The organism is Paenibacillus sp. SER-28, from assembly GCF_052906305.1.
In genome coordinates this window covers 979,025-1,094,367 of the sequence record NZ_JBRECM010000001.1, presented here as the reverse complement: position 1 = coordinate 1,094,367, position 115,343 = coordinate 979,025, and the positions used below count along the sequence as shown (strand labels likewise).

Annotated in this window: 118 protein-coding genes (2 of these 118 running past the window's edge); 3 read left to right on the top strand and 115 right to left on the bottom strand. The window is 46.3% G+C overall.

The window, feature by feature from the left end; translation table 11 throughout:
- The 78 genes from ACUYLD_RS05245 to ACUYLD_RS04860 all read right to left on the bottom strand — a co-directional run.
- On the bottom strand, nt 1-624 hold the 5' portion of the coding sequence (locus ACUYLD_RS05245) for a DNA translocase FtsK 4TM domain-containing protein (RefSeq protein WP_446674538.1). The gene continues 2,055 nt to the left of window position 1, outside the view; 624 of the gene's 2,679 nt are visible here — the first part of the coding sequence; it begins with the start codon at nt 622-624; its stop codon lies off the left edge, out of view.
- Nucleotides 625-727: 103 nt separating this feature from the next.
- Nucleotides 728-940 (bottom strand): YlzJ-like family protein, encoded by a 213-nt coding sequence (locus ACUYLD_RS05240; protein WP_061829428.1) that lies wholly within the window; start codon nt 938-940, stop codon nt 728-730.
- Nucleotides 937-1,785, bottom strand: a complete 849-nt coding sequence (locus tag ACUYLD_RS05235; protein WP_446674537.1) for a ClpP family protease — start codon at nt 1,783-1,785, stop codon at nt 937-939. The genes ACUYLD_RS05240 and ACUYLD_RS05235 overlap by 4 nt, the downstream gene beginning before the upstream one ends.
- A gap of 229 nt (nt 1,786-2,014) precedes the next feature.
- Entirely contained in the window at nt 2,015-3,694 is a 1,680-nt protein-coding gene (locus ACUYLD_RS05230) for a ribonuclease J (protein WP_446674536.1), read from the bottom strand.
- Nucleotides 3,695-4,043: 349 nt separating this feature from the next.
- Nucleotides 4,044-4,925 carry a 4-hydroxy-tetrahydrodipicolinate synthase gene (gene dapA / locus ACUYLD_RS05225; RefSeq protein WP_250261592.1) on the bottom strand — a complete coding sequence of 294 codons (882 nt, stop codon included), beginning with the start codon at nt 4,923-4,925 and terminating at the stop codon, nt 4,044-4,046.
- A 39-nt stretch (nt 4,926-4,964) separates the two neighbouring features.
- Entirely contained in the window at nt 4,965-6,182 is a 1,218-nt protein-coding gene (gene dapG / locus ACUYLD_RS05220; RefSeq protein ID WP_250261593.1) for an aspartate kinase, read from the bottom strand.
- A 23-nt stretch (nt 6,183-6,205) separates the two neighbouring features.
- The gene (locus ACUYLD_RS05215; RefSeq protein ID WP_165175626.1) at nt 6,206-7,243 is read right to left on the bottom strand and encodes an aspartate-semialdehyde dehydrogenase; all 1,038 of its coding nucleotides are present in this window, start codon (nt 7,241-7,243) and stop codon (nt 6,206-6,208) included.
- A gap of 134 nt (nt 7,244-7,377) precedes the next feature.
- The gene (locus ACUYLD_RS05210) at nt 7,378-7,971 is read right to left on the bottom strand and encodes a dipicolinate synthase subunit B (protein WP_250261594.1); all 594 of its coding nucleotides are present in this window, start codon (nt 7,969-7,971) and stop codon (nt 7,378-7,380) included.
- Nucleotides 7,968-8,867: a dipicolinate synthase subunit DpsA gene (gene dpsA / locus ACUYLD_RS05205; RefSeq protein WP_250261595.1), complete on the bottom strand. Its 900-nt coding sequence runs from the start codon at nt 8,865-8,867 to the stop codon at nt 7,968-7,970. The genes ACUYLD_RS05210 and dpsA overlap by 4 nt, the downstream gene beginning before the upstream one ends.
- Before the next feature lie 184 nt (nt 8,868-9,051).
- Complete coding sequence (dut, locus tag ACUYLD_RS05200; RefSeq protein ID WP_013309936.1) at nt 9,052-9,498, bottom strand: dUTP diphosphatase; 447 nt, start codon at nt 9,496-9,498, stop codon at nt 9,052-9,054.
- Nucleotides 9,476-10,741, bottom strand: a complete 1,266-nt coding sequence (locus ACUYLD_RS05195) for a M16 family metallopeptidase (RefSeq protein WP_446674535.1) — start codon at nt 10,739-10,741, stop codon at nt 9,476-9,478. The genes dut and ACUYLD_RS05195 overlap by 23 nt, the downstream gene beginning before the upstream one ends.
- A gap of 66 nt (nt 10,742-10,807) precedes the next feature.
- A complete protein-coding gene (locus tag ACUYLD_RS05190; protein ID WP_348624976.1) occupies nt 10,808-11,812 on the bottom strand; it encodes a polysaccharide deacetylase family protein in 1,005 nt (334 codons plus the stop codon).
- 230 nt (nt 11,813-12,042) lie between these two features.
- Complete coding sequence (pnp, locus tag ACUYLD_RS05185; RefSeq protein ID WP_250261597.1) at nt 12,043-14,145, bottom strand: polyribonucleotide nucleotidyltransferase; 2,103 nt, start codon at nt 14,143-14,145, stop codon at nt 12,043-12,045.
- A 214-nt stretch (nt 14,146-14,359) separates the two neighbouring features.
- Nucleotides 14,360-14,629 (bottom strand): 30S ribosomal protein S15, encoded by a 270-nt coding sequence (gene rpsO / locus ACUYLD_RS05180; RefSeq protein ID WP_007430074.1) that lies wholly within the window; start codon nt 14,627-14,629, stop codon nt 14,360-14,362.
- 132 nt (nt 14,630-14,761) lie between these two features.
- Entirely contained in the window at nt 14,762-15,700 is a 939-nt protein-coding gene (locus ACUYLD_RS05175; RefSeq protein ID WP_446674534.1) for a bifunctional riboflavin kinase/FAD synthetase, read from the bottom strand.
- A gap of 58 nt (nt 15,701-15,758) precedes the next feature.
- Nucleotides 15,759-16,694, bottom strand: coding sequence for a tRNA pseudouridine(55) synthase TruB (gene truB, locus ACUYLD_RS05170; RefSeq protein ID WP_446674533.1), 936 nt, complete (start codon nt 16,692-16,694; stop codon nt 15,759-15,761).
- Nucleotides 16,691-17,668 carry a DHH family phosphoesterase gene (locus ACUYLD_RS05165; RefSeq protein WP_061829438.1) on the bottom strand — a complete coding sequence of 326 codons (978 nt, stop codon included), beginning with the start codon at nt 17,666-17,668 and terminating at the stop codon, nt 16,691-16,693. The genes truB and ACUYLD_RS05165 overlap by 4 nt, the downstream gene beginning before the upstream one ends.
- 51 nt (nt 17,669-17,719) lie before the next feature.
- Nucleotides 17,720-18,070 (bottom strand): 30S ribosome-binding factor RbfA, encoded by a 351-nt coding sequence (gene rbfA / locus ACUYLD_RS05160; protein WP_010346342.1) that lies wholly within the window; start codon nt 18,068-18,070, stop codon nt 17,720-17,722.
- A gap of 20 nt (nt 18,071-18,090) precedes the next feature.
- Nucleotides 18,091-20,646 carry a translation initiation factor IF-2 gene (gene infB, locus ACUYLD_RS05155; protein WP_446674532.1) on the bottom strand — a complete coding sequence of 852 codons (2,556 nt, stop codon included), beginning with the start codon at nt 20,644-20,646 and terminating at the stop codon, nt 18,091-18,093.
- Nucleotides 20,639-20,962 (bottom strand): L7Ae/L30e/S12e/Gadd45 family ribosomal protein, encoded by a 324-nt coding sequence (locus ACUYLD_RS05150; protein WP_025720915.1) that lies wholly within the window; start codon nt 20,960-20,962, stop codon nt 20,639-20,641. Before ACUYLD_RS05150 ends, infB begins: the two co-directional genes overlap by 8 nt.
- Nucleotides 20,955-21,263: an RNase P modulator RnpM gene (gene rnpM / locus ACUYLD_RS05145; RefSeq protein WP_007430067.1), complete on the bottom strand. Its 309-nt coding sequence runs from the start codon at nt 21,261-21,263 to the stop codon at nt 20,955-20,957. Before rnpM ends, ACUYLD_RS05150 begins: the two co-directional genes overlap by 8 nt.
- Nucleotides 21,264-21,286: 23 nt before the next feature.
- Nucleotides 21,287-22,384 carry a transcription termination factor NusA gene (gene nusA / locus ACUYLD_RS05140; RefSeq protein WP_013309927.1) on the bottom strand — a complete coding sequence of 366 codons (1,098 nt, stop codon included), beginning with the start codon at nt 22,382-22,384 and terminating at the stop codon, nt 21,287-21,289.
- 101 nt (nt 22,385-22,485) lie between these two features.
- Complete coding sequence (rimP, locus tag ACUYLD_RS05135; RefSeq protein WP_061829440.1) at nt 22,486-22,947, bottom strand: ribosome maturation factor RimP; 462 nt, start codon at nt 22,945-22,947, stop codon at nt 22,486-22,488.
- 312 nt (nt 22,948-23,259) lie between these two features.
- Complete coding sequence (locus ACUYLD_RS05130; protein ID WP_250268108.1) at nt 23,260-27,576, bottom strand: PolC-type DNA polymerase III; 4,317 nt, start codon at nt 27,574-27,576, stop codon at nt 23,260-23,262.
- A gap of 202 nt (nt 27,577-27,778) precedes the next feature.
- The gene (proS, locus tag ACUYLD_RS05125; RefSeq protein WP_069291738.1) at nt 27,779-29,227 is read right to left on the bottom strand and encodes a proline--tRNA ligase; all 1,449 of its coding nucleotides are present in this window, start codon (nt 29,225-29,227) and stop codon (nt 27,779-27,781) included.
- A gap of 51 nt (nt 29,228-29,278) precedes the next feature.
- Entirely contained in the window at nt 29,279-30,550 is a 1,272-nt protein-coding gene (rseP, locus tag ACUYLD_RS05120; protein ID WP_061829443.1) for an RIP metalloprotease RseP, read from the bottom strand.
- A gap of 106 nt (nt 30,551-30,656) precedes the next feature.
- Nucleotides 30,657-31,796 carry a 1-deoxy-D-xylulose-5-phosphate reductoisomerase gene (locus ACUYLD_RS05115; protein ID WP_446674531.1) on the bottom strand — a complete coding sequence of 380 codons (1,140 nt, stop codon included), beginning with the start codon at nt 31,794-31,796 and terminating at the stop codon, nt 30,657-30,659.
- Between the two features lie 145 nt (nt 31,797-31,941).
- Nucleotides 31,942-32,733, bottom strand: a complete 792-nt coding sequence (locus ACUYLD_RS05110; RefSeq protein ID WP_029517015.1) for a phosphatidate cytidylyltransferase — start codon at nt 32,731-32,733, stop codon at nt 31,942-31,944.
- A 17-nt stretch (nt 32,734-32,750) separates the two neighbouring features.
- A complete protein-coding gene (locus tag ACUYLD_RS05105; RefSeq protein WP_023988210.1) occupies nt 32,751-33,518 on the bottom strand; it encodes an isoprenyl transferase in 768 nt (255 codons plus the stop codon).
- Nucleotides 33,519-33,602: 84 nt separating this feature from the next.
- Entirely contained in the window at nt 33,603-34,157 is a 555-nt protein-coding gene (gene frr / locus ACUYLD_RS05100) for a ribosome recycling factor (RefSeq protein WP_029517013.1), read from the bottom strand.
- Nucleotides 34,157-34,885, bottom strand: coding sequence for a UMP kinase (gene pyrH / locus ACUYLD_RS05095; RefSeq protein WP_013309918.1), 729 nt, complete (start codon nt 34,883-34,885; stop codon nt 34,157-34,159). Before pyrH ends, frr begins: the two co-directional genes overlap by 1 nt.
- 121 nt (nt 34,886-35,006) lie before the next feature.
- Nucleotides 35,007-35,657, bottom strand: coding sequence for a translation elongation factor Ts (gene tsf / locus ACUYLD_RS05090; RefSeq protein WP_013309917.1), 651 nt, complete (start codon nt 35,655-35,657; stop codon nt 35,007-35,009).
- 131 nt (nt 35,658-35,788) lie between these two features.
- The gene (rpsB, locus tag ACUYLD_RS05085) at nt 35,789-36,487 is read right to left on the bottom strand and encodes a 30S ribosomal protein S2 (RefSeq protein ID WP_013309916.1); all 699 of its coding nucleotides are present in this window, start codon (nt 36,485-36,487) and stop codon (nt 35,789-35,791) included.
- A 253-nt stretch (nt 36,488-36,740) separates the two neighbouring features.
- Nucleotides 36,741-37,388, bottom strand: coding sequence for an endolytic transglycosylase MltG (locus ACUYLD_RS05080; RefSeq protein WP_061829445.1), 648 nt, complete (start codon nt 37,386-37,388; stop codon nt 36,741-36,743).
- Nucleotides 37,385-38,017 carry a hypothetical protein gene (locus tag ACUYLD_RS05075; protein ID WP_061829446.1) on the bottom strand — a complete coding sequence of 211 codons (633 nt, stop codon included), beginning with the start codon at nt 38,015-38,017 and terminating at the stop codon, nt 37,385-37,387. The genes ACUYLD_RS05080 and ACUYLD_RS05075 overlap by 4 nt, the downstream gene beginning before the upstream one ends.
- A gap of 41 nt (nt 38,018-38,058) precedes the next feature.
- A complete protein-coding gene (locus tag ACUYLD_RS05070) occupies nt 38,059-38,379 on the bottom strand; it encodes a hypothetical protein (protein ID WP_446674530.1) in 321 nt (106 codons plus the stop codon).
- A 79-nt stretch (nt 38,380-38,458) separates the two neighbouring features.
- Entirely contained in the window at nt 38,459-39,868 is a 1,410-nt protein-coding gene (locus ACUYLD_RS05065) for a DUF342 domain-containing protein (RefSeq protein WP_446674529.1), read from the bottom strand.
- Nucleotides 39,869-39,912: 44 nt separating this feature from the next.
- Nucleotides 39,913-40,701: a FliA/WhiG family RNA polymerase sigma factor gene (locus ACUYLD_RS05060; RefSeq protein WP_016820968.1), complete on the bottom strand. Its 789-nt coding sequence runs from the start codon at nt 40,699-40,701 to the stop codon at nt 39,913-39,915.
- A 14-nt stretch (nt 40,702-40,715) separates the two neighbouring features.
- Nucleotides 40,716-41,129 carry a hypothetical protein gene (locus ACUYLD_RS05055; protein ID WP_322159323.1) on the bottom strand — a complete coding sequence of 138 codons (414 nt, stop codon included), beginning with the start codon at nt 41,127-41,129 and terminating at the stop codon, nt 40,716-40,718.
- Between the two features lie 2 nt (nt 41,130-41,131).
- On the bottom strand, nt 41,132-41,629 hold the full coding sequence (locus ACUYLD_RS05050; RefSeq protein WP_010346358.1) for a chemotaxis protein CheD: 498 nt from the start codon (nt 41,627-41,629) through the stop codon (nt 41,132-41,134).
- Nucleotides 41,622-42,248: a chemotaxis protein CheC gene (locus ACUYLD_RS05045; RefSeq protein ID WP_061829449.1), complete on the bottom strand. Its 627-nt coding sequence runs from the start codon at nt 42,246-42,248 to the stop codon at nt 41,622-41,624. The genes ACUYLD_RS05050 and ACUYLD_RS05045 overlap by 8 nt, the downstream gene beginning before the upstream one ends.
- Nucleotides 42,249-42,251: 3 nt before the next feature.
- A complete protein-coding gene (locus tag ACUYLD_RS05040; protein ID WP_007430046.1) occupies nt 42,252-42,713 on the bottom strand; it encodes a chemotaxis protein CheW in 462 nt (153 codons plus the stop codon).
- 62 nt (nt 42,714-42,775) lie between these two features.
- Entirely contained in the window at nt 42,776-44,872 is a 2,097-nt protein-coding gene (locus ACUYLD_RS05035) for a chemotaxis protein CheA (protein ID WP_061829450.1), read from the bottom strand.
- A 33-nt stretch (nt 44,873-44,905) separates the two neighbouring features.
- Nucleotides 44,906-46,450 carry a chemotaxis protein CheB gene (locus ACUYLD_RS05030; protein WP_446674585.1) on the bottom strand — a complete coding sequence of 515 codons (1,545 nt, stop codon included), beginning with the start codon at nt 46,448-46,450 and terminating at the stop codon, nt 44,906-44,908.
- Between the two features lie 30 nt (nt 46,451-46,480).
- A complete protein-coding gene (locus tag ACUYLD_RS05025; RefSeq protein WP_250261647.1) occupies nt 46,481-47,368 on the bottom strand; it encodes a MinD/ParA family protein in 888 nt (295 codons plus the stop codon).
- The gene (gene flhF / locus ACUYLD_RS05020) at nt 47,365-48,807 is read right to left on the bottom strand and encodes a flagellar biosynthesis protein FlhF (protein WP_446674528.1); all 1,443 of its coding nucleotides are present in this window, start codon (nt 48,805-48,807) and stop codon (nt 47,365-47,367) included. The genes ACUYLD_RS05025 and flhF overlap by 4 nt, the downstream gene beginning before the upstream one ends.
- A complete protein-coding gene (flhA, locus tag ACUYLD_RS05015) occupies nt 48,804-50,837 on the bottom strand; it encodes a flagellar biosynthesis protein FlhA (protein ID WP_016820963.1) in 2,034 nt (677 codons plus the stop codon). Before flhA ends, flhF begins: the two co-directional genes overlap by 4 nt.
- Nucleotides 50,838-50,860: 23 nt before the next feature.
- Nucleotides 50,861-51,973 (bottom strand): flagellar biosynthesis protein FlhB, encoded by a 1,113-nt coding sequence (gene flhB, locus ACUYLD_RS05010; RefSeq protein ID WP_254327932.1) that lies wholly within the window; start codon nt 51,971-51,973, stop codon nt 50,861-50,863.
- On the bottom strand, nt 51,973-52,758 hold the full coding sequence (gene fliR / locus ACUYLD_RS05005) for a flagellar biosynthetic protein FliR (RefSeq protein ID WP_254325826.1): 786 nt from the start codon (nt 52,756-52,758) through the stop codon (nt 51,973-51,975). The genes flhB and fliR overlap by 1 nt, the downstream gene beginning before the upstream one ends.
- 10 nt (nt 52,759-52,768) lie before the next feature.
- A complete protein-coding gene (gene fliQ / locus ACUYLD_RS05000; RefSeq protein ID WP_007430038.1) occupies nt 52,769-53,038 on the bottom strand; it encodes a flagellar biosynthesis protein FliQ in 270 nt (89 codons plus the stop codon).
- A gap of 37 nt (nt 53,039-53,075) precedes the next feature.
- A complete protein-coding gene (fliP, locus tag ACUYLD_RS04995) occupies nt 53,076-53,831 on the bottom strand; it encodes a flagellar type III secretion system pore protein FliP (protein WP_013309901.1) in 756 nt (251 codons plus the stop codon).
- Nucleotides 53,828-54,361 carry a flagellar biosynthetic protein FliO gene (locus tag ACUYLD_RS04990; RefSeq protein ID WP_023988197.1) on the bottom strand — a complete coding sequence of 178 codons (534 nt, stop codon included), beginning with the start codon at nt 54,359-54,361 and terminating at the stop codon, nt 53,828-53,830. Before ACUYLD_RS04990 ends, fliP begins: the two co-directional genes overlap by 4 nt.
- Before the next feature lie 12 nt (nt 54,362-54,373).
- Nucleotides 54,374-54,739, bottom strand: a complete 366-nt coding sequence (locus tag ACUYLD_RS04985; RefSeq protein WP_010346372.1) for a response regulator — start codon at nt 54,737-54,739, stop codon at nt 54,374-54,376.
- A 29-nt stretch (nt 54,740-54,768) separates the two neighbouring features.
- A complete protein-coding gene (fliY, locus tag ACUYLD_RS04980; RefSeq protein ID WP_069291729.1) occupies nt 54,769-56,079 on the bottom strand; it encodes a flagellar motor switch phosphatase FliY in 1,311 nt (436 codons plus the stop codon).
- On the bottom strand, nt 56,069-57,067 hold the full coding sequence (gene fliM / locus ACUYLD_RS04975) for a flagellar motor switch protein FliM (protein WP_235308125.1): 999 nt from the start codon (nt 57,065-57,067) through the stop codon (nt 56,069-56,071). The genes fliY and fliM overlap by 11 nt, the downstream gene beginning before the upstream one ends.
- Before the next feature lie 43 nt (nt 57,068-57,110).
- Nucleotides 57,111-57,584: a flagellar basal body-associated FliL family protein gene (locus ACUYLD_RS04970; RefSeq protein WP_023988194.1), complete on the bottom strand. Its 474-nt coding sequence runs from the start codon at nt 57,582-57,584 to the stop codon at nt 57,111-57,113.
- Nucleotides 57,581-57,805 carry a flagellar FlbD family protein gene (locus tag ACUYLD_RS04965; RefSeq protein ID WP_014281086.1) on the bottom strand — a complete coding sequence of 75 codons (225 nt, stop codon included), beginning with the start codon at nt 57,803-57,805 and terminating at the stop codon, nt 57,581-57,583. Before ACUYLD_RS04965 ends, ACUYLD_RS04970 begins: the two co-directional genes overlap by 4 nt.
- Before the next feature lie 60 nt (nt 57,806-57,865).
- Nucleotides 57,866-58,675 carry a flagellar basal-body rod protein FlgF gene (flgF, locus tag ACUYLD_RS04960; RefSeq protein ID WP_250268101.1) on the bottom strand — a complete coding sequence of 270 codons (810 nt, stop codon included), beginning with the start codon at nt 58,673-58,675 and terminating at the stop codon, nt 57,866-57,868.
- Between the two features lie 103 nt (nt 58,676-58,778).
- Nucleotides 58,779-59,159 (bottom strand): TIGR02530 family flagellar biosynthesis protein, encoded by a 381-nt coding sequence (locus ACUYLD_RS04955; RefSeq protein WP_061831868.1) that lies wholly within the window; start codon nt 59,157-59,159, stop codon nt 58,779-58,781.
- Nucleotides 59,156-59,689, bottom strand: a complete 534-nt coding sequence (locus ACUYLD_RS04950) for a flagellar hook capping FlgD N-terminal domain-containing protein (RefSeq protein WP_254325828.1) — start codon at nt 59,687-59,689, stop codon at nt 59,156-59,158. Before ACUYLD_RS04950 ends, ACUYLD_RS04955 begins: the two co-directional genes overlap by 4 nt.
- A gap of 19 nt (nt 59,690-59,708) precedes the next feature.
- Entirely contained in the window at nt 59,709-61,169 is a 1,461-nt protein-coding gene (locus tag ACUYLD_RS04945) for a flagellar hook-length control protein FliK (protein ID WP_446674527.1), read from the bottom strand.
- A 26-nt stretch (nt 61,170-61,195) separates the two neighbouring features.
- The gene (locus tag ACUYLD_RS04940; RefSeq protein ID WP_250261659.1) at nt 61,196-62,179 is read right to left on the bottom strand and encodes a magnesium transporter MgtE N-terminal domain-containing protein; all 984 of its coding nucleotides are present in this window, start codon (nt 62,177-62,179) and stop codon (nt 61,196-61,198) included.
- Between the two features lie 47 nt (nt 62,180-62,226).
- Nucleotides 62,227-62,670 carry a flagellar export protein FliJ gene (fliJ, locus tag ACUYLD_RS04935; protein WP_013309890.1) on the bottom strand — a complete coding sequence of 148 codons (444 nt, stop codon included), beginning with the start codon at nt 62,668-62,670 and terminating at the stop codon, nt 62,227-62,229.
- Nucleotides 62,671-62,680: 10 nt separating this feature from the next.
- Entirely contained in the window at nt 62,681-64,000 is a 1,320-nt protein-coding gene (gene fliI, locus ACUYLD_RS04930) for a flagellar protein export ATPase FliI (protein WP_069291725.1), read from the bottom strand.
- Nucleotides 63,987-64,823, bottom strand: a complete 837-nt coding sequence (locus ACUYLD_RS04925) for a FliH/SctL family protein (protein WP_069291724.1) — start codon at nt 64,821-64,823, stop codon at nt 63,987-63,989. Before ACUYLD_RS04925 ends, fliI begins: the two co-directional genes overlap by 14 nt.
- The gene (fliG, locus tag ACUYLD_RS04920) at nt 64,816-65,832 is read right to left on the bottom strand and encodes a flagellar motor switch protein FliG (RefSeq protein ID WP_013370674.1); all 1,017 of its coding nucleotides are present in this window, start codon (nt 65,830-65,832) and stop codon (nt 64,816-64,818) included. The genes ACUYLD_RS04925 and fliG overlap by 8 nt, the downstream gene beginning before the upstream one ends.
- Before the next feature lie 11 nt (nt 65,833-65,843).
- Nucleotides 65,844-67,427, bottom strand: a complete 1,584-nt coding sequence (fliF, locus tag ACUYLD_RS04915; RefSeq protein ID WP_013309886.1) for a flagellar basal-body MS-ring/collar protein FliF — start codon at nt 67,425-67,427, stop codon at nt 65,844-65,846.
- A gap of 35 nt (nt 67,428-67,462) precedes the next feature.
- On the bottom strand, nt 67,463-67,777 hold the full coding sequence (fliE, locus tag ACUYLD_RS04910; RefSeq protein ID WP_254325830.1) for a flagellar hook-basal body complex protein FliE: 315 nt from the start codon (nt 67,775-67,777) through the stop codon (nt 67,463-67,465).
- Between the two features lie 39 nt (nt 67,778-67,816).
- Nucleotides 67,817-68,269, bottom strand: a complete 453-nt coding sequence (gene flgC, locus ACUYLD_RS04905; RefSeq protein WP_013309884.1) for a flagellar basal body rod protein FlgC — start codon at nt 68,267-68,269, stop codon at nt 67,817-67,819.
- A 6-nt stretch (nt 68,270-68,275) separates the two neighbouring features.
- Nucleotides 68,276-68,683: a flagellar basal body rod protein FlgB gene (flgB, locus tag ACUYLD_RS04900; RefSeq protein WP_013309883.1), complete on the bottom strand. Its 408-nt coding sequence runs from the start codon at nt 68,681-68,683 to the stop codon at nt 68,276-68,278.
- A 408-nt stretch (nt 68,684-69,091) separates the two neighbouring features.
- Nucleotides 69,092-70,492, bottom strand: a complete 1,401-nt coding sequence (gene hslU, locus ACUYLD_RS04895; protein WP_023988186.1) for an ATP-dependent protease ATPase subunit HslU — start codon at nt 70,490-70,492, stop codon at nt 69,092-69,094.
- Nucleotides 70,493-70,528: 36 nt separating this feature from the next.
- A complete protein-coding gene (gene hslV / locus ACUYLD_RS04890) occupies nt 70,529-71,071 on the bottom strand; it encodes an ATP-dependent protease subunit HslV (protein ID WP_013309881.1) in 543 nt (180 codons plus the stop codon).
- 26 nt (nt 71,072-71,097) lie between these two features.
- Nucleotides 71,098-72,438 (bottom strand): FADH(2)-oxidizing methylenetetrahydrofolate--tRNA-(uracil(54)-C(5))-methyltransferase TrmFO, encoded by a 1,341-nt coding sequence (gene trmFO / locus ACUYLD_RS04885; protein WP_322171676.1) that lies wholly within the window; start codon nt 72,436-72,438, stop codon nt 71,098-71,100.
- A 27-nt stretch (nt 72,439-72,465) separates the two neighbouring features.
- Nucleotides 72,466-74,568 carry a type I DNA topoisomerase gene (topA, locus tag ACUYLD_RS04880; protein WP_061831859.1) on the bottom strand — a complete coding sequence of 701 codons (2,103 nt, stop codon included), beginning with the start codon at nt 74,566-74,568 and terminating at the stop codon, nt 72,466-72,468.
- A gap of 285 nt (nt 74,569-74,853) precedes the next feature.
- Entirely contained in the window at nt 74,854-75,972 is a 1,119-nt protein-coding gene (dprA, locus tag ACUYLD_RS04875) for a DNA-processing protein DprA (RefSeq protein ID WP_061831858.1), read from the bottom strand.
- A gap of 227 nt (nt 75,973-76,199) precedes the next feature.
- Nucleotides 76,200-77,129 carry a succinate--CoA ligase subunit alpha gene (gene sucD / locus ACUYLD_RS04870; RefSeq protein WP_025723280.1) on the bottom strand — a complete coding sequence of 310 codons (930 nt, stop codon included), beginning with the start codon at nt 77,127-77,129 and terminating at the stop codon, nt 76,200-76,202.
- Between the two features lie 49 nt (nt 77,130-77,178).
- Nucleotides 77,179-78,339, bottom strand: coding sequence for an ADP-forming succinate--CoA ligase subunit beta (sucC, locus tag ACUYLD_RS04865; protein ID WP_061831857.1), 1,161 nt, complete (start codon nt 78,337-78,339; stop codon nt 77,179-77,181).
- A 337-nt stretch (nt 78,340-78,676) separates the two neighbouring features.
- A complete protein-coding gene (locus ACUYLD_RS04860) occupies nt 78,677-79,147 on the bottom strand; it encodes a MarR family winged helix-turn-helix transcriptional regulator (RefSeq protein WP_069291720.1) in 471 nt (156 codons plus the stop codon).
- 147 nt (nt 79,148-79,294) lie between these two features.
- Between ACUYLD_RS04860 and ACUYLD_RS04855 the strand changes: the two genes are divergently transcribed.
- Nucleotides 79,295-79,723, top strand: coding sequence for an organic hydroperoxide resistance protein (locus ACUYLD_RS04855; protein WP_103047887.1), 429 nt, complete (start codon nt 79,295-79,297; stop codon nt 79,721-79,723).
- Nucleotides 79,724-80,089: 366 nt separating this feature from the next.
- Here the strand turns inward: ACUYLD_RS04855 and ACUYLD_RS04850 are convergent, their stop codons facing one another.
- From ACUYLD_RS04850 to ACUYLD_RS04715, 28 genes are all read right to left on the bottom strand, one after another.
- Entirely contained in the window at nt 80,090-81,709 is a 1,620-nt protein-coding gene (locus tag ACUYLD_RS04850) for a YifB family Mg chelatase-like AAA ATPase (protein ID WP_446674526.1), read from the bottom strand.
- 163 nt (nt 81,710-81,872) lie between these two features.
- Nucleotides 81,873-82,424, bottom strand: a complete 552-nt coding sequence (locus ACUYLD_RS04845; RefSeq protein WP_025723284.1) for a nitroreductase family protein — start codon at nt 82,422-82,424, stop codon at nt 81,873-81,875.
- A gap of 155 nt (nt 82,425-82,579) precedes the next feature.
- The gene (locus ACUYLD_RS04840) at nt 82,580-82,963 is read right to left on the bottom strand and encodes a YraN family protein (protein ID WP_061831853.1); all 384 of its coding nucleotides are present in this window, start codon (nt 82,961-82,963) and stop codon (nt 82,580-82,582) included.
- Nucleotides 82,963-83,262, bottom strand: coding sequence for an EscU/YscU/HrcU family type III secretion system export apparatus switch protein (locus tag ACUYLD_RS04835; RefSeq protein ID WP_061831852.1), 300 nt, complete (start codon nt 83,260-83,262; stop codon nt 82,963-82,965). Before ACUYLD_RS04835 ends, ACUYLD_RS04840 begins: the two co-directional genes overlap by 1 nt.
- Nucleotides 83,259-85,379, bottom strand: coding sequence for a DNA ligase (locus ACUYLD_RS04830; RefSeq protein ID WP_446674525.1), 2,121 nt, complete (start codon nt 85,377-85,379; stop codon nt 83,259-83,261). The genes ACUYLD_RS04835 and ACUYLD_RS04830 overlap by 4 nt, the downstream gene beginning before the upstream one ends.
- Nucleotides 85,380-85,469: 90 nt before the next feature.
- Nucleotides 85,470-86,117, bottom strand: a complete 648-nt coding sequence (locus ACUYLD_RS04825) for a ribonuclease HII (RefSeq protein ID WP_081112524.1) — start codon at nt 86,115-86,117, stop codon at nt 85,470-85,472.
- A 209-nt stretch (nt 86,118-86,326) separates the two neighbouring features.
- On the bottom strand, nt 86,327-87,187 hold the full coding sequence (gene ylqF / locus ACUYLD_RS04820; protein WP_023988173.1) for a ribosome biogenesis GTPase YlqF: 861 nt from the start codon (nt 87,185-87,187) through the stop codon (nt 86,327-86,329).
- An 86-nt stretch (nt 87,188-87,273) separates the two neighbouring features.
- The gene (gene lepB / locus ACUYLD_RS04815) at nt 87,274-87,900 is read right to left on the bottom strand and encodes a signal peptidase I (protein WP_069291716.1); all 627 of its coding nucleotides are present in this window, start codon (nt 87,898-87,900) and stop codon (nt 87,274-87,276) included.
- A 101-nt stretch (nt 87,901-88,001) separates the two neighbouring features.
- Nucleotides 88,002-88,346 (bottom strand): 50S ribosomal protein L19, encoded by a 345-nt coding sequence (gene rplS / locus ACUYLD_RS04810; RefSeq protein ID WP_010346403.1) that lies wholly within the window; start codon nt 88,344-88,346, stop codon nt 88,002-88,004.
- Between the two features lie 224 nt (nt 88,347-88,570).
- Nucleotides 88,571-89,389: a tRNA (guanosine(37)-N1)-methyltransferase TrmD gene (gene trmD, locus ACUYLD_RS04805; RefSeq protein ID WP_061832001.1), complete on the bottom strand. Its 819-nt coding sequence runs from the start codon at nt 89,387-89,389 to the stop codon at nt 88,571-88,573.
- Nucleotides 89,389-89,904 (bottom strand): ribosome maturation factor RimM, encoded by a 516-nt coding sequence (gene rimM / locus ACUYLD_RS04800; RefSeq protein ID WP_069291714.1) that lies wholly within the window; start codon nt 89,902-89,904, stop codon nt 89,389-89,391. Before rimM ends, trmD begins: the two co-directional genes overlap by 1 nt.
- A 97-nt stretch (nt 89,905-90,001) precedes the next feature.
- On the bottom strand, nt 90,002-90,232 hold the full coding sequence (locus ACUYLD_RS04795) for a KH domain-containing protein (protein WP_013309863.1): 231 nt from the start codon (nt 90,230-90,232) through the stop codon (nt 90,002-90,004).
- Nucleotides 90,233-90,255: 23 nt separating this feature from the next.
- The gene (gene rpsP / locus ACUYLD_RS04790) at nt 90,256-90,528 is read right to left on the bottom strand and encodes a 30S ribosomal protein S16 (protein ID WP_013309862.1); all 273 of its coding nucleotides are present in this window, start codon (nt 90,526-90,528) and stop codon (nt 90,256-90,258) included.
- A 67-nt stretch (nt 90,529-90,595) separates the two neighbouring features.
- Complete coding sequence (gene ffh, locus ACUYLD_RS04785; protein ID WP_446674524.1) at nt 90,596-91,972, bottom strand: signal recognition particle protein; 1,377 nt, start codon at nt 91,970-91,972, stop codon at nt 90,596-90,598.
- 51 nt (nt 91,973-92,023) lie between these two features.
- On the bottom strand, nt 92,024-92,392 hold the full coding sequence (locus ACUYLD_RS04780; protein WP_061832004.1) for a putative DNA-binding protein: 369 nt from the start codon (nt 92,390-92,392) through the stop codon (nt 92,024-92,026).
- A 166-nt stretch (nt 92,393-92,558) separates the two neighbouring features.
- Nucleotides 92,559-93,209: a PAQR family membrane homeostasis protein TrhA gene (gene trhA, locus ACUYLD_RS04775; protein ID WP_013309859.1), complete on the bottom strand. Its 651-nt coding sequence runs from the start codon at nt 93,207-93,209 to the stop codon at nt 92,559-92,561.
- A 162-nt stretch (nt 93,210-93,371) separates the two neighbouring features.
- Entirely contained in the window at nt 93,372-94,388 is a 1,017-nt protein-coding gene (gene ftsY, locus ACUYLD_RS04770) for a signal recognition particle-docking protein FtsY (RefSeq protein WP_254349488.1), read from the bottom strand.
- A 38-nt stretch (nt 94,389-94,426) separates the two neighbouring features.
- Nucleotides 94,427-97,996: a chromosome segregation protein SMC gene (gene smc, locus ACUYLD_RS04765; protein WP_069291711.1), complete on the bottom strand. Its 3,570-nt coding sequence runs from the start codon at nt 97,994-97,996 to the stop codon at nt 94,427-94,429.
- Between the two features lie 256 nt (nt 97,997-98,252).
- A complete protein-coding gene (gene rnc / locus ACUYLD_RS04760; RefSeq protein ID WP_013309856.1) occupies nt 98,253-98,951 on the bottom strand; it encodes a ribonuclease III in 699 nt (232 codons plus the stop codon).
- Nucleotides 98,952-98,963: 12 nt separating this feature from the next.
- A complete protein-coding gene (fabF, locus tag ACUYLD_RS04755) occupies nt 98,964-100,202 on the bottom strand; it encodes a beta-ketoacyl-ACP synthase II (RefSeq protein ID WP_061832008.1) in 1,239 nt (412 codons plus the stop codon).
- A gap of 228 nt (nt 100,203-100,430) precedes the next feature.
- Nucleotides 100,431-100,664: an acyl carrier protein gene (locus ACUYLD_RS04750; protein ID WP_007429985.1), complete on the bottom strand. Its 234-nt coding sequence runs from the start codon at nt 100,662-100,664 to the stop codon at nt 100,431-100,433.
- A gap of 108 nt (nt 100,665-100,772) precedes the next feature.
- The gene (gene fabG / locus ACUYLD_RS04745; RefSeq protein ID WP_025721716.1) at nt 100,773-101,522 is read right to left on the bottom strand and encodes a 3-oxoacyl-[acyl-carrier-protein] reductase; all 750 of its coding nucleotides are present in this window, start codon (nt 101,520-101,522) and stop codon (nt 100,773-100,775) included.
- A 50-nt stretch (nt 101,523-101,572) separates the two neighbouring features.
- Nucleotides 101,573-102,517, bottom strand: a complete 945-nt coding sequence (fabD, locus tag ACUYLD_RS04740) for an ACP S-malonyltransferase (RefSeq protein WP_250268082.1) — start codon at nt 102,515-102,517, stop codon at nt 101,573-101,575.
- 81 nt (nt 102,518-102,598) lie between these two features.
- Entirely contained in the window at nt 102,599-103,588 is a 990-nt protein-coding gene (locus tag ACUYLD_RS04735) for a beta-ketoacyl-ACP synthase III (protein WP_069291709.1), read from the bottom strand.
- A gap of 8 nt (nt 103,589-103,596) precedes the next feature.
- Complete coding sequence (plsX, locus tag ACUYLD_RS04730; RefSeq protein ID WP_061832012.1) at nt 103,597-104,589, bottom strand: phosphate acyltransferase PlsX; 993 nt, start codon at nt 104,587-104,589, stop codon at nt 103,597-103,599.
- On the bottom strand, nt 104,573-105,169 hold the full coding sequence (gene fapR, locus ACUYLD_RS04725; RefSeq protein WP_007429980.1) for a transcription factor FapR: 597 nt from the start codon (nt 105,167-105,169) through the stop codon (nt 104,573-104,575). The genes plsX and fapR overlap by 17 nt, the downstream gene beginning before the upstream one ends.
- Before the next feature lie 281 nt (nt 105,170-105,450).
- The gene (gene rpmF / locus ACUYLD_RS04720; protein ID WP_007429979.1) at nt 105,451-105,624 is read right to left on the bottom strand and encodes a 50S ribosomal protein L32; all 174 of its coding nucleotides are present in this window, start codon (nt 105,622-105,624) and stop codon (nt 105,451-105,453) included.
- A gap of 187 nt (nt 105,625-105,811) precedes the next feature.
- Entirely contained in the window at nt 105,812-106,330 is a 519-nt protein-coding gene (locus ACUYLD_RS04715; RefSeq protein ID WP_061832013.1) for a YceD family protein, read from the bottom strand.
- A 355-nt stretch (nt 106,331-106,685) separates the two neighbouring features.
- On the opposite strand from ACUYLD_RS04715, the gene ACUYLD_RS04710 reads away from it, so the two are divergent.
- Nucleotides 106,686-107,921, top strand: coding sequence for a nucleotidyltransferase (locus tag ACUYLD_RS04710; RefSeq protein WP_446674523.1), 1,236 nt, complete (start codon nt 106,686-106,688; stop codon nt 107,919-107,921).
- On the opposite strand, the gene ACUYLD_RS04705 is transcribed toward ACUYLD_RS04710, so the two are convergent.
- Nucleotides 107,911-108,942: a YlbL family protein gene (locus ACUYLD_RS04705; RefSeq protein ID WP_446674522.1), complete on the bottom strand. Its 1,032-nt coding sequence runs from the start codon at nt 108,940-108,942 to the stop codon at nt 107,911-107,913. The two genes, ACUYLD_RS04710 and ACUYLD_RS04705, sit on opposite strands and share 11 nt — an antisense overlap.
- Before the next feature lie 200 nt (nt 108,943-109,142).
- On the opposite strand from ACUYLD_RS04705, the gene ACUYLD_RS04700 reads away from it, so the two are divergent.
- Nucleotides 109,143-110,426 (top strand): nucleoside recognition protein, encoded by a 1,284-nt coding sequence (locus ACUYLD_RS04700; RefSeq protein WP_446674521.1) that lies wholly within the window; start codon nt 109,143-109,145, stop codon nt 110,424-110,426.
- Here ACUYLD_RS04700 and coaD read toward each other — a convergent pair.
- From coaD to ACUYLD_RS04660, 8 genes are all read right to left on the bottom strand, one after another.
- Entirely contained in the window at nt 110,389-110,910 is a 522-nt protein-coding gene (gene coaD, locus ACUYLD_RS04695) for a pantetheine-phosphate adenylyltransferase (RefSeq protein ID WP_250261723.1), read from the bottom strand. The two genes, ACUYLD_RS04700 and coaD, sit on opposite strands and share 38 nt — an antisense overlap.
- Complete coding sequence (rsmD, locus tag ACUYLD_RS04690) at nt 110,903-111,544, bottom strand: 16S rRNA (guanine(966)-N(2))-methyltransferase RsmD (protein ID WP_250268078.1); 642 nt, start codon at nt 111,542-111,544, stop codon at nt 110,903-110,905. Before rsmD ends, coaD begins: the two co-directional genes overlap by 8 nt.
- Nucleotides 111,545-111,859: 315 nt before the next feature.
- On the bottom strand, nt 111,860-111,982 hold the full coding sequence (locus tag ACUYLD_RS04685) for a cyclic lactone autoinducer peptide (RefSeq protein ID WP_023988155.1): 123 nt from the start codon (nt 111,980-111,982) through the stop codon (nt 111,860-111,862).
- Between the two features lie 5 nt (nt 111,983-111,987).
- Entirely contained in the window at nt 111,988-112,503 is a 516-nt protein-coding gene (locus ACUYLD_RS04680; RefSeq protein ID WP_322176364.1) for an accessory gene regulator ArgB-like protein, read from the bottom strand.
- Nucleotides 112,496-113,128, bottom strand: a complete 633-nt coding sequence (locus ACUYLD_RS04675) for a hypothetical protein (RefSeq protein ID WP_061831346.1) — start codon at nt 113,126-113,128, stop codon at nt 112,496-112,498. The genes ACUYLD_RS04680 and ACUYLD_RS04675 overlap by 8 nt, the downstream gene beginning before the upstream one ends.
- Nucleotides 113,129-113,299: 171 nt before the next feature.
- Nucleotides 113,300-114,418, bottom strand: coding sequence for an acyltransferase family protein (locus ACUYLD_RS04670; RefSeq protein WP_446674520.1), 1,119 nt, complete (start codon nt 114,416-114,418; stop codon nt 113,300-113,302).
- Nucleotides 114,387-114,458, bottom strand: coding sequence for a hypothetical protein (locus tag ACUYLD_RS04665; RefSeq protein WP_367987578.1), 72 nt, complete (start codon nt 114,456-114,458; stop codon nt 114,387-114,389). Before ACUYLD_RS04665 ends, ACUYLD_RS04670 begins: the two co-directional genes overlap by 32 nt.
- A 150-nt stretch (nt 114,459-114,608) precedes the next feature.
- Nucleotides 114,609-115,343, bottom strand: partial view of an APC family permease gene (locus tag ACUYLD_RS04660; RefSeq protein WP_061831344.1) — the 3' end only. Its footprint extends 1,083 nt past the window's final position; the window shows 735 of its 1,818 coding nt (coding positions 1,084-1,818); its start codon lies off the right edge, out of view; the stop codon is at nt 114,609-114,611.

The following is a 115,343-nucleotide window of genomic DNA, read 5'->3' as shown; positions in this document are numbered from 1 at the left end:
TTTGCGCACGCTTCCCCCGGCTGTCAGCAGCTTGGTTTTTACAATCCGTACCAAATCCACATAGGACAGTTGGGTCATCAGCATGAAACAAATGACGAACATAACAATCATGATCAGTTTAGCTCCCGTGAGACCAAACAGCCATAACAGAACAGTAAGCTGCAATGCGCCTACGTAACCCCCGCTGATATCCTTGTTCAGCATTGAGGTATGACCCTGCTGGTCAGGCGACAGCAACTGCTCACGCATATCTATATGTATCTGGGTCATCACTCCGCCCGGCTGAAGCGCGTTGATCGGCCCCAAACGCTGCTCCATAGATGAAATAGAACTCATAAGTGTAAAGGCAAATACTAACAGGAGCAAACCCGTTTTACGGGAGTTCCACTGGTTCGGCCACTTGCGGTGAATCATCACCATCAGACCATAATAAATGCCAATGAGAGGGATAACAAAATAGAATTTCCCCAGTACGAGCCCAAACATCTTGGATAACGACCGACCAACCGCCGCTTCACCCGACAACGCAATGACCGCTAATGTAATCAGCACAATGCCGTAAATTTCAAATTTTAGAACTCCGCCAAATGCGGCTTTCTTTTTTCTTTTTCTTCTTCTGGACATACAAGGTCACCCCCCAGAAGAATATTATACCACGTCACCCGGTATCCGCACATATGTTCTTTTTCAACAGTAAATGACCTATTTCTATACTACTCGACACCTTCTACGACCACTCGATGACTTGACCTGGTCCATAACGCGGATTCAGGTAGGCTTCCAACGGACAGTCCAACAACCGTACAATGATCCCCCGACGACTTTCAAGCGGCTGTACTTGCATAAGTAGACCGTCTACCCGAACCTCTGCAAACTCCTCAGCCTCTTTCCACATCCCTTGCCATACCATTTCCATTGGCATTACAGTATATAGTGTCATTGTGGTAGCTCCCCGCTAGGCTCCCCTGACAGTGTCTCTGTAGGAGTTCCTGTGGCACTAGGAGAAAAAGGAGCATACGGAGCCTGCTGTTGAATCCCAGCGATCCCGTTTTGCTGACGCCGCGTTTCAATAATGGTGTTCAGCTGTTTTAAAGCCTCTCCGATGCCTCCAACCGCGTCCATCAATCCATACTTCACTGCATCAGCTCCTCCAACCGCTGTACCAATATCGCGGTTTAACTCACCGGTTTTAAACATTAATTCCTTAAACTGCTCTTCTGTAATACGAGAATGAGAAACGACGAAGCGTACAACACGTTCCTGCATTTTTTCCATGTATTCAAAAGTTTGTGGTACTCCAATGACCAGACCGCTCATACGAATGGGATGAATGGTCATCGTCGCACTCTCCGCAATGTAGGAATAAGTGGAAGACACAGCAATAGGCACACCGATGCTATGCCCCCCACCTATGACAATGGTCACCGTTGGTTTACTCATCGATGCGATCATTTCAGCAATAGCCAGTCCTGCCTCTACATCACCACCAACTGTATTCAGCAAAATCATTAATCCTTCGATACGAGGATTTTGTTCTGCCGCTACCAACTGGGGAATAATGTGCTCATATTTTGTCGTTTTGTTTTGAGGCGGCAAAATGAGATGCCCTTCAATTTGACCGATAATCGTCATGCAAAAAATATTGGACTCGCCTCCAGGCATGGAGGTTTGACCCAGTTGCTGCAAAGCCTCCATAGCAGGTAAAGCGGGTCTTTGCCCAATTTCTGGTTGATCTGGCGCTTCGCTTTCCTCATTGCCAGATGTTAGATTGCTGTATTGTTCCATATGGGTGATCTTCCTTTCGCTTTACGCATCTATATGACCCGTATTCACCCTATAGTATGGGATAGAAATGGAATATTTTATACCCACCCCCATGCCTTTCCTTGTCCCAGGAAATCAAAAAAGCCTCTCCTCCCGCGGAAACCGTCCAATATTTCCTGCGGGAAGAGAGGCGACTGTGTGCCTGTGACTTAAGTTTTTAATTCAGGTTTTTGAACAAATTTCAATTGAATCACACTTCCATTATAATTGGCAGGATCATCGGTCTCCGACGAGTTTGCTCATACAAGAAGCGACCTAGTGCATCCTTGACATTTGTCTTGAGGGAAGCCCATTCATTTACATTTTCACTCATGAGCTTATGCAGTGTACTTGAGACAATACGATTCGCTTCATCCAGCAAACCTTCCGATTCACGGACATATACGAAACCTCGAGAAATGATATCTGGTCCCGATTTAATCGTTCCGTCTTGCTTGCTCAGCGTAACAACAACTACCAAAATACCGTCCTGTGACAGCAATTTGCGGTCGCGCAATACGATATTTCCTACATCCCCTACGCCTAGTCCATCGATCAGTACGTTACCTGCTGTAACTTTACCAGCTCTGCGTGCTCCACCATTCTGAATTTCAATGACTTCACCGATATCCGTGATAAAGATATTTTCAGGCTCAATACCTACGCCTTCAGCAAGAAGAGCGTGACGACGTTGCATTCTAAACTCACCATGAATTGGCAAGAAGAACTTTGGTTTCATCAGATTTAGCATCAGCTTGAGTTCTTCCTGGCTTCCGTGTCCAGAAACGTGGATACCTGGATTAGCTGCGCTGTAATATACATTGGCACCCAGACGGAACAGCTCATCAATTGTGCGTCCAACGTATTTTTCATTACCTGGTACTGGAGTAGCTGCGATGATGACTGAATCCCCTGGAAGAATGTCAACCTTTCGATGTGTGGAACGAGCCATTCTTGTCAAAGCTGACATCGGTTCACCCTGACTACCTGTGCAGAGAATAACTACACGATCCGCTGACATTTTGCCAACTTCTTCAGGCTCAATCAGCATTCCATCTGGAATTTCCAAATAGCCCAAGTCCGAAGCAATACCTACGACATTAACCATGCTTCGACCAATAACTGTTACTTTACGTCCCGTTGCTTCAGCAGCATTAATTGCCTGTTGAATACGATGTACGTTAGAAGCAAAAGTAGCTACGACCACACGCTGTCTCGACTTGCGGAAAATGTCTTCCAGGACAATACCAACGCTCTTTTCCGAAGGTGTAAAGCCCGGTTTTTCGGCATTCGTACTGTCTGACAAAAGAGCCAGTACGCCACGTGTGCCAATTTCAGCCATACGCTGCAAATCTGCATATTGTCCGTTGACCGGAGTATGGTCAAATTTGAAGTCACCTGTATGAACAACAGCGCCTTCAGGAGTATCAATACATACACCTACAGAATCTGGAATACTATGGTTGGTTCTGAAGAATGTTGCTTTCAGTGTGGAACCCAGCTTGATTTCAGAATCAGCATTGATCAAAATACGTTTGGTTTCACCAAGCAGATTCGCTTCCTTCAGCTTGTTTTCCACCAATCCCAGCGTCAATTTGGTACCATATACTGGTACATTCAAATGTTTCAACACGTAAGGCAAACCGCCGATATGGTCCTCGTGACCATGAGTCAGCACAATGCCTCTTACTTTGTCGCGGTTCTCTGTAAGGTAGGAAATATCAGGAATAACGATATCAATGCCCAGCATGTCCTCTTCCGGGAATTTCAAACCGGAATCCACCACGACAATGTCATTGCCGTATTGAACGACATACATATTTTTCCCGATTTCACCGACGCCGCCCAAAGCGAAAATCATCAATTTATCGTTGTTTGTTTTTTTAGACAAATGAATCTAAACCTCCTATGGTAGTTGGACGTCGTACCTTGATTTGTTTATTTAATTTTCAAAAAAATACCGCACCCAGTCACTTGACCCCATTATACATGATTAAAATACGAAAAAACAAGTCATCCTGTTCGTTACGCTAGGTTTCCCATTGCCGTCTGAAACCATTAGTATCTGTCATTTTGTCTACATACATGGTTAAAAGCACAGCAAAAAGGGCGTCCTATAAGAACGCCCTTCACGCTGGGAACCTTGTCAGACAATAAACCCTATCGGTTTTGTACCTACCGACTGCCCTTAACAAGGATACTCCTTAGTATTAATTAACATCTTACATTCCTATTTCTCTTTAGCGGGTAAATAATTTCTTAATAAATTCCGCTTCATCCTGAGTTGGAGGAATGAGCGGCAACCGAACCGAACCTACCTTAACCCCCCGTAATTCCAATGCATATTTTACTGCCACCGGATTAGGCAGAGGATGAGGACAGCCAAACAAACCCTTGAAAATCGGGAACAACTGCTGATGCAACTTTGCTGCCTCCTGCGAGTGTCCTCCTACAAGTGAATCGATCATCTGCTTCATTTCAGCACCTACCACATGACTCGCTACGCTGATAATACCATAAGCACCTACAGCCATAGCAGGCAACCCAGAAGCATCATCCCCGGAATAAACCAGAAAACCTTCTGGCGCTGCCGCTGCAATCTGTGTGACCTGCGCAAGTGATGCACATTCTTTAGTTCCCACAATATTCGGAATTTGTGCAAGGCGCAGTGTTGTTTCAGCTGTTAGACTCGCTCCAGTACGACTTGGAACATTATACAGTATAGCTGGGAGGGATGTGGAGTTCGCAATACTTTCGAAATGCTGATACATCCCTTCCTGATTCGGTTTATTATAATATGGCACTACCAGTAGAACACCATCTGCTCCTGCCTGCTCCGCGGCACGAGTTAGATGAATGGAGTGACGCGTATTGTTGCTTCCAGTCCCGGCAATAATTTTACATCGTCCAGCTGCTTTTTCTACAACAAATGCAAACAACTTGATTTTTTCATCATCGCTCAGGGTAGGAGACTCCCCTGTTGTTCCAGATACAACAAGTGACTCTGAGTGCTGTTCTTCTATTAAGTAATCAATCAACGAGGACAATGCAGTCCAGTCAATCTCTCCTTGCTTATCAAAAGGTGTCACCATTGCGGTAATCAATCTGCCGAAGTTCACCATGCTGCCTCCTTTTTGCAAGTCCGAGCACGGACAATGCGCCTATTGATGGAGTTCAAATTTATTATGCAATGCGCGTACAGCCTGCACCATATCTTCTTTTTTAACAAGTACCCAGATCGTCGTGTTGGAATCTGCGGATTGAAGGATCTGTACGTCTGATTCTGCCAATGCCTCCACAATCGTCGCCATAATGCCTGGTACCCCGTTGATACCACCGCCTATGACAGAAACTTTAGCACACCCGGCCAGTATCTTAGGTTCTAGACCCAAACCGTTCAATACTTCAACCGCTTTGCTTCCATCATGATCGAACACAGTATAAACTGCCCCCGATGGCGTTACGTTAATAAAGTCAACGCTAATTCCATGTTCAGCCATAGATTTGAATACTTGTAATTGCAAGTGCTCCAAACCCGGCTTTAATTCAACATTAATCTGAGTGACATTGCCGACATACGCAATACCGGTCACGAAACGGTCTACAATGTCTGCCTGCACGTCTTTGAAGCCTTCCGGGTGGGTAACTAACGTACCTTCTCCTTCGGAGAAGGTAGAGCGAACACGGACCGGGATATTAGCCTGCATAGCGATTTCAACAGCACGAGGATGGATAACCTTTGCTCCCTGATGAGCCATATTACAAATCTCCGTATAGCTAACATGTGTAAGTGGCTTTGCGTTTTCCACAATGCGCGGATCGGCAGTCAATATACCATTCACATCCGTATAAATATCAACCATATCCGCATGTAGAGCAGCACCCAGAGCAGTAGCTGACGTATCGCTGCCTCCCCGACCCAAGGTAGTCATATCACCGTCTGCTGTTTGTCCCTGAAAACCTGTCACAATGACAACTCTACCTAGGTTCAACTCTTCAACAACACGGTCTGGCTTTATATCCAAAATACGAGCATTGCCGTATTGATCATCCGTAATAAAGCCCGCCTGTGCCCCAGTTAGCACCGTAGCAGGAATACCTTCCTTCTCCATCAGGCTGCATAATGTAGCAGCAGAAATGATTTCACCACAGCACAGCAGTAAATCCCGTTCGCGCTTCGGAAGACTGTCGCCGTTAGACGCCGCCCAATCCAGCAGCGTGTCGGTGGCATAAGGCTCTCCTTTTCTCCCCATGGCCGACACAACAACAACCAATTGAAGATTTTGTTCCAACTCCCGCTTCACATGTGCCAGCACAAGTTGACGTGCTTCAGGTGTGGACAGCGAGGTTCCCCCAAATTTCTGCACCAAAATACCCATTATTCTTCCCCCATATCGGAACGTTACTCCGCGTTTGCAGCAATAATTTCCGCGATTTGCACCGCGTTCCATGCTGCTCCTTTAAGCAGGTTGTCGGATACGACCCACAAATTCAATCCACGGCTATTGCCCAAATCACGGCGTACACGCCCCACAAATACGTCAGGTTTTCCTGCAGCATCAGATGCCAGTGGATAAAGCTGAGCAGCAGGATCGTCCACCAGCGTTACTCCCGGTGCCGAAGCCAGCAGATTGCGGATTTCTTCTAAATCATAATCTTTTTTAAGTTCTACATATACAGATTCCGAGTGACCGTATACAACAGGAATACGCACACACGTTGCTGTTACGTCCACAGATTCGTCACCCAGTATTTTTTTCGTTTCACGTACCATTTTCATTTCTTCCAGTGTATAACCATTGTCCTGGAATTTATCGATTTGCGGGATAGCATTAAAAGCAATCTGATGCTTTACTGGCAACGAGCCTACTGGCAACAGATCAGGCTGGACTTCATCACCGTTCAGAATCGCTGCGCTTTGACGATTCAATTCATCAATAGCTCGGCTTCCAGCGCCGGAAACGGCCTGGTATGTGGATACAATAATACGAGAGATGCCATACTGATCATATAATGGTTTCAAAGCAGCTACCATCTGAATGGTGGAGCAGTTCGGGTTCGCAATAATTCCTTGATGCTCGGCAATTTTGTCGCTGTTCACCTCAGGCACTACAAGAGGAGCTGTTGGATCCATTCGGAATGCGTTGGTGTTGTCAATGCAAACTGCCCCATGACGAACAGCATGCGGCGCCAATTCCTTACTTACGTCTCCACCTGCACTAAACAAAGCAATGTCGATTCCTTCAAAGCTGTCGGGGGTAGCAATCTCTACTGGAATTTGCTGACCTTTAAAGCTAATTAACGTGCCGGCAGAACGAGGCGAAGAAAGAAATTTGATTTTGTCCACAGGAAAATCCCGTTTTTCCAGCAGATTTACGATCTGTTCTCCTACAGCGCCTGTCGCTCCAACGACAGCTACATTAAACTTTCTATTGCTCATCTGGTGTATCTCCCCTTCTCGACTAAAAAACCATTTTTTATTCTGAAAGCATCCACCGCCAACAAGAAATTAGACCCGATACAATATCGAATCATCTTCTAGGCGAGGGATGCTCAGCAGTTAACTATAATACTTCATAGGGTCTTGCGTTCCACAATCATCGGCTGAAGCTGTTTGCCCTGCAATGCTTCATAAGCAGCCTCCGGAATCAACTCCATGTTAGCTACAAGCGAGTTCGGCTTTTTAACTGGATTGTCCTGTCCGAACGGCACAAAAAAGATATTTTTGGCTACGAGTAATTTGGCGATATTGGCAGCATTTAGACCCAGTCCATCATTAGTAGATATAGCTAAAAGAAGTGGACGACCGTTGCGCAATTGCGCCTTGGCAGCCATCAAAACTGGACTGTCTGTCATTGCATTCGCTAACTTACTCATCGAATTCCCCGTCAAAGGTGCAATCACCAGCACATCGAGTATTTGGGAGGGACCCAGTGGCTCAGCCTCCACAATTGTAGAAATGATATCATTCCCTGTTATATCTTTCAACTGTTTTTGCCAACTTTGCGAAGTACCAAAGCGCGTATCCGTTGTTAGTACTGTATTGGATATAATAGGAACGACCTTCGCACCCTCATCAACAAAGCGCTGTATAACAGGCATTACCTCTTCAAATGTGCAATGTGAGCCTGTAATTGCATACCCTACTGTTTTCCCTTGCCAACTCATTGTGCATCCCCCCGATCAGGATTATCTTCCATTAACAACTGCACCAGCGTATTCGCTATAATGGCACCAGCAGTTTTGGGAGCAACTATACCGGGAAGACCAGGGGCAAGCATAGCCTTGATTCCACGCTTTTCCGCATAACGGAAATCACATCCGCCTGGGGCGGAAGCAAGATCTATAATCACGGTGCTCAATGGCAATTTAGACAGGATTTGCGCTGTGATAATCATAGAGGGTATCGTATTAAAAATCAAGTCAACTCCCTTTGTCTCATGCGCCAAATCCCTTGTCATAAAAGGCTCCCAACCCATTTCCACGGCTCTTGCTGCATCCTCTGCCCGCCGTACTCCAACCTTCACTCTGGCTCCCAACCCCTGTAGTGCTCTTGCCATGGTAAATCCAGTCCGTCCCATGCCTAGAACCATACAATCTGCACCGTGAATCGTAAAATCAGTATGCTGAATGGCCATCATCAGTGCGCCTTCGGCCGTAGGTATAGAGTTGTATATGGCCACATCATCTCTCTCCAGCAGCTCTACCAGCTTTAACTCATGTCTGGTACAAATTTCTTTTAAGTACGTCCGCGCCATCCCTGTATATACAACGCAATGCGGTGGAAGAGCAGCAGCATGTTCATTCAGAAACTGGAGCTTCTGTGCTCCGAAAAGTGCATTTACGTTGCCTTCCTCATCGCATCCCACCACCGGCAAAATCAGTGCGTCTGACGATTCCAGCAGCTTGACAGACATTGGTTCTAGTGTCACTCCTTTGAGTGGTACTTCAAGCTTGTCAAAACCGACCACACTGACGGTAGCATCCATGTCCACACATTTGCGGATTACCTCAAGCTGCCTCGCATCGCCACCCAAAACAACGACGCGTATTCCTGTTAGCATCCGGATCACTCCTTTCCGAGACACGATATGCTTTTAGTCTATGCGAGTGCCCGGAGAGGGGTGAAAAAACACAAAAAAAAGCCGCCCCTTGATGAGGCGACCTTTATATGCATACTTACTCTTAAGCAAGTAAATTTGAAGCTTTTACAAAATAGACATTCTTACATTGCAAACCAACCATAGCTCAGCGTCCTGTATGGCCAAAGCCTCCAGCACCACGCACTGTTTCAGATAATTGGTCTACTTGTTTCAGCTCTACCTCAGGTACAACCTGAAATACCATTTGTGCAATTCGCTCATTGCGCGTAATCGTGAACGATTCTTCCCCCAAATTAATAAGAAGTACCTTGATCTCTCCACGATAATCCGCATCAATCGTTCCCGGTGTATTGAGACAAGTAATACCATGCTTAAGAGCCAGTCCACTTCGCGGACGGATTTGTGCCTCCAATCCCGCTGGCATAGCTATTGCAAATCCAGTTGGAACGAGGCAACGTTTGCCGGGTTCCAGTACCAGATTTTCCTGTACTGCTGCATACAAGTCAAACCCTGATGCAAGCTCTGACATTTTGCGTGGCAGCTCAATATCTTCATTGCCCGCAAGTCTGTTAATTTCCACGTAAGTTAACAAAATAGTCCCTCCTCATATCCTTTACCGCTGAATCACTCGCTCCCACCATCGACAGGGCAAACGGCTCCGAGAACATCCGATCCAGCACTTTGTTCACATCATTTGCCGTCACTTGCTCGATATGTTCGATCATTTGATCCAGCGTATAATGCTGACCGAGCATTAATTCATTTTTTCCAAGCCGATTCATCCGGCTACCTGTACTTTCAAGGCTTAAAATCAAACTTCCTTTTAATTGCTCCTTACCTTTACGAAGCTCATTAGCGTCCAAACCGTTGACAGCTACATCTCGTAAAAGCTCCAGCGTCAAATCCAGCACGTCCTTTGTTTGCTTAGGAGCCGTACCTGCATAGATCGTGAACAACCCACTGTCCGCATGGGAGCTATGATAGGAATAGACCGAATAAGCCAGCCCACGCTTTTCCCGAATTTCTTGAAATAAACGTGAACTCATGCCGCCGCCGATCGCGTTATTCAGCAAAACCATAGTATACTGGAGCTCGTCACCCGCTGCAAATCCAGGCAGGGATAAACAAATATGATTTTGCTCCGTTGCTTTCTCATGATACAACAGCTCACCGTTAAACACAGGTACTGTCAGCGGCGAAACGGTGCCATGATTATCAAAATGTCCAAAATGTCGCTCCAACAATTCTACCAAGCGATCGTCAACATTACCAGCCACACTGATAACTGTATTGTCGATTGTATAATGCTCCTTCATATAATGACTGAGGTGTGAGCTATCCATAGCAAGCAGGTGATCTTCGGTTCCGAGAATCGGATAAGCCAGTGGATGTTCACCATAGGCCGCGCGAGATACAAGATCGTGCACCATATCATCCGGTGTATCCTCGTACATGGAGATTTCCTCCAAAATCACATTCTTCTCTTTTGCCAATTCTTCCTGATCTAGTTTGGAATTAAAAAACATATCAGACAGCACATCAACTGCGATCGGTAGATGCTCATCCAATACTTTGGCATAATAGCATGTATATTCCTTCGAAGTGAAAGCATTAACATTTCCTCCGATGGCATCGAATTGCTCAGCGATTTCCTTAGCGTTAAAACGCTCTGTTCCTTTGAAAAGCATGTGTTCGATAAAATGAGAAATACCGCTATTGTCCTGTGTTTCATTCCGGGAGCCAGTTTTAACCCAGATACCGAAAGAAACTGAACGTACGGTTGGAATTTTTTCAATGACCACTCTTAGGCCGTTTTTAAGTTGAATTCTTTCCACGATTGGCCCTCCTAAACTGAATTGCATACTTAGCCATAATGTTCAATCCTAACAGAAAAAGGACGTTCACTCAACCGGAGCAGGTAGTTGCCGATCAGGGGAAAGTGTCTGACTGACAGTTCCGAGCACAAGTCCCTTACTACGAATAGCATGAATCATGCCTTTGAGAGCAGCCGATGAGGAATCTGTTGGATGCATCAATATCAGGGAGCCTGATTCAACCTTACTACTGATTTTGTTAATCACCGATTCCGGTGATGGATGTCTCCAATCTACAGTGTCCAATGTCCACAACACTGTTTTGAGCCCACGTTCTGCTGCTATATCCACCGTTTGCTGATTAAAATCACCCGATGGAGGGGCAAACCAGTTATTTTTGATACCCAAAGTTTCTTGAAGAAGCACTTGAGTCTTTTCAATTTCTTGTGTGGCTCTGGCCCGACTCAGACGGCTCATATTCGGATGAGAGTATGCATGGTTCGAAAGCTCATGCCCTCTTTTTTGAATCTCCTTGGCGAGATCAGGATTTTTTTTCAACCAACTTCCATCAAGAAAAAATGTAGCCTTGACCTTTTCCTGATCCAGCGTGTTCAGTATCGGCAGGATAAATTCATTCCCCCATGCTACATTGATCATGAAAGATACCATCGGCTTTTCGGGATTTCCCCTGTAGATTGGAACATTACCAAGCTGATTTAAATGTATTTTAGGTGCCAATTGCCGATAAACATATTGAATGGGTCGATCCGGAGATGCAATTGCTTTGCGATAGGTAGCATCCAAATCCACCTCCAGTCCGTTATAGCCTGGAATAGCCTTCCATACCCTGTCGATCTTGGCATCAACTGGTTCCCGTCGCTGACGTGCTGCTTCTGTTCTTAGTCGCTGCATAAGCGCATTGTCGGGCAAAGCTGCTATCGCCATCGTGGTTACAGTCTCTGGCTCTTTAACCCCTGTAACGTCTCCATTGCGTAATTGACTAGCGTAGTCACGAACCCCACTAAACTGCCCGATTACGAGTGTGATGGCTAAACTGGCTACCACCCACACTGCTCGTTTTGCCCTACTCATAATTCCTTCATCCCCCCGCCCGTTTGTCCACATTGTATGCGGCGAGGACAAGAACTATGACGTAGCAAGCTCTAGAAGCTCACTTGGGTGCAGCTTGTGCATATGTATGAAAAAAGAGCCAGAAACGTAGCTCTGCCTCTTTCCTAAAGCTTAAACAATGCTATTCAAATCCCTTGTACTGTTAATACGAAAAGCTACTCCTGCCTTTCTAGTCTGCAACATGCAGATACCTAGGATTTGGCAGGTGCTTCTGCAGTCAGAACAGCCTTACGGGACAGATTGACACGACCTTGTTGATCAATTTCGGTTACTTTCACCGTAATTGTATCCCCAATAGCAATTACATCTTCAACTTTGGCTACACGCTCAGTAGACAGTTGAGAAATATGAACCAGACCATCTTTGCCCGGTAAAATTTCAACAAATGCACCGAATTTCTCAATCCGTTTTACTGTACCGATGTAAATCTCACCGACCACGACTTCCTTTACGATACCCTCAATAATAGAACGTGCTTTTTCATTCATCTCTTGATTTGTGGAAGCGATGAACACACGACCATCTTGTTCAATATCGATTTTCACGCCGGTTTCTTCGATGATTTTGTTGATGATTTTACCACCAGCCCCAATAACATCACGGATTTTGTCCGGGTTAATGTGCATCGTCATAATTTTTGGAGCATACGGAGACAACTGCTCACGCGGCTTCTGGATCGCTTCCATCATTTTGCTAAGAATGAACAAACGTCCTTCTTTAGCTTGCTTGAGCGCATCCTGTAAAATCTGGCGGTCAATACCGTTAATTTTAATATCCATTTGAATGGCAGTTACGCCTTCCGCGGTACCAGCAACTTTAAAGTCCATATCGCCCAGGTGGTCTTCCATACCTTGGATATCAGTCAATACGGAAACATGGTCTCCATCCTTGATCAATCCCATGGCTACACCTGCAACCGGAGCTTTAATCGGTACACCTGCATCCATCATAGCCAGTGTACTTGCACAAATACTAGCTTGTGAAGTCGAACCATTCGATTCCAGTACCTCGGAAACCAGACGGATGGTGTATGGAAATTCAGTTTCGGAAGGAATTACTTTGGAAAGCGCACGTTCGCCAAGAGCACCATGTCCGATTTCACGACGACCTGGCGCACGCAAAGGACGAGCCTCACCTACGCTGAATGGCGGGAAATTGTAATGATGCATGAAGCGTTTTGTTTCTTCCAGATCAATACCGTCCAAAATTTGTACATCACCCAATGCACCAAGTGTACAAATGCTAAGTGCTTGCGTTTGACCGCGTGTAAATAAGCCCGAACCATGAGTACGCGGCAAAATGCTAGTGTCGCTTTCAATCGGACGAATTTCGTCAAGCTTACGACCATCAGGACGCACTTTATCATGCGTGATCAGACGACGTACTTCTTCCTTAACGATATCATAGAGAACTTCGCTCACGTCGCTCAAAAGCTCAGGTGTCTCTATGTATTGTGCTTCAAAATGGGCAACTGTCTCTTCGTTGACTGCATCAATTGCCTCTTGACGGGCATGTTTTTCTGCAATTTTAACAGCTTGCATTAAACGTTCAGCTGCATAAGCACGTACTTCACTGTTCACTTTTTCATCAACAGCATGCAGTTTAACCTGCATTTTCTCTTTACCTGCTACTTGCACCAATTGTTCAATAACTGCCACAATATTCTTAATCTCATCATGACCGAACATAATAGCTTCCAGCATAACTTCCTCTGGAATCTCATTGCCTTCGGCTTCTACCATCATGATGGCATCTTTCGTTCCGGCTACAACCAGGTACAGATCGCTTGCATTCTGCTGTGCAATATCCGGGTTAATCACAAATTGCCCGTCTACACGTCCTACAGCGACTCCACCGATTGGCCCATTAAAAGGCACATCCGAAATGCTAAGTGCTGCCGAGGTTCCGATCATTGCTGCAATTTCAGGTTCGCAATCCTGATCGACACTCATAACCAGATTCAACACCTGTACATCATTCCGGAAACCTTCCGGGAACAATGGGCGAATTGGACGGTCTGTCAAACGGCTGGACAAAATCGCTTTTTGACTCGGACGTCCTTCACGTTTAATAAATCCGCCAGGAATTTTCCCCACAGCATACAATCTTTCCTCATAGTTTACGGTCAGTGGAAAAAAGTCCAAATCTTTCGGTTCACGGGAAGCGGTCACGGTACAAAGCACAACTGTTTCTCCGTAGCTCACTTTAACTGCCGCATTGGCTTGTTTCGCAAGACGTCCTGTTTCCAACACCAGCTTTCTTCCGCCGAGCTGCATTTCTACGCGTTGCTCCATGGTATCCCTCCATTTCATTTCATTGTAAAAGTTCTATACATATCCAGTATTTCCTGCGCAGGTCTTATTCATAAGAAGCTAGCAGACAAATCAGGATATGTAATTCAAAAAAAGATTCCTCATTTCAAAAAAGAACCCGGCTGCTGTCCGCCGTCGCCTTAGCAGGGACAAGCGGTGAACAACCAGGCTTCTTTTCTCATTACATGTCTGAAAATTAACGACGCAGTCCGAGACGCTCGATCAACGCACTGTAACGTTTAACATCAGTCTTCTTCAGGTAAGCCAAAAGTTTACGACGCTGACCGACCATTTTCAACAACCCGCGGCGGGAGTGATGGTCTTTCTTGTGCGAACGAAAGTGACTTTGCAAGTTGACGATGTTTTCAGTAAGGATAGCGATTTGTACCTCTGGTGATCCTGTATCGGATTCATGAGTTTTGTACTCCTCGATCAATTGCTGTTTACGCTCTTGAGTCAATGCCATCCTGTTCACCTCCTTCATTATAATCGCCATTAGCCTCGTAGCCGCCGGTGAAAGCGGACAACCAAGCTAAGGTTCATCGTTGTTTACACAACATAAGTCAGTATAACACAGCGCCTGTCTTATGTAAATAAATTAGCCTAACAGCTTTTTAGCCGTTTGTGCGTCATTGCCAATTTGGCTGATCAGCTCATCCACCGAAGAGAATTTGCGTTCAGGGCGGATATAGTGGTGAAGCTCCACAAGCACAGACTCTCCATAAATTTGCTGATTAAAATCAAATAAATGTACCTCAAACGACGGATTCAGCACACCTTCATGAAAAGTAGGCTTAACCCCTACATTCATTACACCGTTTATCCAACGATCGCCTACAAGCGCCCGTACAGCGTACACACCCTTAATCGGAATCACGTAAGTGTCATCCAGTTTGAGATTAGCGGTCGGAAAACCGATCGTACGTCCGCGCTTCTCTCCATCCATTACAGTACCCTGGATACGATAAGGACGTCCCAACCAGCGAGAGGCATGTGCTAGATCCCCGGTCTGTAAAGCACGGCGAATGCCAGAGCTGCTCACCTTGTCCCCATCCAGTTCGAACGGTGGTACGGTGTGCACCGACATCAGCTCTCCTCCCAGCTTCCGAAGTGTATCCTCATGCCCGGCTCCCCGGTGGCCAAACCGAAAATCAAAGCCTACTACCGCTGTTCGAATGTGCAATGGAAGCAGCACGTCGCTCATAAACGCCTCAGGGCTGACCTTGGAAAATTCTTCGTTAAAACTCAAAATATAAAGTACGTCCACACCCATATCAGCCAGAATAGTCTGCTTGTCCGCAAGCGGTGTTAAATAACCTTCATAATCGCCTTTTTTCATGACTTCCTTCGGGTGAGGATGAAATGTCATGACAGATACCGGCACCTGCTGTTCACGAGCCAGCGCAACGGCCTTACGTATCACGCTTGCGTGTCCCAGATGAAGACCATCAAACTGACCGATCGCCGTGACCTGTGGACGTCCCCATTGCTGCAAAAGCTCATCACTCAATGGATAAGATAACGATACGGTAATCATTATTAATTCACCTGCATTTCACATCATTTGACTAACTTCGTCAAAATTATAGCACAATTCAAGGTAAAAAAACTTTAATGGGAGCGATCGCGTCTGATTCATCCCGACCATATATGCCTAAAAACGTTTTATCCTCTTTATACAAACGGAAGGGCTGATTGTCCGTCACAGGTGGTGAAATCATATTCAGCGACAGGCGTTGGCCTTGCAGAGCCGCAGTTACCTTGGCTTCAGCCACTATATGCTCAGGCATATAGTCAATCGCCTGATCCGTTGTAATAAGTCGCTCTCCAAGACTGCCATCCGCAACGAAACGCTCTATTTCTTCGAAAGTCAGACAATGTTCCGCAGGAATTCCCGCAGACATGGTTCGCTCCAGCTTAACCATCGTTGAAGGATATCCTAATTCACGACCAATATCAACACATAGTGTACGGATATAAGTACCTTTGGAGCATAAGGCACGAAAAGAAATATCCACATACGCCCCCGTCTCCGCGAATCCCGTCATTTCCAACTCGTAAATACTCACTTCACGACTTTTGCGCTCCACGGTTTTGCCTTCTCGAGCCAGTTCATATAGACGTTTGCCGTCCACTTTTAGCGCGGAGTACATTGGAGGTACTTGGGAGATCGTACCAACAAAACGCTTCAGAACCGCTTTGACTTCCACTTCCGTCACCTCTACGGGACGTTCACTCTCTTCCGTGATTTTCCCAGTCAGGTCTTCGGTATCCGTGGCAATTCCTAATCGCAGTGTAGCCCGATATTCCTTGGGCCGCTCCTGCATGTATTCCACCACACGGGTAGCACGTCCCAGACACAAGGGCAAAACACCGGTTACCTGCGGATCAAGCGTTCCAGTGTGTCCGATTCTCTTCATACCTAATAAACGGCGAGCCTTGGCCACCACATCATGAGAGGTAAATCCAGCAGGTTTATAGACAGGTAGAATGCCTTCCCAAGTTGCCTGTTCCTTTTTTATTGGGTTCATAGCTCAGATTTCACCCGCCCTACAACTGTCTCAATGATATCTCCCAGCTTACCCTCTAGCCGGCAGCCAGCTGCACGTACATGTCCACCGCCCCCAAATGATTGAGCCAGCGCAGCTACATCAACATTCCCTGCCGATCTCAAGCTGGCCTTGACCGCTTGATCATTAATAACCTTAAAGAAAATGCCTACTTCAACTCCACGAATATTTCTTGGATAATTCACGATGCCTTCCAAGTCCTCATTTACAGCACCACAATCCGTCATGTCGTCAGGGGTTACTACGACCCAAGCGACTTTCCCATCCTCCGACATCGTGAGCGTTTGCAATGCTTTTGTTAACACCTTCATTTGTGGAAAGGTCATTTCCTCGAGCAATTTCTCGGATAAAGATGGACCATCTACACCGTAAGCAAGTAGCTGTGACACAGTAGACATCACTTTCGGTGAAGTGTTGGAGTAACGGAAACCTCCTGTATCCGTTAGCAACCCTGTATATAAAGCCGTTGCTATTTCGACATCCCAGGTTACTGCAAACTCTTTCAGTAGATCAAAAAGAATTTCTGCTGTTGCCGCAGCATCCGGCTTAATCACATTAACTGTACCGTAAGCATCATTCGTTGGATGATGATCAATATTCAGGATAATGGCATCTTCCGAAAAAAACTGCTCTGTCAAACCAACACGACGGTAATCCGCACAATCTACACAAATGATCCGGTTGTATTTCCGTTCTGGCGGTTGCTGGCTCATATCCATAATCTCATCGGCATGCCATAAAAAATCCATACGTTTGGGAATAGGCCCCTCATTCAGCATGGTAAATTTCTTCCCCAGACATGAGAGAAGCCAGCCCACCGTTACGGTGGAGCTGACTGCGTCTCCGTCCGGCTGTACATGCGATACGATCAGGTAATCATCATGCTCCAGAATAAATTCCTTCGCTTGTTGAAGCGCCTGTTCATAGGTATGCATTGCCTTCTCCTTTACATTCAGTTCATGGTTCCTTCAGACAAACTAAAAGTTTTATTTTTCATCCTTGTCGATATCACTCAGCAGTTTTTCAATTCGACTGCCGTAAGCAATAGATTCGTCAATTTTGAAAATCAACTCAGGAATATGGCGCAGCCGTATCCGTTTGCCGAGTTCAGAACGAAGATAACCGTTCGCTTTGTCCAATGCTTTCAGGGAAGAATTTTTTTGTTCTTCATCCCCGAGCACGCTCAAGTATATTTTCGCTTGGGACAAATCATTTGTAAGATCGACACCCGTTACGGTGATAAAACCGATGCGGGGGTCTTTTAATTCAGTTTGAATGAGTTGGCTTAGCTCCTTCTTGATCTGCTCGCCAACCCGACCTGTACGTATTTTAGCCATGGATGCTCACCTCTCTGCCGTTAGCGCTCCACTGTTTCCATGACGAACGCTTCAATAATGTCGAGTTCCTTAACATCATTATAGCCATCAAGGGTAATACCGCATTCGTAACCTTGGGCAACTTCTTTTGCGTCGTCCTTAAAGCGTTTCAGTGAGTCGATTTTACCTTCAAAAATGACGATGCCATCACGAATCAGGCGTGCTTCTGCTGAACGGGTAATTTTACCGGATGTCACCATACAACCAGCGATCGTACCGACTTTAGTAACTTTGAATACGTTACGTACTTCAGCATGCCCAATCACATTTTCTTTATATTCAGGATCCAGCATGCCCTTCATGGCTTGCTCTATTTCTTCAATGACATTGTAAATGACACGGTGTAGACGAATGTCCACTTTTTCAGCTTCCGCTGTAGATTTCGCCTGGTTATCCGGACGAACATTAAAACCAATGACAATAGCATTGGAAGCTGCGGCCAAAATAATATCGGATTCGGTGATTGCTCCTGCACCACTGTGAAGAATTTTAACGCGCACACCTTCGACTTCAATCTTGTTCAAGGAACCTTTCAACGCCTCGACGGAACCTTGTACATCACCTTTAATAATGACGTTCAGATCCTTCATTTCGCCATCCTTGATGTGTTGGAACAGATCATCCAGTGTTACGCGGGTATTACTGCCCAGATCAGATTGGCGTTGCGTGATCGCACGTCTGTCAGCAATAGCACGAGCTTTGCGCTCATCCTCAAACACCATGAATGGATCGCCAGCAAGTGGAACTTCTGTCAAACCAGTAATTTCAACTGGAGTGGAAGGACCCGCTTCCTTAAGACGACGACCTTTATCGTTGACCATAGCACGCACACGTCCGAAGCAGTTACCCGCTACGAAAGCATCGCCGACTTTCAGTGTACCGTTCTGAACGAGGATACGGGCTACAGAACCGCGGCCTTTATCCAGTTCTGCCTCGATGATGGTACCACGTGCCCGTTTGTTCGGGTTCGCTTTGTACTCATTCACTTCAGCTACGAGCAGAATCATTTCAAGCAGGTCTTCCAGACCCATTCTTTGTTTCGCGGAAACGTTGACGAAAATCGTATCGCCGCCCCACTCTTCAGGTACCAATTCATATTCAGTGAGTTCTTGCTTCACTTTATCCGGGTTGGCATCCGGTTTGTCGATCTTGTTGACAGCTACGATAATTGGCAGACCTGCTGCCTTCGCATGGTTAATAGCTTCGACCGTCTGTGGCATAACACCGTCGTCAGCTGCAACCACGATAATCGTCATATCTGTCACTTGAGCACCACGTGCACGCATAGCGGTAAAGGCTTCGTGACCCGGTGTATCCAGGAAAGTGATTTTTTTGCTATTAATTTCAACTTGGTATGCACCAATATGCTGTGTAATACCGCCAGCTTCGCCACCGGTTACATTAGTCGAGCGAATGGCATCCAGCAAAGTTGTTTTACCATGGTCGACGTGACCCATAATCGTTACAACTGGTGGACGTGTTCTCAGATCCGCAGGATCATCATTTTCTTCCACGGTTTCAAAACGATCTTCTTCGACCGGAATTTTCACTTCTACCTCGACGCCAAAGTCTCCGGCAAGCAAGAGGATGGTATCCATATCCAGTTCCTGGTTAATGGTCGCCATCGTTCCGAGCATAATCAGCTTTTTGATGACTTCTGACGCATCCTTATGAAGAAGCTTGGCTGTTTCGCCTACGGTCATCTCACCACGCACAATAATTTTCTTAGGCGTGTTGTCGATTTTCTCGCGACGTTCCTGTTGTTGACCTTTACCACGATTGTTAAATTTCCCGCCACGATTACTGCCACCGCGATTATTGCCTCCGCGACCACCGTTACCACCGCGTCCGCCGCCTTGACGGTTATCGTCAAAACGTCCTTGACCGGAACGGTTACCACCGTTGTTGGAATTACTGCCTGTACGGTTGCCACCACTACGGTTCGCATTGTTGCTACCTGTGGAGGATGATGTTCTTACAGCCGTACCACCCTGACTACTTCCCTGAGGGCGTGAGTTAGTGCTTTGGTTACCTTGAGGACGCGAACCTGTGTTGCCACTAGGACGCTGTTGTCCTCCCTGTTGTTGACCATTACTGCGGTTTTGTGTACTTTGCTGACCAGTGGGTCTGCTAGTACTTTGTTGACTGCGGTTTTGACCGCCCTGCTGACTGCTTTGCGCTTTTGGAGCGCTGCTTCGGTTACTGTTTTGGTTGTTGTTTGTCCTATTCATACTTACCTGCTTTTCCTGTTGATTTTTGGTTTGCTCAGTTGAATGATTACTATTCTGGCTTGAACCGGCCTGATTCGAGCTTACTTGCGCCGTACCTGCTTCGCCTTGCTTGGCCGCAGCATTGGATTTAATATTCTTAAAAAAACTTTCCACTTTACCTACGGCATCATGTTCCATGACGCTCATATGGTTGTTCACGGGAATATCCAGCCGTTTAAGAATGGTGATAATTTCTTTGCTGCTCATGTTCAACGATTTGGCGTATTCGTATACCCGCACTTTGTCTTTGCTTTCTTGTTTACTCAATATACTCCACCTCCGACATTATCCCCGCATGTTTCTTGATCAATTTCGCGAATCCTTGATCCGTCACAGCCAGCACAACCCGTTCAGGTTTGCCGATACTGCTTCCCAAGCTTTCCCGGTCAAATCCTATCAATAAGGGGATTTTGTACGTCCCGCATTTGTCGCGGAATTTCTTTTGAGTATTCATTGAAGCATCTTTCGCAAGAATGACCAGCTTGGCTTCTGAAGACCTGATCGCTTTAAAAACGATCTCATCACCTGTTAGCAGCTTGCCAGCTCTCATGGCAAGACCCAATCCAGACAGCGCCTTATTCATCCTGCACGCTGCCTTGTGCCGCCAGGAATTCTTCCTCGACGGCAGCAAAATCACGACTTAGCTGCTCATAAATATCAGGATGAACCGAGTGCTTCAATGCTCGATCCAGTGCCTTGCTCTTTTGAGCCAGCTTGAAGCAGGCGGCTTTGCCGCACAAGTAAGCGCCGCGTCCCGACTTTTTGCCAGTCAAGTCAATCAACACTTCGTCTTCAGGGGTTTTGACGACACGGATCAACTGCTTCTTTGGCATCATTTCATGACAGGCCACACATTTGCGCAAAGGTATCTTTCTCTGTTTCATGCATTAACCCCCCTACACTCCGCTTAATCTACAGAAACGGAATCCTGATGCATTTCATCGGTGGATGTTCTCGGTCTGCCGAGTTCTTCCTCCGCCTGTGTTTCACTCTTAATATCAATTTTCCAGCCCGTAAGCTTAGCAGCAAGACGAGCATTTTGCCCTTTGATACCAATAGCAAGAGAAAGCTGATAATCAGGCACAATAACACGCGCCATTTTCTCTTCTTCAAATACTTGCACTTCGAGCACCTTGGATGGGCTCAGCGCATTAGCCACGTATTCATCAACATTATCGGAATAACGTACAATGTCGATTTTTTCGCCACGCAGCTCATTTACAATAGTCTGTACACGTGTTCCTCTAGGACCCACACAAGAGCCAACTGGGTCAACCTCGGCGTTACGGGAATGAACCGCGATTTTAGAACGGAAGCCTGCTTCACGCGCTACGGAACGAATCTCTACAACACCATCAAAAATTTCAGGCACTTCGAGTTCGAACAAACGCTTAAGCAGACCCGGATGTGATCGGGACAGCATAATTTGCGGTCCTTTGGTTGTGTTTTCTACTTTGGTAATATAAGCCTTGATTCGATCCAGATGGCTAAATTTCTCATTAGGCATCAATTCACCTAACGGGAGAACCGCTTCCACCTTACCAAGATCAATATAAATGTTACGCGGGTCTTGACGCTGTACAGTTCCTGTTACAATATCTTCTTCCTTGTCCACAAACTTGTTGTAGATCAGTCCCCGTTCCGCTTCGCGGATACGCTGGGTCACGACTTGCTTCGCAGTTTGTGCAGCAATCCGTCCAAAATCACGTGGTGTGACTTCGATTTCAGCGATATCTTCCAACTGAAAATGCGGGTTAATCTCACGGGCCGCAGGTAACGAAATCTCGGTGCGAGGATCCAATACCTCCTCAACGATCAGCTTGCGGGCATATACCTTAATGACTCCCGAGTTGCGGTTCATATCAACACGCACGTTTTGTGCGGTGTTGAAATTCCGTTTGTAACTGGAAATCAAGGCTGCTTCAATGGCCTCAAACAGCACATCCTTGCTGATCCCCTTTTCTCTTTCCAACTCGTTCATTGCTTCAATAAAATCCATACTCATGGATTACTGCTCCCCCTTTCAAATGATGCACCTGCGTACTGGTCGGCACACGAGGCAAAAAAACATGTAGTACATGTCAAACAGCAACAGTCAAATCTGAATTAAAATATGATCGCGAGCCTTGCACCAGCTACCTTGTCATAAGGTATGGCATGCTTCTTTTGTCCGCTTTGAACGGTAAGTTCCCCGTCTTCAAAAGAAAGCAAACGACCTTCGAATTCCTTCAGGCCGTTGATCGGCTCGTATGTAGTAACGAATACGTTTTTGCCTACCGCTTTAGTAACGTCCTCCGCTTTTTTCAGCGGTCTTTCGGCGCCTGGTGAAGACACTTCCAGAAAATATGCTGTAGAAACAGGGTCATTTTCATCCAACTTTTGACCCAGATATTCACTGATCATACTGCAGTCGTCCAGATCAATTCCTCCGTCTTTGTCCACAAAAACGCGAAGAAACCAATTGCTGCCCTCTTTGACATACTCGACATCGACCAGTTCAAAACCATGCTCATCGAGGAAAGGTTGGGCCATTTCTTCTACTACTGATTTGATCTTTGGTGTGCTCAAAGATTATAACCTCCAAAAGTGAACTTTCCTGTGGTGAAAAAAAGACGCCCTAGTACCATGGACAATGCTTCTCCATCACCGGCTTTTTCATTTTCATTTGATGTAATGTTCATTTCGGGCTCACTGCAAATAAACCGGCGTACCGGTTTCGTGCCCAAAAATAACCTTTTCACGTTGTAACTGTATATCAAACAGTAAAGAGTGGGTTTCCCCACTCTTTTAGCAACGGTTTTATCTCCATGATTACCAAAAAAATTATAACATAACCATAGTTATGTGACAAGTGCCAGAGCTTGACTACTGTGGTTCGGATTAAAACAGAGACAGCTGATTACTCTCTGGCAGACCTCGAAAGCAACCCATCTGTGACAGCATTTCGACAATGGTTTTACTTGCTTTCGATTTTTGTTGAAAATCCTCGACAGACAAAAATTCACCATGTTCACGGGAGGCTGCGATGTTACGTGCTGCATTGTCTCCAATTCCCTGAAGAGCTCCGAATGGCGGAATGAGTGAATCTCCATCCACCTTGAAGCGTGTAGCTTCAGAACGGTACAAATCAATCGATTTAAAACTAAACCCGCGAGCTGTCATTTCCAGAGCCATTTCCAGGATCGGAAGCATCCCTTTTTCTTTGGGCGGTGCCTGAAAGCCGAGTTGCTCGATTTCGACAATCTTCCGTGCGATTGCATCATATCCCTGACAGCACAGCTCAATATCAAAATCGGCTGCACGTACTGAAAAGTAAGTCGCATAATATTCAATCGGATGATACAGCTTAAAGTACGCTGTGCGCACTGCTGAAATAACGTAGGCTGCAGCATGCGCCTTCGGAAACATGTACTGGATTTTCAGACAGGAATCAATGTACCACTGTGGCACCTTGCATTTTTTCATTTCCTCAATCCATTCAGCACTAAGCCCCTTACCTTTACGTACGCTCTCCGTAATTTTAAAGGCCAGACCTGCGTCCATCCCTGCCTTGTAAATCAAAAATAGCATAATGTCATCACGGCAACCAATTACAGTCTTGATGTTACAGGTATTATTCTTAATCAGTTCCTGTGCGTTCCCCAACCATACGCCCGTGCCGTGAGACAGTCCGGATATTTGCAGTAAGTCAGCAAAAGAACTTGGCTGCGACTCTACTAGCATTTGGCGTACAAACTTCGTCCCCATTTCTGGTACACCATAGGTAGCTACAGGTGTGCGGATTTGCTGGGGTGTTACACCGAGCGCCTCCGTGGAGTTGAACATGCTCATCACCTTTGGATCATTCATTGGAATGGTCGTAGGATCGACACCAGTCAAATCCTGAAGCATCCTCATCATGGTCGGATCATCATGACCCAGAATATCGAGTTTGAGTAGATTCGCATCAAAAGCGTGATAATCAAAATGCGTTGTTTTCCATTCCGAGCTTGTATCATCGGCGGGGTACTGTACCGGCGTAATATCCTCGACCTCAATATAATCGGGAACAACAACAATTCCGCCTGGATGTTGCCCGGTACTGCGTTTGACCCCTGTGCAGCCCGAAGCCAGCCTGTTCAGCTCAGCCCCACGCCATTTTTTATGATGCGCCTCTTCATATTTCTTTGCAAAGCCAAAGGCTGTTTTCTCGGCAACTGTACCGATGGTTCCAGCACGGAATACACTTTTCTCACCAAACAGTACTTTCGTATAGTTATGTGCGACAGGTTGATATTCGCCAGAGAAGTTCAAGTCAATATCGGGAACTTTATCTCCCTTAAACCCAAGAAACGTTTCAAACGGAATATCCTGTCCCTCACCCTTCAGTTTGCCACCGCATTTGGGACAGTTTTTGTCCGGCAAGTCAAATCCGCTCGGCACACTACCGTCCAAAATCCATTCGCTATGTCTGCATTCAGGATTACCGCAAATATAATGTGCAGGCAGTGGATTAACCTCGGAAATACCGAGAAAGGTAGCGACTACAGAAGATCCAACAGAACCCCGTGAACCTACCAGATATCCATCCTTATTAGACTTTTTAACCAAACGCTCGGAAATGAGATAGTTGGCAGAGAAACCGTATTTAATAATCGGCTCTAGTTCTTTTTCAAGACGGGCTACAACCACTTCGGGCAATTCCTCACCATAGATGGATTTAGCTGTCTCGTAGCAAGTGTTGCGGATTTCCTCGTCCGCCCCATCGAGCAAAGGTGTGAACAGCTTGTCAGGGAACAGCTCCAGCTCCTCAAATCGATCCGCCAACTCACTGGTATTCTTCACAACGACTTCATAGGCTTTCTCCTCGCCCAAAAACTCGAATTCTGCCAGCATTTCGTCTGTGGTGCGTAAATGCGCATCTGGCTTACGAATATCTTTTAGCGGGCTAAATCCCGTAATGCCGTGTATCGTAATATCACGGTACAACTTATCGCGAGTTTCCAAATAGTGAACATTGCCTGTGGCAATTACGGGCTTATCAAGTCGCCGTCCAATTTCGCATACTTTACGTATTGCCGTTTTCAGAGCATCTGGCCCGCTTACCAGTTGTTTTTCTACTAAATGCATATACATCGTCAAAGGTTGAATCTCCAACACATCATAAAACTGTGCAATTTCCTCAGCCTCTTCCTCGGACTTGTTCAACACAGCCTCAAAGAACTCTCCTTTTTCGCAACCAGAAATAATAAGCAATCCATCTCTCATTTCTGACAATTTGGATTTAGGAATACAGGGCACACGCTTAAAATATTCGGTATGAGACATCGAAACCAGCTTGTACAGATTTTTTTTACCAATCGGATTGAGGGCATAAATACAGCAGTGAAAAGGACGAACGGTCGATAAATCCTTACCCACATAATCATTCAGACGATCGAGCATTTTTAAACCCTTAATTTGTTCCGCATCATTCAGCAAGCCATTCAGCACTTCAGTCAGTGCGACTGTATCGTCAATGGCTCGGTGATGACTTTCTAGCGCCACTTTATATTTGGTCGTCAGCGTATTCAGACGGTGGTTTTTCATTGTTGGAAACAGTAAACGAGCCAGTTCTAGCGTATCCAGTACCGGATTGGTCATTTCAGGCAAACCCATATTTCGAAGGGTCGCCTGGATAAAGCCGACATCAAATCGCGCATTATGGGCAACCAATACAGCATCGCCAGCAAAAGCTACAAACTCCTTCATAACAGGTTCTACATCCGGCGCGTCCTTGACCATTTCATCGTTAATGTTGGTCAGTTGCTGGATATTGTATGGTATGCGCTCATGCGGATTAACAAAGGTAGCATAACGATCAACTTCTTTGCCATCATGCATTTTCACAGCCGCAATCTCAATGATTTTATTCTGTGTAACCGATAAACCGGTGGTTTCAATATCAAAAACGACATAAGTCGCTGTTTTCAAATTTAATGGCTGTGCCTGCATTACAACCTCAACAGCATCATTAACCACATTAGCCTCAACACCGTAGATCATTTTAATGCCGTTTTTCTTTGCAGCCTTAGCAGCATCAGGGTAGCACTGCACACCGCCATGATCAGTGACCGCAATCGCCTTGTGCCCCCATTTGGCAGCTGTTTTGACGTATTGATCAATCGAGGCAACAGCATCCATAGCACTCATCTTTGTGTGGAGATGGAACTCAACCCGTTTTTCCTCTGCATTATCCTTACGTGTGGGTGGAGCCTGTACTTCAACTAGATCGGAAGGAATCATAACCAGCTCGGGAATTTGCATAAAACGATCATATTCAACTCGCCCCCGCACTTTAACCCATTTCCCGTTAGCCAACAAACTGAGGATCTTCAGATCTTCTTTAGTTTTAGCAAACATTTTCATTTGCAGGGAATCACTAAAGTCGGTCAAATAATACGTAAACAACGTACTGCCATTGCGCAATTCTTTACTATCCAAACCGAAGATTGTTCCTTGTAAGGTGACTTTTTTCTCTTCGTCCTGAATATCTTGCATCGGAACAGCTGGTTCTTTGATGTCATAACCAAATTGAAGCCGTACGTCTCCTTCTTCTTCATCCAAAGGCGGCATTTCGGATTCCATACTTTCCATCATCTGCTGAATAACTTCGCGTTCTTCCTGCATCTTCTTTTCTTGGAATTGCTGTAATGCCTCCTGGTTACTTTCACCCACTTGGACTTTAATGCGCATAGAGAGTCCAAAATATTTATCGTAAAATTTGATGATAGCTTGATCTATCTGTTTTTTACGCGCCAGTTCTAATGACATACTGTCGCTCATCGTCAGCAATAATAGACCGTCTTCCCACTCGTGCACAGCCCGATTCATCCAACCGTTAACAGATGGGATCTCACGATGCACCCACTCTAGAAAAAGTTTCCAGTATTCACTGATGATATCACCAGGCTGAATCTGCTCACTATACTGAAAACGGAACGTAATTTTTGCGATGTGACTCATTTTTTCCTGTACTTGAATACAGAACGTACGATACACCTGAGCGGGGACCAGTGTCTCCTTGGCAATGGTGATATTCCAATCCTTATTGGTACGGCTAATCTCCACTTGATCAATCCAACCGTCCAAAAAATAAGGTTCAACCACTCCAGCCGGCATCCCAACTTGCTTCATCAGCAGTTCCAGCCGCTTTCTCTTTTCTTCAGCTCCGCCCATGGCTCTCCCCCCAATTTTAAATCTACCATTCTGAAAACATGAAAAGCTTCTGCGTCAAAAACATCTCCGACCGCAAAAGCTTTTCGTAGCCCTCTTCAATCCTTCTCACAACGACATAGATTCTTCGGAACATTGTCCCGTAACAGCTACCATGTCAACAAAAAGAATGAAGTGAGTATAGTGATATTGCCCTACATCTATATTAGTACGCCCGTGCAAACACTACTGTATGCTTGGCAGGTTTGCCACAACACAAACATGTGGACTTTTGCTCGGTTGTTTTAAACGGTATGTTACGGCTTGTAGCACCTGTTACTTCTTTAACTTTGTCTTCACATTCTTCAGCTCCGCACCAGCCTGCCAAAGTAAAGCCGCGTTTTTCTTCCATGAGAGTCTTCATTTCATCCAGCGTATCGACGGAATAGAAGTTTTCTTCCATAAAATTTTTCGCACGATCAAACATCTCCTGCTGTACCTGTGCGAGCATCGCGTGTACTTCCTCAACCAGATTATCCTGCTGCACGATTTTTTTCTCACCGCTGATGCGGGACACGAGCACACAGACACCGTTTTCCATATCACGAGGTCCGATTTCCAGACGAACCGGCACACCGCGCATTTCATATTCATTAAATTTCCAGCCTGGACTTACATCGCTGCGGTCGTCCATTTTAACACGCACTCCCGCTTGTTTCAACTCAGCAAATAGTTCATCTGCACGAGCGATAACGGCATCACGCTTCTTAGGTGGTCCAATTGGAACCATAATAACCTGCGTAGGCGCAACTTTAGGAGGCAATGCCAGACCACGGTCATCTCCATGTACCATAATCAGTGCACCGATCAAACGTGTACTTGTTCCCCATGAAGTCGTATGCGCGAATTCCAAGTTGTTTTCACGACTCAAATATTTAATGTCAAATGCAACGGCAAAATTAGTTCCCATATAGTGGGAGGTCCCAGCTTGTACCGCCCGTCCATCCTTCATCATCGCTTCCAGTGAAAATGTATCCTTCGCACCTGCAAACTTTTCAGAAGGCGTTTTCTGTCCAGTAATAACCGGAATAGCCAGAACTTCCTCAATAACCTCACGGTATACTTCCAGCATTTTCATCGTTTCTTCGCGTGCTTCTTCTTCTGTTTCATGGGCCGTGTGACCTTCTTGCCACAAAAATTCACTTGTGCGCAAGAAAGGCAGCGTGCGTTTTTCCCAACGCACTACGTTAGCCCATTGGTTAATAAGCACAGGCAGATCACGATAGGATTGAATCCATTTGGAGTACATATGACCAATCATGGTTTCCGAAGTCGGACGAATTGCAAGACGCTCTTCCAGCTTTTCCCCACCAGCCTCGGTTACCCAAGGCAGTTCAGGATTAAACCCTTCGACATGCTCTTTTTCCTTTTGAAAAAAGCTTTCTGGAATGAACATTGGAAAATAGGCATTACGGTGGCCTGTTTCTCTGAAGCGCACGTCCATGGCTTCCTTGATATGCTCCCAGATTTCAAAACCATCGGGGCGGAATACAATACATCCGCGAACAGGGGAATAATCCATCAGTTCTGCTTTTTTAATAACATCAATATACCATCGGGAAAAATCTTCGCTCTGCGGCGTAATTTCCTCGACAAATTGTTTATCGTTCGACATAGAAATGCATGTCCTCCCATACAGACCGTTTTTGTATAAGCCCGTCTCTAATTAACCATTAATTAAGCGTAAAATATCGTTATACGTGACCGCAATCATAAGCAGGAATAGCATAGCAAAACCAACGAAATGGACCATTCCTTCCCTGCTCGGATCAACAGGACGTCCTCTTACCGCCTCTACACCGAGGAAAACAAGTCTGCTTCCATCCAGCGCCGGAATAGGCAATAAATTAAATATCCCCAGATAAAGACTCATTATAGCAGTCCAATACGTCAACTGCTCAATCCCCTGCTTGGCAATTTGCCCCGTCACTTCAAAAGTACGTACCGGTCCTCCCAGGTCATTGATAGAAAAACGTTGAATAAGCTGGCTAAATCCTTGGAAAATAATATCGGTCGTTCTGACCATGGATTGCCCGGCAAATTTGAACGTTTCACCCACACCTGCTTGGCGTTTTGGAAGTTCAGGCACAATGCCCACCTTGCCACCCTTTTGTCCTTCCATTGCACGAGGTGTAATAGTAAGATCAAAGGTCTTATTATCACGACGAACCGTCCACTTCATTGGCTTGTCTTGAGAATCCGCAATCAGTTTGATCATGTTTTCAACATTCGCACCAATGGCTATTCCATTCACCGATTCGATGATATCTCCCTTATGCAAATCAGCTTCAGCAGCAGGCATACCTGCTGTAATTTCACTAATTTGGACATAAGTCGGGTTGTCCACTTGTATGCCGACCATCTGAATATGCAGACCAAACAAAATAAAGGCAAGAATAAAATTCATCAGTGGTCCAGCAAAAATAGCCATCGCACGCTGTCCTACTGTTTTACTCCCATACTGCCGATCCTTGGGTGCAATCTGAATGGATTGACCTTTGGTTACCATCATCGCTTGCGGGTGTACAGTGTATTGCTGATCTTCGCCATCTACATCCAATTTTAAAGTTAACGACTGTTCCAGATCAATATCCAACACTTCGCCACGCACCACATTCTTGCGATTATCCAGTTGGTCCAGATAGATGGTCTTCACGACGTCATCCGTTACGCGTACAGCAATCGTTTGTCCGGTCTCAATTTCATTGACCTCCGGATCCTCTCCCGCCATGCGGGCAAAGCCACCGAACGGCAACAAACGCAACGTAAATCGCGTCTCGTTTCTTTTATAAGAAAACAGTTTCGGACCGAAACCGATCGCAAACTCCCGTACCAGAATCCCGGCGCGCTTGGCAAAATAATAATGCCCCCATTCATGCACTGTCACTATGACGAAAAACATGAGCACCGTCATCAACACTATTTGAATCGTTTCCAATCGTTTCCGTTCCCCTTTCAATGAGATCGAGTTTGTCTTCCTAGATTATCATTATTCTCCGATCCCGCACAAGAGAATCACATTTCGTTTCTAACCCAACATTAGCCTACAATTCCGCAGCTATGCTACGAGTCTCTGCGTCACATGCTTCAATCGCAGACAGATCAGGATTAGCCACATTGACATGCCGCTCCAGCACACGTTCAATAATAGCTTCAATATGCAGAAAAGAAATTTCTCCACGCAGGAAACGGGCAACAGCAATCTCATTAGCTGCATTAAATGCGGTCGGTGCTGTACCACCCATTTTACCACATTCGAAGGCAAGCCTTAAACAAGGAAAACGATTATAATCCATTTCCTTAAAATGGAGTCTGCCCACTTCAGCCAGTGACAACGGCTTCGCCGGGGACTTCATACGCTCAGGATAAGTCAATGCATATTGAATGGGTACTCTCATGTCCGGATTCCCAAGTTGAGCAACAATGCTTGTATCCTGAAACTCAACATAGGAATGAATAATGCTTTCCGGATGAAGCAACACATGAATCTGCTCATAATCAAGTCCGAATAGCCAATGCGCCTCAATGACTTCCAGCCCCTTGTTTACCATCGTTGCCGAATCAATTGTAATTTTAGCCCCCATTGACCAATTGGGATGCTTGAGTGCATCTTCCACTGTAACTTCACGCAACTGTTCTCTTGTCAAATCTCGAAAAGAACCCCCAGATGCTGTGAGAGTAATATGTGCCACATCTTTCATACGCTCACCATTCAAGCATTGGAAAATAGCTGAATGCTCACTGTCAATCGGCAGCAACGGCACTCCTTTCGCCCGAGCTCGCGCTGTGACCAGATGACCAGCAGTAACCAGTGTTTCCTTATTGGCCAAACCGATCTGTTTTCCAGCCTCAATTGCGGCCAGCGTGGAGTGCAATCCGACACTGCCCATTACAGCCGTCACAACCATATCCGCCTCTGTGTTCGCAGCAAGCTCAACGAGTCCTTCATTTCCCCAATGCAGTTCCATTCCAGAAGGCAGTAAAGGACGAATTTCATCCGCCAACTGCCGAGTACCCACAGACACTTTTTTGGGTTTATAAAGATGCGCCTGCTCAGCAAGTAACTTTATATTAGAACCACCTGCTAAAGCCTCAACAGTAAACTGATCCGGGTGCATGGACACTACATCCAGCGTTTGAGTTCCAATAGATCCGGTTGAACCAAGTACCGTAATTCTTTTCATGATGCACCTTCCTATCCTGAAAATCACTTTTATCCAGAAGCTCATTGATTATTATTCAGGCAGCTATGCTACTGGTTCCAACCTTCTAGTAGCGCAGAGTGAGCAGCATAGAGATTAGCCTGAGCATAAACTGTAATCAATAGACTCATGGAAGCAGCATCAGCATATGTACAAATGGAAAAACGACAATCCAGCTGTCGCAGCGGTCTAGTATACCACCGTGCCCTGGCAGCAGATTACCGGAATCTTTAATGCCGTACACTCGTTTGTATGCAGATTGTACCAAATCGCCCAGTTGTCCCACAACTGCACATGACAAACCGATACCGATGGCTTTGCCCCATGGCAGCAGTCCACCCGATAATCCAGCGAATACAAGAGCTATAACCAACGCTAAAACAATGCCGCCAATGGATCCTTCGACCGTTTTGTTCGGACTGATCGCAGGCCATAATTTCGTCTTCCCTGCCATTTTGCCTACAAAATATGCCCCTGCATCACTTGCCCAAATACAAGCCAATAATAAAAATGTCCATAACAGTCCATGTTCCATATGACGTGATTCCGCAATATACGAAAATCCAAACCCTATATAAACGGTACCAAGAAATAATATAGCTACCGTTTGAATCGGGATTTTATTTTTTGTTCCTACCGTGATGATCATAAAAGCTATCATTACCAGCCAAAGCATACTGGCAAAGGGTAAGGGTGAGTGCAAACCAAAAGGTTCATACGGGAATACAAAAGCTAATATGCTTACGTATCCAAGTATTGCTGTACCTCCAAAAGGAGATACCTGCGTCATTCGTGCGAACTCATAAAATCCGATTAGGGCCATCGCCAATATAAGCAAATGGTAGGCCAAGCCGCCCCACAGGACCATCGCCAAAAAGAATATGCCTGCCAGAATACCGGTAATTAATCTCTGTCTCAACGGCTTTCATCCTCCATTTACTTCAGTCCGCCATACCGCCGTGTTCTTTGCTGATATTCGATCACTGCTTCGTATAAGTGTTCTTTCTTAAACTCAGGCCAATAAATATCAGTAAACCACAACTCACTGTAGGCAAGCTGCCAGAGCATAAAATTACTAAGTCTAAGCTCACCGCTTGTTCGAATCAGTAAATCAGGGTCTGGCATACCACTAGAAAGCAACGTATTACCGATCAGCTCAGATGTTATATCTTCTGTTTTAAGCTTCCCATCCGCAATTTGACGGCCCAATGTTTGCATGCATTCTGTGATTTCCAACCGACTTCCATAATTTAATGCAAAATTAAGAACAAGTCCGGTATTATTTTCAGTTCGTCGAGTCGCTTCAGTCAGCGCCTCAACGGTATGGGAAGGTAAATGTTCCTTATTGCCCATCATACGCACTTGCACATTTTTTTCAATCAGCTCATCTAGCTCAATAGCCAGAAATTCCTGCGGTAAGCGCATTAGAAAATCAACTTCGTCCTTTGGACGCGTCCAATTTTCAGTTGAAAATGCAAACAAAGTCAAATACTTAATACCCAGTTCATCCGCTGCAATTGCTGTGCGTTTCACTGCCTTCATTCCATTTTGGTGCCCTACAATCCGCGGCATTCCAATCCGTTTGGCCCATCTGCCGTTCCCATCCATGATGACAGCAACATGCTGCGGAATATTGTCTTTTGAAATGGCCGGTGTTTGCTGTTTTTGTTCCCCGTTCCACCAAGACCGAACCCGTTTGATCATTCCAGTTCCTCCAGCATTCTCTGAAAATGTGCCTCAGGCTTGAAAAGAGACAAACCCCACCGTAAGGGAGGGGCTGCCAATCTTTTAAACTTCCATAATTTCTTTTTCTTTTGCAGCTAAAACTTTATCCACTTCAGCGATAAACTTATCAGTTGTTTTCTGGATATCTTCCTGATGTTTACGAGATTCGTCCTCGGAAATATCACTTTTCTCCAATTTTTTGATGTCATCATTGGCATCACGACGAATGTTACGAATAGCGATCTTCGCTTCTTCACCGTTCTTCTTCGTCAACTTCACCAAGTCAGTTCTGCGTTCCTCCGTCAAAGCAGGAATGCTCAGACGAATGGTGTTACCATCATTCGAAGGTGTCAAACCTAAATCGGATTTTTGTATAGCGCGCTCGATATCGGCCAAGGAAGATTTGTCCCAAGGCTGAATCATCAAGGTCCGGCTGTCAGGTGTATTGATATTCGCCAGCTGGTTGACTGGAGTCATTGCACCATAATACTCTACCTGTACACGGTCCAGTAAAGCTGGTGTCGCCCGTCCTGCACGCAAAGATGCAAGATCACGTTGCAATGCTTGGATTGCTTTTTGCATGCGTTCCTCAGCACTCTTTTTCACAGATTGTGGCATTAATTTACACTCCCTTTGACGATCGTACCAATTTTCTCACCCAGCACGACACGTTTAATGTTACCTTGCTCTGTAATAGCAAAGACAATCAACGGAATATTGTTATCCATGCACAACGAGGAAGCGGTAGAATCCATGACACCGAGATTTTTGTTGAGCACATCCAAATACGTAAGCTGCTCATATTTCTCGGCTGTGCTATCTTTAAACGGATCAGCAGAATATACGCCATCCACTTTATTTTTAGCCATCAGAATTACTTCCGCTTCAATTTCAGCAGCACGTAGTGCAGCAGTAGTATCAGTCGAGAAAAACGGATTACCTGTACCTGCTGCAAAAATAACAACCCGACCTTTTTCCAAATGACGGATAGCTCTACGGCGGATATAAGGTTCAGCAATCTGTTGCATCGCAATGGATGTTTGTACACGAGTAGGTACTTCAATCTGTTCCAAAGCATCCTGTAAGGCCAGTGAGTTCATCACTGTTGCCAGCATACCCATGTAATCTGCCGTGGCCCGGTCAATTCCGTTGGCACTTCCAGCAATACCACGCCAGATGTTACCGCCACCACACACGATAGCAACTTCTACTCCCAGTTCCACCACGTCTTTGACTTGTTCGGCAATGGACGCAATCGTATCCGCATCAATACCGTAACCGTTAGGACCTGACAGCGATTCACCACTAACTTTCAGGACAACACGCTTAAACACAGGTTTTTCCAAATGATCACCCTCCAATATCATTTATACTTTATGTAACAGGATAGGTGTCCTGTTGCAAGAAAAGGAACACTGATGTGTTCCATTTCCGTTTTTTCCATATGCAATTACCGTTCGTTGGTAATTATTGTTTCACTTGAGACATAACTTCTTCGTAGAAGTTATCTTCTTTTTTCTCCAGACCTTCACCCAGTTCAAAACGAACAAAGCGACGCAGGGAGATGTTTTCGCCAATTGTACTGATTTTTTCGTTGATAAGCGTGGAGATTGTTTTGTCTGGATCTTTGATGAAAGATTGCTCCAACAAGCAGAACTCCTCATAGAACTTACCAATGCGGCCTTCAACCATTTTTTCAACGATTTTCTCTGGTTTACCTTCGTTCAGAGCTTGTGCTTTCAGGATTTCTTTTTCTTTTTCGATTTCTTCCTGTGGCACTTCTTCACGACGAACATAACGAGGGTTCGATGCAGCGATATGCATTGCAATGTCGCGTACAAAATCTCTGAACTGGTCTGTTTTAGCTACGAAGTCTGTTTCGCAGTTTACTTCTACCAGTACGCCGATGCGGCCGCCAGCATGGATGTAGGATTCAACAACACCTTCAGTAGCAATACGACCTGCTTTGTTGGCTGCAGCTGCAAGTCCTTTTTCGCGCAGAACTTCAACCGCTTTTGTCAAATCACCGTTTGCTTCTTCAAGCGCTTTTTTACAATCCAGCATTCCTGCGCCTGTTTTTTCACGAAGCTCTTTTACTGCGCTAGCATTAACTGCCATATTATTTCCCTCCAAATTTGATTTTCAGTGGTATACCGTGCTTTATTCCTTAAAAAAAGGGTAGTGAGAGGTTATACACCTGCCAACCACCCTTTTCATTTAATTCATATAGGTATTTCCTAATGGAAATATTATGCTGTAGTTTCTTCGCCTTGGTTTGCTTCCATAACTGCATCAGCCATTTTACCTGTCAGCAATTTAACAGCGCGGATTGCGTCGTCATTACCTGGGATAACATAGTCGATTTCGTCTGGATCGCAGTTTGTATCAACGATACCTACGATTGGGATACCCAATTTGCGAGCTTCAGCAACCGCGATACGTTCTTTGCGTGGATCAATGATGAACAGAGCACTCGGAAGGCCCTTCATGTTTTTGATACCGCCCAAGAATTTTTCAAGACGATCTTTTTCTTTGCGAAGAATGATAACTTCTTTTTTAGGAAGAACTGCGAATGTACCGTCTTCTTCCCAAGCTTCCAGTTGTTTCAAACGGTCAATACGTTTTTGAATCGTTTGGAAGTTAGTCAGCGTACCACCCAACCAACGTTGGTTAATGTAGAATTGACCAGCGCGTGCTGCTTCTTCTTTAACGGAATCTTGTGCTTGTTTCTTCGTGCCTACGAACAGAATTGTACCATTCTCAGCTGCAATGCTTTTTACGAAGTTGTAAGCTTCCTCAACCTTTTTCACTGTCTTTTGCAAGTCAATGATGTAAATACCGTTTCTTTCAGTGAAGATATAACGATCCATTTTCGGGTTCCAGCGACGTGTTTGGTGACCAAAGTGAACCCCAGCTTCCAAAAGCTGTTTCATGGAGATTACTGCCATCTTCACGCACCTCCTAAGTTTGGTTTTTTGTGTGTCCTCCGCCGACATCATTTTTCATAAAGACTTTCCATTGGAAAGCACCCTCTATAAAATTAACCGACGTGCGTTTTTAACACCGTCAATTAATATACCATAACACTTGCATCGTTGCAACCAACTTTTCGACAATAGTTGGAACAACGCAAAATGTGACGTTTTACGCCTCTTATCGAACTTGTCAGCATGAATAAAAGCCGTCCACTTCCCGGTCTGGTCAGTTGGACGGCTTTTTCGTAATTTTAGTAATAATAGAACTGAAATCCTCACCTTTAGCGAACTGATAGGTACCGGTACGAATTTTGGTATTGATTTTTTGGGCCTTAGCTGCTGCCTCAAATGCACTAGCATCCGACACAACCCCTGCCCGTTGCAATCCTGATGCCACACTTCTCAAATTGCTTCCCGATGCAATGCTATACTGCACTTGTGGGGTGGCAGGCTGCTTGGGGATGTTGGGAGTCGTTGTAGTGCCAGACCTTTGAGTTTGCGGCTTATTCGGACTTTGTGGAACCGATGCGCTGGTCGAAGGTTTAGAAGCCGCCGAGGATGTGCTATTTGCAGGTACCTTTGGTGTTGACGGAGTTTGAGCTGGTTTAGCCTTTTGGGGTGCAACCGGAGTTTTGTTGCCTTCCTTGATCACCTTATTACGCCATTCCTCTTCTGTCATTTTCGGATCAGAACTGTCACTGATCTGAAGATTTAATTCGGCAGCTGCCTTTTCTAATTGCTCTCGCGTCATGTTTTTTGGGTCTGTTGAAGATTGCTGCGATTGTCCCTGACCGATCATTGCCAGTTGCAACAGCAATGCCCCCGTTATAAGGCCCGTACCCATGCCTAGCATAAATGAACGGTTTTTGATCACGTTACATCCTCCCGCTCCGCGAGTTGCAATATAAGCTGTACTTCCCCCCGCTGGATGCCTGATTGCTTGGCTATATAATCCAACGACTTGCCTTGCTCATGCAGCGCAAACAACTCTTGATAACGATCACGGATGGACTCTACTTCCTGCTCAGTTTCAGGGTCTTGCAATACTGTCTGCTCCTCCATAGTTACGAGAGGAGCTTCTGAATCAGAATAGCCTTCCTGTACAGACACCCCAGGTTGCGGACTTTGAAATTGACCGTAAGCAACCGCTGCCTGATGAGAAGTTACTGTATGTTGTATTTCCTTAGATACAGGCTCGGTTTGCATAGAAACAGTAGCAAACATAGCCTGGCGCTCAAGCTCCACGACACGGTTCCGAAGCTCAGCTACTTGTTCCTGTAATGCCGCCTGTTTAACTGTATGCTCCTGCTTCATACCAGATACGAGCTCAATCAGCTCGTCATTGTCGTTTTCAATATCGGCCATATACTGCTCCAATGTGGCCTCGACCTTTTGAACGACGGCCTCTTCTGTTCCCCGGCCTGGCTGACGCTTAGGCAGAAGCCAGGCGTAGACAACAGCTGCAGCGCCCAGCAGAACAATATAAATCCATGGTTGATCCACTGCCCATCGTCTCCTTTAATAACGCTTCTCCACCTGTCGGATCAGAGCGAAAAATCAATATGGTGTCCCTTGTACGGATGCTCTGCCGGATGCTCCTTAGGCACCTCAGTCTCATCTGATTGGGAACGGCTCTGCTGGGAAGAATCTCTGCTCTGCCCTCCCGTTTGCCGCTCACCGACGAATGTTTCTGCAGACTGATCTATGGCGCCGCTTCGTTGACGCATGTTCTCTGTCTCCAGCGCGCCCTTTTGTCCAAGCAATGCTTGATCATTCATCGGCCGCTGCTGGGACTCACTTTGGTATTTTCCTGCTTCACTCGTGCGAGGTACGGCAATTTGCAATTCAACAGCCTTCAAGCTCATTGGACCACACCCTTTCCGATTGGGCATCCGTATCTGTCTTTCAAGGAATACAATGTTGAATGATTAACAGTGTGCTGAATTACACGTAGGAGGACATGCTGATGTCTCCCTCATGATAATAAAACGCCATTCTTTCCACTGAATCTTTAATAAATTTTGTATATCTGCCGATAACTATTTTAGAGCCACCGTAAATCACATTTTTCACTTCTACCCGTGCCCGGCTCGTATCCTCTAATGTTCGTTCAATTTCAAGCATTCTGGACTTGGTTTCCAAAAGCTCCTGTTCATTAGATTTTTTAGTAGACGCCAGCTTGATTCGCATTGCCATTCTTTCAGGTGCAAGCTGTCCGGCGGCAGCAAGCTGATCCAATATGGTAAGGGCCTTATTCGTTTTATCCTGGCTGTCTGTCTGCTGCTTCAAACGTGTGCGGAGTTCTGTCAGTTCATCGCGCAGTTCAGGAAGCACACCCACTTCGATAACAGTAGCTGTGGACATCGTATTACCGATGGTACGAGCTACTACCTTTTTGCCAGCTTGTACACTGCCACCTACGATAAGCCCTTTGGTCCCCTCGCAGAGTACATTTACACTCGCTTTAATCTGGGAATGCATGATGCTCTGGGATACAAGTATATCGCCTCCCGCAATCACGTTACCATCTTGTATGAATGAGCATTTGACATTTTGTGCAGCTTTCACGAACCCCTTATGGTATCCGATAATGCCGCCACTGATTTCCACTGAACCTTCCGCCTCAATTTCAGCGCCTTCCACACCACCGATGACACGAATGTCGCCAGCCGCCCGAACGCGAAACCCTGTCAAGACATTCCCACGAATGACGACGGTTCCAACAAAATCAATGTTACCGACACTATAATCGACGTCCCCGTTCACTTCATACACGGGGAACACATTAAGCTTGCCCTTTTCAGTCGTAGTCACCAGTCCGTCAATAGCCGCATACATGGCAACACCTTCCGGATGGATCACTACATTTTTTCCAACTTTAAAACGCGCCTCTCTACCTGGAAGAAAAGGAATTTCCTCTCCGGTTACAGCAATCCCCGGTACACCCGGCAGAGGATCAACTCGTTCGGCAATCAGTTGTCCACGTTTTACATTTCTTAAACGAGTTAGTTCTTTATAATCCACCCGTCCATCTACGGTTTCAAGTGGCTTATGTGCATCTTCGCCAGTCACAATATCAGCCAGATTAATTTTTCCGTCTTTGCCATGGACCGCCTGCTTTCCCTGAGCAATCAGTAATTTTCCGAAGAAATGATCTTCCGGATTTGCCGCAAATACACGAATCGCATCGGTCATTAAACCGTAGGATATTTTTTGGTTGCTTAGAAAACGCTCTAATTCTTCCACAGAACATGCAAAACCTTCTTCACGTTTGGCAAACTCCAAGTAGGCTGTTTGTTTGTCAGGTGAGACAACCACTTTTAAATACTGGTCCAAAGCATATTGCTTCTCCACAAGGGTGCTCCTTCCGTCTAACTGTTACTGTAACCTCCCGTACGTTAATCTTTACGCATTAGCAAATCCCGTTGTTTGTCCAATGTCGCTCTTAGACGTAATATTGCTTTGGAATGCAACTGTGAAATTCGCGATGGAGATAGCGACATGACCTCAGCGATTTCGCTGAGTGACAAATCCTCGTAATACAATAAAGAAACAACGATACGTTCTTTTTCAGTCAATTTATCAATGCCTTGTGCAAGGGCATCACGAAGCGTAAATTCATTAACCTTATGATCCGGATTTTTCGCCTTCTCGTCCACCAAAAGGGAAAGCCGTGTTTCCGATTCCTCTTCACGGATCGGGTCCTCCAGTGAGACAATCGACATAACAGCGACTTCCTGGATCATACTTTGAAACTCTTTTTCAGAAACGTCCAAATAATGGCTCATCTCTTCGTCGCTTACCGTGCGTAAATATCTTTGTTCCAAATGCTGGTAGGCATCCTCGATTTTTTTTGCTTTTTCCCTAACTGAACGAGGAACCCAATCCCCTTGACGAAGACCATCCAAAATCGCTCCGCGAACACGCCAAGAAGCATAAGTCTCAAACTGCAAACCACGCTCATAGTCAAATTTCTCTAAAGCGTCAATCAAACCCATAACGCCGTTACTCGCCAGATCATCCTTGGATACATTTTTGGGCAAGCCTACTGCAAGGCGGCCCGAAACATATTCCACAATATGGAGATACTTTTCAATCAACTGTTTTTTTGCTTCCTTGTCACCGTGTTCTTTCCATTGCTCCCATAGTTCGGAATGGTTTAAATGAGCGGCTTTACGCTCGTTCATCGGCTTCACCCTCCTTATTTGTCTGTCAGGTGACGAACGGCCTTGGCCAATTCTTCAGGGTCCTTGTTGGAAACCAGCTTAGGTGGGTTTAAAGGCGCGAAACCATTGTTCCCTTCGTCCGTCTGATCTGGTTTCGGTTTCAGCAATTCATTCAGGTTTTCATTCTCATCTGGTGTCGTCAGGTCCAGATTCCCCCCTACGCCATCTACCTGAGAGCTTGCCCGGCTTTGGGCATTCCCCAGATCTGGCCGCGCTACAACACCTAGTGTCCAGCGCAGCACAAATGCAAGTAGGAACCAAAAAACGAAGGCGATCAAGCCACGAATTAAGCTCGTGGTCAGCAGATTGCTGCCAACGGACAACACAAAAGTCAGAATAAATCCGACTACTCCAGACCAAAGATTAATGCGTAAGCTGCCAAATAACATGTTTATAATTCCTTTACACCTTTTTGTACGCTTCGAATATTCAAAACGCCAGTTTCAGAGTCCAACTCAATCGTTCGTCCATAATTGCCACCTGTGTCCTCCGCAATCAAGGGAATACCGAGATCTACGAGCATCTCTTTGCATGATTCTACATTGCGTGGACCAATGCGCATGGTATCTCCACTACCGGCAAAGGCGAACATCTGCGCTCCCCCTGCCATTTTGGCAATCAGTCTGCGTCGTTCAGCACCCAATTTCAGCATCCGCTCAAATAACTCGGGCAGCGCCGTATCGGCGTATTTAGCAATATTCAGTTGCCCTTCACGTGCAATATCCGAGGATGGTAGCATCACATGTGCCATACCTGCCAGTTTCAAGTGAGGATCGTAGAGAGTCAATCCGACGCAAGAACCAAGTCCTGTCGTGCGAATCGAGTTCGGGTTACTGGTAACATTTAAGTCAGCCATACCGACTTTAATGATGCTTTTATCCTCAATCATCGTTCATCGGGACTCCTAACGACCTAAAGATTTTCCCGAACGATTCTGGATCAGGAATCAGGAAAAATTGACCCTCTATCTGATTCTGCCCTTCCAGAAACGATGTGTCAATCAATAATGCAGCATCTCCCATCTGCCCAAACTGCAACAGTCCATAGCTGAGAATTGCTCCTGCCATGTCCAACGCCAGCGCAGGGACTGTTGGATACATAGATAAACGCGTAAAGTCTGCCAGCGAAGACAAGTATGAGCCTGCTAAAATGTTTCCGATCTCCGACAGGGCTGAGTGCTCCATTTCGTTAAAACTGTCCTCGTCATCTGAAGGAATATTCGCCAAACGGGAAAGTAAGCCTTTTGCCGCCTGAGGCTGCAATATGAAGAATAGATTCCCGGGGGCTTCCCCTTCTACCCTAAAAAATATGGCGACAACAAGTTGCTCATAGCCGCCGACTTTCTCGGCAATTTCCTCAAAGGGCAGCATTTGTACTTTGGGCACACCCATATCGACCGGTTTATTGAGAAGCCGGGAGAGCGCTGTAGCAGCGTTCCCCGAGCCAATGTTGCCGACTTCTTTCAACACATCCAACTTGAAGTCTTCAAGATTTCCGAGATTTTCCATATGTTAATCCTCTAAGCCTTCCAGTTGGTTCATCTCGCTACGATTCAGGACTTCGGACAAGTTCAGCATAATCAACAAGCGCTCTTCACCAATCTTAGCAACTCCGCGAAGGTATTTAGCCTTAACTCCGCCAATCACTTCGGGTGGTGTCTCGATATTATCAGTATTCAGGTCAATAACGTCATTCGCTGAGTCAACGATAAAGCCGACTTGCATTTCACCCACTGCAACGATAATGATGCGAGTTTGATCGGTATATTCAGCTTCAGGTAATCCAAACCGGCCACGAAGATCAATAACCGGAATGACTACGCCTCTCATGTTGAATACGCCTTTAACAAAATCGTAGGTTCTTGGAACCCGTGTAATCGGCACCATGCGTTCAATAGATTGGACTTTTTCTACTTCAACACCGTATTCCTCTTCACCAAGCTTAAATACGATAACTTTAATTTCTTCTCCCATGTCTAAAAAACCTCCTTATTGATGTCAGCAACTTCACATTTCTTTCATTTTTGATGAAGACATTATTTAATGAAAACATTTGGGTCGATGATCAAAGCAACCTGACCGTCACCCAGAATCGTGGCGCCTGAAATTCCTTGGATGTTTGGAAGGTATTTGCCCAGATTTTTAAGGACAATTTCACTTTGTCCCAAAAAGTCCTGTACGGAAAGAGCTGCCAGACGGTCTCCCTTGCGGATGACCACGACCTCTGTCTCTTCTTCTTCATCTTCATTGAAGTCCGGTACCTCGAACAGCTGACTCAAGGAGATGAGCGGGATATGAGAATCGCGGAAAGCAATCATTTTATTGCCATGTACTGAACGAATTTGTGTCCGCTTGACGATCGCAGTCTCCACAATGGAGGACAATGGAATCGCATATTTTTCAGAACCGATCTGTATCATCATGGCTGCAATAATGGATAGGGTCAGCGGCAATTGTACAGAGAAATTAGTGCCTTGGCCCAGTGTAGAGTGAACCGTAACATTGCCACCCAAAGCGGTGATTTTGGATTTAACAACGTCCAAACCGACACCACGTCCTGATACGTCTGAAATGACTGCAGCTGTACTGAAGCCCGGAGCAAACAATACCTGATAGGCTTCCTCGTCGGTCATGACCGCTGCTTGCTCTGCCGTCAAAATCCCTTTAGAAATAGCACTGTTTAGTACCTTATCGCGATTAATACCATTTCCGTCGTCTTCAATCTCGATGAATACGTTATTTCCGCTATGGAAAGCACGCAAGTGAACCGTTCCTGTCTCAGGTTTACCAGCTGCAATCCGGTCGGCTACCGACTCAATGCCATGATCCACGGAGTTCCGAAGCAAATGCACCAGAGGATCGCCAATTTCGTCGATAACAGTGCGGTCCATTTCAGTCTCTGCTCCAGTAATAACCAAATCAAGTTTTTTATCCAGCGATTTCGCCAGATCGCGCACCATACGCGGGAAACGATTGAAAACAGTATCTACTGGTACCATCCGCAATTTAAGAACGACGTTTTGCAAATCGCTGCTCACACGACTCATGTGCTCTACTGTTTCTGTCAGTGCTGGATTGGAAGCTTCACTTGCCAACTGCTCTAACCGCACACGGTCAATGAGCAACTCGCTAAATAAGTTCATAAGTACATCCAGGCGTTCAATATCTACGCGAATCGTACGGTTATGCGTAGGCGCAGCTGCCTTAGCTGCTGGCGCTTTACCTGCTGCTGGCTTAGCCACAGAGGCCGCAGCTGGAGACTGCGGCTGGGATGGAGCAGGTGGTTGCACGGCAACAGGTGCTTCCTGCACCGCAGCAGCCTCAGCCAGTCCAGCAGTAACTTCGCTCATTTGTTTAAGCGATTCCTGATCTAGTTGTACCACTGAGACAGTGTCAATTTCAGAGATACCCGCGATTTCCTTTTCCAGCTCCCCAACTTCTTTCTGCGTTATGTAATATAACGAGAAGCTTTGCTCGAATTTCTCCTGCTCAATATCCTGTACCGACGGATAGGCCTTGACGATTTCACCAGAGTTTTCCAGCGTGTTGAACACCATAAAGGCACGTGCCGCTTTCAACTGGCTCTCTGAGCTGATTGTTACCTGTATATAGTGAACACGATGACCTTCAGAAATAGATTGCTCCAGTACAGAATACTGGAACTGATCCAAGACAAGCCCAGCACTATCGTTTTTGTCCACTTTTTTAGATGGAGACTCCTCAGTGGCAGCATTTGTGCCGGACTTTTGGAAATCCCCACTCACGATGGATTGTAGGGAAGATACAATAGAGGAGACATCCGCTTTCCCGTCGCCTCCCTCTGTAATGTGCTGCACCATGGACTCCAAAGCATCCAATCCTTTAAATAAGGTATCGAATATAAATTCATGCATCGCCAGCTTGTTGTTACGTACCAGATCAAGAACGTTTTCCATTTGGTGAGTTAGCGATGCTAGGTCTTCAAATCCCATCGTAGCAGCCATTCCTTTGAGGGTATGGGCAGAACGGAAAATCACCTGAACGATGCCTAGATCGGTTGGATTGCTTTCCAGTTGAAGCATTTTTTCGTTAAGAGATTGCAGATGATCATTCGACTCATCAATAAACATGTTTAAATATTGGTTCATGTCCATTGTGAGACACCTCCTCCATGAGTTACACTCCGATTATTTCACAACTTGTACAAGCTTGGGGGCGATCTCCTGCATTGGCAGAAGGTGACGCACACATTTTAACTCTACTGCTGAGCGGGGCATTCCGTACACTACACAAGTTTCCTCATTTTCAGCAAATGTGGATTGTACCCCAGCATCATAAAGCTTTTTCATCATTTTGGCCCCGTCGCTCCCCATTCCAGTGAGCAATACTAGATGCCGCTCCAACGAGGTTAACGAGAGCAACGATTCAAACATCGTATCTACGGAAGGACGGTGACCATTGCGAGCTTCCTCCATCTTCAGTGACACAGTGTATTTACCACCGGCTCCTGGCACAATTCTTAGTTGATATCCCCCTGGGGCAATGTAGGCCGTTCCAGTCTCCAGCGTCATTCCCTGCTCAGCCTCCACAACTCGGAGTGGACTTAACGTGTTCAAGCGTTGTGCCAGCGAACGAGTGAAGTTTGGCGGCATATGTTGAACGATAACGATTGGAGCAGGAAAATCACCAGGAATGCGTTCCAACAGCGTCTTAAGCGCCCGCGGACCGCCCGTAGAACATCCCACCGCCACCAGTTTGCGAAAGCTGGACGTATACACACCTTTTTTAAGAGAAAATCCTTTAGGTGCGGCAGGAACTGTAGGTGCCGTTACTGGAGGCGTAGCAGCCGCAGGAATAGGAGTAGCTGATGAACTCACCGTCTTACGGGGCTCCGGCTTAACCAGCCCTGCTTTATCCTTACCATGCAGCGATTTGTCAGCGGCCGTATTAGAACTGTTTAGTTTCCCTGGTGTTCGTCCCATCCCCTTGGACAAGTCTTCCTTCTTCTGAACAGTAGATGCTTGGACTGACTTGCTTGGCTGAGCAGCTGGCTGTTCTATACGCCCCGCCGTAACAGATGTTCCAGACTGTTGTCGTTTCGTTTCCTGCTTGGCTGCTGCAGGGACGGACTTGCTAGCGTCACGCTTCGGCTGAGCTGATACAGCAGGTGAAGGAGCAGCCGGAACAACAGGAGGCTTGTCTGTCGAAGCTTGACTGCCTGCTCGTTTCTCAGTCACTGCTTGTCCTAAAGACTTTTCCTGTGGCATTTTTTTCGCTTGCTCCAATGCAGCTTTGCGCTCATTTGCTTCCTTGCGCTCCAGACGGCTCCGCACTGCTTGCATAGCAGTGTGCATCTGTTCCAGCAGCGCCTTGCTCACTTGCTCGATATCTTGCGCATGAGCAATGGAAGGCTTTCTTATAAAATCGAAAGCTCCTGCCTCCAGAGCCATGATGGTCTCCTTCATGCCTTGTTCATTAATGCCTGACAGCATAATAACAGGTAGCGGATGGGCTGCCATAATCAATGGCAATGCTTCAAGACCATTCATTTCAGGCATCTCGACATCCATGGTGACCAAATCGGGCTGCAATTCCTTCACTTTCTCTACAGCCTCTTTGCCATTGGCGGCTGTACCTACGATGTTGAACGACTCATCCCTTACAATTAAATCTGTAATAATTTTGCGCATAAAGGCCGAATCATCTACAACCAGCACCCGGTAAGCACACATGTTAAACACCTCTGTTTCCTCTCATCAAAATCAATGTACAGAACGTCGCAACCATTTTTGCATAAACCCTTTAATTCCACTCAATGCACCTGATTGCGGAATCTGTGGCATTGCTGCAAAACGGTGTGCCAGATTCAATACATCTCTTGAAGCCGCACATCCCGGAAAAGCAACCATAAAAGGTACTTGCCTTTTGACTGCTTGCATGACATGAGTATCATCACTGATATGCCCAAGCAACGGGATTTCGATCTCCAAAAAGCGTTTCGCAACCAGTGCGATCTTATCGGCAACTTGACGGGCCTCATTATCGTTATCGGCACGATTGACTATAATTTTGAATACCGTATTCTTTTGCAACCCGCTGACGACTTTAATTAGCGCATACGCATCTGTTAAGGACGTCGGTTCCGGTGTGGTTACGACCAGGCATTCGTCAGCTGAAGTGATGAATTTAAGGTTTTCTTTAGATAAACCTGCACCTGTATCAAATAGAATGTAATCCATATCTGCCGCCATTTTTTCTACTTCTTCGGCAAAATAATTCAGATCGTCATCCGATAACGTAAACAATTCGCTCAAGCCCGATCCTCCAGCAATATAAGGCAAACCACCTATACCCGTTTGAATAATTTCATCAATTGATTTCTCACGTTTCAACAGGTGAAGAAGATTGTATTGTGAATTGGCCCCCATTAATACATCAATATTGGCCATACCGATATCAGCATCAAACACAAGTACCTTTCGACCAAGGGATTGCAGAGCCAGAGCAAAATTCAGCGTAAAATTGGATTTGCCCACGCCGCCTTTACCACTGGTGATCGTTATAATTTTGGCTTGACGATTACGTGGGGGCAATCGATATTTATCCAAGGAAGAAGCCATTTGTCTAAGTGATTGGGCTTGGTCACTCATATGGAATCTCCGTTAGCTCCTGATGATGCTTTGGGTCCAAGCAGCATGCTTGTCACCATTTCTGTATCGGGATGAAGCAGGTCGTCAGGAACATTTTGTCCATTGGTAATATAAGCCAGTTGCATCGGAAATTGATGCAAAAGATTAAACATTCCACCGCAGCTACCTGTCTCGTCCATCTTAGTAAATACAACCTTACCAAGACCAAACTTACTGAAATGTCCAGTTATATTGAGCATATCTTTGCTTTTGGATGTCAGGCTGAGTACCAGATACGTCTCACTTTCATTAATAGGCGAAAGCAGACTTTGCAGTTCCGAAACAAGTAATTCATTACGATAATTTCGTCCTGCGGTATCCATGAGGATCAGGTCACAATGTTCCAGCCGTTGAATGGCTCTGTGGACGTCGCCGGGAGATTGCACAACTTCAAGCGGTACATTCAAAATCGTAGCATATGTACGCAGTTGCTCGACCGCTGAAATCCGGTACGTGTCAGAAGTAATAAATCCAACTTTGCGATGATGCTTAAACAACTGCTCTGCTGCTAACTTGGCAATGGTTGTCGTTTTCCCTACTCCGGTAGGACCTGCCACATACACAATTTTGGTATCTTTGGAGATCCCTTTGTCCAGTCTTGTCTGAATAAAACTGGCCACTTCCTCACGAAAGGCTTGTTCCCAATCAAAAGTTTCAGGCGCAAAAGGATGCTCACTCCGGCGCACATATACCTGTTCGAGCCAATACTCCAGTAAATCGCGTTCCACTTCCTGCTCCAGCACACGCTCACAAATCTCTTGCAGCGGCTCCGGCCAAGTACTTTCCAATGAAGAATTTCGGGAAAACCGAGTCATCATAGCCTTCATTTCCCGCAATTCATTAAGCAGAGCCTGATTTTCCTCTGCTCCGCTCTTCTCTGGAACACTTACTTCAATGGGCTGTTTAAACAGTTCACTGGATGATTCCATGTTCGAAAGCAATGCTTCATGATCAAGTACTTGAGACATAGTCTCCAGATTATTAGCAGGCCTAGATAACAAATGCTCAGTTGCTGAAGCTGCCTGTTCTGCATCATTCGTTAATTCAGCTTGTTCTTCTTTGGAACCACCCGTCATCTGCGTTACCCGCCGATAAGCTTCTGGAGCAGCTTGTCTGGGAACCACAGGCATAAATGATTTTTCTGGCTGTTCAGGAGCATTCATTGAAGATGAAGCCGCCTGGGTAGGCTCTTGTGAAGATGGTCCAAACCGTCGTGGCTTTTGAGGTTGCTTTTCCTCTACCGCAGCTACCACTTCGATTTTCTTTTTACTGAACATTCCCATGAAACCGCCGACCTTCATTTCCTTTGTACTTAAAATGACGGCGTCAGTTCCTAAGTCACCCCTGATTTGCAGCATAGCTTCTGGCATGGTATCCACTACATATCGTTTCACTCTCATAAGTTCACCACCCCGACACTTTGAATTTCAACGTTCGGCTCTAGCTCACTGTACGACAGCACCGGGACATCCTGCATAGTCCGCTCCATCACTTGCCGCAAATACATCCGAATTGTCGGTGACGTTAACACAATAGGCTGCTGTCCAGATTGAATGAGACGGTTGATTTGCTCCATCATCCTTTGATACACCGTTTGCGTAGACACCGGATCAAGAGCCAAATAGCTACCTTGCTCCGACTGTTGCACGCTTTCAGCAATTTTCTTCTCCAATCCTGGTCCCACTGTAATAACGCGTAACGTCTCCCCTTGTTGGGCAAATTGCTGCGTAATCTGTCGGGACAACGCCTGACGGACATATTCAGTCAGCACGTCGGGATCTTTTGTATAAGTACCGTAGTCAGCTAGCGTTTCAAAAATAGTCACCATATCGCGAATGGAGATTTTTTCTTTCAACAGCTTGGCTAACACTTTTTGTACATCCCCAATCGCAAGCACAGAAGGAATAAGGTCGTCCACCAGCACTGGATAATTCTCTTTGAGATTGTCGACCAGTGACCGTGTTTCCTGTCTGCCAAGCAACTCATGAGCATGTTTCTTGATCGTCTCCGTAAGATGAGTAGCTACAACTGAAGGTGGATCAACTACGGTATAACCCGATAGTTCCGCAACATCCTTAGTGTTTTCATCAATCCAGAGCGCGGGTAATCCGAAGGCCGGTTCTGTCGTTTCAATCCCTGTAATAGAATCGTCGTCGTATCCCGGACTCATAGCCAGGTAATGATTTAACAGAAGCTCTCCGCCGCCCACCGTATTACCTTTAATTTTAATGACATATTCGTTAGGCTTGAGCTGAATGTTGTCCCGAATACGAATGACCGGCACAACCAAACCCAGCTCCAAAGCACATTGACGACGGATCATAATAATCCGATCCAATAAATCCCCGCCCTGCTGTGTATCCGCCAGCGGAATTAACCCGTATCCAAATTCAAATTCAATTGGATCTACCTGAAGCAGATTAATGACACTTTCTGGACTACGGACTTCTTCAATTTGTTGCTCCTCTTCCAGCTGTTCATCGGCTATCTGCTTGCGTTCCATATTGCCCTGCATTCTTCGAGCCGCGAAAAACAGCAGAATCGCCAGTGGAAGAGTTGTAATGATATGAATAGGCGTGAAGAGACCCAATAATGCAATTGTGGCAGCCACAATATAGATCAATTTTGGATAAGAAAAGAGCTGTCCAGTTAAATCCTCTGCCAAGTTGCCATCCGACGTAGCCCGCGTAACAATCAAGCCTGACGCCGTGGATATGAGCAGTGCGGGAATCTGGCTGACCAGTCCGTCACCAATGGTGAGTACAGAATAAGTCGACAGCGCCTCTTGAAATCCTTTTCCCTGAACGGCCATACCGATAATAAAGCCGCCGACCAAGTTAATGATCAAAATGATAATACTAGCAATGGCATCACCTTTAACGAATTTACTCGCACCATCCATCGCTCCGTAAAAATCAGCTTCCCGTTCGATTTTACTGCGTCGTTCACGGGCTTGCTGCTCATTGATCAAACCTGCATTCAGATCAGCATCAATACTCATTTGTTTACCCGGCATCGCATCCAATGTAAACCGTGCGCCTACCTCAGCAACCCGCTCAGATCCCTTGGTGATAACAATGAACTGTACGACCACGAGAATGAGAAAGACAACAAAACCGACGGCAATTTGCCCTCCTGCAATCCAACTACCAAACGTAGCAACTACTTCCCCTGCATGGCCCTCACCTAAAATAAGTTTGGTTGTAGAGATATTAAGTGCCAAACGAAACAATGTTGTAATGAGTAGCAATGAAGGGAAAATAGAAAACTGTAAAGCTTCCTTCGTATTCATAGAAACGAGTAGAATCATCAAAGCAATAGAAATATTAATGACGAGTAGGATATCCAGCAGCCATGATGGGATCGGGAGAATCATCATAAGAACGATACCGATGACGCCTGCAAGGACAGTTATTTCTTTTATTTTCACGGGTCTCTAGCCCTCCGATCCCTTTATTTCACTTTACCTTTTAATTTATATACATACGCCAGCACTTCGGCAACGGCCTGGAACAGATCAGCTGGTATCGCATCCCCGATTTCGGCTCTTTGAAACAGCGCCCGCGCCAGCGGCTTGTTTTCCATCGTTATTACGCCGTTTTGCTTGGCAATTTCTTTAATTCGGAGCGCAACGTAATCTTGCCCTTTCGCAATAATCTGCGGCGCTTCCATCTCCGAACCGTCATATTTCAAAGCCACAGCAAAGTGCGTAGGGTTGGTGATGATGACATCTGCATTAGGAACCTCCTGCATCATACGCTGCATAGCCATACGGCGCTGACGCTCGCGAATTTTCCCTTTGATCAGCGGGTCACCCTCCATTTTCTTGTATTCATCCTTGATGTCCTGTTTGGACATTCTCAGGTTTTTCTCATGCTCATAACGTTGATACATATAATCCAACACCGCTAAAACGAACAGCACCACACCAATTTTGAGCCCCAGTTCCATCGTTAATGAAGCTGTAAAGCTCAACATCTGATCGCCGGACATTTCAGCCAGTTTGGGTAGGTCAGCCTTTGTTTTCCAGAGTACGCTGTACACCAGATAACCAATTACGGTCATCTTTAAAACAGATTTTAGGAATTCAACCAATGACCTCATGGAAAAAATATTTTTGAATCCTTTAATCGGATCAATCTTGCTAAACTTGGGCGTAATGCCCTCTCCGGTTAATAAAAAACCGATCTGCATGTAATTGGCTGCTATCCCGATGACAATAGCCCCAATAAAAATAGGTGCCAGCATAATCAAGATTTGCACGCCATACTCGCCCATCATCAGCAGCGTTGTGTTCGGCGTTACCTCCATAGAGAGCCGATTCACAAAAATATCTCGAAATAGTCGAACTGCATGGTCCTTAAAATACCCGCCGAAAATCATGAGGCAAAAAAACGTAACCAGCAGGACACCAGCGGCGGGCAACTCCATGCTTTTGGCAACCTGCCCTTTTTGTCTTGCATCCTGTTTCTTTTTGGGTGTAGCTTTTTCCGTTTTTTCCCCTGAGAACAACTGCAGGTTCATAGCATATTTAAATGACAAACTACGTTCCTCCAGACCAGACATTAAGGACGATTACCCATAATATCCAACAAGTTGCGCATGGATTCGAACATCACCGAAAACAATCTTTCGAATATAAAAGCAAAACTTGGCATGAGAAGCAGTAACATGAACAGTCCCACAATAATTTTAAGAGGTACACCAATAACAAAAATGTTGAATTGTGGCGCTGTTTTAGCTAAAAAACCAAGTCCCACATCTGTTAAAAAGGTAGCCACTACAATGGGAGCAGCAATTTGAAAAGCAAGCATAAATGATTCCGCAAAAGAACGTACCAGGAATTCAGTTACACTGCCACCATACAGCTTTACAAAAAAATCATTTGTCAACGGTACCCAATCATAGCTGTATAAGATAGCATTTAGCAGATGATGGTGCCCATTTATACTTAAAAAGAACAACACTGCAATGGCAAACTTAAAATTTCCCGTTAAAGGCGTTGAAGCCCCTGTCATGGGATCAAACACACTCGCCATTCCGAAGCCCACCTGTAGATCTATAAATGAACCTGCAGTTTGGATCGCTGTCATGAACAGATATGCAGTAAACCCCAATAACAACCCAATCAGCACTTCACGACCCACTAACAGCACGTACGATACATCGGTCGGTACCTGTTGATGCGTACCATATGTAAGATACACGACCAAAGCTAGAAATCCTGAAATTCCAACCTTAAAGATATTAGGCACCCCTCGGGTTGAAAAAATAGGCGCTACTACAAAAAACGAGGTAATCCGACAAAAAATTAGCAAAAAAACAGGAAAACTCTGTAACAATATGTTCATAACATTCAGCCTAACCTATATATTTGTACAAATTGTCTAGAATGTTATACGTAAAGTCCACTAATGTGGTCAATATCCAGGGCCCGAACAAAAGCAATGCCAGCAATACGGCGACAATCTTCGGAACAAAGGCCAGTGTTTGCTCCTGAATTTGGGTTGTCGCCTGAAAAATACTGATAATCAAACCCACGACTAGCCCCAAAATCAGCATCGGAGCGCTCACCTTGAGTACAATGTACACCGCTTGCCCAGCCAGGGAAATAATAAACTCCGAAGTCATTGCCGTCCTCCTTGATTGCTGTCCTTGCATGAAGTATTCATGTGTTAAAACTCAGAAGCAATGATTTGACTACCAAATACCAACCATCTACAAGTACGAAGAGCAGTATTTTAAAAGGAAGTGAAATCATTACCGGTGGTAGCATCATCATCCCCATAGCCATGAGTGTACTCGACACTACAATGTCTATAACTAAAAATGGTATGAAAATCATAAAGCCCATCTGAAATGCCGTTTTCAACTCACTGATTGCATAAGCCGGAACCATTACCGTTAGTGGAATATCCTGATAATTCTTTGGTTTTTCCATTTTAGTGTATTTCATAAAGAGTAGTAGATCCTTCTCACGTGTATGAGAGAACATAAAGGTCTTGATCGGTACCGATGCCTTATCCAGCGCCTGAGACTGTGTTATATCCCCCTTGAGATACGGCTGAAGTGCAGTTTCATTCATAGCTGAGAACGTCGGTGCCATAATGAATAAAGTGAGAAACAAAGCCAGTCCGACAAGCACCTGATTAGGCGGCATCTGCTGGGTTCCCAGCGAAGTTCGCACAAAGCCAAGCACAATCACAATTCGCGTAAAACTTGTCATAAGTACAAGCAACGCAGGCGCTACACTAATGACAGTAATAAGTAAAATAATAGACAGCGAGGTGGCACCGGGCTGTCCTTTGTCCGAATTGCCGACTTGAATATCAATGTTCGGAATCGGTTCCGCAGAGGCCGCCGTCACCGAAATGAAGCTGAACAAGACAAGCAGCAAACATGCAAGTATAATCTTTTTTCTCATGAATCTCCCGACCGATCTGTAGTATTCTCCTCATTGCGCAGCTTTTCAAGTTTATCCTTGCGATTCGGCATTTGCCGAAGCTTGGATTCAAACATCTCGTGAAAAGATGTCTCCTCTTCAGGCTGCTGCTGTGCCGCGTTGTTCCGGCGAAGCTTATCCGCAATTTTAGCGAATAGCGGGGCAATCGGGCCGCGCTGCAGAGAAGCTTCCTGCTCCAGTGCGGCCAAAATTTGCTCCACTTCTTCAGGATCGGATACTTTGTCAACAAGCCGGATATCTTCTCCCACACCAATGAGGTACACACTGCTACCAACTTCAACAAGCTGAAGGGATTTATTGGGACCAAGTCCCACGCCTCCCAGTATGCGAACGGAGCGGTTGCTGAACCAGCTCTGATTTCTTTTACTCAAAAACCGTATCAAGTACACGATCAGTACGATGATAAAGATTAGCACGAAAAGGACCCAGGCAATGTTGCCTATATTGCTGGATGTACTCAATGCGTCAGAGGCACCCTGTTGTGTATCCATACTGGGTGCGCCTTACACACCCAGTGTTTTGTTGATGGCTTCGATAACCCGATCCGATTGGAAAGGCTTAACGATAAAATCTTTTGCGCCAGCTTGAATGGCATCAATAACCATTGCTTGCTGACCCATCGCGGAACACATGATAACCTTTGCGTTCGCGTCAATTTGTTTGATTTCCTTCAGAGCGGCAATGCCGTCCATTTCAGGCATCGTGATATCCATCGTAATCAGGTCCGGACGAAGCTCCTTGAATTTTTCAATGGCCTGTGATCCGTCCTGGGCCTCTCCTACTACTTCAAATCCATTTTTGGACAGGATGTCCCGAATCATCATTCTCATAAATGCAGCATCGTCCACGATCAAAATACGGTTTGCCATCTGAAATAAATCCTCCCTAAATTATGCTTTTATTGTAATTTTTGAATACGGTCCCATTGGCTTACAATATCTGTTACACGCACGCCAAAGTTCTCGTCGATTACGACAACCTCGCCCTTGGCAATCAGTTTGTTGTTAACCAAAATGTCCACCGGCTCCCCGGCAAGCTTGTCCAATTCAATAATTGAACCTTGTGAGAGCTCCAGAATATCTTTAATTTGCTTTTGGGTCCTTCCTAATTCTACGGTGACTCTAAGGGGAATGTCCATCAATAAATTTAAATTGTTTTCATCCACTTGCGCAAATGCACCGGACTGCAAGTTAGAAAATTGTACAGGTTGTACATTTACATTACGTCCCGGTACTGCGCCGTAGTGATGAGGCGTTCCGTAAGGAGCTTGCGGCGGTACACCAGCTGGCATTCCATAACCCGGTGTTCCATAGCCTGGAGCGCCCTGCTGCCCATATCCCGGGTCTTGAGGATACATTGGCGGTTGTTGCCCATAGCCTGCGTCTTGCGGCGCCTGCGCGGCTGCAGGTGGCTGTTGATAGGCTGGTGCAGGCGGTTGCTGCGGAACGCTAGCTTGTTGCGGCGCTTCGGGAGCAGCTGTTGCAGCTACCTGTTGTGCGGACGCTTGCGGTTGTTCTTCATCCTCTCCGCCATTCATTAGGATGCTCACCATTTTTTTGGCGAAATTAACAGGCAACAGTTGCATCAGCGTAGAGTCAATAAGATCCCCGATCAATAACCGGAAGGATACTGTAATGAGCGTCTCTTCATCCGGCAGACTAGATACTCCATCACCGTGCATAGGATCCAAAATATCAATCCCTGGTGGAGAGATATTAACAAAACGATTAAACATGGTAGACATAGAGGTCGCCGACGATCCCATCATCTGGTTCATCGCTTCCTGCACGGCACTGATGTGAATTTCATTCAATTCTTCATCCGCTGGGTTACCTTCACCACCAAGCATTAAGTCCGCTATCACTTGTGCATCACGCTTTTTGATTACGAGTGAGTTAATACCCTCGAATCCATCGACATAATTTACATGTACAGCTACGTGTGGCTTTGGAAATGCAGTTTCAAATTCAGAACGGGTAATAATTGAAACTTTAGGTGTCGTAATATCCACCTTTTGACCGAGCAGTGTGGAAAGAGCCGTAGCTGCGCTGCCGAACGTTATATTACCGATTTCCCCGAGAGCATCCTGCTCCAGAGGAGTCAGAAAATCGTCAACGGTCTTGTTGGCGGGAGTAGAATCCGTCCCCGCTTCAGACTGTTTCAGCAAGGCATCGATTTCCTCCTGGGACAAATAGTCTTTACTCGTCAATTTCTTCAACTCCTTCGTTGACAATTTCATCAATTTGTACGGCAACACGATCTCTTACCATGCCGGGACTTCCCATAAACTTCAATTTATCGCCCACCCGGATGGATAGTCCTTCTTTGACAGGCTTGTTCAATGAAATGACATCCCCTACCGAAAGACCCAGAAACTCGGCTACATTTATCCGGGATTCACCCAACTCCGCAATAATAGGGAGCTCTGCTTTGGTGACCCGTAATCTCAAGGCGTCGATCTCTTCGGGCGCCCTTGATTTCTTTTCGGATGTAAACCACTGGTGCGTAGACAGTCTGGCCATAATGGGTTCCAATACCACGTGCGGGATACAGAGGTTAATCATCCCTGTGGTATCACCAATTTTGGTACTAAGCGAAATCAGAGCAATCGTTTCATTCGGCGAAACAATCTGCATAAACTGCGGATTCGTTTCCATCGCCTCTAAGCGCGGTTCAATGTCCAGTACCGTTTTCCAAGCCTCTTGCAGGCTATCAAAGGTACGGCTGAAAATTCGCTCCATGATCGTCGTCTCGATTTCGGTCAACGCAGTAACCTTTGACGGTGCCGAACCTGTTCCTCCGAGAAGCCTGTCCAACATGGCATAAGCAACGTTCGGGTGAACCTCAAGCACCATACGGCCTTCCAGCGGTTCAGCTTCAAAAATATTTAGAATGGTCATTTTCGGAATGGAGCGAATGAATTCATCATAAGGAAGCTGCTCCACCTGAACGACATTAATTTGGACAAAAGTACGAAGCTGCGCTGAAAAATATGTGGTCAGATACCGTGCAAAGTTCTCGTGTATCCGCGTCAGACTCCGTATATGATCCTTGGAAAACCTAAGCGCTCTTTTAAAATCATAAGCGCGAACTTTCTTTTGGGTATCTTCCTTTTTAAGTTCTTCCGCATCCATTTCACCGGACGAAAGAGCTGCTAAAAGGGCATCAATTTCCCCTTGTGACAGTACATCCACCAATGTTATTCACCCCCTTACGTGTTCCTGACAAGTTCACCTGGAATCAAATGGCTGCCAGCAAAAAGTCTGTAATTTTGGCGTTCCCCAGGTGACCTTCAGGGAGCGACTTGTTGATGAGATCCGTCAGCTTGTCACTGAACTGGTCCCGGCCTTTAGCCGTTCTGAGCTCATCAGGTTTGGTGTCTGCAAGCAATTGAATAACGATGGGCTTAATACTGATGTCTTTAATTTTTTCAAAAGATTCTTTTGCTTTGGCATCGTTCAATTGAAAAGATAGGTTCATCTGGACAATGTAATCTGCGTCTGCCAAATTCGTTTTGATACCGGTAATTTCAGAGCTCACTTCCACCAATTCATCTGCTGACAATCTTGGAAGTTGTTCTGCTTGAGCAGCTTGCGCATTCGGTATGACTTCCGACTTCTTCCCGCTAAGCGCTGGTATAAGTACAAAGGCCGCGCCTGCAATCAAAGTAATCGCGAGTAAAATTGTAATGAGCCATGGCAGCATCTTCTTCATTCGTCTTCCTCCATTTGTTGCACTTTTATCGTGGCGGCATGTATGCCGATTTCACGGCTGTAACCCTTGATCAAGGAGACGACATCTGCCGCTTTTTCCAATACAATCAACCGTTTCCCCGTCACCAAAGTGACGTATGTATCCGGTGTTTCCTCCACAGTCTCAATGAGCAGCGCATTAAGCCACATAGGCGAGCCGTTCAGCCGCGTTAACGGGATCATCGTAACACCAACCTCCTGATAGGTGCGGAGGAGCCTCTACTCCTCCGCGTTTAAATGAGATTATCGTTTCAAGTTTACAACTTCCTGAAGCACTTCATCCGAGGTCGTAATGATACGCGAGTTCGCTTGGAATCCGCGCTGAGCTACGATCATTTCGGTAAATTCGCCTGTCAGATCAACGTTGGACATTTCCAGCTGACCTGAGATGATAGCTCCACGCCCCTCTGAGTTGGCTGCTCCAGGCTCAAGTGCATCAATGTTGGAGTTGACCGTAGTACGGTACAAGCTCCCTCCGATTTTTTCCAGACCTTCTGGATTCGTGACTCTGGCTAATCCGATTTGCGTGCCATTATCAACTGTTCCGTCATCCAATTGTTGTACAATTGTACCGTCCTGCGAGATGGAGAACGCTGTAACATTGTCAGCAAGTGTGATGGGATCTCCACCCGCATCTCCTACGAAAAATCCATCAGAAGTAACCAGGTTTCGGTTCGCATCTACGTGAAAATCACCCGCACGAGTCAGATAAGGAACTTCCTGTGCATCATTCATTTTGACCAGGAAAAATCCGTCACCGTTAATACGTAAATCCGTTGGGTTGTTCGTAGTCATTGCACTACCTGGAAGGTGCAGTGTATCAATTGAGCTGACCGACACTCCCAAACCTACCTGCTTGGCATTTTGCCCGGCAGTTGTTGTTCCGTCTGGTGCACTTGCGCCTGAACTCGTTTGGCTCAAGATATCCTTGAACATCACTCGGCTGGACTTGAAGCCTGTTGTATTTACGTTTGCAATGTTGTTACCGATAACGTCCAGCTTCGTTTGAAAGCCCTTCATGCCCGATACACCTGAATACATTGATCTCAACATTGAGTATAAATCCTCCTCTGATTGGTTGCTTAGTTGACCGCATCAGTCGATCCGCGGCTTTTTCATGGCTTTCCTATTCGGGCCAGCCACTTCGTATACATTTTTATGAAATAATTACAGCACTATCTATCTGCGTAAATACGTTATCCTCCATGGACTTCTTATCCATCGCGGTAACAACTGTTCGATTAGGTACACTTACAATCAAAGCCATATCCTGCATTAAAATCAGTGATTCTTTGGCGCCTTTGGCAGCTGCTTTATCCACAGCAGAGTTAATTTTCGCCATTTGGTCACTTCTCAACTCTATTCCCCGTTGCTCCAAACGCTTGGCTGCATGGTTGCTCAGCTTGAGCACCTGATCCTGCAACACCTGACCGAACGGTCTGGCATCCTTCGATACCGAATTTACTCGGTTTTTTGAGATTGCTGCCGGGGGCACGTTGGCGGGAAAAAGGCGTCCGACCGTTATCCTGTCATTCATGAGTTCTCACCGCTTCCAGTAGAGGAAGAAGATGAAGTATCAGATGTATCTGTAGCGGGAGTCGTTGTGTTAGCTTGGCTCACTGATGTTACATCTTTTAATGCCACCTCAGCCGCTCCCATTTTGGCATACTGCACACCGTCACGAATAACGATGGAATCCACGATTCCAGTTTTCACTGTACCCGCACCTGTTTCACCTGTAATGGAGTCTTTTTTACCTGCCTCAATCCAGCTGACTTCTTTTCCTATCAAACCGGAGGCTGTACCTAAAGACTGTCCCAATGCATTCAACTGCGTAGAAATGTTCATCAGTTGTTCCACCGAGGAAAACTGGGCCATTTGAGCGATAAATTCTTTATCCTCCAAAGGCTGCATCGGATCCTGATTTTGTAGCTGGGTGATCAAAATTTTCAAAAACTGATCTTTACCCATCGTTTTAGTATCCTTGGCACTCGCCGTTTTGACATTGTTCACATTGTAATTCGGCCAGACGTTACTGGTGGATACATTGTTGTCTGTCGTCGTCATTGTGTTCTCACCTCCATCATTACGCTTGTGCTGTAAAGGAGCCTGTCCGATTTATTTCATCTGCACGTTGTTCTGCTGTCCAGTTACGGAGTTCCTCTGCCATTTCAGCTACCTTCATAGCATCTTCGCTCTCTTCTCTACCACGAGCTTTGGAACGTTGATTGGATTGCTGCTGCTGCTGATTAGCTCCAGATCCGCGTCCATCCTGATACATATGGGAGGAAAGCGACTCATTGTGCGTTACTTCTACCTTATCCACCTGGATACCTTGGCTCTGGAGACTCGAACGCAGCTGCGACATTTGCTGTTCCAGCAAATCCTTCGCTCCGCTATGCTCAGTCATGAACTGGGCAACCAGATGACCATTTTGCATTGTCAACTTAACTTCCAGCTGGCCCAGATGATCTGGACGAAGCATGATAGTCGCTTCCGTCAAACCAGTGTGTTTTACAATGTCAAGTTTCTGCACTACAAATTCGGTCATCTCCTTGGCAAATTGCCGTACATGTACGACTGGTTGAGCCGGAGCCGAAGGTGTTGTTCCTTGCGTTTGTACCGAAAGCTGTCCCGCAGTCGTGATCACTGGAGTCTGATTGTCAGTTGCTGTCGAATCCGCTTGCTCAGTTGCATCTACGAATGCACTCGCTTCATCTGTTACAGTCGTCTTAACTGCTGACTGAACGAGAATATTAGTTGATGAACGTTGCCCTTCTGAACCTTGTTGATTAGTTTCACCCTGACTTGCTTGCTGCTGAGAAGCAACAACCTGTTTGTCTGTAGTAGCTGTAGCTACGGTTAGAGTACCATTTGCTCGATTTGCAGAAGGCTGAACTGCTTGTGAATCCCCACCATCAGCAAGTTCCACAGCTTTCATTACACCATTCCACTGCTCATCGGAAATAGCTCCCGTACCTGCCGTTGCGCTTTGGAGCGATTGTAGCAACTGTGCCACCTGGGACTTTCGGTCTCCAGAAGCCTGCTCTACTACATTGGCAAGTTGTGACAAAGCGTCCTGTAATGCAAATCGAAGAGTAGCCGGGTTGGCTGCCAAAGCTGTTAAGCCTGTCGCCTCTGTCGTTTCTCCACCGTTTAACTGTTGATTTGTTCCGTCGCCTTGTAAAAACTGTTGTACTTGCTGAATCCACGCTTGCAGAGTTGCAAGCAGAGCAGGATCAGTAGCTACTTGATCATCCAGCTTTTCAAGATTTTGCAGCAAAGGAGCCAGTGTTTCGGCCAGCGGCTCGGTTGGAGCTTCCGTGGATTCTCCAGTTGCAATAAGCGGAAGTACCATAACTAATGGAGAACCGTTCGCATCTGTGCCTGCTGAGCCCGTTTGCCCGCCTGTCATCATTTGCGTAAGTGTTTGATTAAAAGCACCCGTGGTTGCTCCAGCAGCTGTCGCTGTAGTCGTTGTTGAGGCCGTTGTACTGCTAGCTGCCTGACTGGAGCCGAGCGATACACTTTGAGAAATAAGGGTCATTTATTTTTCACCTCCCTTCATTTAAATTACTTACTGCCCATCAGTTTGTTCAAAATTTTTGCGGTCTGAGCAGCATCCTTGGCGGACATATTTTGTAGTAAAGAACCACGTGTCGAATCATCTACTGTATTTAATATGTTTAATGCCTTGTCTGGACTGATTTTGTAAGTTTGTAAAATAAGTTCGGCACCGCTCTTCTTGTCCATGGAAGCAAATGTGCTACTGATTTGAGTGCTTTGCAAACTCTTACTCGTTGTTCCAGCTGTGGTACCTTGATCCTTTTTCAGACGAGACTGCAAGGCAGCAACTGACAAATCCGTAGATGGCGTTACGTTTTTCAGAGCCATAGTAATATCGGCTGCTTTTTTAGCGTCCATCTTTTGCAAAATCTTTGCACTGTTGGCAGGGTCCATGTAGCTTAACAGCTGCACAGTCTCTTCCGTGGTCAGATTCTCCATAATCGGTGCCGCTTTACTTGCTGTCATCCCTTCATACATGCTAGCAAGATCTCTGGCCTGTTTTACATAAGGATCTTCATTTGTTGTTCCACCTGTAGTTTGCGTACCGGCCTGTCCCTGCTGACTAGCCTGTGACTGCTGCTCCTGTTGCGTTTGCAGCGTATTGACCTGATTCTGCAGTTCAGTAACCTTTTTATCTTGTGTCGTCTTAGCAGCGGTAGCCTTTTTAAGCTCCTCCGTCTGCTTGGCTAAATCTGCCTTTAACTGCTCAATAGTTGCTTCAGAACTTTCAGACTGAGCCTTCTGATCTGCCTCTTTCGTCTGGGTAGCCTTATCTTTCGGTTCAGGTATCCAATTTTTAACAACTGGTATTTTGTTCCCTAATGAAATCATTTCGCTTCTGAAGTCCATATTGAACAATGTAAGCAGGACCCCGACCAGAACGATTGTGAACACAATCGGAATCAGGAAAAACATAAACCGTTCAAATCCCCCGCCTGATTCTTTTCCTAAATCCATATCCAGTTCATTTTCTGCTAACTTCTGTGCCATCGTCTTCCTCCTCAGGCAGCTGATATGCGTATCCTATGACTTTCCGCTTACCGGGCTTTCATGGCAAATCGCACGGAAGCCATTTCATCCAGCTCGTTCTGCTCGCGCAGGAGCATTTCCTGTTGGAATTTCACGTTGGCCTTCTCTCTCGCTTTCAGCCAAACCTGTTCATCCAGCATTTTATCGGTCAAAACGGTTTGTTTGCTTTGCACATTTTGCTGCGCATATTGAACATCCCTATGCTTGCGTGTAATACATTGGTCCAGATGATTAACATAAGCCTGTAATTCCTGAATGGTAGAGAGTGGCGCGCAATCCTCGGCAGCCTTTTGAATGGCTGATATGACCCGATTCCTTTCGCCTACAAGCTGTGTTAATGTCTGCTCCTCAGCCTGCAATTGTCCGACAGCACTGGAAAGCAACCATTCGGCCTGTGACTTTTCGTTGGTTTTCAAGTCTACAACTTTCTGAAAGGAATACTGAAATCTCATCGTTCAACCTTCATCTCCTCGTAAATTCAGAAATCAAACGCTCCCTTACCTCGTCCAGCTCAGCCTTTTCATCTGTTCTTTGTCTTGTAAAATCCCATATATCTCGTATGCGCTCCATGGATTCGTCAATTTCTGCATTTGAACCTTGCTGATAGGCCCCGATATTAATTAGATCCTCCGAATCTTTGTAAATGGCCATCAAGCGCTTAATGTTCTCGGCAGCATCTATCTGATCTCGTGGTGCGATATCCTTCATAACCCGGCTAATACTCGCTAACACATCAATTGCGGGAAAATGTCCTTTGTTCGCAATTCCACGATTCAAGACAATATGTCCATCCAAAATCCCGCGCACCGCATCCGCGATGGGCTCATTCATGTCGTCCCCATCGACCAGTACCGTATAAAAAGCGGTTATGGAGCCAGTAGGACCTGTCCCTGCACGTTCTAAAAGCTTAGGTAGACTAGCAAACACGGAAGGGGTGTACCCTCTCATTGCCGGTGGCTCGCCTACCGCTAGGCCGACTTCACGTTGGGCCATCGCATATCGGGTAACTGAATCCATCATCAGCATGACATTCAATCCGCGATCCCGAAAATATTCCGCGATGGTCGTTGCAATAAGTGCACCCTTAATACGGATTAACGCAGGTTGGTCGGAAGTTGCCACAATGACCACGGAACGTTCTAGTCCCTCCGGACCTAAATCCCGTTCAATAAAGTCCAGCACTTCACGTCCACGTTCCCCGATCAAGGCAATTACATTCACATCGGCTTCCGTATTACGAGCAATCATCCCCATCAAGGTACTTTTACCTACACCCGAACCTGCAAAAATACCAACCCGTTGTCCTTTACCGATAGTAAGCAACCCGTCGATAGCGCGCACCCCGATACTGATTGGTTCCTGCACACGCGGACGATTCAGCGGATTAGATGGAATATTGAAGGTTGAATATCTCGCCATTCGCGAGGGGATCAATGAGCCATCCAGAGGCTGACCCAAGCCGTCCAGCACTTTGCCTAACAGCTCCGACCCGACCTGCACATTCAACGGCTTCCCTGTTCCTACAACATCACAACCGGGACCAATGGATTGTAGTTCTCCAAGTGGCATCAGAAGCACTTTATTGTCCCTGAAGCCTACAACTTCCGCTTGCAACGGCTTGGCCGTTTTGCCCGGATAAATGTAACAAACATCCCCGATACTGGCGTCCGGACCTTCCGATTCAACCATCAGGCCGATAACCTGCGTAACCTTGCCATTTACCCGAACCGGGTCCAACTGGCGCAAATGATCCATGTAGCGCTGCGCATTAAGCCCCTTCATGTCTTCGCTCCTCATTCTCATGTGCCAGACGCAGTAGTTCCTTTTTGATCTCAGCTAATTGCGTATCAATCCGCGCATCCACGCTTCCAAAGGAAGAACGGATAACACAGCCGCGATCTTTGACGGTACCATCAGGAATAATTTGCAGTTCTGCCTGCGAATCGACAGTTAATGACAATTCTTCTCGTGCACCTTGCACAAATGCGAAATGCTGAGGCGACACACACAATGTAATGGTTCCTTTTTCCCGCTTACGAGCCAAATTTTTACGAATTAATTCAATCGTGTATTCTGGCTCAAGGCTAAGCTGTTTCTCAATGACCTTCTCAGCAATAGCACTACTCAGTTCGACCAGGAAAGGCTCCGCTTCCTGAATCAGTTGTTCCTTAATCTCATAGGCCTGACGCAGAATATCCTGTGCTTCTTCCATCATCTGCTCCGATTTCGTTTGGAGCTCGGCCTCAGCCAGCTTCTGGCCTTCTTCATATCCTTGCTGAAACCCATCAGCTTTTAACGACTGAGTCAACTGATCGTCATGCTCGCGTCGTTCCTGCCACCAGGCTTCAATCTGCTGCTGTGCCTCCTGAAGCATCCGTTCCGCTTCTTCAGCTGCCTCGCGAACCTGACGTTCGGCAAAATCCTTGGCATCATTCAGCATTTCATCCCGCAGCCGTTCAGCCTCGTGATCTCGCTGAGGCTCCGGCTCCGTATATTCAGTTGTGATTTCTTCATCCGTCGTTTCTGGCGCATACGTATGTGCCACATCAATTGTTTTCAAAGCCTCTACAGGAACATATTGGAAAGATTTAATCAAGTTAGACAATGATGTCATCTCCTCCGCCGCGTGCGATTATAATCTCACCGGCCTCTTCCAATCTGCGGATCGTCGATACGATACGTGTCTGTGCTTCTTCCACATCACGCAACCGCACCGGTCCCATGTACTCCATTTCCTCTTTGAAGGTTTCTGCCATACGTTTCGACATATTTCGGAAAATCACATCGCGTACTTCTTCACTGGACACTTTAAGCGCCAATTGCAAATCTGCATTGTCGATATCGCGGATAATGCGCTGAATGGAACGGTTGTCCACATTGACGATATCCTCGAACACGAACATTCTTTTCTTGATTTCCTCAGCCAGTTCTGGATCTTGAATTTCAAGCGAGTCGAGAATCGTACGTTCGGTTCCGCGGTCTACGCCATTCAAAATCTGAACAATGGACTCGATACCACCCGCATTCGTATAATCCTGCGTCGCGGTTGCAGACAGCTTTTGCTCCAACACTCGTTCCACCTGGGAAATAACTTCCGGAGATGTACTGTCCATGACAGCGACACGCCGGGCCACATCTGCCTGTTTTTCCTGTGGCAGAGACGACAGAATTGCAGCCGCCTGCTCAAATTGCAAGTACGAAAGCACGAGAGCAATCGTTTGCGGATTCTCATTCTGTATAAAATTCAATATCTGGTTTGGATCAGCCTTGCGGGCAAAATCGAAGGGTCTTACCTGTAACGTCGCTGTTAGACGGTTAATGACCTCAACTGCTTTTTGCGATCCCAGTGCTTTCTCCAATATTTCTTTAGCGTAATTAATACCGCCTTGGGAAATATACTCCTGAGCCAGACAAATTTGATGAAACTCGGCCATGATGGAGTCCTTCTCAATGGCATCGACCTTCCGCACATTGGCAATTTCCAATGTAAGTTGCTCGATCTCCTCATCACGCAAATGCTTGAATATTTGAGCAGATACCTCTGGTCCCATTGTGATCAGAAGTATAGCTGCTTTCTGTCTTCCCGTTAAACCTTGACTGCTTGCCTTTGCCAATGAACTCACCTCTATTCGTCAGCCAGCCATGTACGAAGCAGATTGACGAATTCGTCGGGTTTCTTTTTCGCCAGACTTTCAAGCTGTTTACGCACTTGACTTTCATTTGTCACACTTTCCATGGTAATAGACGGGAACTCCGTCGGCGTTGGCATGAGTTGCAATTCTTCATCCAACTCTTCTTCCTGCTTACGACGACCACGTACGATGAGGAAGATTACCCCCGCCAGCAGTGCCAGAACAGCAGCTCCGATGCCCCATAGCCAAGGGTTGGAAGCTGAGAAGAATGTATTCGTGCTCGCAGGCGCTGGAACAGCTTGTGAGAACACTGAAACCTTCTTAGCCAAATCAGCGTCTGTAATAGTAGTACCAGAATTCGCCAACGATGCTCTTACAATATTAACCAAAATATTTTGAATTGCTGTCTGAGTTGCAGTATCCAACGTTTGCTGACCTGTTGGTGGTTCAACTGCAACATTAATGGTTAAATCTTTTACAGTGTACGGACTTTGGATAATATCCCTTGCAATTCGGTTAACTTCGTAGTTAATCGTACTTGAGCTCTTATCTGAGCTGGTATTGCCGGAATTAGCTCCTCCCGGGTAGCCCGGAACATCCTGTGTTCCTGTTCCTGCAACTCCTCCGGTTTGTCCACTACTGCCCGTATAGCTTTCCTGAATTTGTTGGGCGCTAATTTCAATACCCTTCATTTTCGTTTGATCAACAGGTGTGACCATTTGTTCTTTTGATGTGACTTTGTCGAAATTTAGCTGGGACATAACCAGCACGTTCACCTTGTCGTCTCCAACAATTTTCGACAAAAATTGTTGAACATTATTCCTTACATCGCTCTCAAACTTCTTCTGTAGAGCCATGTTTTCCTGAACACCGCTAGTGAGCCCACCTTGGCCGCCCTTGGCCGTTGGAATCAACTCATATTCCTTATTGGTGATCGTAATGTTTTCCACTGGCAGATTCGGCACGGCCGTTTTTACCAGATTAAAGTATCCGTCGATCGCTTGCTGATTTGGAGTAAAGCCAGGCTCGAATTCCATTTGAATCGAAGCGGAGGCTTTGTCCTTTTCTTCAAGTCCGGCAAAAATGTTTTCCTTTGGCATATTAATGACAGCTTTGGAGCTTTGGACACCATCCATCCGTTCTAACAGTTGCTGTATTTCGCCGTTCAATGCATTATTGTACTTCACATTGAACTCGTTCTCCGTCATACCAATCGCAGAGGAGGACTGGTCAAAAGCGCTCATGCCGATTGAACCCTTCTGAATCAGGCCTTGAGACCCAACATCTACCTTCGCTTTATCCGCATTAGCAGTTGGGACTGAGATTTGTGTCCCACCAGCATTAAGTTGGTACGGTATACCCGCAGAATCGAGATATTTAATGACTCCGGCAGCATCGTTAGCATTTAAATCTCGGAAAGCCACTTCATACTCGGTTTTGGTAAACTGCATCGTTAGCACTACTACGGCGATAATGATGAATGCTAATGTCGAAACAAGTAATATCTTCTGTTTTTTGCTGAAATTATTCCAATACCCGGAAATCTTATCCCGATATTGGGCGATTCTCTCGTTCACTCCGTCACCCCATCCGAAACTTTGCTAAACCCTCTTTACATCTGTGTACGCATGATCTCCTGATAGGCTTCGATCGCTTTGTTTCGGACCTGTGTAGTAAGCTGCAGGGAAAGCAGCGCTTGTTGGGAAGTGATCATGACCTGATCTACATCAACTTTGCCTGCCATGAATTGGTCGGACATCTGGTGCGTCGCGACTTCCTGCTGCCCTACTTCATTGAGAGCATCCTTTAGGAAGGAACCAAAATCCTTCAAGGATTCGGAAGGCGTCGCTTTCGTCAACTCATTGTTAGGCGATTGAATCTGCTGTATTGCCGGTGTCTGTACATTAAACATGGCGTTCTGAATCATGTTTTACTCTCCCTATTAAGTAGTTAGTAGTCCTAAAACTTAGCGACCGATTTCAAGCGCTTTGGAAACCATAGCCTTTGATGCATTCAGAGCTGTTACATTGGCTTCGTATGAGCGTGTTGCGGAAATCATGTCGACCATTTCTTTCATAATGTCTACATTAGGCATATATACATAGCCATCTTTATCAGCGTCCGGGTGACCCGGATTGTACACAGGCTTTAAAGGTGACTGATCTTCCTGAATTTGCGAAACCTTAACGCCAGCAGCGCTTGTGCTACTTCCTTCCATTTGAGCCTTCAAAACATCGGCAAAGCCAGATTGGTTCGGCTCCAAAACAACCGTTTTTCTTCGATATGGAACTGCTTGTCCATTCTCTACTTTCGCCCGAGTTGTCTCTGCGTTGGCAATGTTGCTAGATATAACGTCCATCCGCAGCCGTTGGGCCGTAAGAGCAGATGCACTAATATCAAAGCCGTTGTTAATCTTCACCTAGTCCTATCTCCCTTCTACCGCTGTTCTCATCATCTTGATGCGCTCATTAATTTCTTGGATGTAGGTATTATATCTTAGTTGATTTTCAGCCATAAGACTCATTTCTCTGTCGATATCTACGTTGTTCATATTGTTATTCATGACTGAGTACCCATCTTTGGTGACCGTGGCATCTGGAATGGAGTTCACAGGTCCTATTTGAAAATGTCTTGAATTGGTTACTTTTCCACGTAGTGGTGTGACATCACCGTCCATTTGCTGCTGAAGCAATTCTTCAAATGAAACCTCCGAACGCTTAAAATACGGGGTATCCGCATTGGATATATTGTCGGCCATCACACGTTGTCTCGTATTTGCCGCCTGTACACCTGCCTGAAGCTTTTGAAAGCTCATATCACCCAGCAGATTCATTTAGCTCCTCCCTCCCAGCGTCTACTCTAAAGTAAGATTCAATAAAACAAGATTTTTCACTTTTTTTCGACAATAAAATTTCATAATTATACATTTCTTTTAGGTCTTAAGTAGAAAATAATAACTTTCTGTCATATATTCTAAGTTTCGTAGAGTTGGGACCTAATTACAATAAGAAAAAAGCCCTATCTTTTTTAAAAAAGAGGGCTTTAGATGCATAAAATGTTAAATTTTTCAGGTTTATTTCAAAAAAATGAATGTTTTCTTAGCACTTTACACCTGTAAAAGATTATACGTCCTACTTTTGGAATAGACAGAAAAATCATCAACTTGACCATTATCTAGGTCTAAACGACGGTGCAAGATAGTGTTATTCTGGACCTCACACCCTATTTTTAGAAACCCTATTCATAAAATATACTGACTAAGGTCCCTGTTTTGGGCAATATCTCCCAGCTTCTCACGTACATATTCCGGAGTAATGATCATACGATCCAATGTAAGCTCTGGTGCTTCAAACGACAGATCCTCCAGCAGCTTTTCTAGAATGGTATGCAAACGACGTGCACCAATATTTTCGGTGTTGCGATTTACAGACTCAGCAATGCTGGCAATCTCACGGATCGCTTCCGCAGAAAATTCGACTTCAATCTCCTCAGTACGGAGTAGATCAGTGTATTGCTTGGTCAGCGCATTTTTAGGCTCCGTCAGTATCGACACAAACTCATCCAAAGTCAGGCTACTTAATTCCACACGGATTGGAAAACGGCCCTGCAGCTCAGGGATCAGGTCAGATGGTTTTGCAACATGAAAAGCTCCTGCAGCAATAAACAGAATGTAATCTGTTCTTACCGGACCGTATTTGGTCATGATGGTAGATCCTTCGACAATAGGTAAAATATCGCGCTGGACGCCTTCTCTCGACACATCGGGGCCGCTACCCTTACCCTGGCTGGCAATCTTATCTATTTCATCAATAAAAATAATACCGGATTGCTCAGCACGCTTCACAGACTCCTGAATCACATCATCCATATCGATCAATTTGGCGGCCTCATCTTGAATCAACACCTTGCGAGCTTCCTTGACTGGTAGCTTGCGCTTTTTCGTCCGCTTGGGCAGAAAACTTCCGAACATCTCCTGCATATTCATACCCATTTGTTCATTCCCTTGCCCAGCAAACATATCGAGCATATTGGGGGCAGTATCCTCCACATCAATCTCTATGACATCATCCTCAAGCTTACCAGACAATAGATCGAATTTAACCTTACGGCGCTTTTCTGCCAAAGATCCATCCTGTTGTGGTGGTTCTTCTTCTACTGAAGTTCCCGTGTTATTGCCAAACAGCATTTCAAAGGGATTACGTTGCGATTTGTTTGACTTTTCTGCAGGTACAAGAATGCTGACAATCCGTTCATTTGCCATGTCTTCCGCTTTGTCCTTCACATTCTCTGTTCGTTCCGTCTTAACGATGCGAATAGAGGTTTCCATCAGATCACGCACCATGGATTCCACATCACGACCGACGTAACCCACTTCTGTAAATTTGGTCGCCTCTACCTTGACAAAAGGAGCTCCCACGAGCCGTGCAAGTCTACGTGCAATTTCAGTTTTACCCACACCTGTCGGTCCGATCATCAAAATATTTTTAGGCACAATTTCATCCCGGATATCATCCGGCAGCTTACTACGCCGATAACGGTTGCGCAAGGCAACAGCAACAGATTTTTTAGCTTCCTTTTGTCCGACAATATACTTATCCAGCTCGGATACCACTTGTCTGGGCGTCAACGATTGATTATTCATTTTGCACTCCTCCACCCTTGAATACTCAGAGCCGATTTACAGTTCTTCCACGATAATCTGATTGTTCGTATACACACATATTTCCGAAGCAACCTCTAGCGCTTCCCGTGCCATATCCTTTGCTTCCATGCCTGAGCCATGGCGTTTGAAAGCACGGGCAGCCGCCAATGCAAAATTACCACCTGAGCCAATCGCAAGCACATCATCATCCGGCTCTATAATTTCGCCGCCTCCAGAAATGAGCAACATTCCGGATGAGTCCATCACAATCATGAGCGCTTCCAGCTTGCGCAGGATACGATCCTGACGCCAGTCCTTGGCAAGTTCCACGGCTGCTCTTTGAAGATTTCCGTGGTGTTCCTCCAGCTTATTTTCAAACTTTTCAAATAACGTGATAGCATCGGCCACTGAACCCGCAAATCCTGCAACGACCTGACCTCGATACAATCTGCGCACTTTTTTAGCCGTCTGCTTCATGACAACACTGTTGCCGAACGTTACCTGTCCATCACCCGCAATAGCTCCTTTGCCATTGTGGCGTACAGCGCAGATGGTGGTAGCATGAAAGGACATATCCATAACGCGCTCCTCCTTTTCCTTCATCCTTATGCCTGTACTTCAGCTGACATAACTCCCGTTTCGTTGATATAACCACGCAAACTTTCCAACGCGCGATTAGCGAGAGCTTCATTTTTTTCCTTTTTGTTACGAATCCGTTTCTCCAACTTTGGAAGCAAACCAAAGTTTGCATTCATCGGTTGAAAATGCTTAAAATCAGCGGTCGTAATATACCGTGCCATGCTACCTAATGTCGTTTCCGCAGGAAATACAAACATTTCCTGTCCACGCGCTGCTCGTGCCGCATTCATCCCGGCCAGCAGACCAGAAGCCGCTGACTCCACATATCCCTCTACACCGGTCATTTGTCCGGCGAAGAATAGATTACTTCTTCCCTTAAACTGATAAGTTGGATGAAGTTGCTGCGGAGAATTAATAAAGGTATTGCGATGCATCACACCGTAACGTACAAACTCTGCCTCTTCAAGACCCGGAATCATTGAAAATACACGCTTTTGCTCCCCCCATTTGAGGTGAGTCTGGAAACCAACCAGATTATACAGCGTTCCTGCGGCGTTGTCCTGGCGAAGCTGAACAACTGCGTGGGGCAGTTCACCTGTATGTGGATTTACGAGACCCACAGGTTTCATCGGTCCGAACAATGCCGTTTGTTTCCCACGTTGCATCATCACTTCGATGGGCATACAGCCTTCGAAATAAATTTCTTTTTCGAATTCCTTGACTTGCGCTACCTCAGCCGCAATCAGAGCCTCATAAAAAGCATCAAATTCCGCTTCGTTCATCGGACAATTCAAGTACGCTGCTTCTCCCTTATCATAACGGGAAGCCAGATAAACCTTGTTCATGTCGATAGAGTCCTTTTCTACAATCGGAGCTGCCGCATCGTAAAAATAGAAATACTCCTCTCCCATCAGTGATTTAATCTGTTCCGACAAAGCCGGAGAAGTTAAAGGCCCCGTCGCAATGACCACAATACCGTCCTGTGGGATTTCCTGAAGCTCTTCATTAACAACCTCGATCAAAGGATGTTGATGAAGCGTCTCAGTAATATGACCGGAAAATCCGTCACGATCCACTGCCAATGCACCGCCAGCCGGAACAGCATGACGATCTGCTGCACTCAGGATCAAGGAGTTTAGTATTCTCATCTCTTCCTTCAGTACACCTACTGCATTCGTTAGGCCGTTTGCCCGCAAGGAATTACTGCATACCAGTTCGGCAAATTTATCTGTATGATGTGCTGGTGTTTTTACAACCGGCCGCATTTCATATAACTTGACTGGCACTCCACGGCTTGCAATTTGCCAGGCAGCTTCGCTGCCCGCCAGACCTGCTCCGATGACCGTTACCTTTTGTAGTTCACTCACGTTTAAATCCCCCTGCTATTGTTGTTCTTAAGAAGTCTCTACGCTCTCATCGCTCTCTTCCAGCATTTCGCTGTGATCGCAGACCGTACAGTTGAGCTTCGTCCCTTGTTTTGTACGTTTTTCGACCATTAGGCTACTGCAACTTGGGCAAGGCTTAATGGACGGTTTATCCCAGGAAACAAAATCACATTCCGGGTAGCGGTCACATCCATAGAAGATACGTCCCTTTTTACTCCGTCGTTCGACGACATGGCCCTCACCGCATGTAGGACAATTAATCCCAATATCCTTAACAATTGGCTTTGTGTTACGGCAATCTGGAAAAGCAGAACAGGCCAGGAATTTACCAAATCGGCCAAGCTTATACACCATTTGGCTGCCACACTTATCACAAATGACATCGGATACTTCATCTTTTATTTCAATTTCTTTCATTTCTTCTTCAGCCACTTCAAGTCGCTTCTCGAATGACTCGTAAAAGTCACTCAACACCTTGACCCAATTACCTTCGCCTTCTTCGACGTGGTCAAGATCACCTTCCATATTAGCTGTAAACTCCACATTCAGTATCTCTGGAAAGAACTCCTCCATCTGTTCGATGACCAATTCGCCCAGCTCTGTAGGGAAAAATTTCTTTTCTTCAATAGCAACGTACCCACGTTTCTGAATGGTTTCCAGCGTTGGTGCATACGTACTTGGACGTCCTATACCCAGTTCTTCCAGCGTCTTCACCAGTCGCGCTTCCGTATAACGGGGAGGCGGTTGTGTAAAATGCTGCTTCGGCTCAACCGCTTCTTTTTTTAATTTATCGCCTGGTTGAAGTGGTGGCAGCAGTTTATCTTCTTCGGTTTTACCGTCGTCATTTCCCTCTACATACACTTTCATGAAACCTGGAAAACGAACCTTAGAACCTGCTGCCCGGAATATCGTCTCACCCGCTTCAATATCTACGGACAAAGTATCCATAATAGCAGATGCCATCTGGCTGGCCATGAAACGTTCCCATACCAATTTGTACAAACGGAACTGGTCCCGACTCATAAACGGCTTAACTGTTTCCGGATCGCGTAACGCAGAGGTTGGGCGAATCGCTTCATGCGCATCCTGGGCGTTGGCCGCTTTTTTTGAATATTGACGAGGAGTTTCAGGTACAAAAGCTTCGCCATATTTTTGAATAATTAATTCTTTCGCTTCCTCTTGAGCTGAAGCGGCGATCCGTGTGGAATCCGTACGCATATACGTAATCAGACCCACGGTCCCTTCTTTTCCTAAATCCACACCCTCATATAGCTGCTGAGCTACAGACATCGTTTTAGATGCACGGAAGTTGAGCTTCCGAGCCGCCTCCTGCTGCAAGGAACTTGTTGTGAATGGAGGAGAAGGATTGCGTAAACGCTCTTTCTCTTTCACATCGCGCACCTTGTAAGACGATTTTCCGATAGCTTCCAACACTTCTTGTACATCCGCTTCGCTGGAGAGCTCTTTCTTTTCACCGCGCAGCTTATGAAATTTCGCTTCAAAGGTGCTGTCCTTAATAGCTAGTTTAGCTGTAATCGTCCAGTATTCTTCCGGTACAAACTCACTAATCTCGTTTTCCCGGTCCAAAATAATTTTCACCGCAACCGACTGCACCCGCCCAGCGGATAGACCCTTTTTTACCTTTTTCCAGAGCAACGGGCTGATTTTGTAGCCAACAAGTCGATCCAGTATCCGTCGTGCCTGCTGAGCATTGACCAAATCCATATTGATTTTACGGGGGGTTTTAAAAGCATCTTTGACAGCCTGCTTCGTAATTTCATTAAATACAACACGGCAATCTGCTGTATCGTCCAGTTCCAGCGCATGCGCCAGATGCCAGGCAATAGCCTCACCTTCGCGATCCGGGTCAGCCGCCAGATATACTTTTTTTACTTTTTTTCGGGCATCCTTTAATTCTTTTAGAATTGAGCCTTTACCTCGAATGGTAATGTATTTGGGATTAAAATCATTTTCGACCTCTACGCCGATCTGACTCTTCGGTAAATCCCTGATATGACCCATGGAAGCCTTGACGATATATTTACTGCCTAAGTATTTGCCGATCGTCTTCGCCTTGGAAGGCGATTCCACGATGACGAGTGAATCCGCCATAGGCTCTTCCTCCTCTCAATTACACACATAAATATGATAGACTTCCTGAAATGTGGTGAGTTATGACGCAGAGAGCGCTTCACAGTTTGGTCATTTTTCCAGATCGCTGTACTTGTTCAGAAAGATTCCATCTGCTCCGCTACTGCGAGTCATAATGTCAACACATTTCAGGAAGTGGGGAAGGAGTAGGAATTCGCGACGCGGATGAATGCCATACTGCCCTCCACCTGATGTTTAAAAATGAATTTGTGCATTTACTAACTAAGGACTTTGCAAAAACAACTACTAAATAAGCTTGTATTTTGTGCCCGCTAGCTGGGCGATCCTTTTTTTTATGATTAACGATAACAGAACTGCGTGTAAAAGTCCAAAATCCCATGCCGTAGCATCAAGCAGTTCATCCAGTGTCATGGTTCCCTGTTCGAGCAACAGTATGACACGGTTTTCCTCAGAAGTCTCACTTTCTGGCACTTTGGAGACCTCCTTCAGATTAAGACTCTGCTCTCTATTGTATGAAGAAACCTCCCTTGTACGCAAATCTGCTTCATACTCCTCAATAATATCCGAAGCTTCAGTGACTGTTTTGGCTCCTTGCTTAATCAAGCTCAGCGTGCCTCTACTCTTCGGTGACGTAATGGGTCCGGGAACAGCAAACACATCTCGATTTGCCTCTAGCGCAGCATCAGCTGTAATCAAGGAGCCGCTTCTTGCATCTGCTTCGACGACGAGCGTTCCCTTCGTTAGGCCAGCTATAATCCGATTACGTTGTGGAAACATTCCCGGATGTGACCTCGTGCCTGGAGGATACTCCGATACGATCAAGCCTTTGCTAGCCATCTCTGCAAATAAAGACGCATTTTGGGGAGGATAAATTTGATCAATCGCTGTTCCCAGTACACCAATCGTGTTTCCTCCCCGGCGTAGGGCTGTTTCGTGACAAATACTGTCAATCCCTCTCGCCAATCCGCTAACTACTGTAATCCCTGCATTACATAATCCCTCTGTTAGTATCTCCGCTGCTCTACGTCCATAAGCGGTGGGAACGCGAGTTCCTACCATGGCTACAGAGCATGTATGCAAAAGTGATTTATCCCCTTTTGTATACATTACCCATGGTGGGTCAACTGTTTCCTTCATTAATAGGGGATAATCCTCGTCCACATAAGTTACCGTTCCAATATCACCGGATAGAACTCGCTGATATCGTTCATGCACCCATTCTTCATCGTAACACTGAGCCGCAATTCGTGCCTGAGCAGGGCTTAACCCTATCTCAATCCACTTTTGTTCGCTAAAATGCAGTAGCTCATGCAATCGATGGTCACTCGACCAAATACGCTGAATTGTTTTTCTTCCGATTCCCTCTAACTCATGTAAGCCTAACAAAAGCCATCTTTCTTCCAAACTATGGTTCCCCCATTCACGGAAGAGTGAACCCTCCCTTATTTTGTGGCACAATGAATCATTTTGCAAGCGTTTCCCTGACAAGTCTGTCTTAACGCAAAAAAAGCAACCTTTTCATCCCCTGTTTCAGAAGATAAAAAGGTTGCTTACCTTTCTTTCATTATACACTAGCCTGCGGCAAATTTCGATGCAGTTTTATGGCCTGTATATTAATGAAGAAACACGATTTAATGTGTCGTACACAAATTCAAAATACCACGTGCTTCTAGCACACTTACCAGTGTCGAGCCCATTTCGGAAGGAGTCGGTGCCACCTTGATCCCGCAGGCTTCAAGCGTGGCAATTTTCTCTTTGGCCGTTCCTTTTCCACCAGAAATAATGGCGCCTGCATGCCCCATTCGTTTGCCCGGAGGCGCGGTCACACCGCCGATAAAACCAACTACTGGCTTCGTCATATTGTCCCTGATCCACTCAGCAGCCTCTTCCTCGGCTGTACCCCCAATTTCTCCAATCATAATGACAGCGTGAGTGTTGGGGTCCTCATTGAAACGTTGCAAAATGTCAATGAATTCTGAACCTTTAACGGGGTCACCGCCAATACCAACCGCGGAAGATTGTCCTATACCTCGGGTCGTTAACTGATGCACTGCTTCATAGGTCAAAGTACCACTACGTGACACAACACCTACATGACCTGGTAGATGAATGTAACCTGGCATAATACCGATTTTACATTCTCCTGGCGTAATAACGCCTGGGCAGTTAGGGCCAATCAGAACGGTCTTTTTACCTTCCATAAAACGTTTGACTCTGATCATATCAAGCACCGGAATGCCCTCCGTGATACAAATCACGAGATCTAGTTCCGCATCTACAGCCTCCAAAATGGAATCTGCTGCAAAAGCCGGTGGCACGTAAATCACGCTCGCTGTTGCGCCAGTAGCTTCCTTGGCTTCGCTTACGGTGTTAAACACTGGCAATTTGACCTGTTGTCCGTTCTCCAGTGTAATTTCTACCTCGGTGCCCCCCTTACCTGGAGAGGTGCCACCTACCATTTGTGTACCGTAATCAAGTGCACCCTTGGCATGAAACAACGCCGTTTTTCCCGTAATCCCCTGTGTAATCACCTTTGTATGCTTATCGACCAAAATACTCACGATCTTCACATCCCCTATCGTTTATTCGGCATATCGGAATGCAAACAGGCTATTGAACAAGTTCGACGATTTTTTGGGCGCCATCCGCCATGGAATCCGCTGCTACGATATTCAAACCGGATTCCGCTAAAATCTGTTTGCCGAGCTCAACATTTGTCCCTTCAAGACGGACAACAAGCGGACGAGTCAGCCCCAACTGTTTGGCAGCCTCCACGACGCCGTTCGCAATGATGTCACACTGCATAATTCCGCCGAAAATGTTCACGAAAATACCTTCTACCTTCGGATCGGACAAAATGATTTTGAACGCTTCGGTTACCTTTTCCGTCGTCGCACCGCCCCCTACGTCCAGGAAGTTGGCCGGATCGCCACCGTAATATTTGATAATATCCATGGTTGCCATCGCCAAGCCCGCACCATTGACCATACAGCCAATATTTCCGTCCAGAGCGATATAGCTTAGATCGAATTTAGATGCCTCAATTTCTTTCTCGTCCTCTTCATCCAAATCACGCAATTCCAAAATATCCTTGTGACGGAACAACGCATTAGAATCAAAATTCAGTTTGGCATCCAACGCCAGTACATTCCCATCACCCGTAACGACTAAGGGATTGATTTCTGCAATCGAACAGTCCTTGTCCACAAAAGCTTCGTATAGTGCCAGCATAAACTTGACCGCTTTGTTTACCAGTTCATTTGGGATATTAATGTCATACGCCAACTTACGGGCCTGATACACCTGAAGCCCAATCGCTGGATCAACAACCGCTTTAAAAATCTTCTCCGGAGTGGCTGCAGCCACCTCTTCGATTTCCGTACCACCTTCTTCTGAGGCCATCATTACGATACGTCCAGTCGCACGATCTACGACAACGCCGACATAATATTCTTTACGAATATCGCAGCCTTCCTCAACCAAAAGGCGTTTGACCTCTTTACCTTCAGGTCCAGTCTGATGCGTCACCAGCACCTTACCCAAAATTTCAGAAGCAAAAGTCCGCACCTCATCCAAACCTTTGGCAACTTTCACGCCACCCGCTTTACCGCGTCCACCAGCATGAATTTGTGCTTTTACCACCGTAACAGCGCTTCCAAGCGATTCTGCCGCAGCAACGGCTTCCTCCACCGTATAGGCAACCTTACCGTTCGGTACAGCCACTCCGTACTGCTTCAATACTTCTTTACCCTGATATTCATGGATATTCATTCTGGAATCCTCCTATCAACATGACTGCAACAAGGGCGGTTCACAAGGAAATCTATACTAAACCTACATCATTGTAACATGTTTTTAAAACGCTTTCCTTATAATTTAACCTCATGAATTACAGTATTTTGATATCATTATCATTCCCAAAATCGAATGTTTGGATATTATTGGATATTTTTCTTAATACAAATTCACACAAAAAAAGCACCTCTACAACATGGGATTACCTAATCCACATTAAGAGGCACTTTAATTCTTCAAGCATTATTAGGTATTTTTCTTTCAGCTGAGAACAACTCATGCCATAAGATTCGCAAGAGCAACTGAAAACACCTTATGATTTTTCAATTTGTACATTAGCTTGATGAACACGATCGAGCAGATCATTGAACTGGAGCAGAAGCGACCCAAATTGATCATGAGTCATACTTGTTTTTTCCTGGATGCATCCTGGTACGGACAGAGCTTTTTCCCGTAATGCGCTTCCCTCTGTCGTCAAAGAAATCAGCACCTTACGCTCATCCTGAGTGGAACGCTTTCGATCGATAAGCCCGGCGTTCTGCAATCTCTTCAATAGGGGAGTTAGTGTGCCGGAGTCCAAATATAGTGCCTCACCCAATTCCTTCACTGTACACTCTTCACGCTCCCAGAGCACGATAAGTACCAAATATTGCGAGTACGTCACACCGAGCTTTTCCAGATAAGGCTGGTATAGCTTCGTAATCTCTCTGGAGCATGCATATATGGCAAAGCATAACTGATTATCAAGTTTCAACGCTGTACCTTCATTAGGATTGTCTTCCATGCTGTCTGATCACCTACTTTCGTCATTATTTTAGCACATTATATAATAAAATACATGCTAATTGCCCAAAATACTTTACAAACAATAATTATTTTGATAAATTAAATTGTGTAAAATATAAATTGGGCGAGAGGCAGTGATTGGATTATGATGACCATTCAACAAAAAATGTATGAAACAACAGTAAAAGCGGTTGGTGGACGTAACGGTTATATCGAGTCTTCTTCCCCTGAACTCCGTTTAGATATTGATACCCCAAAAGAAATGGGCGGCGCAGGCGGCGCAGGTACGAATCCAGAGCAATTGTTCGCAGCAGGCTATTCCGCTTGCTTTGACAGTGCCTTAAATATGGTTGCTCGCATGCAACGTGTTAAGCATGAAGGTACTGAAGTAACAGCTACGGTCCATTTCGGCAAAGTGGAAGACGGCGGCTTCGGAATCGGAGTAAGTCTCGACGTACTGGTAAAAGGCGTCGATCATGAAACTGCAGTAAAACTGGTGGAAGGCGCACATGAACAATGTCCATACTCCCGCGCTACCCGCGGTAATATTGAAGTGAAACTGAACGTTTTGTAACTTAGATTTTCTTTAGCATATGTAGGGGACGTCTTCATCTCTCTTCATGGATTCAATAGTTTCGTTAGAATGAATTTCACAACAAGCCCCTCAACCGTTTTTGTCGAGGGGCTATTATCCTTTCACTATCCCTTCGTTAAAGACTGTTTGTTTTTTTCCATCAAGTAACATGGGAGATGATGTATAATCGTATATACAAAATTGATATACTCATAGTATAATCACTATTGTCATAATCTTTTTTTCTTCTCCAGATCTTTATTGTCTGGAGCTTTTTTTGTCCTTTTTTCCATTTTCTATTGTACATACGCTTTGGAAAACTCTTTCATAAAAATGATCGTGTTATAGCTACTAATTATCGCCTTTTTAACTTTCGTGAAAACTGGCATTTGCTCTATCCATATGGCGGTATTGAATTGCTTCAGCCACATGTGAAGTCAAAATTTTCTCTGAGTCATGTAAGTCTGCAATGGTACGCGAAAGCTTGAGGATTCGATCATACGCGCGCATGCTTAAACCGAGTGCGTCCATTGTCTGGTCAAGCAACTCTGCTGCATTTTTTTCTAATACGGCGTATTTACGAAGCATCTGACCAGACAGCTCACTATTCCATGAAAAGGGAAACTTGCTGTATCTGTGGATTTGTATCGCTTGAGCAGCCAGTACCTGCCTTCGCATTTCAGCGGACGACAATGATTCTTTTTCCTCCCGCCAATCCTTCGGCTGCGATACTTCAAGCTGAAGATCGATCCGATCCAGCAGTGGACCAGAAATACGTGAACGGTAGCGGGCTACTGCTGCAGGTGAACAGGTACAGCGCTGATGTTCCGTGTCATTTCCGAAAAAGCCACAGTGACACGGATTTAAAGAGGCAGCAAGTAAAAAATGCGCCGGATACTTAAAAACAGCACGTGAACGACTGATCGTAACATTGTGGTCTTCCAAAGGTTGACGCAGCACTTCTAGTACATGACGGCTAAACTCAGGCAACTCATCCAGAAATAAAATCCCCCGGTGTGCAAGACTGATTTCTCCTGGTTTGGGTATACCTCCCCCACCCACCAAACCAGCAGCAGAGATCGTATGATGAGGCGAACGGAAGGGACGAATATTCATCAGATGAGGCGATGACTCCTTCCACTTCCCGGCAGCGCTGTATACTTTGGTGACTTCAAGCGCCTCCTTTTCAGTCAAAGGCGGAAGGATAGATGGCAATCTGCGGATGAGCATTGTTTTCCCAGCCCCCGGCGTTCCCATAAGCAGGATATTATGCATTCCGGCTGCAGCGATGACTAACGCACGCTTGGCGTGTAGCTGACCCAACACATCGCTGTAATCCTCCATGTTGCTAGTTATCCCTTCTTTTTCACACAACGGTATATGCTCTGCCTGAGGTAAATGGTCATAGGAACAGATCATGACTTGTTTACTGGCAGTACAACTCTGATTTGTCGCTGGGCTATCAACAGTGCCTTGTGCACGATCTTCAATCGGAATAAGATCTGCTAGATGCCGTATAGCGTAAATACGTATACCCGTAATCAGACGAGCCTCGCTTGCGTTTTCCTGGGGAAGCAGCACGGAGTTGAATCCTTCTCGCTTGGCCAGATCAACCATGGACAGTACCCCATTCACGGGGCGAATACTGCCATCCAGCGCCAGCTCGCCAATAAACAGCGTCCGTTCTCCCACGGGTAAAACGACCTGTTCACTGGTTGTCAGCAACCCTAAAGCGATAGCAAGGTCAAAAGATGAACCTTCCTTACGCAAATCAGCAGGAGCTAAATTAATCGTGACACGCTGAGACGGATATTTAAAGCCACAGTTTTTGATTGCTGCTCTGACACGCTCCACTGCCTCTCGAATCGCCGAATCCGGCAATCCTATAATCGCTGTCTGAGGCAAGCCATTGGACAAATCAGTCTCAACTTCAATCAGAACACCATCTATTCCATACAAACAAGCTCCGTGTAATTTTCCATACATATCAAAAAGCACCTCTCCTCATATTGGAATGCTCCCTATCGGGAATCATTGCATATATGAAAAAAGGTGCTTCCAAATTTTCATTCTTTGCAAATGTGATGTTCGAAATCTTAGCTCCGAACCATGCTTTCAAAATTCTTGACTAAGTTTACCTGACGACAGATTATTTGTCAAACAAGGTCAGCTTATCGGCTGCCGGAGTACGTGGTCTTGATTCCGGGATAACGTCAGGATAGCCTGCATATATCATTCCTATTACCTTCTCACCCGGTTGAATTCCCAAGTGCTCACGGAACTTAGGCGAATACAAAAATGGCTTTGTCACCCAAAACGTTCCGATTCCTTTGCTCCATGCGGCAAGCATAAAGTTTTGTACAAGCGCGCTGACCGCTGCAAAATCCTCATCCCAAACCGCTTGACGCGGGTCTTCTTCCAATACTACTAAAAGCTGGATCGGGTTGTGCAAAATGCCGCTCTCAAACTTGTTGTCCTTACCAATATCGGCTGCAATTGCTTTTGCAAGCTTTTTCCGTCCTTCACCAGCAAACAACAGAAAACGCCACGGTTCACGCATTTTATGATTAGGAGCCCACACAGCGACGTCCAGCAGTTCTTTGATCGTATCTACCGGAATGGAGTCGGATTTAAATCGTTTAATCGTCCGGCGTTCCTGAATTACATCTATGACATGTTCACTAAAGGTATGCTTTGTCACGTAAATCCTCCTTCACAGGTACAACTTCTAGATATTCATTTTAAGATGAAAATGATAACTATTCTCAATAAAATATACCTGTAGCTTTCCTTCCTGTCAACCTGCACATATGAATTCAGTCCCGCACTCTTACCTTTGAATAAGCTCTTACTCGTTTAAAATGCGCCTATTAAATGGTCCGTAACAACTGCCTTTTCGTCAGTTAATTGTACAGAAATCATGTCAAAGCGGATTGGAGCTTCTCCAATCCCGTTCATGTGCAAATATACAGCGGCTGTTTGGCGAACTTGGGCTATTTTACGCGCAGTAACTGATTCTGCTGGCGTTCCATACTTGGAGCTACTTCGACTACGTACCTCAATAAACACGAGTGTATGCTCCTGCTTGGCAATCAGATCTATTTCACCACTGCGGCATCGCCAATTACGCTCTATGATACGGTAACCCAAGTTTTCTAAAAACAAAGCCGCTGCCTCTTCGCCCATCGCTCCTTTGGCTTTCCGTTGATCCTTGCCTCCAGCCTTCATTTCATTCGACATCACCAGTCATCCTTTGATGCAAGCCTATCCATTTGATATATATAGGTAAGCACCTCTGCCACCAACTGATAGAGCTCAGCAGGAATTTGTTCGTCCAAATCGAGTTTGGATAGTACTTCAACCAGCGCGGCATCCTCCTGTACTGGAACACCATGTTCTTTAGCTTTTTCTAAAATGCTATCCGCAATACGGCCGCTCCCTTTGGCAACGACAATCGGTGCTTCGCTCTCACCAGGCGTATATTTAAGGGCGACCGCCTTCTTTATGGAAGGAGAAGGAGGTTCCAACGGCTCTTTCATATTTTAAGATCGACTCCTTTATACGGCTGAGGCACATAGCTTTGTACTTCAGAAGAGGCGAGACTGTTCTGTTCAGTCCTTATGGGCATAGGCTCGGTACGAAGCGATAGAAGTTGGTATCCTAGTGACTCCAACGCTGTGTGAATGGACTCACGCCCACTGGTTAACAACGAAGCCGCCCATTCATGATCATTATGGAGCTTAACACTTACAATCCGATCTACAACCTGGACATCTACCAGGGTCGCTCCAAGTCCCTTCATGTCCAAATCAAACCAAAGACGACAGTTGGAGGGGTCCAGCTCTCCACGTTTGCCGCGGCGGGACTGAATCTGGATCGTAGCTGTTTCACGACCGTCCGGTCCAACGAACGGTATAAACATGTGTACTTGTGCAAAAGGCGCCGTTCGGTCTGTGTTGAGCAGCAACTGCTGACCTGTCAGGTGCTGTACAACCTGCTGAGCCGCCTCTTTCAAAACGGGCGGCAGGTCGTCACTGCTCATCAGCTGGAGCAGCGCCCCTTTTACGGTGTCTGCATCTGCTGACACCGTGTCCCCAGACGCAGCCGCTAATCCCGGCAGCGGCTGCGGCATTCCCTCTGGCGGCTCCATACGTGCCGCCGCCCCTTGCGCGACCTGTGTAGTCGCGCGGTGTACTTGCTGCTCGTGCTCTGCACCAAGCAGCTTCAGTACGCGGCCCACCCACGGGTCCTCCGTGGGGGTGAGCTGCGGGCTGGACGCCGCAGGCTGCGATTCAGCCGTGTCTGCGGCCCGCGAGGCGCCAGCCATTGGCTGCGCCACTTCCGTTGCGGGCTGCTCCGGCACAGCTGTGCTCAGTGCGGGCGGCACCGCCGCGCGTAGCTCTTGCAGCAGCGTGCGCAGCCGCTGAAGCGGCACCTCTGACGCGGCAGTGTTGCCTGCCGTGGATTGCTGCGGCATAGAGCTACCAGCCTGCTGTGCGGTGGGACGGTCAGCCGTGGCCGCGGTTAAGGCTGTCTTTGCCCCCGCAGGCTCTGCCGTGGCAGTTGCTGGAGCGCCATCCGCATCCTTAAGCTGTGTGCTTGCCGCAGTAGCTTGCTGTGACTGTGACTGCTCCACTCTGGTGCGAGGACCGTTTAATGCATCAGCACCCGATTCTGGAGCATTCACGCTAGCTTCCGATGCCACTGTCGCTCCGCGTCCATTGACTGTCTCCGCTTCTCCTGGAGCAGTCCCTTTGGCTGCAGATGTAGCCCCCGTCGCAGTATCTGAATCTGTTGCCAAAGCACTCGCTTCACTCACTGCAGCAGCAAGGTTGGCTGCTTGAGTCCCTTTTAACAATTCTTTGCCGCCTGTGGTTTGTCCAGCTTCTGCCTGCTTTACAGCGGTAGAAGCATCCTTGAACAATATAGGAGCTTGGCCTTCCTGTCCATCTACAACCACCACGGAAGAAGCACCTGTTGGACTAGCAGACATTCGATCAGCGCTCTTTATAGCTGTTGATTCCCCCACTGAGCGTTCAGTGGATATTCCCTGTCCTGGCTGTTTTAATACCGTTTCAAGCTCTTGCTCCAGCGAAGACAACAGATCATTTAAAGGAGGCCCAAACATCGCTTGACGCAATCCGTTTATGCTTTCTGCCGTCAATGGAAGTCCCCGCTGAAAGGCAACTGCCGCCGCCTGCACAAACGTTCCCAATTGTACATTGCCGTTTTGCTTTGCCATAGCTTCTCGCAAAGAAGCCGCATTTTCAGATGTCAACGGCACACCATTCTTTTGCATTGCCTGTATAAGCTCCCTGTTCTGAGCTGTATCCGGCAGTCCCACCGATTCCAATACATCTGTCAGCGCTACGGTTTGCTGTGGTGTATTGGCCACATCGTTCAGAGGCTTAAGCACCGTCATTCCGCTGGGGGAAGCCGGTTGAACCTGAAACGTTGTAGTCTGTCCAGGTTGAAGAGGGGTCTCCAGCTTTGCCCTGACCTGAGAACCTTGTATTTGCAACACAGCTTCGCTGCCGTCCTCAGACACCTTTAGCACGACTCCTCGTACAACCTGACCTGGCTGCATATCAAGTTTTTTAGCCTCTCCAGCCTTCACATCTCCAAGTAATCCACGAAATACAGATCCGATGTTCATATCGCCCCTCCTCTCACTCTCCCCCATTCAAAGGGGCTTATGGTATTAGTTATGCTTTATATCGGCATTATCCCGATTCATAATAAGTAACTACAGATCAAACAGCGTCGGTTGCTCCGTCAACAAATTGCCCAGAAAGCTGCGTCTATGCATCTTTGTAGGTCCTAGCGCCAAAATTTGTTCCCTGTGTAACTTGGTAGCGTAACCTTTATGTATACCGATCCCATATTCCGGATACTTCGCATCCCATTCACCTTTGCACAGCCGATCACGGGTTACCTTGGCGATGATAGAGGCCGCCGCAATAGACTGACTGTTGGCATCTCCTTTAATAATTGAGAGTTGAGGAATAGGCACATCTACCTTTTCTGCATCCACCAGTAAATAATCAGGAGACACATGTAAAGCCTCAATAGCCTGCTTCATAGCCAAACGAGCTGCTTGCTTAATATTGATATCATCAATCGTCTGCGCGTCTACATAGCCAACTCCTACTGCAATGGCCTTTTCCATAATTAGCTCGTAGTATGCTTCTCTCTTCTTGTCCGTCAATTTTTTGGAATCATCCACACCTTCCAGTAACTCACCCACTGGTAAAATGACTGCTGCGGCCACAACATCACCAAACAGGCATCCACGACCTACCTCGTCAATACCTGCAATCCGCTCACAAGACTGCTCCCAGCATTTTTTTTCATAATGTAGCATGTCCTTCACTACAATCTCTTTATCTTCCATATTCGATACCTGCCCATCTATATGTAGTTTAACGCGTCATTCATGCCGTAGCTCTAGCGATTGAATTCAGCTTACCACAGACCTTCATCGTCCAAAACCCTTTTTTAACTGCCTTCAAATACCAAAAAAACCTTCCTCCTCTCCGGAGAGATGGGGAAGGTTCTTCCTTGCCACAAAATGCTATGTTCTCTATCGGTGTACCAGTAGAATCAGTAAGGAGCTTCCAAACTGAACCGTCCCAGCTTCCCTGCACGCAACTCACGCAAAATGATTTTTGACGCCTTTTCGAGATCCACACGTCCGCCGCTAACAATACAGCCACGTTTACGTCCGATCGCTTCCATGACGTTGACAATTTCATCAGGATTTTCTGTATCTTCAGGACGTTCGGTGAGCTCAAAGCGCTCTGCCAGTGCGTCCCAATAGTACTGAACCAAATATTTAGTCGCAAAAAAGGCAATATCCTCGACATTCAGAATTTCTTCCTTGATCGCACCTGTAACTGCCAGACGATAGCCTACATTCTGATCCTCAAATTTAGGCCATAGAATCCCTGGTGTATCCAGCAATTCAATTTCTCCAATCTTGATCCACTGCTGTGCCTTCGTTACCCCTGGACGGTCACCCGTAGCTGCAATATTACGTCCCGCCATTCGGTTGATCAGTGTCGATTTGCCGACATTCGGAATACCAACAATCAACCCACGCATAGGACGCGGGTTCATTCCCTTCCTAATCTGCCGATCTATCTTTTCCTTAAGCAGCAGCTTGGCCTGAATCGGAATTTCTTTTAGTCCCGTCCCAGTTGTGGCATCCACCGGAAGGGCCACATGCCCCTGCTCCTTAAAATAGGCAATCCATTGCTGTGATACTACCGGGTCCGCCAAATCTGCTTTATTCAAAATAATCATTCGCGGCTTGCCTTGCAAAATATCATCAATCATTGGATTTCGGCTAGAGAGCGGCAATCGAGCATCAATCAGCTCAATGACCAAATCAATTAACTTTAATTTTGCTTCAATTTGGCGGCGCGCTCTGGTCATATGACCAGGAAACCATTGAATCGTCACCGTCATCACCCCATTGATCGTAACTCCTACTTTTACCCTTAGGCTCTTAGTTAGGATTACGGCAGCTATGCTGCTTATTAGTTATTCTAGTGGTTAATCCACTGCATATCTTTTGCCGGCCAGAAAATAACGTCAGCCCGACCTACAACTTCCTTCAAATCAATATATCCAATCATCCGACTGTCTGTACTATTGGAACGGTTATCTCCCATTACAAAAATATGCCCCGCCGGAACTTTTCCATCCTTAAATTTATCATTTGGAAAATTTGTAAATTTGTTGTAAAGCTCACCATTTTGATGCGCTTCTTCTAAAGGAGCTTTCAAGTAAGATTCCTGAATCGGCTTACCATTTACTGTAATCGTGTCACCTTCTACCTTGACCGTATCTCCTTCAACGGCAATGACGCGTTTGATAAAGTCTCTTCCTTCCTCCGGCACATGAAACACGATCACTTCCCCTGGTTTAGGGGCACGGAAATCATACAAAATCTCATTTACAATGACGCGTTCTCCGGTATGAAAGTTAGGCTGCATCGACGGGCCATCCACAATAAACGGCTTAAAGAGAAGCCAGCGGATTAAAAAGACAAGCACTAACGCAATAATGATGGCCTTGAGCCACTCAAAAATCTCATTTTTTGGTTTACGCTTGGGCGTACCATCCTGTTCAGTTGGCTGCTGTACAGCTCCTTGTCCTACTTCTTGCTCCATAGCTCACTGTCCTCTCTTTACGGTCAATAATCCACAGTTCCCTATGTACGTAGAAAAAACGAAAGGAGCTTGTAACCAAGCCCCTTTCGTTATTCGTTGTATTAACGACGAATTTCTTTAATTCTCGCTGCTTTACCGCGCAGTTCACGAAGATAATAAAGCTTCGCACGACGCACTTTACCACGGCGAGCCACGTCGATTTTATCGATTTTTGGGGAATGAAGCGGGAAAGTTCTTTCCACACCTACACCGTAAGAAATTTTACGAACTGTAAAAGTCTCACTGATTCCACCACCACGGCGTTTAATGACAACACCTTCAAACAACTGGATACGCTCACGAGTTCCCTCAATAACTTTCACGTGCACTTTCAAAGTGTCACCAGGACGAAAGTTAGGCAAATCTTTACGCAGTTGTTCTTCAGTGATCGCTTGGACGATATTCATCTATGACTCCCTCCTTCCGTACAGGTGTTCATGCTTCTTCTGGAAACACAACCGTTTCCTTCATCATCCACAGAGGACCACCGTATTACACACAACAGATGTATTGTATCATGGAGGATACCGCATTGCAACAACAAAAAGGGATTTGACCAAACATTATTTAATTGACTCCATTATAAAACAGGTCACTGCCTGCTTTCAAATCCACTCATGCCTAAGACGCTTTATTGTTTATCCCCCAAACAGTCAGATTTGCGCTGCTCCTCAACCCACACGCGCTCCTTGCCTGTCAGTTCAACCTGTTCCAACAGGTCTGGTCGGCGTTCCATCGTGCGACGTAACGCCTCTTGGCGTCTCCAAGAATCAATATTGACGTGATGCCCTGACAGGAGTACATCAGGAACTTTCCAGCCCCGAAACTCCGCAGGCCGGGTATAATGGGGGTACTCCAGCAGCCCGGTACTAAACGAGTCCGTTACCGCACTCGTTTCGTTCCCCAGCACTCCTGGTAGTAACCGTGTCACACTGTCAATGACGGCCATGGCTGGGAGCTCACCACCAGTCAACACATAGTCTCCGATAGAAAGCTCATCCGTCACCAAATGCTCTCGAATACGCTCATCATAACCCTCATAATGCCCACATATAAAAATAAGATGGTCCTCTTTGGCCAGCTCTTCCGCTTTCTTTTGCGTAAAAGTCTCGCCTTGTGGACACATCAAAATGATACGCGGAGATTTTATGTCTGTGTTACGTTCTATCCCTTCATGTTGAATAACTTCATCGGCAGTTTCTAATGTTGATTCCTCTGATTTATCCAACAGCGCTTCCACGGCAGCAAAAATAGGGTCAGGCTTCAAAACCATGCCGCCCCCACCGCCATAGGGCGTATCATCCACTTGTCCATGCTTGTTGCCGGCATACTGACGAAAATTAACCGCTTGCAGTGATACAATTCCCTTATCCCTTGCTTTTCCCAGAATGCTTGCATTAAATACTCCATCAAACATCTCTGGAAACAGGGTCAGCACATCCACCCGCATTACAGCAGACCTTCCATCAACCGTACCGTAACCCGTTTTTCGCGTACGTTTACATCCAAAATAACATCCTCTATATACGGCAATAGCAGTTCCTTGCCTTTAGGCATTTTGACTACCCATACATCATTGGCTCCCGGAGTCAAAATTTCTTTGACCACGCCGAGCTCATTTCCGTCTTCGGTCACCACTTCCATGCCGACTACTTCATGAAAATAGAATTCATTTTCTTCCAATTCGCCTAACCGCTCAGCAGATACTTTCAACAAAGTACCTTTATATTTTTCAACTTCATTGATATTGTGATATTCCTTAAATTTAGCGACAACCATATTTTTTTGAAAACGCGCTGTTTCAATAGTTACGGGAATCGGGGCTTTACCTTCAGCCGGAACAATCAAAAGCTCACTACCTTTAGCAAAGCGATCCTCTGGGAAATCTGTCGTCGTTAATATTTTAAGCTCCCCACGGATTCCATGGGTGTTCACAATTTTTCCGACATTAAACAATTGTTGCATCATGTTCCTCCTGCTTGTAATCGGTCCCGCTCCATATCATCTTCATCATGTACGAAAAAGGGTTAGGACATACATCCTAACCCACTTTCGTATATCTTTAAGATATGATGTCTACGGTAACCCGTTTATCCATCTTAACGGCTGCTGATGCAACCACAGTGCGAAGCGCCTTGGCGATACGACCCTGCTTACCAATGATTTTGCCTACATCCTCAGGATGCACACTAAGCTCATATACAACAAGCCGATCCTTCTCCAAGGTCTTCACGGTTACATCTTCCGGATGATCGACTAAAGCCTTAGCAATGATTATCACTAATTCTTCCATGGTTGACCCTCCGTATCAGCACCTTATTTCTGTAGTTTAGACTCATGAAACTTTTTCATTACGCCCGCTTTGCTAAGCAAGTTACGGACTGTGTCGGATGCTTGTGCACCATCTTGCAACCATTTCAGCGCTTTATCTTCATCAATTTTTACAACCGCTGGTACTGTGATTGGGTTGTAGTAACCGATTTCTTCGATAAAACGACCGTCACGCGGGGAACGAGAATCAGATACCACGACGCGATAGAAAGGAGCTTTATGTGCACCCATACGTTTCAGACGAATACGAACTGCCACGAAAATTCACCTCCTTCAAAAAGTAGACTGTATATTGTTATCCCATAATTCCAAGGGCCTATTGGCCTTAGCGGAAAGGAAACTTCATACCTTTCCCCATACTCTTCAACTGCTTCATAGCCTTGTTTTTTCCACCCTTAGGTCCCATCATATCTGAGAACTGCTTCATCATACGACGCATTTCGTCAAATTGCTTTATCAGACGATTTACCTCAGCCAGTGATGTTCCACTGCCTACAGAAATACGTTTGCGACGGCTATGATTAATCATGTCTGGGTTTTGCTTTTCCTGTGTGGTCATAGAATGAACGATAGCCTCAATCCGGCCCATCTGTTTGTCATCCACTTTGATATCTTTCATTTGCTTCATGTTGCCCATACCGGGAATCATATCAAGAATCTGGTCGATTGGGCCAAGCTTCTTAACTTGATCCATTTGCTCCAGAAAATCTTCAAAAGTAAACTCGGCATTACGCATTTTCCGTTCCATTTCCTTCGCCTTATCGGCGTCGATATTGGACTGCGCTTTTTCAATCAGGGACAACATATCACCCATGCCTAAAATCCGTGAAGCCATCCGTTCAGGATGAAACGGCTCCATCGCATCCAGCTTTTCACCCAATGTAGCAAACTTGATTGGGCATCCCGTCACAGCCTTGACCGATAAAGCCGCACCACCACGAGTGTCACCATCCAGCTTCGTCAGTACAACTCCCGTTAACTCCAAGCTATTATTAAAGTGCTTCGCAACGTTAACCGCGTCTTGCCCCGTCATGCTATCTACAACCAGTAGAACTTCATCCGGGTTGACATTGGTATGAATCTGGCGCAACTCTTCCATGAGCTCTTCATCAACATGAAGACGACCAGCAGTATCTATAATAACGTAGTCATTACCATTATCCTTAGCATGCTGCAAACCCTGTTTTGCAATTTCTACCGGGCTTGTCTGATCTCCCAGTGTAAATACAGGAGTATTAATCTGCTCCCCAAGAACCTGAAGCTGCTTGATCGCGGCTGGTCTATAAATATCACCAGCTACAAGCAATGGACGATGATTTTGCTTTTGCAGCAATTTCGCCAGTTTACCAGACGTTGTCGTCTTACCTGCGCCCTGGAGACCCACCATCATAATGACCGTAGGCGGTTTGTTTGCTTTGGCAAGCTTGGCCTGACTGCCACCCATCAACTCGGTCAGTTCTTTGTTCACGATGTCGATGATGACCATGCCTGGCGTAAAGCTGTCCATCACTTCCTTACCAACGGATTTCTCCTTTACCTTGGCAATAAAGTCCTTTACAACCTTGAAGTTAACGTCCGCCTCAAGCAAAGCTAATCGTACTTCACGCATCGCCTGAGCTACATCATCCTCAGACACTTTTCCTTTACCGCGCAGTTTACTGAATACATTTTGCAAGCGAGTCGATAATCCTTCAAATGCCATACTTTCGCACCTCCTTGTCTACCAGGGTTGTTTATTCTTAATCTATATGTCCTACAGTTCCTGCAGGCGATTTACAATTTGATGAACATGTTGCAGAATGCCTTCATCGGACTCACCGATTTTACCGAATGCCTCATACAACATCTTATTTAATTCTTCGAGATCTTGGATTCTACGCTCATACTTGCTTAGCAAACCAAGCTTTTCCTCATACATTTCCAATACCTGTTCAGCACGTTTAATATGTTCATATACTGCCTGACGGCTAATTTGAAATTCCGATGCGATTTCCCCTAAAGAAAAATCATCATGGAAGTAATATTTTAAAAACATCTGTTGCTTCTCTGTAAGCAGAGGTTCATAGAAGTCAAACAGTCGGTTAATCCGGTTTGTCTTTTCCAGCCGATTCTCCTGACTCATCTTGTATACCTCCATCGTCAAGGAAAAACACTTTACAGTTCTTTTCAACGTTCCTTATGATACATAAAAGAAAAGAAGATGTCAAGCGTTATCCCTTGTCATACAAAAAAAAGCCGATCCACTGCCCTCAAACGGAAGTACGGATCGACTTTTTGCCCACTGTTACTTAAACCCTTACTGGAGTAAGATACAGCAGAACAGCCAGAAAATGAAGTATGCTGCCTGCTAAAACAAACAGATGCCAGATCGCATGGTGATATGGAAATGCCCGCCACACATAGAAAATCGTGCCCAACGTATACATAAGACCACCTACGAACAATAACGTCATCCCTCCGGCGGGAACAGTCGCAACCAGAGGATTCCAGGCAATGGTGATGAGCCAGCCCATCACAATGTAAAACACGGTAGACATAAACAGGAAGCGCTTGGTGAAGAACGCCTTGAACAACACACCAAACAGTGCAATCCCCCAAATCACTCCAAACAGTGTCCATCCCAGAGTACCTCGCAGTGCAACGAGCATAAACGGGGTGTAGCTACCTGCAATGAACAGGTAAATGCAAGAATGATCGAATATTTCGAACAAATCCTTCATTTTCCCTTCACGCAGGCTATGAAGCAACGTTGAATTGGTGTACAACAGCAACATCGTAATCCCGTAAATCGTAAAGCTGACGACATGCCAAGTGGTTCCTTTCAAGCTAGCAAAAACAATGAGTAACACAAGCGCTGCCACGCTTAAAACGGCTCCAATTCCATGTGTAATGGCGTTGGCTACTTCTTCCCGTCGGGAGTAAGTATAGGTGTTTGCCATCGGTTTTTCACCCGGCTTCCTTATTTATATTTTACATACAACATACATTACATATACGGCATCGACAGACCTCTTGCTTTCATTATACATCTGGGCGAACTTGAACAGCAACAGGATGGCTACTTAGTCCCAAATGTAGCATAAAAGCCTACTTTAAACGTATCAGTTCTGTTCTTCCTCGTCTGCAGCAGTTGCTTCGACGGTCTCTTCCTGAATCAACCCCGCAAACAACGCATGAACGAATTGCTCGGAATCAAACGGTTGAAGATCATTCACTTTTTCACCTAAGCCCACCAGCTTAACAGGCAAATTCAGCTCCTGACGGATGGCCACAACAATCCCGCCCTTCGCTGTACCATCCAACTTCGTTAGTACCAGCCCGGTTACACCGCTTTTCTCACCAAACAGCTTGGCTTGGTTAAGTGCATTTTGTCCAGTCGTCGCATCAAGTACCAACAACACTTCATGAGGAGCATCTGGAATTTCGCGTTGGATCACGCGGAAAATTTTGTTCAGTTCCTCCATCAGATTGCTTTTATTCTGAAGACGTCCAGCGGTATCACACAACAAAACATCCACTTGACGCTGCTTGGCAGCCTGTACGGCATCAAACATAACCGCAGCCGGATCGGAACCGGATTGCTGCTTAATAACCTCTACACCTGCCCGTTCGCCCCATACCTCCAACTGTTCAATCGCACCCGCCCGGAACGTATCTCCGGCAGCCAACAATACTTTTTTGCCCTCTTGTTTAAAACGGTGAGCTAACTTGCCAATGGTTGTCGTTTTGCCGACGCCATTGACTCCCACGAATAGAATGACTGTAATCCCTTCAGCGCTCATTTTGAGCTGACTATTGTCATTCCCCCGCAGCAACTCGGACAGCTTTTCCGACAGTACAGGCTGTAATTCCGATGCGTCCTCAATTTTGCGCTTTTTCACTTCTTCTCGCAGGTCTTCAATGAGGTTCATAACCGTGTTGACGCCTACGTCCGCTCCGATCAGAATTTCTTCCAGTTCCTCATAAAATTCCTCATCAATCTTTTTACGGCGAATCATCAAATCCGTTACTTTTTCAACAAAACCTTTACGTGTTTTTTCCAATCCATCTTTGAACTGTTTTGTGACAGATTCAGTTTTGTTTGCAATGCTTTCCTTCAATTTCCTAAAGAAACTCATGGATTCCCTCCGTTGGTCTGAAAGTATGTTATTTAATGTCAGGCAATCTCAGCTTCATCGTTGTCTAGCTTGACAGATACGAGTTTGGAAACCCCGCCTTCCTCCATCGTAACCCCGTACAGCACATCTGATTCTTCCATTGTGCCCTTGCGGTGTGTGACTACAATGAACTGTGTCTGCTCCGAGAATTCTCGTAAATACTGGGCAAAACGCACCACGTTTGCTTCGTCCAATGCAGCCTCTACTTCATCGAGTACACAGAATGGAACAGGTTTAACGTGTAAAATGGCAAATAGTAACGCCATCGCTGTTAACGCACGCTCACCGCCCGACAGTAGCTGCAAGTTTTGCAGTTTTTTGCCCGGTGGCTGAGCTACGATGTCAATTCCCGTCTCCAATAAGCGTTCCGGGTCAAGCAGCACGAGATCAGCACGTCCGCCTCCGAACAGCTTGGAGAATACCGTTCCAAATTCGCGCCGAATAGCATCGAACGTAGTCTTAAAGCGTTTGGACATTTCTTCATCCATTTCACGAATAACCTGATAAAGCGTTGTCTTGGCCTCCACCAAATCAGACTTTTGCTCATCAAGAAACGTATAACGCTCATGCACACGCTGGTATTCCTCAATGGCGCCTAGATTCACCTCACCCAACGCGGAAATACCACGTTTGAGCCTTTCTACCTCACTCTGCGTACCTTCAATATCTTCCGGTATAGGGTAACGCTGCTTGGCTAACTCATAGCTGAGTTCATAATCATCACTTAATTTTTTCAGAACGTTTTCCAGTTCCACATCAAGCCGATTTACTCCAATTTCCGTTTGACGAAGCAACTCCTCCACTGACTTGAGCTGAATTCGCTGTTCTTTCGTGTCGTTCTCAGCCACTTCAAGCTTTTTGGACAAGCTGCTACGTGCAGCCCGCTTGAATTCCAGTTGCTGTGCGGCTTCTTCCTTTTTCAAACGGTATTGATTGAGATTTTCAATCTGTTTCACGGTCTCCTGCTCATTGGTCAGCAAATCTGCTTCGATGGAAGCAAGCAAGGTCTTGTTTTGTCTCGAATCCTTACCAAGAGTATCATAATCCCCACGCAATCTGCGCAGCTGCTCTTCCAATGAAAAGCGCTCTTGGTCCAGCTTTCCTTCTCTTACCTTGAGATTCGTGAGCTCTCCCTGCAGCTGCTCTTTGGCAGATTCGTTGGCTTTACGGGCAAATTCGGCAGCATGAATGGCCTGATGCGTTTTCTTTTCTTCTTCCTCCAACGCAGCCAACTTTACCAATGCTTCTTCACGGGAAGTTTCCAGTTCCTTGATTTCCTGATCAAAGCCCTTTTTCTCCTGACCAGACGCAGCGACCTGCTCTAGAACATGACGAAGTTCATGCTCCAATTGCTTGAGCTCCATTGCCATCTGCTGCTCTTCGCCGCGCTTCACATCGCCGCCGTGACGAAGCTCGTCCAGACGGGTCTGTGTCTCCTCCAACTGGCGTTTGGTATCTATTGCACTCTGGCGCAACCTTGCAATTTGCTGCTCCGTATCTACAATGTCTTGATCCAACTGATCCAGCTGACGTTTGCGTCCAAGCAGATTAGCATTTTTCTTGAACTGGCTTCCCCCAGTCATGGAACCCCCTGCATTGACAACATCGCCTTCCAAAGTGACCACGCGGTATCTATATTGGCAACGGGCCGCAATACGGTTTGCATCTTCCAACGTACGGGCAATGACCACATTCCCCAAGAGACTGCCTACAATTCCGGCATATCGATCATCATACTGAACAAGATCTGCACCGATTCCGACAAAGCCTTCGGCTCCTTCTGCAATTTGGCGTTCTCCTGCACCGATTTGACGCGGACGAATAACATCCATAGGCAAAAATGTCGCTCTGCCCAGTTGACGTTGCTTTAGAAAACTGATCGCCTGTCTGGATACGGATTCATTTTCCATCACGATATGCTGAACTGAAGCACCCAAAGCGGTTTCCATCGCCTGCTCTAAATGCTCAGGCACCCGAATCAGCTCCGCTACCGCTCCATGCACACCATGCAAAGTTTCTTTTCGTGCAGCCTTCAATACCTCTTTAACTCCAAGCATGAAGCCGTCAAAGTCATCCTGCATTTCCTTCATTGTATCTCGCCGTGAAATTTGAGCCTCACGTTTTTGTTCCCATTTACGAACCGTACCCTGGTTTTCTTCCAGTAGTTTTTGCAGGGCCTGGTACTTTTCACTTCCCTGAATATAGCCACTACGCAAACTACTGATTTCCTGCCCCAGCTTCTGAACCGCAGCTTCCAATCCCTTTTTGCGCTTTTCAAGTTGTACTTTCTGGGCTTCCCATTTGCCGGATTCGTCACTTACGCGAGTCACACGCCGTTCCAATGCTTCCTTCTGTTGGTCTGTATAACGAATTTCGTTACGCGCCTGCGCCATCTGATTCATCAGCTCCAGCAGACCACCCTTTAGGCTTTCTTCCTGCTCCTGGCTGATTCCGCCTGTAACACCAATCAGTTTGGCCTCTTCGTCAGACAGCCGCGCACGCAACTCGTCAAGCTCTACATTCAGTGCAGACAGTTTTTCGTTCAGCTGATCCAGTTCACTCCTGCGCTCGGAATGCCGTGATTCGCTTGTGCTAAGTGATAAGATCAATTGTTCCCGATTAGCCTCCAGATTGCGTGTGCGCTCTTTGAGCAATTCGCCGTAGCCTTCACTTTTCTCCGTCGCTTCACTGTATTGCAACAAATCCCTTTGCAACTGCTCTACCTGCTCTTCCAGCTGGCGCAATTCGTTGCGGTCGCTTTCCAGCATCGCATCATGGCGGGACACCACCGTAGACAACTGAAGCTGCTCCTGCTGCAACAGAGCTAGTTTGGAAGTCGCATCGCTCCACGAAGTATGAATTTGTTCAATTTGATGGACGTACATTGAAATTTCTTTTGATTTCAATTCACCGCGCAGCTCTTTAAAATGAATCGCTTTTTCAGACTGCTCCTTAAGCGGTCCAATCTGATCCTCCAGTTCACTAACCAAATCGTGAATACGCAGCAAATTTTGCTCCGTTTCATCCAGCTTGCGAACCGCATCTTTTTTACGCGATTTATATTTTACGATACCCGAAGCTTCCTCAAAAATACCTCGACGATCCTCAGATCGGGTACTCAGAATTTCTTCAATGCGTCCCTGCCCAATAATTGAATAAGCTTCTTTACCAATGCCTGTATCCATAAACAGCTCTGTAATATCTCGGAGTCTGCATGATTGCCGATTAATGAAATATTCACTATCCCCACTTCGATGTACACGTCGCGTTACCGTGACCTCACCAAAATCCAGAGGCAACGCCTGATCTTCATTATCCAACGTAAGCGATACTTCACCGTAATTAACAGCCTTACGAGCATCACTACCCGCAAAAATAATGTCCTCCATTTTGCCGCCACGCAGTGATTTGGCACTCTGTTCGCCCAGCACCCAACGAATTCCGTCGGAAATATTACTTTTTCCACTTCCGTTGGGTCCGACGACTGCCGTAATGCCGCGGACAAATTCCATTTCCGTTTTATCTGCAAACGATTTGAAGCCCGCCAGCTCAATGCGCTTTAAAAACATGCTCAATCTCACCTCTAACATTTCAAATATGCTTGTACAACACCGTATACCTGATTGATATGAATTATCCCTATTGTAGCATAAACTAGCTTGTATAAAGCACAGTACCGACACTCACATTACACCAGCAAAGCCACGAAAAAAGAGCAAAACGCAGTCCATTCGCCATTACGGGCCGGGACTCCCCGCGGACTGCCCTTTGCTCTTACTTTGTGCCCCCTGCTTGCGTAACCCGTCCGGGCTGCTCAGGTACCGATTACGATTCTGCCAGCTTCAAACGGTTTAAAGCTACTGCCGCCGCTTGCTGCTCAGCTTCTTTTTTGGAGCGTCCCGTACCTGCCCCTAGCCGTTCGCTGTCCATATATACCTCAGCTACAAACTCGCGCTCATGGGCTGGTCCGCGCTCCTCTACAATCTTGTATTCAAGCATCCCCATGTTATGATGCTGCGTCAGTTCCTGAAGCTCTGTTTTGAAATCACTCATCTGAAGCTTACCGTTTAATACAATTTGAGGAAAAATATAACGTTCCAGAAACGAACGGACGGCCTCCAGACCCTGATCCAAATAAAGCGCACCTACGAACGCTTCGAATACATCAGCCAACAGAGCCGGACGAGTACGTCCACCTGTCAACTCTTCACCTTTTCCAAGCAGTACATATTGCCCGAACTCAAGCCCGACAGCAAATTTCACCAGAGAAGGCTCACAGACAATAGCTGCACGCAACTTGGTGAGTTCGCCTTCGGGTCGGTTAGGGTACTGATTGTACAATTGCTCGGACACCGTCAGTTCCAGAACAGCGTCACCTAAAAATTCAAGACGCTCATTGTCTGCATGCTGACTGAACCGATGTTCGTTTACGTAGGAAGCGTGCGTAAAGGCCTGCTTCAGAAGCTGCCGATTGTTGAATTGAATATGAAGTTTCTGCTGTAATTGCTTCAAGTCTCCACTCAACGAACTGACCCCTTATGCTTCATATTTTTTTAGAATAACCGTAGCATTGTGACCGCCAAAACCAAAGGAATTGGACATAACCACATTCAGTTCCGCTTTTCTCGGCTTATTAGGTACATAATCAAGATCGCATGCCGGGTCTTGATTATCCAAATTAATCGTTGGCGGAATCGTCTGATGCTGAAGGGCGAGACCACAGATCACGGCTTCAACGCCGCCCGCTGCACCCAATAAATGCCCTGTCATCGACTTGGTTGAGCTGATCGCTACCTTATAGGCATGCTCTCCAAGCGTTTTCTTAACTGCTTCCGTTTCGGATTTATCACCGACTGGTGTAGATGTACCATGTGCATTGATATAATCAATCTCTTCAGGATTCAATCCAGCATCACGGATCGCCATTCTAATGCAGCGTGCCGCTCCCTCTGGATCAGGCTCCGTCATATGATGGGCATCGCCAGAAAGACCGTAGCCAATCACTTCACCGTAAATACGCGCACCACGCTTCAAAGCATGATCCAACGATTCCAGAATAAGAACACCAGAGCCTTCGCCCATAACAAACCCGTCTCTTTCGGTATCAAAAGGACGACTTGCCTTTTGAGGCTCGTCATTACGCGTGGACATCGCTCGCATGGAACAAAATCCAGCCATACCAATCGGACGAATAGTGGCCTCAGCTCCTCCGCAAATCATGGCGTCTGCGTCACCGCGCTGAATCATGCGGAAGGAATCGCCAATAGCATGACTGCCCGTGGCACATGCCGTAACTGGTGATGTATTAGGGCCTTTAGCACCGAGTGAAATCGATACTTGACCGGAACCCATATTAGCAATCATCATCGGGATGAAGAAAGGGCTTACGCGTTTAGGTCCTTTTTCAATCAGTGCGTTGTGCTGATCTTCCCAAGTTCCCAATCCGCCAATACCGGAACCGACAGATACACCAACACGCTCAGCGTCCGCATTTTCTCCGATTACAAGTCCGCTGTCCTCAAGCGCCAACTTACTAGCAGCAACCGCAAACTGCACAAAGCGGTCCATTTTACGCGCATCCTTACGTTCAATATAATCCTCTGGATTAAAATCTTTAATGGAAGCGGCTATTTTCGTAGTGTACTCACTTGTATCGAAAGCTTCGATTTCACTGACGCCGGATTTTCCAGCCATCAGATTATCCCATAGTGTGTTCAAATCCTGTCCCAGCGAAGTGATTACACCCATTCCTGTTATGACAACACGTTGTTTCAAAGATAATCACCTCTATGTTTACTGCATATTGTATTTTAAGACCGCACACTCTTGTGCGTAAAAATAATATAGAATCAACTAAAGTTAGTAATGCCGCATACTTCTCAGCCTTTGACTAAGTGAAGCTGAGCCAAACTCAAAAACACGCGGCAATTCCGTCTTTAGTTCAATCTGTATAATTAGGAGAAAGTCCCGCCTGTAACAGAACGGGACTTTTGATGACATGAATTAGGTATGAGATTGTATGTACTTCACAACTTCACCTACAGTTGTAATTTTCTCTGCATCTTCATCAGAGATTTCCATATCAAACTCATCTTCCAATTCCATTACCAATTCAACTACATCGAGAGAATCAGCGCCTAAATCATCTTTAAAAGATGCTTCAAGTGTAACTTCGGCTTCGTCGGCTCCCAAACGGTCAACGACAATGCGTTTTACGCGCTCCAATACATCGGACATCCGGCTCACCTCCTCTTAGGTATTATACGAAAATTACAATTAAAATGCCATAGAAGAGAGTTTTCATTGACAACTCTTCATCGGGGCATGCGGATTGGCAACATGCTACTACATATACATGCCGCCATCCACATGCAAAGTCTGGCCCGTCATATATGAGGAAGCATCCGAGGCCAAGAACAGCACCACGTCAGCAATTTCCTCAGGCCGTCCAAGACGGGCCAGCGGTATACCGCTAAGCATATTGTCACGCAAATCATCAGCCAGTACCTGCGTCATCTCAGTATCGATGAATCCAGGAGCCACACAGTTCACTGTAATACCTCTCGACGCAAGCTCTCGAGCAGAGGATTTGGTAAGACCAATTACCCCTGCTTTAGCAGCAACGTAGTTGGCTTGTCCTGCGTTGCCAAGTACACCGACCACGGAGGAGATATTGATAATTCGGCCAGAACGCTGCTTCATCATTGGACGTGTTGCCGCCTTAAGACAATTAAACACACCCTTCAGATTCGTTTCGATCACCTGATCGAATTCCTCTTCCTTCATGCGCATGATTAAATTATCTCTTGTTATGCCGGCATTATTCACCAGGATGTCAATCTTGCCCCAAGCGCCAATCACATCCTTGATCAACTGATCTGCTTCGTCAGCGCGACCGACATTAGCCTGAACTGTAATAGCCTCTACACCTTTGGCACGAATCTGCTCTGCTACCTCAGTCGCAGCCGCTTCACTACCAGCATAGTTTACTGCCACATTAGCGCCTGCTTCAGCCAGCGCCAGCGCGATACTACGGCCAATTCCGCGCGACGCTCCCGTAACGAGCGCCGTTTTTCCACTCAATGGCTTAGACATCATAGTCCCCCCTTGCAAGTATATAACCCGTTAAGGCAATGATTATACTTTTAACGGGCCTCCAAGGCTTCCGTTACAGAAGCAAACGACTCCAGGCTGCTTATATTATACAGCTTAACCGTTTTGTCGATTTTTTTAACCAGTCCAGTCAAAACACTTCCCGGTCCAAACTCAACAAAGGTGTCAACACCTTGTTCTAGTAGCCATGTTACACTGTCTTCCCACAGTACCGGAGAATAGACCTGATCCACCAACAGTTGGCGGATTTCGCTCCCCTCACGTACAGGTTTAGCTGTTACATTGGCAACAACCGGAATCTGAGCTTTCGAGAAATTTACAGCCCCCAACTTGCCGGAGAGCTTGGTCGCTGCTTCCTTCATCAATGATGAGTGGAAAGGACCGCTAACCTCCAGAGTAATAGCGCGCTTGCCTCCTGCTTCCTTCACACGTTCAGCGACAGCAGCTACGCCCTCCTTCGTACCAGATACAACAATTTGTCCGGGACAATTGATGTTGGCTAGTTCGACCAGTTGACCAGACTCCGTAATATCTCGGCACAATGCTGCCAATGCTTCACGATCAGCTCCCAACACAGCAGCCATCCCGCCTTGCCCATCAGGAATGGCCTGCTCCATGAACTCGCCACGTGTACGAACGATCTCAACCGCATCCTCAAAAGCGAGGACACCGGAAGCGACTAGCGCGCTATATTCTCCTAGACTGTGTCCAGCCACATAATCGGGATGAATGCCCATTTTTTCCTTGAACGCTTCATACAACGCAATGCTCGCCGTTAACAGTGCAGGCTGCGTATTGGATGTTTGCTTCAAAGCTGTGTCCGGCCCTTCAAAAATCAGTGTGCTTAGTGCGAACCCTAACCGTTCGTCCGCTTGGCGAAATACTTCTGTTGCAGCTGGAACTGCTTCATAAGCATCTTTAGCCATACCTACAGCTTGTGAACCCTGACCGGGAAATATAAATGCCGTTTTGCCCATCGTGTATGCACCTCTCTGTATCCAATGCTTGTCCTGTAAAACACTACACAAATCCAATATTATATCAAAACTTCCAACTAATTACCAGACAAGAACCGACGCTCCCCAGGTCAAGCCACCGCCAAAGCCCACCATTAATACACGGTCGCCTTCCTTCATGCGGCCTTCCTCAGCTGCTTCCACAAGAGCGAGAGGGATTGATGCTGCAGATGTATTCGCATATTTATGAACATTAACAACTACCTTTTCCTCTGGTAAATCCAGACGTTGCATCGCCGATTGGATGATGCGAATATTGGCTTGATGCGGAACGAACAGATCAATATCATCTTTGGACAGCCCTGCTTTTTCCAACACATCAACCGTTGCCGTTCCCATAACACGAACCGCGAACTTGAACACTTCGCGTCCGTTCATGTATATGTAGTGCTGTTTATTTTCCAGTGTGTCTGCACTCGCAGGCAAACGCGAGCCTCCTGCTTCCAACTTGAGTAAGCTGCCTCCGGCACCTTCAGCCCCGAGATCAAAGGATTGGAATCCTCTACCTTCAGGCACTTCGCCAATCACTACAGCTCCTGCACCATCTCCGAATAGAACACAGGTATTGCGGTCGGTATAATCTGTAATCCGAGAAAGACAGTCTGCCCCAATGATTAATGCATTATTATAAATACCTGTCTTAATGAAGCTCGTTGCCGTAGCCAATCCGTATACAAAACCCGAGCATGCCGCAGACAAATCGAAAGCTGCTGCGCCTTTGGCTCCCAATTTGTCCTGAAGAATGCAGGCAGTTGACGGAAACGCCATATCCGGTGTAACCGTAGCTACAATAATTAAATCCAGATCCTGTGCCGTCATACCCGCGGACTCCAACGCCTTAATTGCTGCTTCATAAGCTAAATCAGATGTAGCCTGTTCTGGAGCCGCAATATGGCGCTCCTGAATCCCTGTACGGCTGACAATCCATTCATCACTCGTTTCTACGATTGCTTCCAAATCTTTATTGGTTAGAATTTTCTCAGGTACGTATTTCCCTGTTCCGATAACACCAACCGGCCGTAATTTATTCATATCGTCACTCACTTCCTGCTGATTTCCTTGGATATACTTTCCACCAACCGGTTTTGCAAGGCCGTACGAGCCTGCCTTACCGCGTTTTTGACGGCAACGCCGTCAGACGAACCGTGACTTTTCAGGACGAGTCCACTCAAACCCAGCAAAGGAGCCCCGCCATGCTCTTTATAATCCAATTTACCTTTCAGACTGCGAAGCTCAGGCATAATCAAGGCTGCCGCAAGCTTGGTCTTCAAGGATTTGGTGAATTGCTCTTTTAAGAGAGAAAATATGGCTCCGGCTGTACCCTCCAGTGATTTTAGCATGATATTCCCAGCAAATCCATCACACACCAGTACATCGCAATTCCCGGTTAACACATCTCTCGATTCAACATTACCCACAAAATTGACAGGTAACTGCTCAATAAGTGGAAATGCCAACTTCGTCAGTTCATTGCCCTTCCCAGCTTCAGTCCCCACATTCAGCAGACCCACCCTTGGAGAAGTCACACCGTGAACTTTCTGACGATACAAACTCCCCATCAGCGCATACTGGGCAAGATGCTCAGGCTTGGCATCCATATTGGCTCCCAAGTCAAGCGCCAGAATACCCTGATCATCAATCGTTGGTATCATCGGCGCGAGAGCCGGACGTTCAATGCCTTCCATTCTTCCAACCACCAGCAACCCTGTGGTCATTAGCGCGCCTGTATTACCTGCAGATATCATGGCATCCGCTTCGCCTTCTCTGACCATTCGACCAGCCACGACCATCGAAGCATCCTTTTTACGGCGCACTGCCTTTACAGGCTCGTCCTGCGCATCTATCGTTTCGGATGCATGGCGAATGCTAAGGTTCGTCGGCAACGCCCTGCCGTTCAGAACCGATTCAATTCGTTCCCGGTCACCAACCAGCGTAATGTCCGTATCCTTCCATTCCGCCGCCGCAGATAGCGCGCCCTCTACTGTCGCCTCAGGAGCATTATCTCCCCCCATGGCATCAATGGCGATCCGCATGCTGACTTCCTCCTTCGCTATACTCTTCCTCCGTGGAGCGATAAATGACAAAGTTGCCTTGGAACACCATTTCTTCCCCTACGTAGGCAAAGACTTCCACTTTAGCCTTCCCTTTTTGTTCTGGATTGGAGCGTACATATGCCTTGGCAATGCACTTCTCACCTAAATGAACCGGGCGGACAAAGCGTATATCCGCTGACGCGGTCAATGCTATCTCATCATTAATCACGGCAACGGCCAATGAATTGGCCTGGGCAAATACATAATGCCCCCGCGCAATGCCAGTACGCGAAAAAATATGTTCCTCTTTAATCTCAAAAATCGAAATACCGCTTCGATCCAACTGTAGATCAACGATATCCCCGATCACTTCATGCAAAGGCAAGGAACGAACCTGGTCGTAGGAGCGCTCAGCCATCAGCTTTAGCCGTTCCCGCAATTCCGGGATTCCCAGTTCCATCCGGTCCAGCCGAATAGTCTGAATACTTACCTTCAGCTGTCTTGTCAATTCCTGATCCGTTACGAACGGATTATCATCAATTAATTGAGTCAGCCGCTGCTGTCTCTGTCTCTTCGGCAAACGTTCGATGTCAGTGACGCCTCCTTTCCCTACAATAAACTGTCGTTCAGACGACAGTTTGGGTTACTTTACTTCACTTTCTAACGGCGAGACTTCAAGCCGATTTGTCTTCTTGTATGTATAAAGGAACCCCTTCGGCCCTTCTTTCTTAGAACCTGGTACTAAAACAGTATATAGCATGCTGACGTAAAAAGGAAGCATGCAGACAAAAAAAGTAGCGCCTCACTGAAGTGAAGCGCTACTCTTTCTGCGAAGATTCCAAAGAATCCGCTTATCGGACATTATTGAGAGATGATCTCTCTAGCTTTGTACGTTCCGCAAACTTTGCACACATGGTGAGCAAGTTTCAATTCGCCGCATTCGGAGCATTTCACCATACCTGGTACTGCCAGTTTAAAGTGAGTACGACGTTTGTCGCGACGAGTTTTGGATGTTCTCCGTTGAGGTACTGCCATTCTTCCCACCTCCTTAACCAGATCAACCCCGCATAACGGGTATGACTTCTTATCTCATTCAAGACTGAAAGAAAATGCTAGAAGCAATTATCTTACAGCCGGTGAATCAAGCCTGCAACATCCACGCATCGGTTCAGTAACTCTCCGGCACAAGCGGATGATGATTTTTCAGAATTGAACTCAATTCTCATTTAAAAAAATCCTTAAGCCCTGCCAGACGCGGATCAATCTTTTCCGTATTGCCATCGCTACTGTCATCGGAGCCAATACTCCAGTTTTGTCCGGTCTTTGGTGCGATTCCCTGACAATCCTCACTGCACAAAGGCGCAAACGGCACATGCAGTACAAACAGTTCTTCACAATACGGTGCAATGTCGAAGGAGTCCTCCGTCACTGCGATAAAATCGCCATCTTCATCCTCCTCTTCAACACTCGAAGAGGTTTGCTTGAACCGTTCACGGAATTCAATCTTTAAATCCTCGTGCATCGGGCTTAAACAGCGTGAGCACAGCATGTCCAGACTTGCGGTCAACGTGCCTTCCACGCTCATCAAGCCTTGACCCAGACTAACGGCGACCAAGTCGGTCTCCAGCGGGGAAACGGCCGTAACATCAGCACGATCATCCACCAATTCACTCACATTAAGAGATTCACGGATAGGAAAAGGACCGTCACTTGTTGCTACTTTGCGAAAAAATAGTTGCATCACTATCACTCCAAACAAACAAAAATTATTATACCGACTGATCGAGTCGTTTGTCAACACCTTTCACTTTACACCACTCACAAATCCACAGGTTTTCCAATGGTTCGACAAGTTTTATGCAGAAGCAAAAATGCATTGTGCTAAACATGTACTGATGAGTATTCGTACCCCCGCCACTCTTCGTGTACAATAATGCGAGTATAAAGCTTTTTCGTCCAGGTCTCAATGGTCTTGTTCATGCCGACGATGAAAAATCAGTATAGCTGCCCTGAAAACAATCATTCACGGGTACTTAACCATTATTATCAAAAGGGTTATCCAATAAGCTACTTTAAGAAAGGAGCCTACTACGGTCTTGAAAACACTCGGTATGATTGTAGAGTACAATCCCCTGCATAACGGACATGTCCATCACTGGGAGGAATCTCTTCGCATCACTGGTGCGCAACGCACAGTGGCTGTGATGAGTGGTCCTTTCCTTCAGCGGGGTGAACCCGCGATTACAGACAAATGGTCCCGCACCGAAATGGCACTCGCCATGGGTGTGGACCTAGTTCTGGAGCTGCCTGTGGCCTATGCCGTCCAGCCCGCAGAATGGTTTGCCCGCGGAGCGGTCGCCCTGCTCCATGCGACGGGCATCGTCGACGCGCTCTGCTTCGGCAGCGAGAGCGGAGACATCGCCCCGCTGCGCGCGCTGGCTCGCGTGCTGGCGGCAGAGCCGGCCGAGCTCAAGGCCGGCATCGCGCAGCGCCTAAGCAGCGGCACGAGCTATCCCGCTGCCTACGCGGGAGCCGCAGCCGCGCTCGCGGCCGAAGGAGCGGACGGCGCTGCGCTCGCCGCCCTCATGCAGCAGCCCAACAATACGTTGGGGCTGCATTATTTGATTGCGCTGGAACGGCTGGGCAGCACAATCAAGCCCTTCACGGTAGCCCGCACGGGATCGGGCTACCACGAAGCCGTGGCCCCTGCGGACGGAGTCATCGCCAGCGCCACGGCCATCCGCCGTCTGCTGCTGGACGGCGGGCCGGAAGCCGCGTCACCGTACATACCTGCGGCGACACTGGAGATTTTGCGGCGCGAGTGGCAAGCTGAACGCGCGCCGCTGCACTGGGAAGCGTTCAGCCAGCCGTTGCTGAACGCCCTAATCACACGTAGCCCGCAGCAGCTGGCGGAGCTGCACGAGGTCACCGAAGGGCTGGAGCATCGTCTGCAGCAATCGCTGTACACGCTGTCCCAGCCTTCTGTGGAGGCCCTGCTCACCGCGATCAAGACAAGGCGGTATACTCGTACGAAGCTTCAGCGGATGTGTACACATATTTTGCTGAATCATGCCAAAGCCGATATGACTCCGGCTGAGCTGGCGAAAGGTCCGGGCTATATCCGCGTGCTCGGCTTTAACAGGGCTGGACGCGAGCTGCTGGCACGTATGAAGCAAACAGCCACCCTTCCGGTATGGGTCAAGCTGTCTGCCGGATCACATCCCCACCTGGACTGGGATACAGCCGCAGCCGCCATACACGCAGCCGGGATGCCACGTCCCGCCATCCGCGGCATGTATGCTGATTACTTGCGACCGCCCATTATGGTTTGATGGGCAGCTTTTCCATATAATTCAGCGCATCGCCAAGCTTGCGAACCGAAACAAGCTTCATCCGGCTTCCCATTTGCTCAGCTTTGGCCTTGGCCTCTTTATAATTATCCGCAGGGACGAAAAACAATTCCGCACCCTGACGGTCAGCAGCAACTATTTTGTACTTTGCACCACCAATCGCTCCAACCTGACCGTCCTTATCAATAGTACCCGTACCGGCTACACGATATCCCTTACTCAGATCACCTGGTGTCAGTTGGTTATAGATTTCCATGGTAAACATCAAACCTGCCGAAGGACCGCCAACATCCGTAGATGTAAAATGAATCGTTTTACGTTCATCCTTCGGCTCTACCTTCTGTACCGTGGCAATACTGACGCCAAAGCCAGAACGTTGCTTACCCGTCTCACTGTCCGTGATGGTCGTTAAGGGAGCTTGCACGGTCAGCAACTTTCCTTCGCGCTTTAGCTTCACTTTAGCCATTTTTCCCGATTTTTCGTCCTCTAAAGCCTTCCGAATGGAACGATTATCGGTCACCCGCACGCCGTTCAGCTCCAATATTTCATCTCCAGGCTCAAACACGCTGTTCGATCCCGGGACCTTAAATACATACACATAATCCGGCACAATGCGATAGGGAACATGGGCACGGGTGTAGGCAGCCTCCATCGCGGAAGATTGGGAATCCCCCATATACCATACCTGCTCTGCCGCATATTCGTCTTCACTTCTTCCATGCAGACGATCCTCTTTGCGCTGAATCTCCGAATTGCGGTCCAGCTTGGACAGGCCCAACATAATAACATTGGCATAACGCGCCGATACGGTCGTCATCATAAAGGTCCCCCGTTCGATGCTGTCACCCTCCCGGACTTTAACCATCGGTTTGATCTCGTTAGCCCCACCTGGTCCATAGATCAGATAAGGGGTTGGCATATAGACCAGCACATAGACCATTGCAGCCAGCATTAACACATAACCGGTTGTAAAAAAAACTCTTTTCCGGTTTATTCGTTTCATTGCTTCTCCCCCCCCTTGCAGCCTAACTTCTCCTATCTTATCCAAGTGCCTCTGCGCCACCTGTTCTCAAGCCTTCCGAAAAAGCATACATTGTTTACGACAACGTATACGAACAACCTATCCCAAGACAACGAACGTGAATAAACACTGGAGACAGCATCCCACTCTCCTTAGTATATTTATGAGAGGTGAATTCTTTGATGCAAAAGGAAGCCCGTTCCGCTCCTTATTGGACAACCATACTGCTTGGCCTCGGAGCCATTTTGCTTGTACTGGCTGTTGTCGCCTCACCAGAAGAAGTATTTCAAGCCTCTACTCAAGGCCTTAAGCTATGGTGGAGTATTATTTTCCCAGCCATGCTGCCTTTTTTGATGCTGTCCGAAATGCTCATCGCCTTTGGTCTAGTACATGGACTAGGTATCCTGCTGGAGCCGTTTATGCGATCCTGGTTCCGTCTACCCGGGCGAAGCGGCTGGGTGTTGGCCCTCGGCCTGACCGCGGGATTCCCCGCTGCAGCGGAAGCGGTGCGCCAATGGGCACAACAGGAGGATATGACTGCGTTTCAGCTTCGACGTCTAACCTCTATCGCTCATTTCTGCAATCCGATTACCATCCTGCTCGTCATCGGGACAGGGCTACTGCACAATGCTACCGCAGGCATGATGTTACTTGCAGTTCACTGGATTTCCGGGCTACTGGCAGGCTGGATCACCGCCAGACTACCTGTATCGTCCAAAGAATTGCAAAAACGGGAAACGCCAGCTGCCCTACGGCGCACCTCAGTTTCCCGTACTTCTCCCTCCCTGATCCGATCCGCATGGGAAGCTACCCGCTCTGCCAGAGAACAGGACGGCCGCAGTTTCGGAAAACTGTTGGGCGAAACCGTATCCCATGCTGTACAGGCGCTGATGGTGACAGGTGGATTCATTATTTTCTTTTCCGTACTGATTCGACTGCTGTCCATATACACAGGCCAAGGATCGCTTTCTTTCATATGGCCTGCCTGGATGGAAATCCATTTGGGTTCCTATGAAATCAGCCGTCTGCCCTACGATCTCCGTACACAAGCAGCCCTGATCAGTGCTGTGTTGGGATGGGGCGGCCTGTGCGGCTGGCTTCAGATTACCGCCGTCACCAGACCTTCCGACAAGGGCATCACCTTCACCTTGTCACGAGTGCTCCATGGGATCATTGCTTTTGGACTTACCTTAGCGACATGGGTCCCGCTTAACCGCATCGTCAGTAATACAACTCCCGCTTACGTCAGTCGCAGTTCTGTGTCTTCTTTTGTGGAAAGCGTAAATGAATCTGCCACGCATCCTGTCATGACCGGAGCCAGCGGCTTACTAACACAAATAGAAGGAACATCTATGTACCCCTGGCAACTAACCGTACTGTCCATTGCGCTGCTGGGTACAATTATAGTTACCCTGCTGGCCTTTTCCTTTATGACTTCATGGTGGAGCCGCCGCGATTCGCGTTGACCTTCGCACGCAGCGCGTCTTCCACCTCCGGTGCCACCAGATCTACAACCTTGCCATCAAAATGCGCAATTTCCTTCACCATACTGGAACTCAGATATGAATAAGTCGGATTGGTCATCATAAAGATCGTTTCCGCATCCGGGTTCAGCTTATGATTTGTAGAGGCTAATTGCAGCTCATATTCAAAATCAGTCACCGACCGGATTCCTCTGACAATAACCTGGGCCCCTTTTTGACGTACATAATTAGCTGTCAGATCACGGAAGCTGTCCACTTCAACGTTCGGGATATCGCGAGTTACCGTTCGCAGCAGCTCCATTCGTTCCTCAAGTGAAAACAGCGGATTTTTACTAATATTGTTAAGAACCGCGACAATCAATAGATCAAACTGTCTGGCTGCTCTTTGAATAATATCCTGGTGCCCCATCGTCACGGGATCAAAGGTTCCCGGATATACGGCAATACGTGGTTTGTGCTCAATCATGATGGTCCTCCCCGTCTGATTCGCTGATGCCGAATTTGACCACTCCGGCTTCCGTATGTTCTACAACATTCGACAAAGCATCGGCTGCAAAATGATAAATAGATAACGCCGTTTCACCATAGACTGCTTTTCTGACCTGTTCGAACGGTCCGAAGCTTTCCGGATATTCATGTCCCGATTCATACTCCAGCACGATGATTGCATCTGAACGAAGCAAGTTCAACTCAGCCATACGGCTCATTAATTCATCTCCGTGTTTGAGACGATAGGGTGGATCGAGAAAAACAGCATCAAAAAGAGCTCCACGTTTTGCCAGCACCTTGAGCGCTCGTCCGGCATCATTGCGGAACACTTCAGCCTGTCCTTCCAGTCCAGTTTTTCGTAAATTTTCTTTAATGACATCAATGCTTTTGGATTCCATATCAATAAAAACAGCCTTGTCCATTCCCCGGCTAAGCGCCTCTATACCCAGGCCACCACTACCAGCAAACAGATCAAGTGCGACTCCCCCATCAAAATAAGGACCTATCATGCTAAATAGCGCTTCCTTGACCTTATCCGTGGTCGGCCGCGTCCCTGTGCCGGGAACTGCCTTTAACGGCCTTCCTTTGGCACTACCCGATACCACTCTCACGCTGAAACTCACCTATTTTCTATATGTGTTCATAACCATATAAGATTATGACGCTATCGTACCACATGCACCGCCGTTTGAAAAACTTAGGATGAGGCAGGTATAAAAAACCATTCCCTGGGCATCCTTAGGATATCGGCATTCAACCAATGTCGTAGACAACCGCGGAGAAGACTTACGTTTCCCCATAAGCTCTTCGTCCGGTTTCTCCTCTCCCATTCGGGCGCTCTTTAATGGAGCGCCTGATTTTTTTTACATAAAAAGAAGCTGCTTAATAGCAGCTCTATGTATCATTTTTCTATTTCGGCATTTTGTTTATTTCAGCAGTTCCTCGGGTGTATCCCCTTGATAAACATACACATAACTTGCCACTGATACAGCAAATGTTGCAAACATAGACAACGATGTGGCTAATCCATATACCATTTTCCTCATCATTCCACTCACCTCCTTCCCCGGATCAATGTTAGACTTTGGACCAAAAAAGCAACAGCCACTACAGAGGAACCGATTACAAAATTAGTACATACAAGCAAGGAGGATAACAGTCGCAAGAGGGGATAAAAACGTACTGGAATGCGCGACTGCTTTTCAATTCTGGATGGGGCAAAACATAAAACGAGAATGAGAGCTATTCCGGTAAACAGGTTTGTCCACCAACTATTTAAGGCAATGCAGGATATGTAAGTAAAAGCTGCTGAGGTCACCAACACACATGCCATGCCCGTTTTCAAATGAATGCCTCCTGATATTTGGCGCAGTAGGGCGAAAGCGACGAGAATCGTTACAGCTTCTACCATCCGCCCCGTGAAGATTGAGGCGAATAGTGTTAACACAATGATCATGGACGCATTCAGAATGAGAGCAAGTGCGTATTGAAGTACCGCGACAGAGGCTGGATGATCAGGCACAGTACGTTTGATCTGGTTAGCAAGTTTGAAAGCCATCGCTTCAATCATCCCGGTATTCCTTTCCGATTGCATAATAGATGAAAAATCCCGAAACCAGTGCAAAAAATATCATACTTAACCATACCTCGTTATAGTAGAGCACAATAGAAGTTGAAATGAGGGACAGGATAATCAGCGTGATGACAATGCCATATTCCTCTTTGAACTTAAGCTTCTTGAAATTAGGGGAAAAGCCGATCCCTTTTCGATACAACATCAATGAAATAAGCAGTCCTACTGCCGCGCTTACCACTTGTAGTAGATAGCCCTTCAAGGACCCATCCTGCAGCTCAGAAACCGGAAGATTGCCGAACATGACTTTTAAGAATACCGACTGAACAACGGCATATGCAAAATAACCTGTAACCGTCATAATACCGGACCACACAATCGGAATCTTCACGACCGTAGCGAGTAAAAAAATAAAAAGCAGCATATTTACGACAGGCACCAAATACGAAAGGGAAAACTCCTCTCGGAGCATATAACTTTGCATATTCATAATCAGGTTAACAAAAATGGCCTGCCAAAGATAAGGGGTCATTTTAACTTTAAAAATACTCAAAATCAGCGCAAAAACAGCTACTCCTTCAAGCGTGGAGAAAAGCAAAAAGCCGATTGGCTTCAAAAGCATGCGTGCATCTCCTTTACAATTCCAACCAACCTCATCGGTGTATTCAAAAACTTGGATGTACATCGAATATAAAGGGCTGGGAGCTACTTTTCAAGAGGTCTTTTCAATTATTTCATAGATTTATTCAAGCACTTCAACCAAATGTTATCGGATGCTGCTTCAAGTTGTAGCTTAGGCAACACTTTCTTTGACCGAATCTCCCTGCTTGCGGACTGGCTTCATACGTGATATAAGCTTTTTCCCCCAAAGGATGCCGGGCTGTTCAATCCACGAGTAGGTAAACCAGGATAGTCCGATGGTGACTAGCAACGTCATGATAAACATAAGTGTGAGGCTGACTAGGGGAGCAAAAGGTATTTTAACCTGTACGATTAGTCCCAGAGCCAGCATATGCGTCAAATACATGCTGTAGCTAAGGCGGCCGATCCATGACCATACCCGATTAAGCAGCCATATCGGCTGCCAGTGATACAAAGCATACGCTCCCAGTAGCAACCCGAAACCTATGAGATAATCGGTCATGCCTCCAAAAAATGCAAATAGCACAGAAACAAGCAGCAAACCTCCACTGACTCGGTCTATACTTTTCCAATGCCGCTCGTCTTTCCAAATAAAAAACAACAATATACCTAGCCCAAAGACAGGCAATTGATTCGGAAACCATAAATACAGATAGTGCCCCCATAAAGAGTGATCACTAATCCATGGATATTGAGCAAATACCGTATTTAGACCGAAGCTTACCACAAGCACCATCACAACAAACCAGGCCGCATGGCGGACTGATCGGATCAGCTTAAATAATAGGGGGATAAACAGATAAAACATACATTCCACCGCAATGGACCATTCCACACCAATAATGCTGTTGATCCAGTACGGATTCAGACCATTCAAAAACAGGACATGAGCAGCGATATTGGCGGCAGTGACTCCCTCCTGATCTCCAAGCCAAAATCTTGGACCTGTCCCGTTCACAACCAAATAGATTCCTAACATCACGTAATACAAAGGAGCAATCCGAAAAAAACGACGCAACAGGTAAGCTGAAATTCTTTCCCTCTTGTCACCTGAACGTCTGCTCAAGGACAGAAATAGTGTAAAAGCGCTGGCCATATAAAATAAAGCGACTCCTTTAGCTCCTATACTCAAGCCTTTTTGCAACCATCCGTTTAATCCGTCTACATGCTGGCTGACATGCACAAGTAAAACTCCAATAATAGCCAGCGCCCTCAGCGTATCTACAAATTGCAGCTTGTCATCTTCCATTTTCCCCGTGGCTTCGGGCATCGTATCCCTCCATAACAGTCTTAAATGATACATTTCGTATCTATAATACACAAAATGTATCACCAAAGTAAATATCTCCGTTATGCAAAAAAACATCCTCCGACCGCAAAGAAATGCGGCCAAAAGATGTTCATTTTGGCATTACTATCGTCAGCTCACGCAAATGAGTATGGGCCAATTGGCAGTGACTTTATTTGTTTAAATGAAAAGGAACGGTCGTTACGATCACGTCTTTATAATTAATCAAATAAGCTCTCATCAGTAAGCTGGTCTGATTGTGTAGAATATTTTCCCACCAGTGCTTGGTGATGAATTGTGGAATGAGAACAGTGATATGGTCCTCGTCTGCTTTTTTCCACTCTACTGTATCGATGAACTTGCGAAGCGGATTAATAATGCTGCGATAACGGGATTTCAGTACCACCAAACGTATACCGACATCCCACTCTTCCCATTTCTGTTCCATTTTGCGAATCGCTTCATCATCCACACCCACATATACGGCAACCACATTGTCCGACAAGGTTTTGGCATAGCTGATCGTATTCATAACGACTCGCGTAATACCTGCCACCGGAATAATAATCGTATTGCCTTTCACCATAGGTTTATCCTTGGTAATATCAATGCGCAGTTGTTCAGCCGTATTTTTGTAATGCCTATTGATCTTCATAAAGAAATACAGAACCAAAGGCAGGAAGATAAAGATTACCCACACCTGGCTAAACTTGGTAAAGATAAAGATAAGCGTAATCGACAGCGTGGTCAGCATCCCAACCGTATTAATAGCAAGTTTGACGATCCAGCCTGGCGGTTTGAGCTTGATCCAGCGAATCATCATGCCAAGTTGCGAGAGCGTGAACGGAATAAATACCCCTACGGCATAAAGCGGGATTAGATTTTCTGTGTTGCCGCCAAATACGAT

Excerpts from the sequence above, each read along its gene's own strand:
- nusA (WP_013309927.1), bottom strand. The coding sequence starts at position 22,384 with ATGAGTATGGATTTTATTGAAGCAATGAACGAGTTGGAAAGAGAAAAG.
- ACUYLD_RS04955 (WP_061831868.1), bottom strand. The coding sequence starts at position 59,159 with ATGAATGACAGGATAACGGTCGGACGCCTTTTTCCCGCCAACGTGCCC.
- smc (WP_069291711.1), bottom strand. The coding sequence starts at position 97,996 with ATGTTTTTAAAGCGCATTGAGCTGGCGGGCTTCAAATCGTTTGCAGAT.
- ACUYLD_RS04715 (WP_061832013.1), bottom strand. The coding sequence starts at position 106,330 with ATGCAACTATTTTTTCGCAAAGTAGCAACAAGTGACGGTCCTTTTCCT.
- rnpM (WP_007430067.1), bottom strand. The coding sequence starts at position 21,263 with ATGAAACAGAGAAAGATACCTTTGCGCAAATGTGTGGCCTGTCATGAA.
- hslU (WP_023988186.1), bottom strand. The coding sequence starts at position 70,492 with ATGAATAATCAATCGTTGACGCCCAGACAAGTGGTATCCGAGCTGGAT.
- ACUYLD_RS04985 (WP_010346372.1), bottom strand. The coding sequence starts at position 54,739 with ATGGCAAACCGTATTTTGATCGTGGACGATGCTGCATTTATGAGAATG.
- ACUYLD_RS05175 (WP_446674534.1), bottom strand. The coding sequence starts at position 15,700 with ATGATTACCGTATCGTTATCTTATCCATTGAGTGATGAGCTTTTGCAG.
- sucC (WP_061831857.1), bottom strand. The coding sequence starts at position 78,339 with ATGAATATCCATGAATATCAGGGTAAAGAAGTATTGAAGCAGTACGGA.
- rbfA (WP_010346342.1), bottom strand. The coding sequence starts at position 18,070 with ATGGCTAAAATACGTACAGGTCGGGTTGGCGAGCAGATCAAGAAGGAG.
- ACUYLD_RS05150 (WP_025720915.1), bottom strand. The coding sequence starts at position 20,962 with ATGAATAAGGCGCTGTCTGGATTGGGTCTTGCCATGAGAGCTGGCAAG.
- ACUYLD_RS05240 (WP_061829428.1), bottom strand. The coding sequence starts at position 940 with ATGACACTATATACTGTAATGCCAATGGAAATGGTATGGCAAGGGATG.
- fliI (WP_069291725.1), bottom strand. The coding sequence starts at position 64,000 with ATGAAGGGGCTTAATGCGCAGCGCTACATGGATCATTTGCGCCAGTTG.
- pnp (WP_250261597.1), bottom strand. The coding sequence starts at position 14,145 with ATGGAGCAACGCGTAGAAATGCAGCTCGGCGGAAGAAAGCTGGTGTTG.
- ACUYLD_RS05025 (WP_250261647.1), bottom strand. The coding sequence starts at position 47,368 with ATGAGTGACCAAGCCCAATCACTTAGACAAATGGCTTCTTCCTTGGAT.
- dapG (WP_250261593.1), bottom strand. The coding sequence starts at position 6,182 with ATGGGTATTTTGGTGCAGAAATTTGGGGGAACCTCGCTGTCCACACCT.
- plsX (WP_061832012.1), bottom strand. The coding sequence starts at position 104,589 with ATGCGGATCGCCATTGATGCCATGGGGGGAGATAATGCTCCTGAGGCG.
- rpsO (WP_007430074.1), bottom strand. The coding sequence starts at position 14,629 with ATGGCATTGACTCAAGAGCGTAAACAGCAATTGATCGAGGAGTACAAA.
- tsf (WP_013309917.1), bottom strand. The coding sequence starts at position 35,657 with ATGGCAGTTAATGCTAGCGCAGTAAAAGAGCTTCGTGAAAAAACAGGC.
- ACUYLD_RS04850 (WP_446674526.1), bottom strand. The coding sequence starts at position 81,709 with ATGTATGGAAAATTACACGGAGCTTGTTTGTATGGAATAGATGGTGTT.
- ACUYLD_RS04825 (WP_081112524.1), bottom strand. The coding sequence starts at position 86,117 with ATGGAAGATAAAGAGATTGTAGTGAAGGACATGCTACATTATGAAAAA.
- fliQ (WP_007430038.1), bottom strand. The coding sequence starts at position 53,038 with ATGACTTCGGAGTTTATTATTTCCCTGGCTGGGCAAGCGGTGTACATT.
- flhF (WP_446674528.1), bottom strand. The coding sequence starts at position 48,807 with ATGAGAGTGAAACGATATGTAGTGGATACCATGCCAGAAGCTATGCTG.
- flgF (WP_250268101.1), bottom strand. The coding sequence starts at position 58,675 with ATGTTGAGATCAATGTATTCAGGTGTATCGGGCATGAAGGGCTTTCAA.
- flgB (WP_013309883.1), bottom strand. The coding sequence starts at position 68,683 with ATGAATCTGCTGGGTGATATGAGCTTTCAAAAGCTTCAGGCAGGTGTA.
- ACUYLD_RS05035 (WP_061829450.1), bottom strand. The coding sequence starts at position 44,872 with ATGGACATGAACCAATATTTAAACATGTTTATTGATGAGTCGAATGAT.
- ACUYLD_RS05235 (WP_446674537.1), bottom strand. The coding sequence starts at position 1,785 with ATGGAACAATACAGCAATCTAACATCTGGCAATGAGGAAAGCGAAGCG.
- rimM (WP_069291714.1), bottom strand. The coding sequence starts at position 89,904 with ATGCAACAATTGTTTAATGTCGGAAAAATTGTGAACACCCATGGAATC.
- ACUYLD_RS04945 (WP_446674527.1), bottom strand. The coding sequence starts at position 61,169 with ATGACCCTTATTTCTCAAAGTGTATCGCTCGGCTCCAGTCAGGCAGCT.
- truB (WP_446674533.1), bottom strand. The coding sequence starts at position 16,694 with ATGAACCCAATAAAAAAGGAACAGGCAACTTGGGAAGGCATTCTACCT.
- ACUYLD_RS04970 (WP_023988194.1), bottom strand. The coding sequence starts at position 57,584 with ATGAAGAAGATGCTGCCATGGCTCATTACAATTTTACTCGCGATTACT.
- ACUYLD_RS04860 (WP_069291720.1), bottom strand. The coding sequence starts at position 79,147 with ATGGAAGACAATCCTAATGAAGGTACAGCGTTGAAACTTGATAATCAG.
- fabG (WP_025721716.1), bottom strand. The coding sequence starts at position 101,522 with ATGTCTAAGCCATTGAGTGGAAAAACGGCGCTCGTTACGGGAGCGTCG.
- ACUYLD_RS05040 (WP_007430046.1), bottom strand. The coding sequence starts at position 42,713 with ATGGGAGAAGAAATTAAAGTTATCGTATTTAAGCTTGGTGAAGAGGAA.
- ACUYLD_RS04840 (WP_061831853.1), bottom strand. The coding sequence starts at position 82,963 with ATGTCGAATGAAATGAAGGCTGGAGGCAAGGATCAACGGAAAGCCAAA.
- proS (WP_069291738.1), bottom strand. The coding sequence starts at position 29,227 with ATGTCGAACGATAAACAATTTGTCGAGGAAATTACGCCGCAGAGCGAA.
- ACUYLD_RS04950 (WP_254325828.1), bottom strand. The coding sequence starts at position 59,689 with ATGACGACGACAGACAACAATGTATCCACCAGTAACGTCTGGCCGAAT.
- trhA (WP_013309859.1), bottom strand. The coding sequence starts at position 93,209 with ATGGCAAACACCTATACTTACTCCCGACGGGAAGAAGTAGCCAACGCC.
- ACUYLD_RS04700 (WP_446674521.1), top strand. The coding sequence starts at position 109,143 with ATGCAAAAGGAAGCCCGTTCCGCTCCTTATTGGACAACCATACTGCTT.
- fliE (WP_254325830.1), bottom strand. The coding sequence starts at position 67,777 with ATGATTCAGAACGCCATGTTTAATGTACAGACACCGGCAATACAGCAG.
- fliR (WP_254325826.1), bottom strand. The coding sequence starts at position 52,758 with ATGAACATATTGTTACAGAGTTTTCCTGTTTTTTTGCTAATTTTTTGT.
- ACUYLD_RS04965 (WP_014281086.1), bottom strand. The coding sequence starts at position 57,805 with ATGATCCCGTTAACGCGGCTGAACGGCTCGCCTATGTGGCTTAATGCG.
- ftsY (WP_254349488.1), bottom strand. The coding sequence starts at position 94,388 with ATGAGTTTCTTTAGGAAATTGAAGGAAAGCATTGCAAACAAAACTGAA.
- ACUYLD_RS05130 (WP_250268108.1), bottom strand. The coding sequence starts at position 27,576 with ATGGGCGGAGCTGAAGAAAAGAGAAAGCGGCTGGAACTGCTGATGAAG.
- rpmF (WP_007429979.1), bottom strand. The coding sequence starts at position 105,624 with ATGGCAGTACCTCAACGGAGAACATCCAAAACTCGTCGCGACAAACGT.
- hslV (WP_013309881.1), bottom strand. The coding sequence starts at position 71,071 with ATGGATATGTCCTTTCATGCTACCACCATCTGCGCTGTACGCCACAAT.
- fliJ (WP_013309890.1), bottom strand. The coding sequence starts at position 62,670 with ATGAGATTTCAGTATTCCTTTCAGAAAGTTGTAGACTTGAAAACCAAC.
- ACUYLD_RS05115 (WP_446674531.1), bottom strand. The coding sequence starts at position 31,796 with ATGAAAAGAATTACGGTACTTGGTTCAACCGGATCTATTGGAACTCAA.
- ACUYLD_RS04750 (WP_007429985.1), bottom strand. The coding sequence starts at position 100,664 with ATGTCCGATGTATTGGAGCGCGTAAAACGCATTGTCGTTGACCGTTTG.
- ACUYLD_RS04795 (WP_013309863.1), bottom strand. The coding sequence starts at position 90,232 with ATGGAAGAATTAGTGATAATCATTGCTAAGGCTTTAGTCGATCATCCG.
- ACUYLD_RS05055 (WP_322159323.1), bottom strand. The coding sequence starts at position 41,129 with ATGTTATTTGGCAGCTTACGCATTAATCTTTGGTCTGGAGTAGTCGGA.
- ACUYLD_RS05105 (WP_023988210.1), bottom strand. The coding sequence starts at position 33,518 with ATGATCAAACGGGTTCGGTCTTGGTGGAACGGGGAACAAAAACAGCAA.
- ACUYLD_RS04835 (WP_061831852.1), bottom strand. The coding sequence starts at position 83,262 with ATGAAAGAGCCGTTGGAACCTCCTTCTCCTTCCATAAAGAAGGCGGTC.
- lepB (WP_069291716.1), bottom strand. The coding sequence starts at position 87,900 with ATGGAGCAAGAAGTAGGACAAGGAGCTGTACAGCAGCCAACTGAACAG.
- dapA (WP_250261592.1), bottom strand. The coding sequence starts at position 4,925 with ATGGTGAACTTCGGCAGATTGATTACCGCAATGGTGACACCTTTTGAT.
- ACUYLD_RS04855 (WP_103047887.1), top strand. The coding sequence starts at position 79,295 with ATGATGACCATTCAACAAAAAATGTATGAAACAACAGTAAAAGCGGTT.
- ACUYLD_RS05070 (WP_446674530.1), bottom strand. The coding sequence starts at position 38,379 with ATGAGCTTGAAGGCTGTTGAATTGCAAATTGCCGTACCTCGCACGAGT.
- fabD (WP_250268082.1), bottom strand. The coding sequence starts at position 102,517 with ATGGGCAAAACGGCATTTATATTTCCCGGTCAGGGTTCACAAGCTGTA.
- ACUYLD_RS04705 (WP_446674522.1), bottom strand. The coding sequence starts at position 108,942 with ATGAAACGAATAAACCGGAAAAGAGTTTTTTTTACAACCGGTTATGTG.
- topA (WP_061831859.1), bottom strand. The coding sequence starts at position 74,568 with ATGGCGGATTCACTCGTCATCGTGGAATCGCCTTCCAAGGCGAAGACG.
- ACUYLD_RS04685 (WP_023988155.1), bottom strand. The coding sequence starts at position 111,982 with ATGATGAGGAAAATGGTATATGGATTAGCCACATCGTTGTCTATGTTT.
- ffh (WP_446674524.1), bottom strand. The coding sequence starts at position 91,972 with ATGGCATTTGAAGGATTATCGACTCGCTTGCAAAATGTATTCAGTAAA.
- rplS (WP_010346403.1), bottom strand. The coding sequence starts at position 88,346 with ATGAATATCGTCCAAGCGATCACTGAAGAACAACTGCGTAAAGATTTG.
- fliP (WP_013309901.1), bottom strand. The coding sequence starts at position 53,831 with ATGAGAAAAAAGATTATACTTGCATGTTTGCTGCTTGTCTTGTTCAGC.
- ACUYLD_RS05060 (WP_016820968.1), bottom strand. The coding sequence starts at position 40,701 with ATGAACGAGCGTAAAGCCGCTCATTTAAACCATTCCGAACTATGGGAG.
- ACUYLD_RS05190 (WP_348624976.1), bottom strand. The coding sequence starts at position 11,812 with ATGAGTAGGGCAAAACGAGCAGTGTGGGTGGTAGCCAGTTTAGCCATC.
- coaD (WP_250261723.1), bottom strand. The coding sequence starts at position 110,910 with ATGATTGAGCACAAACCACGTATTGCCGTATATCCGGGAACCTTTGAT.
- ACUYLD_RS05210 (WP_250261594.1), bottom strand. The coding sequence starts at position 7,971 with ATGAGTTGGCAAGGGAAAACAGTAGGGTATGCAATTACAGGCTCACAT.
- ACUYLD_RS05215 (WP_165175626.1), bottom strand. The coding sequence starts at position 7,243 with ATGAGCAATAGAAAGTTTAATGTAGCTGTCGTTGGAGCGACAGGCGCT.
- ACUYLD_RS04670 (WP_446674520.1), bottom strand. The coding sequence starts at position 114,418 with ATGCCCGAAGCCACGGGGAAAATGGAAGATGACAAGCTGCAATTTGTA.
- ACUYLD_RS05165 (WP_061829438.1), bottom strand. The coding sequence starts at position 17,668 with ATGCATACCTATGAACAGGCGCTTCAACAAGCGAAGGAATTTATTCTG.
- ACUYLD_RS04830 (WP_446674525.1), bottom strand. The coding sequence starts at position 85,379 with ATGAACATCGGATCTGTATTTCGTGGATTACTTGGAGATGTGAAGGCT.
- ACUYLD_RS04780 (WP_061832004.1), bottom strand. The coding sequence starts at position 92,392 with ATGAGTCAGGAGAATCGGCTGGAAAAGACAAACCGGATTAACCGACTG.
- flhB (WP_254327932.1), bottom strand. The coding sequence starts at position 51,973 with ATGTCTGGTCTGGAGGAACGTAGTTTGTCATTTAAATATGCTATGAAC.
- ACUYLD_RS05045 (WP_061829449.1), bottom strand. The coding sequence starts at position 42,248 with ATGGAAAATCTCGGAAATCTTGAAGACTTCAAGTTGGATGTGTTGAAA.
- ACUYLD_RS04680 (WP_322176364.1), bottom strand. The coding sequence starts at position 112,503 with ATGATTGAAGCGATGGCTTTCAAACTTGCTAACCAGATCAAACGTACT.
- ACUYLD_RS05050 (WP_010346358.1), bottom strand. The coding sequence starts at position 41,629 with ATGATTGAGGATAAAAGCATCATTAAAGTCGGTATGGCTGACTTAAAT.
- ACUYLD_RS04675 (WP_061831346.1), bottom strand. The coding sequence starts at position 113,128 with ATGCTTTTGAAGCCAATCGGCTTTTTGCTTTTCTCCACGCTTGAAGGA.
- ACUYLD_RS05030 (WP_446674585.1), bottom strand. The coding sequence starts at position 46,450 with ATGTGTGCTTACCGGGTGCTGGTTGTAGATGATTCGGCCTTTATGCGC.
- ACUYLD_RS04735 (WP_069291709.1), bottom strand. The coding sequence starts at position 103,588 with ATGAATAAATTACGGCCGGTTGGTGTTATCGGAACAGGGAAATACGTA.
- dpsA (WP_250261595.1), bottom strand. The coding sequence starts at position 8,867 with ATGCTAACAGGAATACGCGTCGTTGTTTTGGGTGGCGATGCGAGGCAG.
- rpsB (WP_013309916.1), bottom strand. The coding sequence starts at position 36,487 with ATGGCAGTAATCTCCATGAAACAGCTTTTGGAAGCTGGGGTTCACTTT.
- ACUYLD_RS04940 (WP_250261659.1), bottom strand. The coding sequence starts at position 62,179 with ATGGCACAGAAGTTAGCAGAAAATGAACTGGATATGGATTTAGGAAAA.
- frr (WP_029517013.1), bottom strand. The coding sequence starts at position 34,157 with ATGCCACAATCTGTGAAAAAGAGTGCTGAGGAACGCATGCAAAAAGCA.
- trmD (WP_061832001.1), bottom strand. The coding sequence starts at position 89,389 with ATGCGGGTGGATGTGCTGACCCTGTTTCCAGAGATGTTTGATGGAGTA.
- ACUYLD_RS04990 (WP_023988197.1), bottom strand. The coding sequence starts at position 54,361 with ATGGATACACAACAGGGTGCCTCTGACGCATTGAGTACATCCAGCAAT.